The organism is Thermosulfurimonas marina (genome assembly GCF_012317585.1).
Lineage (GTDB): Bacteria > Desulfobacterota > Thermodesulfobacteria > Thermodesulfobacteriales > Thermodesulfobacteriaceae > Thermosulfurimonas_A > Thermosulfurimonas_A marina.
The window spans coordinates 1,380,801-1,492,835 of sequence record NZ_CP042909.1 but is presented as its reverse complement, the minus strand read 5'-3'; the positions used below and the strand labels follow the sequence as shown (position 1 = coordinate 1,492,835).

109 protein-coding genes, 3 tRNA genes, 1 other RNA gene and 2 pseudogenes (2 of these 115 running past the window's edge) are annotated in these 112,035 nt (G+C 58.8%); 49 read left to right on the top strand and 66 right to left on the bottom strand.

The annotated features are described in order from the left end of the window. The 6 genes in view from lpxD to lpxB are tightly spaced (at most 50 nt apart) and all read left to right on the top strand, a layout consistent with a single transcriptional unit that may run on beyond the window. Window positions 1-4 carry the 3' portion of a UDP-3-O-(3-hydroxymyristoyl)glucosamine N-acyltransferase gene (gene lpxD, locus FVE67_RS07790; RefSeq protein WP_168720044.1) on the top strand. 1,043 nt of this gene lie to the left of the window's left edge, so only the last 4 of its 1,047 coding nucleotides appear in the window; the start codon falls outside the window, past its left edge; its stop codon occupies window positions 2-4. 50 nt (window positions 5-54) lie between these two features. After that, the gene (gene fabZ / locus FVE67_RS07785) at window positions 55-513 is read left to right on the top strand and encodes a 3-hydroxyacyl-ACP dehydratase FabZ (protein WP_168720043.1); all 459 of its coding nucleotides are present in this window, start codon (window positions 55-57) and stop codon (window positions 511-513) included. Beyond that, window positions 506-1,315 (top strand): acyl-ACP--UDP-N-acetylglucosamine O-acyltransferase, encoded by an 810-nt coding sequence (gene lpxA / locus FVE67_RS07780; RefSeq protein ID WP_168720042.1) that lies wholly within the window; start codon window positions 506-508, stop codon window positions 1,313-1,315. The genes fabZ and lpxA overlap by 8 nt, the downstream gene beginning before the upstream one ends. Before the next feature lie 4 nt (window positions 1,316-1,319). After that, window positions 1,320-2,123, top strand: coding sequence for an LpxI family protein (locus FVE67_RS07775; protein WP_168720041.1), 804 nt, complete (start codon window positions 1,320-1,322; stop codon window positions 2,121-2,123). Further along, window positions 2,120-3,085, top strand: a complete 966-nt coding sequence (locus FVE67_RS07770) for a Gfo/Idh/MocA family protein (RefSeq protein ID WP_168720040.1) — start codon at window positions 2,120-2,122, stop codon at window positions 3,083-3,085. Before FVE67_RS07775 ends, FVE67_RS07770 begins: the two co-directional genes overlap by 4 nt. Continuing rightward, on the top strand, window positions 3,082-4,245 hold the full coding sequence (gene lpxB, locus FVE67_RS07765; RefSeq protein ID WP_168720039.1) for a lipid-A-disaccharide synthase: 1,164 nt from the start codon (window positions 3,082-3,084) through the stop codon (window positions 4,243-4,245). Before FVE67_RS07770 ends, lpxB begins: the two co-directional genes overlap by 4 nt. On the opposite strand, the gene FVE67_RS07760 is transcribed toward lpxB, so the two are convergent. The 11 genes from FVE67_RS07760 to FVE67_RS07710 all read right to left on the bottom strand — a co-directional run bounded on the left by FVE67_RS07760 (window position 4,196) and on the right by FVE67_RS07710 (window position 15,802). Further along, window positions 4,196-6,334, bottom strand: a complete 2,139-nt coding sequence (locus tag FVE67_RS07760; RefSeq protein ID WP_168720038.1) for an amylo-alpha-1,6-glucosidase — start codon at window positions 6,332-6,334, stop codon at window positions 4,196-4,198. The two genes, lpxB and FVE67_RS07760, sit on opposite strands and share 50 nt — an antisense overlap. Then, the gene (locus FVE67_RS07755) at window positions 6,316-7,365 is read right to left on the bottom strand and encodes a glycosyltransferase family 4 protein (protein ID WP_168720037.1); all 1,050 of its coding nucleotides are present in this window, start codon (window positions 7,363-7,365) and stop codon (window positions 6,316-6,318) included. The genes FVE67_RS07760 and FVE67_RS07755 overlap by 19 nt, the downstream gene beginning before the upstream one ends. Before the next feature lie 69 nt (window positions 7,366-7,434). After that, complete coding sequence (gene lpxK, locus FVE67_RS07750; RefSeq protein WP_168720036.1) at window positions 7,435-8,493, bottom strand: tetraacyldisaccharide 4'-kinase; 1,059 nt, start codon at window positions 8,491-8,493, stop codon at window positions 7,435-7,437. 3 nt (window positions 8,494-8,496) lie between these two features. Further along, window positions 8,497-8,814, bottom strand: a complete 318-nt coding sequence (locus tag FVE67_RS07745; RefSeq protein WP_168720035.1) for a hypothetical protein — start codon at window positions 8,812-8,814, stop codon at window positions 8,497-8,499. Then, window positions 8,814-9,020, bottom strand: a complete 207-nt coding sequence (locus tag FVE67_RS07740; RefSeq protein ID WP_168720034.1) for a hypothetical protein — start codon at window positions 9,018-9,020, stop codon at window positions 8,814-8,816. The genes FVE67_RS07745 and FVE67_RS07740 overlap by 1 nt, the downstream gene beginning before the upstream one ends. Continuing rightward, on the bottom strand, window positions 9,020-9,583 hold the full coding sequence (gene efp / locus FVE67_RS07735; protein WP_168720033.1) for an elongation factor P: 564 nt from the start codon (window positions 9,581-9,583) through the stop codon (window positions 9,020-9,022). Before efp ends, FVE67_RS07740 begins: the two co-directional genes overlap by 1 nt. Further along, the gene (locus FVE67_RS07730) at window positions 9,580-9,912 is read right to left on the bottom strand and encodes an FtsB family cell division protein (protein WP_168720032.1); all 333 of its coding nucleotides are present in this window, start codon (window positions 9,910-9,912) and stop codon (window positions 9,580-9,582) included. The genes efp and FVE67_RS07730 overlap by 4 nt, the downstream gene beginning before the upstream one ends. 125 nt (window positions 9,913-10,037) lie before the next feature. Next, the gene (locus tag FVE67_RS07725; RefSeq protein WP_168720031.1) at window positions 10,038-12,170 is read right to left on the bottom strand and encodes a multicopper oxidase domain-containing protein; all 2,133 of its coding nucleotides are present in this window, start codon (window positions 12,168-12,170) and stop codon (window positions 10,038-10,040) included. 14 nt (window positions 12,171-12,184) lie between these two features. Further along, window positions 12,185-14,188: a copper-translocating P-type ATPase gene (locus FVE67_RS07720; RefSeq protein WP_210534587.1), complete on the bottom strand. Its 2,004-nt coding sequence runs from the start codon at window positions 14,186-14,188 to the stop codon at window positions 12,185-12,187. A gap of 31 nt (window positions 14,189-14,219) precedes the next feature. Then, the gene (locus FVE67_RS07715; RefSeq protein WP_168720030.1) at window positions 14,220-14,954 is read right to left on the bottom strand and encodes an ABC transporter permease; all 735 of its coding nucleotides are present in this window, start codon (window positions 14,952-14,954) and stop codon (window positions 14,220-14,222) included. Then, on the bottom strand, window positions 14,951-15,802 hold the full coding sequence (locus FVE67_RS07710; protein WP_168720029.1) for an ABC transporter ATP-binding protein: 852 nt from the start codon (window positions 15,800-15,802) through the stop codon (window positions 14,951-14,953). The genes FVE67_RS07715 and FVE67_RS07710 overlap by 4 nt, the downstream gene beginning before the upstream one ends. Before the next feature lie 20 nt (window positions 15,803-15,822). On the opposite strand from FVE67_RS07710, the gene FVE67_RS07705 reads away from it, so the two are divergent. Continuing rightward, the gene (locus FVE67_RS07705) at window positions 15,823-16,359 is read left to right on the top strand and encodes a DUF488 domain-containing protein (protein WP_210534586.1); all 537 of its coding nucleotides are present in this window, start codon (window positions 15,823-15,825) and stop codon (window positions 16,357-16,359) included. Here FVE67_RS07705 and FVE67_RS07700 read toward each other — a convergent pair. Next, the gene (locus FVE67_RS07700; protein WP_168720028.1) at window positions 16,329-16,829 is read right to left on the bottom strand and encodes an HIT family protein; all 501 of its coding nucleotides are present in this window, start codon (window positions 16,827-16,829) and stop codon (window positions 16,329-16,331) included. The two genes, FVE67_RS07705 and FVE67_RS07700, sit on opposite strands and share 31 nt — an antisense overlap. Window positions 16,830-17,006: 177 nt before the next feature. On the opposite strand from FVE67_RS07700, the gene ccsB reads away from it, so the two are divergent. Genes ccsB through cobD form a run of 6 tightly spaced genes read left to right on the top strand, consistent with a single transcriptional unit; the run spans window position 17,007 to window position 24,542 of the window. Further along, a complete protein-coding gene (gene ccsB, locus FVE67_RS07695; RefSeq protein ID WP_168720362.1) occupies window positions 17,007-17,843 on the top strand; it encodes a c-type cytochrome biogenesis protein CcsB in 837 nt (278 codons plus the stop codon). A gap of 2 nt (window positions 17,844-17,845) precedes the next feature. Then, window positions 17,846-20,569: a [protein-PII] uridylyltransferase family protein gene (locus FVE67_RS07690; RefSeq protein ID WP_168720027.1), complete on the top strand. Its 2,724-nt coding sequence runs from the start codon at window positions 17,846-17,848 to the stop codon at window positions 20,567-20,569. Beyond that, window positions 20,493-21,584: a tRNA preQ1(34) S-adenosylmethionine ribosyltransferase-isomerase QueA gene (gene queA, locus FVE67_RS07685; RefSeq protein WP_168720026.1), complete on the top strand. Its 1,092-nt coding sequence runs from the start codon at window positions 20,493-20,495 to the stop codon at window positions 21,582-21,584. Before FVE67_RS07690 ends, queA begins: the two co-directional genes overlap by 77 nt. Before the next feature lie 37 nt (window positions 21,585-21,621). Further along, window positions 21,622-22,683 carry a deoxyguanosinetriphosphate triphosphohydrolase gene (locus FVE67_RS07680; RefSeq protein ID WP_168720025.1) on the top strand — a complete coding sequence of 354 codons (1,062 nt, stop codon included), beginning with the start codon at window positions 21,622-21,624 and terminating at the stop codon, window positions 22,681-22,683. 9 nt (window positions 22,684-22,692) lie between these two features. Continuing rightward, window positions 22,693-23,484 carry a phosphoribosylglycinamide formyltransferase gene (purN, locus tag FVE67_RS07675; RefSeq protein WP_168720024.1) on the top strand — a complete coding sequence of 264 codons (792 nt, stop codon included), beginning with the start codon at window positions 22,693-22,695 and terminating at the stop codon, window positions 23,482-23,484. Beyond that, window positions 23,481-24,542, top strand: coding sequence for a threonine-phosphate decarboxylase CobD (gene cobD / locus FVE67_RS07670; protein WP_168720023.1), 1,062 nt, complete (start codon window positions 23,481-23,483; stop codon window positions 24,540-24,542). The genes purN and cobD overlap by 4 nt, the downstream gene beginning before the upstream one ends. Here the strand turns inward: cobD and FVE67_RS07665 are convergent. The 10 genes from FVE67_RS07665 to FVE67_RS07620 all read right to left on the bottom strand — a co-directional run bounded on the left by FVE67_RS07665 (window position 24,513) and on the right by FVE67_RS07620 (window position 32,257). After that, window positions 24,513-25,376, bottom strand: coding sequence for a helix-hairpin-helix domain-containing protein (locus tag FVE67_RS07665; protein ID WP_168720022.1), 864 nt, complete (start codon window positions 25,374-25,376; stop codon window positions 24,513-24,515). The two genes, cobD and FVE67_RS07665, sit on opposite strands and share 30 nt — an antisense overlap. 98 nt (window positions 25,377-25,474) lie before the next feature. Then, on the bottom strand, window positions 25,475-26,950 hold the full coding sequence (locus FVE67_RS07660) for an alginate export family protein (protein WP_168720021.1): 1,476 nt from the start codon (window positions 26,948-26,950) through the stop codon (window positions 25,475-25,477). 167 nt (window positions 26,951-27,117) lie between these two features. Further along, window positions 27,118-27,438: a TusE/DsrC/DsvC family sulfur relay protein gene (locus FVE67_RS07655; RefSeq protein ID WP_168720020.1), complete on the bottom strand. Its 321-nt coding sequence runs from the start codon at window positions 27,436-27,438 to the stop codon at window positions 27,118-27,120. A gap of 44 nt (window positions 27,439-27,482) precedes the next feature. After that, complete coding sequence (locus FVE67_RS07650) at window positions 27,483-28,418, bottom strand: radical SAM protein (RefSeq protein ID WP_168720019.1); 936 nt, start codon at window positions 28,416-28,418, stop codon at window positions 27,483-27,485. Then, window positions 28,405-28,875: an N-acetyltransferase gene (locus FVE67_RS07645; protein ID WP_168720018.1), complete on the bottom strand. Its 471-nt coding sequence runs from the start codon at window positions 28,873-28,875 to the stop codon at window positions 28,405-28,407. Before FVE67_RS07645 ends, FVE67_RS07650 begins: the two co-directional genes overlap by 14 nt. Next, window positions 28,872-29,486: an SPOR domain-containing protein gene (locus FVE67_RS09500; protein ID WP_168720017.1), complete on the bottom strand. Its 615-nt coding sequence runs from the start codon at window positions 29,484-29,486 to the stop codon at window positions 28,872-28,874. The genes FVE67_RS07645 and FVE67_RS09500 overlap by 4 nt, the downstream gene beginning before the upstream one ends. Before the next feature lie 3 nt (window positions 29,487-29,489). Continuing rightward, the gene (gene argS / locus FVE67_RS07635) at window positions 29,490-31,115 is read right to left on the bottom strand and encodes an arginine--tRNA ligase (protein ID WP_210534584.1); all 1,626 of its coding nucleotides are present in this window, start codon (window positions 31,113-31,115) and stop codon (window positions 29,490-29,492) included. Further along, complete coding sequence (locus FVE67_RS07630) at window positions 31,081-31,257, bottom strand: hypothetical protein (protein ID WP_168720016.1); 177 nt, start codon at window positions 31,255-31,257, stop codon at window positions 31,081-31,083. Before FVE67_RS07630 ends, argS begins: the two co-directional genes overlap by 35 nt. Beyond that, window positions 31,254-31,442 carry a CooT family nickel-binding protein gene (locus tag FVE67_RS07625; protein ID WP_168720015.1) on the bottom strand — a complete coding sequence of 63 codons (189 nt, stop codon included), beginning with the start codon at window positions 31,440-31,442 and terminating at the stop codon, window positions 31,254-31,256. The genes FVE67_RS07630 and FVE67_RS07625 overlap by 4 nt, the downstream gene beginning before the upstream one ends. A 77-nt stretch (window positions 31,443-31,519) precedes the next feature. Further along, window positions 31,520-32,257, bottom strand: a complete 738-nt coding sequence (locus tag FVE67_RS07620) for an RluA family pseudouridine synthase (RefSeq protein WP_168720014.1) — start codon at window positions 32,255-32,257, stop codon at window positions 31,520-31,522. A 29-nt stretch (window positions 32,258-32,286) separates the two neighbouring features. On the opposite strand from FVE67_RS07620, the gene FVE67_RS07615 reads away from it, so the two are divergent. The 5 genes from FVE67_RS07615 to FVE67_RS07595 are packed head-to-tail and all read left to right on the top strand — an operon-like array spanning window position 32,287 to window position 36,269. Beyond that, window positions 32,287-32,574, top strand: a complete 288-nt coding sequence (locus FVE67_RS07615; RefSeq protein WP_168720013.1) for a LapA family protein — start codon at window positions 32,287-32,289, stop codon at window positions 32,572-32,574. Beyond that, window positions 32,571-33,335, top strand: coding sequence for a YkgJ family cysteine cluster protein (locus FVE67_RS07610; protein WP_168720012.1), 765 nt, complete (start codon window positions 32,571-32,573; stop codon window positions 33,333-33,335). Before FVE67_RS07615 ends, FVE67_RS07610 begins: the two co-directional genes overlap by 4 nt. Beyond that, entirely contained in the window at window positions 33,322-33,990 is a 669-nt protein-coding gene (locus tag FVE67_RS07605) for a histidine phosphatase family protein (RefSeq protein ID WP_168720011.1), read from the top strand. The genes FVE67_RS07610 and FVE67_RS07605 overlap by 14 nt, the downstream gene beginning before the upstream one ends. Next, window positions 33,965-34,927, top strand: coding sequence for a sensor histidine kinase (locus FVE67_RS07600; protein WP_168720010.1), 963 nt, complete (start codon window positions 33,965-33,967; stop codon window positions 34,925-34,927). The genes FVE67_RS07605 and FVE67_RS07600 overlap by 26 nt, the downstream gene beginning before the upstream one ends. Further along, on the top strand, window positions 34,917-36,269 hold the full coding sequence (locus tag FVE67_RS07595) for a sigma-54-dependent transcriptional regulator (protein ID WP_168720009.1): 1,353 nt from the start codon (window positions 34,917-34,919) through the stop codon (window positions 36,267-36,269). Before FVE67_RS07600 ends, FVE67_RS07595 begins: the two co-directional genes overlap by 11 nt. Here FVE67_RS07595 and FVE67_RS07590 read toward each other — a convergent pair. Genes FVE67_RS07590 through ilvD form a run of 6 tightly spaced genes read right to left on the bottom strand, consistent with a single transcriptional unit; the run spans window position 36,266 to window position 42,785 of the window. Next, a complete protein-coding gene (locus tag FVE67_RS07590) occupies window positions 36,266-37,651 on the bottom strand; it encodes a hypothetical protein (protein WP_168720008.1) in 1,386 nt (461 codons plus the stop codon). The two genes, FVE67_RS07595 and FVE67_RS07590, sit on opposite strands and share 4 nt — an antisense overlap. A 1-nt stretch (window position 37,652) precedes the next feature. Beyond that, window positions 37,653-38,729 (bottom strand): MlaD family protein, encoded by a 1,077-nt coding sequence (locus FVE67_RS07585; protein WP_168720007.1) that lies wholly within the window; start codon window positions 38,727-38,729, stop codon window positions 37,653-37,655. Beyond that, entirely contained in the window at window positions 38,704-39,480 is a 777-nt protein-coding gene (locus FVE67_RS07580) for an ABC transporter ATP-binding protein (RefSeq protein WP_168720006.1), read from the bottom strand. The genes FVE67_RS07585 and FVE67_RS07580 overlap by 26 nt, the downstream gene beginning before the upstream one ends. Before the next feature lie 4 nt (window positions 39,481-39,484). Next, window positions 39,485-40,255, bottom strand: a complete 771-nt coding sequence (locus FVE67_RS07575; protein ID WP_168720005.1) for an MlaE family ABC transporter permease — start codon at window positions 40,253-40,255, stop codon at window positions 39,485-39,487. Window positions 40,256-40,280: 25 nt separating this feature from the next. Then, window positions 40,281-41,126 (bottom strand): PfkB family carbohydrate kinase, encoded by an 846-nt coding sequence (locus FVE67_RS07570; protein ID WP_168720004.1) that lies wholly within the window; start codon window positions 41,124-41,126, stop codon window positions 40,281-40,283. Beyond that, a complete protein-coding gene (ilvD, locus tag FVE67_RS07565; protein WP_168720003.1) occupies window positions 41,127-42,785 on the bottom strand; it encodes a dihydroxy-acid dehydratase in 1,659 nt (552 codons plus the stop codon). 102 nt (window positions 42,786-42,887) lie between these two features. Here ilvD and FVE67_RS07560 point away from each other — a divergent pair, with 102 nt between their 5' ends. From FVE67_RS07560 to rsmG, 7 genes are read left to right on the top strand one after another with little or no spacing between them, the layout of a single operon-like run. Next, the gene (locus FVE67_RS07560; protein ID WP_168720002.1) at window positions 42,888-43,112 is read left to right on the top strand and encodes a NifU family protein; all 225 of its coding nucleotides are present in this window, start codon (window positions 42,888-42,890) and stop codon (window positions 43,110-43,112) included. Window positions 43,113-43,122: 10 nt separating this feature from the next. After that, a complete protein-coding gene (gene rpoZ, locus FVE67_RS07555; RefSeq protein WP_168720001.1) occupies window positions 43,123-43,386 on the top strand; it encodes a DNA-directed RNA polymerase subunit omega in 264 nt (87 codons plus the stop codon). Beyond that, the gene (gene dnaJ, locus FVE67_RS07550; protein WP_168720000.1) at window positions 43,383-44,501 is read left to right on the top strand and encodes a molecular chaperone DnaJ; all 1,119 of its coding nucleotides are present in this window, start codon (window positions 43,383-43,385) and stop codon (window positions 44,499-44,501) included. The genes rpoZ and dnaJ overlap by 4 nt, the downstream gene beginning before the upstream one ends. Window positions 44,502-44,503: 2 nt before the next feature. Next, window positions 44,504-45,004, top strand: a complete 501-nt coding sequence (gene moaC / locus FVE67_RS07545; RefSeq protein ID WP_168719999.1) for a cyclic pyranopterin monophosphate synthase MoaC — start codon at window positions 44,504-44,506, stop codon at window positions 45,002-45,004. After that, window positions 44,985-45,347, top strand: a complete 363-nt coding sequence (gene dksA, locus FVE67_RS07540; protein ID WP_168719998.1) for an RNA polymerase-binding protein DksA — start codon at window positions 44,985-44,987, stop codon at window positions 45,345-45,347. Before moaC ends, dksA begins: the two co-directional genes overlap by 20 nt. A gap of 1 nt (window position 45,348) precedes the next feature. Beyond that, window positions 45,349-46,317, top strand: coding sequence for a galactose-1-phosphate uridylyltransferase (locus FVE67_RS07535; protein ID WP_168719997.1), 969 nt, complete (start codon window positions 45,349-45,351; stop codon window positions 46,315-46,317). Continuing rightward, on the top strand, window positions 46,314-46,955 hold the full coding sequence (gene rsmG / locus FVE67_RS07530; RefSeq protein ID WP_168719996.1) for a 16S rRNA (guanine(527)-N(7))-methyltransferase RsmG: 642 nt from the start codon (window positions 46,314-46,316) through the stop codon (window positions 46,953-46,955). The genes FVE67_RS07535 and rsmG overlap by 4 nt, the downstream gene beginning before the upstream one ends. Here the strand turns inward: rsmG and FVE67_RS09495 are convergent. Then, window positions 46,936-47,061, bottom strand: a complete 126-nt coding sequence (locus FVE67_RS09495) for a hypothetical protein (protein ID WP_281347176.1) — start codon at window positions 47,059-47,061, stop codon at window positions 46,936-46,938. The two genes, rsmG and FVE67_RS09495, sit on opposite strands and share 20 nt — an antisense overlap. A 25-nt stretch (window positions 47,062-47,086) precedes the next feature. Then, window positions 47,087-47,860: a lipopolysaccharide kinase InaA family protein gene (locus FVE67_RS07520; RefSeq protein ID WP_168719994.1), complete on the bottom strand. Its 774-nt coding sequence runs from the start codon at window positions 47,858-47,860 to the stop codon at window positions 47,087-47,089. Window positions 47,861-48,022: 162 nt separating this feature from the next. Between FVE67_RS07520 and FVE67_RS07515 the strand changes: the two genes are divergently transcribed. Then, complete coding sequence (locus tag FVE67_RS07515) at window positions 48,023-51,430, top strand: AAA family ATPase (RefSeq protein WP_168719993.1); 3,408 nt, start codon at window positions 48,023-48,025, stop codon at window positions 51,428-51,430. Here FVE67_RS07515 and FVE67_RS07510 read toward each other — a convergent pair. Continuing rightward, window positions 51,427-51,813 (bottom strand): hypothetical protein, encoded by a 387-nt coding sequence (locus FVE67_RS07510; RefSeq protein ID WP_168719992.1) that lies wholly within the window; start codon window positions 51,811-51,813, stop codon window positions 51,427-51,429. The two genes, FVE67_RS07515 and FVE67_RS07510, sit on opposite strands and share 4 nt — an antisense overlap. A 298-nt stretch (window positions 51,814-52,111) precedes the next feature. Here FVE67_RS07510 and FVE67_RS07505 point away from each other — a divergent pair, with 298 nt between their 5' ends. Next, window positions 52,112-53,260, top strand: a complete 1,149-nt coding sequence (locus FVE67_RS07505) for an IS256 family transposase (protein WP_425505381.1) — start codon at window positions 52,112-52,114, stop codon at window positions 53,258-53,260. 405 nt (window positions 53,261-53,665) lie between these two features. Here the strand turns inward: FVE67_RS07505 and FVE67_RS07500 are convergent. From FVE67_RS07500 to prxU, 5 genes are all read right to left on the bottom strand, one after another. Next, window positions 53,666-53,752 (bottom strand) — tRNA-Leu (locus tag FVE67_RS07500). Between the two features lie 197 nt (window positions 53,753-53,949). After that, window positions 53,950-54,045 (bottom strand) — tRNA-Sec (locus FVE67_RS07495). A 6-nt stretch (window positions 54,046-54,051) separates the two neighbouring features. Beyond that, an RNA gene (gene ffs / locus FVE67_RS07490) (signal recognition particle sRNA small type) lies at window positions 54,052-54,150 on the bottom strand. A 66-nt stretch (window positions 54,151-54,216) separates the two neighbouring features. Beyond that, entirely contained in the window at window positions 54,217-55,272 is a 1,056-nt protein-coding gene (locus FVE67_RS07485; protein ID WP_168719991.1) for a cytochrome-c peroxidase, read from the bottom strand. A 54-nt stretch (window positions 55,273-55,326) separates the two neighbouring features. Then, entirely contained in the window at window positions 55,327-55,935 is a 609-nt protein-coding gene (prxU, locus tag FVE67_RS07480) for a thioredoxin-dependent peroxiredoxin (protein WP_168719990.1), read from the bottom strand. 187 nt (window positions 55,936-56,122) lie between these two features. On the opposite strand from prxU, the gene FVE67_RS07475 reads away from it, so the two are divergent. From FVE67_RS07475 to FVE67_RS07460, 4 genes are read left to right on the top strand one after another with little or no spacing between them, the layout of a single operon-like run. Continuing rightward, on the top strand, window positions 56,123-56,974 hold the full coding sequence (locus FVE67_RS07475; protein ID WP_168719989.1) for a DUF4198 domain-containing protein: 852 nt from the start codon (window positions 56,123-56,125) through the stop codon (window positions 56,972-56,974). Next, a complete protein-coding gene (cbiM, locus tag FVE67_RS07470; RefSeq protein WP_168719988.1) occupies window positions 56,974-58,008 on the top strand; it encodes a cobalt transporter CbiM in 1,035 nt (344 codons plus the stop codon). The genes FVE67_RS07475 and cbiM overlap by 1 nt, the downstream gene beginning before the upstream one ends. Continuing rightward, window positions 57,989-58,705 carry an energy-coupling factor transporter transmembrane component T family protein gene (locus FVE67_RS07465; protein WP_168719987.1) on the top strand — a complete coding sequence of 239 codons (717 nt, stop codon included), beginning with the start codon at window positions 57,989-57,991 and terminating at the stop codon, window positions 58,703-58,705. Before cbiM ends, FVE67_RS07465 begins: the two co-directional genes overlap by 20 nt. 29 nt (window positions 58,706-58,734) lie before the next feature. Continuing rightward, the gene (locus FVE67_RS07460) at window positions 58,735-58,983 is read left to right on the top strand and encodes an Lrp/AsnC family transcriptional regulator (RefSeq protein ID WP_168719986.1); all 249 of its coding nucleotides are present in this window, start codon (window positions 58,735-58,737) and stop codon (window positions 58,981-58,983) included. On the opposite strand, the gene FVE67_RS07455 is transcribed toward FVE67_RS07460, so the two are convergent. Genes FVE67_RS07455 through FVE67_RS07385 form a run of 15 tightly spaced genes read right to left on the bottom strand, consistent with a single transcriptional unit; the run spans window position 58,961 to window position 72,946 of the window. Further along, window positions 58,961-60,175: a 3-deoxy-D-manno-octulosonic acid transferase gene (locus tag FVE67_RS07455; protein WP_168719985.1), complete on the bottom strand. Its 1,215-nt coding sequence runs from the start codon at window positions 60,173-60,175 to the stop codon at window positions 58,961-58,963. The two genes, FVE67_RS07460 and FVE67_RS07455, sit on opposite strands and share 23 nt — an antisense overlap. Continuing rightward, a complete protein-coding gene (gene rlmB, locus FVE67_RS07450) occupies window positions 60,150-60,902 on the bottom strand; it encodes a 23S rRNA (guanosine(2251)-2'-O)-methyltransferase RlmB (protein ID WP_168719984.1) in 753 nt (250 codons plus the stop codon). Before rlmB ends, FVE67_RS07455 begins: the two co-directional genes overlap by 26 nt. Next, on the bottom strand, window positions 60,890-61,474 hold the full coding sequence (gene gmk, locus FVE67_RS07445) for a guanylate kinase (protein ID WP_168719983.1): 585 nt from the start codon (window positions 61,472-61,474) through the stop codon (window positions 60,890-60,892). Before gmk ends, rlmB begins: the two co-directional genes overlap by 13 nt. Window positions 61,475-61,479: 5 nt before the next feature. Then, window positions 61,480-61,815, bottom strand: a complete 336-nt coding sequence (locus FVE67_RS07440) for a DUF370 domain-containing protein (RefSeq protein WP_168719982.1) — start codon at window positions 61,813-61,815, stop codon at window positions 61,480-61,482. A 59-nt stretch (window positions 61,816-61,874) separates the two neighbouring features. After that, window positions 61,875-62,615, bottom strand: a complete 741-nt coding sequence (gene pssA, locus FVE67_RS07435; RefSeq protein WP_246167869.1) for a CDP-diacylglycerol--serine O-phosphatidyltransferase — start codon at window positions 62,613-62,615, stop codon at window positions 61,875-61,877. After that, window positions 62,612-63,256 (bottom strand): phosphatidylserine decarboxylase, encoded by a 645-nt coding sequence (locus tag FVE67_RS07430; protein ID WP_168719981.1) that lies wholly within the window; start codon window positions 63,254-63,256, stop codon window positions 62,612-62,614. The genes pssA and FVE67_RS07430 overlap by 4 nt, the downstream gene beginning before the upstream one ends. Then, window positions 63,240-63,746, bottom strand: a complete 507-nt coding sequence (locus tag FVE67_RS09270) for a putative metalloprotease CJM1_0395 family protein (RefSeq protein ID WP_210534582.1) — start codon at window positions 63,744-63,746, stop codon at window positions 63,240-63,242. Before FVE67_RS09270 ends, FVE67_RS07430 begins: the two co-directional genes overlap by 17 nt. A gap of 1 nt (window position 63,747) precedes the next feature. Next, window positions 63,748-65,631 carry an ASKHA domain-containing protein gene (locus tag FVE67_RS07420; RefSeq protein WP_168719980.1) on the bottom strand — a complete coding sequence of 628 codons (1,884 nt, stop codon included), beginning with the start codon at window positions 65,629-65,631 and terminating at the stop codon, window positions 63,748-63,750. Next, complete coding sequence (gene mnmA / locus FVE67_RS07415; protein ID WP_168719979.1) at window positions 65,619-66,650, bottom strand: tRNA 2-thiouridine(34) synthase MnmA; 1,032 nt, start codon at window positions 66,648-66,650, stop codon at window positions 65,619-65,621. Before mnmA ends, FVE67_RS07420 begins: the two co-directional genes overlap by 13 nt. Then, window positions 66,647-67,069 (bottom strand): NIL domain-containing protein, encoded by a 423-nt coding sequence (locus tag FVE67_RS07410; protein ID WP_168719978.1) that lies wholly within the window; start codon window positions 67,067-67,069, stop codon window positions 66,647-66,649. The genes mnmA and FVE67_RS07410 overlap by 4 nt, the downstream gene beginning before the upstream one ends. Next, complete coding sequence (locus tag FVE67_RS07405) at window positions 67,062-68,813, bottom strand: YcaO-like family protein (protein ID WP_168719977.1); 1,752 nt, start codon at window positions 68,811-68,813, stop codon at window positions 67,062-67,064. Before FVE67_RS07405 ends, FVE67_RS07410 begins: the two co-directional genes overlap by 8 nt. Window positions 68,814-68,866: 53 nt before the next feature. Then, the gene (miaA, locus tag FVE67_RS07400) at window positions 68,867-69,811 is read right to left on the bottom strand and encodes a tRNA (adenosine(37)-N6)-dimethylallyltransferase MiaA (protein WP_168719976.1); all 945 of its coding nucleotides are present in this window, start codon (window positions 69,809-69,811) and stop codon (window positions 68,867-68,869) included. Then, window positions 69,780-71,426: a DNA mismatch repair endonuclease MutL gene (mutL, locus tag FVE67_RS07395; RefSeq protein WP_168719975.1), complete on the bottom strand. Its 1,647-nt coding sequence runs from the start codon at window positions 71,424-71,426 to the stop codon at window positions 69,780-69,782. Before mutL ends, miaA begins: the two co-directional genes overlap by 32 nt. A 3-nt stretch (window positions 71,427-71,429) precedes the next feature. Continuing rightward, a complete protein-coding gene (locus tag FVE67_RS07390; RefSeq protein WP_168719974.1) occupies window positions 71,430-72,458 on the bottom strand; it encodes a PIN/TRAM domain-containing protein in 1,029 nt (342 codons plus the stop codon). Window positions 72,459-72,466: 8 nt separating this feature from the next. Beyond that, window positions 72,467-72,946, bottom strand: coding sequence for a CarD family transcriptional regulator (locus FVE67_RS07385; RefSeq protein WP_168719973.1), 480 nt, complete (start codon window positions 72,944-72,946; stop codon window positions 72,467-72,469). A gap of 116 nt (window positions 72,947-73,062) precedes the next feature. Here FVE67_RS07385 and FVE67_RS07380 point away from each other — a divergent pair, with 116 nt between their 5' ends. From FVE67_RS07380 to FVE67_RS07370, 3 genes are read left to right on the top strand one after another with little or no spacing between them, the layout of a single operon-like run. Further along, entirely contained in the window at window positions 73,063-73,857 is a 795-nt protein-coding gene (locus FVE67_RS07380; RefSeq protein ID WP_168719972.1) for a DUF3786 domain-containing protein, read from the top strand. Next, the gene (gene rgy / locus FVE67_RS07375) at window positions 73,847-77,269 is read left to right on the top strand and encodes a reverse gyrase (RefSeq protein ID WP_168719971.1); all 3,423 of its coding nucleotides are present in this window, start codon (window positions 73,847-73,849) and stop codon (window positions 77,267-77,269) included. Before FVE67_RS07380 ends, rgy begins: the two co-directional genes overlap by 11 nt. After that, window positions 77,214-78,326 (top strand): hypothetical protein, encoded by a 1,113-nt coding sequence (locus FVE67_RS07370; protein WP_168719970.1) that lies wholly within the window; start codon window positions 77,214-77,216, stop codon window positions 78,324-78,326. The genes rgy and FVE67_RS07370 overlap by 56 nt, the downstream gene beginning before the upstream one ends. On the opposite strand, the gene FVE67_RS07365 is transcribed toward FVE67_RS07370, so the two are convergent. Genes FVE67_RS07365 through FVE67_RS07335 form a run of 7 tightly spaced genes read right to left on the bottom strand, consistent with a single transcriptional unit; the run spans window position 78,304 to window position 85,985 of the window. After that, window positions 78,304-79,824, bottom strand: a complete 1,521-nt coding sequence (locus FVE67_RS07365) for a methylenetetrahydrofolate reductase C-terminal domain-containing protein (RefSeq protein ID WP_168719969.1) — start codon at window positions 79,822-79,824, stop codon at window positions 78,304-78,306. The genes FVE67_RS07370 and FVE67_RS07365 overlap by 23 nt on opposite strands. Before the next feature lies 1 nt (window position 79,825). Continuing rightward, window positions 79,826-81,187: a sigma-54-dependent transcriptional regulator gene (locus FVE67_RS07360; protein WP_168719968.1), complete on the bottom strand. Its 1,362-nt coding sequence runs from the start codon at window positions 81,185-81,187 to the stop codon at window positions 79,826-79,828. After that, window positions 81,180-83,348, bottom strand: coding sequence for a sensor histidine kinase (locus FVE67_RS07355; protein WP_168719967.1), 2,169 nt, complete (start codon window positions 83,346-83,348; stop codon window positions 81,180-81,182). Before FVE67_RS07355 ends, FVE67_RS07360 begins: the two co-directional genes overlap by 8 nt. Beyond that, on the bottom strand, window positions 83,345-83,893 hold the full coding sequence (locus FVE67_RS07350; RefSeq protein WP_168719966.1) for a DUF4390 domain-containing protein: 549 nt from the start codon (window positions 83,891-83,893) through the stop codon (window positions 83,345-83,347). The genes FVE67_RS07355 and FVE67_RS07350 overlap by 4 nt, the downstream gene beginning before the upstream one ends. Further along, entirely contained in the window at window positions 83,890-84,420 is a 531-nt protein-coding gene (locus FVE67_RS07345; protein WP_168719965.1) for a nitroreductase family protein, read from the bottom strand. Before FVE67_RS07345 ends, FVE67_RS07350 begins: the two co-directional genes overlap by 4 nt. Beyond that, entirely contained in the window at window positions 84,383-85,093 is a 711-nt protein-coding gene (locus FVE67_RS07340; RefSeq protein WP_168719964.1) for a flavodoxin family protein, read from the bottom strand. Before FVE67_RS07340 ends, FVE67_RS07345 begins: the two co-directional genes overlap by 38 nt. Then, window positions 85,086-85,985 (bottom strand): spermine/spermidine synthase domain-containing protein, encoded by a 900-nt coding sequence (locus FVE67_RS07335; RefSeq protein ID WP_168719963.1) that lies wholly within the window; start codon window positions 85,983-85,985, stop codon window positions 85,086-85,088. The genes FVE67_RS07340 and FVE67_RS07335 overlap by 8 nt, the downstream gene beginning before the upstream one ends. Window positions 85,986-86,076: 91 nt before the next feature. On the opposite strand from FVE67_RS07335, the gene FVE67_RS07330 reads away from it, so the two are divergent. The 8 genes and pseudogenes from FVE67_RS07330 to FVE67_RS09490 form a co-directional block, all read left to right on the top strand. Then, window positions 86,077-86,153: transfer RNA gene (locus FVE67_RS07330), tRNA-Arg, on the top strand. A gap of 304 nt (window positions 86,154-86,457) precedes the next feature. Further along, window positions 86,458-87,484: pseudogene (locus tag FVE67_RS07325) on the top strand (IS630 family transposase). Window positions 87,485-87,695: 211 nt separating this feature from the next. Further along, a complete protein-coding gene (locus FVE67_RS07320) occupies window positions 87,696-88,730 on the top strand; it encodes a type I restriction enzyme HsdR N-terminal domain-containing protein (RefSeq protein ID WP_168719962.1) in 1,035 nt (344 codons plus the stop codon). Between the two features lie 158 nt (window positions 88,731-88,888). Further along, on the top strand, window positions 88,889-91,408 hold the full coding sequence (gene hsdR / locus FVE67_RS07315; RefSeq protein ID WP_246167942.1) for an EcoAI/FtnUII family type I restriction enzme subunit R: 2,520 nt from the start codon (window positions 88,889-88,891) through the stop codon (window positions 91,406-91,408). Continuing rightward, the gene (locus FVE67_RS07310; RefSeq protein ID WP_168719960.1) at window positions 91,408-92,874 is read left to right on the top strand and encodes a type I restriction-modification system subunit M; all 1,467 of its coding nucleotides are present in this window, start codon (window positions 91,408-91,410) and stop codon (window positions 92,872-92,874) included. The genes hsdR and FVE67_RS07310 overlap by 1 nt, the downstream gene beginning before the upstream one ends. Next, window positions 92,871-94,157, top strand: coding sequence for a restriction endonuclease subunit S (locus tag FVE67_RS07305; protein WP_168719959.1), 1,287 nt, complete (start codon window positions 92,871-92,873; stop codon window positions 94,155-94,157). Before FVE67_RS07310 ends, FVE67_RS07305 begins: the two co-directional genes overlap by 4 nt. 99 nt (window positions 94,158-94,256) lie before the next feature. Beyond that, window positions 94,257-95,282: an IS630 family transposase gene (locus tag FVE67_RS07300; protein WP_168719958.1), complete on the top strand. Its 1,026-nt coding sequence runs from the start codon at window positions 94,257-94,259 to the stop codon at window positions 95,280-95,282. A 26-nt stretch (window positions 95,283-95,308) separates the two neighbouring features. Beyond that, window positions 95,309-95,511 (top strand): annotated as a pseudogene (locus FVE67_RS09490) (IS1634 family transposase); the annotation flags it as partial. A gap of 146 nt (window positions 95,512-95,657) precedes the next feature. Here the strand turns inward: FVE67_RS09490 and mutM are convergent. Together mutM and FVE67_RS07290 are read right to left on the bottom strand one after the other, a co-directional pair. Next, window positions 95,658-96,461: a bifunctional DNA-formamidopyrimidine glycosylase/DNA-(apurinic or apyrimidinic site) lyase gene (mutM, locus tag FVE67_RS07295; RefSeq protein WP_168719957.1), complete on the bottom strand. Its 804-nt coding sequence runs from the start codon at window positions 96,459-96,461 to the stop codon at window positions 95,658-95,660. Next, entirely contained in the window at window positions 96,445-97,515 is a 1,071-nt protein-coding gene (locus FVE67_RS07290) for an AI-2E family transporter (RefSeq protein WP_168719956.1), read from the bottom strand. Before FVE67_RS07290 ends, mutM begins: the two co-directional genes overlap by 17 nt. Before the next feature lie 46 nt (window positions 97,516-97,561). Here FVE67_RS07290 and FVE67_RS07285 point away from each other — a divergent pair, with 46 nt between their 5' ends. The 6 genes from FVE67_RS07285 (at window position 97,562) to FVE67_RS07260 (ending at window position 103,575) form a co-directional block, all read left to right on the top strand. Next, window positions 97,562-98,809, top strand: a complete 1,248-nt coding sequence (locus FVE67_RS07285; RefSeq protein ID WP_168719955.1) for a hemolysin family protein — start codon at window positions 97,562-97,564, stop codon at window positions 98,807-98,809. Then, the gene (locus FVE67_RS07280; RefSeq protein WP_168719954.1) at window positions 98,806-100,038 is read left to right on the top strand and encodes a hemolysin family protein; all 1,233 of its coding nucleotides are present in this window, start codon (window positions 98,806-98,808) and stop codon (window positions 100,036-100,038) included. Before FVE67_RS07285 ends, FVE67_RS07280 begins: the two co-directional genes overlap by 4 nt. After that, window positions 100,035-100,487 carry a phosphohistidine phosphatase SixA gene (sixA, locus tag FVE67_RS07275; protein WP_168719953.1) on the top strand — a complete coding sequence of 151 codons (453 nt, stop codon included), beginning with the start codon at window positions 100,035-100,037 and terminating at the stop codon, window positions 100,485-100,487. Before FVE67_RS07280 ends, sixA begins: the two co-directional genes overlap by 4 nt. Window positions 100,488-100,552: 65 nt before the next feature. Further along, the gene (locus FVE67_RS07270) at window positions 100,553-101,821 is read left to right on the top strand and encodes a glycosyltransferase family 4 protein (RefSeq protein ID WP_168719952.1); all 1,269 of its coding nucleotides are present in this window, start codon (window positions 100,553-100,555) and stop codon (window positions 101,819-101,821) included. Beyond that, a complete protein-coding gene (locus FVE67_RS07265; protein ID WP_168719951.1) occupies window positions 101,822-102,649 on the top strand; it encodes a polysaccharide deacetylase family protein in 828 nt (275 codons plus the stop codon). Continuing rightward, on the top strand, window positions 102,631-103,575 hold the full coding sequence (locus FVE67_RS07260) for a lysylphosphatidylglycerol synthase transmembrane domain-containing protein (protein ID WP_168719950.1): 945 nt from the start codon (window positions 102,631-102,633) through the stop codon (window positions 103,573-103,575). The genes FVE67_RS07265 and FVE67_RS07260 overlap by 19 nt, the downstream gene beginning before the upstream one ends. Here the strand turns inward: FVE67_RS07260 and FVE67_RS07255 are convergent. Genes FVE67_RS07255 through FVE67_RS07235 form a run of 5 tightly spaced genes read right to left on the bottom strand, consistent with a single transcriptional unit; the run spans window position 103,484 to window position 109,128 of the window. Beyond that, window positions 103,484-104,104: a DUF3261 domain-containing protein gene (locus FVE67_RS07255; RefSeq protein ID WP_168719949.1), complete on the bottom strand. Its 621-nt coding sequence runs from the start codon at window positions 104,102-104,104 to the stop codon at window positions 103,484-103,486. The genes FVE67_RS07260 and FVE67_RS07255 overlap by 92 nt on opposite strands. Further along, entirely contained in the window at window positions 104,074-105,669 is a 1,596-nt protein-coding gene (locus tag FVE67_RS07250) for a tetratricopeptide repeat protein (protein WP_168719948.1), read from the bottom strand. The genes FVE67_RS07255 and FVE67_RS07250 overlap by 31 nt, the downstream gene beginning before the upstream one ends. Beyond that, window positions 105,626-106,618, bottom strand: coding sequence for an RNA polymerase factor sigma-32 (locus tag FVE67_RS07245; RefSeq protein ID WP_168719947.1), 993 nt, complete (start codon window positions 106,616-106,618; stop codon window positions 105,626-105,628). The genes FVE67_RS07250 and FVE67_RS07245 overlap by 44 nt, the downstream gene beginning before the upstream one ends. A gap of 21 nt (window positions 106,619-106,639) precedes the next feature. After that, window positions 106,640-108,559 (bottom strand): tRNA uridine-5-carboxymethylaminomethyl(34) synthesis enzyme MnmG, encoded by a 1,920-nt coding sequence (gene mnmG / locus FVE67_RS07240; RefSeq protein ID WP_168719946.1) that lies wholly within the window; start codon window positions 108,557-108,559, stop codon window positions 106,640-106,642. Continuing rightward, window positions 108,559-109,128, bottom strand: coding sequence for a BON domain-containing protein (locus FVE67_RS07235; protein ID WP_168719945.1), 570 nt, complete (start codon window positions 109,126-109,128; stop codon window positions 108,559-108,561). Before FVE67_RS07235 ends, mnmG begins: the two co-directional genes overlap by 1 nt. Before the next feature lie 33 nt (window positions 109,129-109,161). On the opposite strand from FVE67_RS07235, the gene FVE67_RS07230 reads away from it, so the two are divergent. Further along, window positions 109,162-109,539, top strand: coding sequence for a hypothetical protein (locus FVE67_RS07230; RefSeq protein ID WP_210534579.1), 378 nt, complete (start codon window positions 109,162-109,164; stop codon window positions 109,537-109,539). Here the strand turns inward: FVE67_RS07230 and FVE67_RS07225 are convergent. Continuing rightward, window positions 109,536-112,035: the 3' portion of a PD-(D/E)XK nuclease family protein gene (locus tag FVE67_RS07225; RefSeq protein WP_168719943.1), read on the bottom strand. 320 nt of this gene lie beyond the right edge of the window; 2,500 of the gene's 2,820 nt are visible here — the last part of the coding sequence; the start codon falls outside the window, past its right edge; it ends in the stop codon at window positions 109,536-109,538. The two genes, FVE67_RS07230 and FVE67_RS07225, sit on opposite strands and share 4 nt — an antisense overlap.

The window sequence follows — 112,035 nt, the reverse complement described above, 5'->3', positions numbered from 1 at the left end:
GTAAGATCTCTCGAAGGCCGAAATTTCCCAAAATATTGAGAAAGGAGGACCACGGTGAAACGGAGCCTCGGACCCCAGGAAATCTTGGCCCTCCTCCCCCACCGCTATCCTTTTCTCCTGGTGGATGTGGTGGAGGAGATCGATCCGGAACGGGCCTACATCCGGGCCATCAAGAATGTCTCCCACAATGAGCCCTTTTTCCAGGGCCATTTCCCAGGAAATCCCCTCATGCCCGGGGTTCTTCTCATCGAGGCCATGGCCCAGACCGGAGGCCTTTATATCAAGGTGGTCATGGAGGACTGCCGGGAGAGCCTTTTTGTCTTTGCGGCCATTGACAAGGCCCGCTTCCGGCATCCGGTACGTCCGGGGGACCGGGTAGTAATTGAGGCTCAGGGATTCCGGCGTAAAGGGCACATCATCAAGAGCACTGCTCGGGCCAGTGTGGAGGGGAAACTGGTGGCCGAGGCCGAAATCACCGCGGCCATCCTCCGGGAGGAGGAAACCCATGCCTAAGATCCACCCCACGGCCATCGTGGACCCCTCAGCGGAGATCGAAGAAGGAGTGGAGATCGGGCCTTATGCCGTAATTGGCCCTCAGGTCTATATTGGCCGGGGAACGCGCATCGGAGCTCATGTAGTGATAGAAAAAAACGTGCGCCTCGGGCGGAACAACCTGGTCAATCATCACGCCATCCTCGGGGCTGATCCTCAGCACCTCTCTTACAAGGGGGAGAAAACCTGGGTGGAGATCGGGGACGAAAATGTGATCCGGGAGTTCGTGACCATTCACCGGGGGACGGCCCTGGACCAGGGGCTTACCCGCATCGGAAACCGCTGTCTCCTCATGGCTTACGTCCACATCGCCCACGACTGTTTCCTTGGCAACGAGATCATCATGGCCAACGGGGCCACCCTCGGAGGACATGTACGGGTGGGGGATCGGGTGGTCTTCGGAGGGCTTTCGGCCGTGCACCAGTTCTGCCGTATCGGGGCTTATGCCTTTGTGAGCGGGATGAGCGGAGTGGACAAGGATGTGCCCCCCTTTGTCAAGGTCTTCGGCATTCCGGCCAAGATCCAGGGGGTCAATCTGGTGGGCCTGCGTCGGGCAGGCTTTGAAAAGGAAGCCATCCGCCGCATCTCCCAGGCCCTGGGGATCTTCCTCGATGGTCCGGGAAGGATTTCCGAGGTCATCGAAGAGTTACGGGATGCCTTCCCCGGGGATCCTCATGTGGAAGAGTTTGTACGGTTTCTCGAGAATCCTTCCCGGCAGGGGATCATGCGGCGCAAACCCTTTGAGGGAGAGGAGGCCTTCTGAGACCATGGAGGCCCCGGTAGGTCTAGTAGCCGGCGAGGGCAAAGGACCGCTTATCCTGGTAAAGGCCCTTAAGTCCAAGGGACGCGAGGTGGTGGCGGTGGCCTTTTCCGACGAGCAGGCTGCGCGTTTGGAGGAGGCCGGGGCCCGGGTGGCCTGTCTTCGTCTGGGACAGTTCGGAAAACTCCTTAAGACCTTCCGGGGCGCCGGGGTGCGGGAGGTGTGTCTTCTGGGTAAAGTGGAAAAGCCCCGGGCCCTACGGGAGGCCCTGCCGGACCTGCGGGCCCTCCTTTTGTGGAAAAGGCTTGCCAGCCGCAACGACGACGCCCTCCTGCGGGAGGTCTGTCGGGAGTTCGAAAAAGAAGGGCTTCGGGTGGTCTCCCCGGCGGACCTCCTTCCCGAACTTCTGACCCCGGAAGGGGTCCTCACCCGAAAGGCCCCCTCCAAGGAGGAATGGGAAGACATACGCTTCGGGCTTTCTCTAGCCCGGGAGATTGGACGTCTGGATATCGGACAGTGCGTAGTGGTCAAGGACCGGATGGTGGTGGCCGTGGAGGCTATGGAGGGCACCGATGAGACCATCCGGAGGGCCGGCCGTTTGCGCCAGGGGGCGGTGGTGGTTAAAGTCATGAAACCTAACCAGGATCCGCGGCTGGATCTTCCGGCCGCGGGGGCGGATACGGTGCGGGTAATGCAGGAGGCTGGGGCCCGAGTATTGGCCCTGGAGGCCGGGCGCAGCCTCCTTTTCGAACGGGAAGAAGCCCTGAGGCTGGCCGAGGAGGCCAAAATCAGCATTGTAGGAGTATCATGAAGCGTCTCAAAGTAGGTGTAGTAGGTGTAGGGCATCTCGGGCGCTTCCATGCGGAAAAATTTGCCCGTATACCGGAAGCCGAACTGGTAGGAGTGGCGGACATTGAGGAGGAAAGGGCCCGGGAGGTAGGCCAGAGGCTCGGGGTGCCCTGGTTTACGGAATGGCAGGCTCTTCTTTCCCGGGCGGAGGCCCTTTCCATCGTAACCCCCACGGTCACCCATTATGAGATTGCCCGCAAGGCCCTCTTGGCCGGAAAACACCTCTTTGTGGAAAAACCCCTTACCGAAAGTCCGGAGACCGCAGCTGAACTGGTAGAACTGGCTCAGAGGCAGGGCCTTTTCCTCCAGGTGGGACACATAGAACGCTTCCAGCCCTCCATAAAGCACCTCCTTTCTCGGGTAAAACGCCCTCTATTTATCGAGGCCGATCGGCTTTCCATCTTCTCGGAAAGGTCCTTAGACATCGATGTGGTGCTGGATCTCATGATCCACGACTTGGATTTGGTCCTCTTTCTGGCCCGGGGGGCCCGCCTTAAAGGACTTCTGGCCGCCGGGGCTCCGGTGCTTTCGGACAAGATCGATATTGCCAGCGTCCGCCTGCTTTTCGAAAACGGCCTTTCGGCCAATCTCACCGCCAGCCGTATCTCCCTTACCCCCCAACGGCGTTTCCGGGTCTTCGAACACGGGGCCTATTTCTCCGCCGATACCCTGCACCGGAAGCTCTTTGAAGTGCAGCTTCTTCCCCATGGAGAACTCCGAACTCACGAGGAAGAATTCCCGGAGGCCGATCCCCTTTACGAGGAACTGGCCAGCTTCGTGACCGCGGTCCTTTCCGGCAAAAGGCCCCCGGTGCCCGGAGAGGAGGCCCTGGTCTCTTTGGAACTTGCGTCCCGCATCCGGAAAGAAATTGAGACCCAGCTTCAAACCTATCTCGCTCAATCCGCCGGGGAAACGGTGAGGTGAAGGTCCTCATCGTGGCCGGAGAAGAGTCCGGAGATCTTTACGGGGCCGAGCTCATCCGCCGGGTACGGGAGATTTATCCGGGGGTGATCTTTTACGGCATAGGTGGGCGCCGGATGCGGGCCGCCGGCCTGGAGTGCCTCTTTCCGGCCGAACCCCTTTCCGTAGTGGGTCTTCCCAGCCTTTCTCAACTCCGCCTTCTGCGTGAAGCCTGGCAAAGTATACGGGAATTCCTGGTGGACCAACCCCTCCGGGCCACGGTCCTTATCGATTTTCCGGGATTCAACCTTCGCCTGGCCCGCCTGTGCCGAAGGGTGGGGGTGCCGGTCTTTTACTATGTTGCCCCCCAGGTCTGGGCCTGGCACCGTCGCCGGATAAAGACCCTACGCCGGTGTGTGGATCTCCTGGCGGTGGTCCTGCCCTTTGAAAAGGAGTTTTTCGAAAAGGAGGGGGTTCGGACGGTCTTTGTAGGGCACCCCCTCCTGGACCTCCTGCGTCCTACCCTCTCCCGACGCCTCTTCTGCGAAATCGTCGGCCTTTCGCCCCATCATCCTCTCCTGGGAATCTTCCCCGGCAGTCGCCCGAGCGAGGTCCAGAGGCTTCTTCCCACCTTCCTTGAGACTTACCGCCTCCTGCGGCGGGATCATCCTCATCTTCAGGCCGTGGCGGTCAAGGCCGGGGGCCTGCCCGAGGATTCCCTCTGGGAAGAGGCCCGAAAGGAGATCCGGGTCCTTTCCGGCTACCAGCACGAGGTCCTGCGCCACGCCGAGGCCGCGCTTATGGCCTCCGGGACCATTACTCTGGAGGGGGCCCTTCTGGGGACTCCTATGGTGGCCGCTTATCGTCTTTCGGGATGGGCCTTTTTCCTGGCCCGGCTCCTGGTGCGCGTACCCTATATCACGCTGCCCAATCTCATTTTAGGAGAAAGGGTGGTCCCGGAAGTCCTGCAAGATGAGGTCACCCCGGAAAGACTGGCCGAAGAGATACGGCCCTTTCTTTTTGAGACTCGGGCCCGGGAGGAGGTGCGTCACAAGCTGGGCCGGGTGCGTGAACTCCTGGGAGGCCCCGGAGCCACACGCCGGGTAGCCGAACTCCTGGTGGATTTCCTGCGCGCTACTTCACCACCAGAATCTCCACCGCCTTCGGCTTCCGCAACACATTGACCACCACATCATGTCCGTAGCGCAGGAACTCGAGGTCCACGCTGTGCTCCCCTACCCGTAAACCCTTAAAGCGCAACCAGGAAAGAAATTCCGGAAGACGGGGCTTCACGAAGGCTAGACCCCGGGAAGTAAAACGCAAGCCCAGGGCCGCGGCCACCAGCATGAAAACCGCCCCGGCGGCCCAGGCCTGGGGGCTACAGGCCACGGGATATTGGACCGGCCCCTCCTCCGCCCTTCGAGAAAAGCCACAAAAGAGTTCCGGGAGCCGATGATTCGGAAAATAATGGCTGGCCTCAAAGAGCCCCCGAAAGACCCTCTCCACGGCCTCCTTGAGCCCATATCGGTCGAACCCTTGGGCGATAAGGGCATTGTCGTGAGGCCAGACGGAACCGTTATGATAAGAGACCGGGTTATAAAGGACTTCTCCTCTTCCCAGGGTCCGAATACCCCAGCCGGAAAAGAGATCCGGAGAAAAAAGGGCCCGGGAAAGGGCCACCGCCTCGCTTTCCGAAAGAGCCTCTCCGAAAAGGAGGTGGCCGGGATTGGAGGTGCGCACCAGGCAAGGTCTTTTGGCCCCATCCAGGGCCAGAGCCGGGAAATCCCCCTGGAGGAAGGCCTTGCGGATCTTTTCCCGCAGATCCTCCGCCCGGGAAAGGAAAGGGAGCACGAGATCGTGCTTTCCCAAGGCCCGGGAAAGGCGGGCCATCTCCAAACAGGCCCGGTAGGCGTAGCCCTGGACCTCTACCAGGGCTATGGGTGGCTTGGGAAAGGTGCCGTCGGCATGAAAGACGCTGTCGTGAGAGTCCTTCCAGCCCTTGTTTACCAGTCCCTCTTCCGAGGGCTGATACTCCACCAGGCCGTCACCGTCGAGATCCCCGTAGGTTTTCATCCACTCAAAGGCCAGTTCCAGGTGCGGCCAGAGACGGCGCATGAAGTCCAGATCCTGGGTGCGCTCGTAATAAGCCCCGGCCAGAATCATAAAAAGAAGGGTGGCGTCCACGGAACCATAATAACGGCCGAAGGGAACTTCTCCGGTAGCGGCCATCTCCGAAAGGCGCATCTCGTGGAGGATTTTCCCGGGCTCGGCATCCCGCACCGGATCGAGCTCCGTGGCCTGGGTGGCCGCCAGGACCTCCAGCACACCCCGCGCGATCTCCGGGTTGAACCACAAGGTCTGAAGCCCCACGATGAGCCCGTCGCGTCCGAAAACAGTGCTAAACCAGGGTATGCCGGCATAGGGATAGAGTCCGTAAGGGGTGCGGGTAAGCATCATAAAAAGATCGTATTCCGAACGTTCCAGCCAGCGGTTAAAGTGCTCATTGGAAGACTCCACCCGCACGCTGGCCTTGAGGAGTTCTTTGCGTTCCGAACGGCGCAGAAAGAGGGCCTTGCGGAAGGAATGTCTTTCGGGCTCCTCCTCTCCCACCACACACCGCACGGAAAGCACCAGGTGCTCTCTGTGGCGGGGAGCAAGGCGTAGAAAAAAGCGGGCCTCCTCCGGGCTCAAGACCTCCGGGGTTTCGGAAAAGAAGATCTCCACCCTGCGGTCCACCCCGTCAAGCCCGTGGTACCTTATGCGCACCCCCTCTTCGGTAATCTCTGGAGGAAGTACATGGCCCCTCCGGGCCCGTTTCACCCCCCGCACCTCAAAAATATCCGCAAAATCCGCCGCCCAGAGGATCCTTACCGGGACCTCTAAGGACTCCAGCGCATAATTGGTGAAGATCAGCTCCTCGTAATAGACCCCCTCATAGAGGAGCTTGAGACGCTTTATGTGGAGAGCCCCCCGGGGGACAAAAAGATCCCCGGCCAGAAGATCCGGATTGGCGAGATTGACCTGGATGAGAAGGCCATCCGGAGAAGGCGAAGAGGAAAGAAGAAAGGGCTTGGTTTCGCAGCAGAAGAGTTCCAGACGGGAAAGAAAACGCGTCCCCTGATGATAGAGCCCCAGTTCTCCCAGGCCTCCGGGGACAATATCTCCCTCGGCGTTAAAAAGGGCGAAGGTGTCCCCGTGTTTGAAGGTCAGGTTGCGGGGAGAAAGCCCGGGACTGGCAGCCAGGATATAGAATTTTAAGCGGCCTTGCGCCAAAGGGGCACCTCCTCGTAGGCCAGCCTGGCATAAAGGGCCAGGTAGTCCCGGGCCATACGCTCGGCGGTAAACCTCTCCTCAAAGACCCGGCGGCACTGCCGGCGGGAAATCCGCTCTATTTCGGCCACCGCCCTTTCGGCCTCCTCCATACTCTCCACGATGAAACCGTTCCTCCCTGGCTCAATGATCTCCGGGACCGACCCGCAGCGCCAGGCAATGACCGGGGTGCCACAGGCGTTGGCCTCGATCATGACCAGCCCGAAGGGTTCAGGCCAGTCAATAAGCATGAGAAGGGCTAGGGCTCCGGCCAGAAACTCCTGTTTTTCCCCATCGTTGATCTCCCCCACGAATTCCACCCAGGGGCTGCGCAGGCGGGGCTTAATCACCTCTTTGAAGTAATCCTGGTCGGCCCGGTCCACCTTGGCCGCCATGAGGAGCTTAATCCCCACCCTTTCGGCCAGCTCGATGGCCCGATCCGGACGTTTTTCCGGAGAAATACGCCCTAGGAAAGCCAGATATTTTCCCGGCGTATAGGAAGGCCGATAGAGATCCCGGGGAAGCCCGTGATAGACCGTTCCCACCCAATTCAGAAAGGGAAGAGGCCGGCGTTGGGCATAAGAGATGGACACAAAGGGAGCCTCCCGAAATTCCTTGTAAAAGGGAAACATCTCCGGAAGATCCAGCCGCCCGTGCAGGGTGGTGAGATAGGGTTTTTTCATCCGACGCATGAGGGGCAGATGAAGGTAATCTATGTGAAAGTGAATAATATCAAACTCGTGGGCCATCTGCAGGACACGCTCCACCATAAGTACGTGAGGGGCTAAAGGATCTCGGACTCCGGAAAGGCGCAGGGCCTGAGGGGCACAGGGGACGAGTCGGGCCGAGGTCTGGGAGTCCCCACTGGCAAAGAGGGTAACTTCGTGGCCCTGCCGCACCAGCTCCTCCGTAAGCCAGGAAACCACCCGCTCTGTGCCCCCGTAAAGTTTGGGAGGTACCGCCTCGAAAAGCGGAGCCACCTGGGCGATCCTCATCGTCCCTCACCTCCCCCGAATTCTCCCCGATCCCAAAAATAAGTCCGGCCTCCAGGCAAGGCCAGATCCCTATCCTTCGGCCGGGGGAAGTTGTTCCTCGAGCCAGCGAAGGAAGGCCCGGGGCAGACGGGTGAGAAGAGAAAGGGCCAAAAGGGGAAGCGGGCCGGCCACCGGGGGGATCTTCACCAGATCCTTTTCGGTGGTAAGCAGGGCCTCGGCCGAAAGCTCCTGGGCCTTACGGTAAAGCCGTTTAAGATCCCGGGGCCGGTAAGAGTAATGATCCGGGAAGGACTCCAGGTGGAGAACTTCAAAACCCCGGGCCCCAAGAGCCCGGCGAAAACTCTCCGGATCTCCCACCCCGCAAAAGGCCACCACCCGACGAGGCCGGAGGCCGGAGACCGGAAAGAGACCTTGAGGAAAACGCCCCACCAGAGGACCGGGCTCAAGAGTTACGGAAAAGACCGGAAGGCCCATCTCCGAAAAGCGCCGAAAGAGGGCTTCGGCCCGCTCGGGATAATCCTCCGTTCGGGTCAGAAGTATGGCCGAGGCCCGGCAGGCCGCCCCCGGAGGTTCACGCAGACGGCCCGCAGGAAAGAGCGGCTCGGAAAAGGGGTCCCGGGCGGCAGAGACCACCAGGAGGTAGAGATCGGCCGAAAGCCTTAAGTGCTGGAAGGCGTCGTCAAAAAGGAGCACTCCCGGCCGGAAACGCCGACAGGCCAGCTCCGAGGCGGCCAGACGGTCTCGGCCCACCACCACCGGTACCCCGGAAAGCCTCTGGGCGTATAGCTGGGCCTCGTCTCCAGAGACTTCCGGAGACACCCGGGATCCCCCCCCTTCAGAGACCACAAGCGGCCCCCGCCCCCGTCCCCCATAGCCCCGAAGAATGACCACCGGACGCCTTCCCAAGGCCCAAAGCCACTCCGCCAGGGCCAAGGTGACCGGGGTCTTTCCTTCGCCCCCCAAAGAAAGGTTTCCCACCACCAGGGAAAAGACCCCGGGGTGTCGGCGGGCCAACCATCCCCGCTCGTAGGCCCTCCGGCGCAGACGCACCGCCATCCCGTAAACCCAGGAAAGGGGCCTCCAGAGGGGACGGGAGATCTCCCAAAGGTTTTCCAGGGAGGGGTTCATCTCTCAAGGGCCCAAAATGGGGGCCAGGATCTCCCGGGCCTTAAGCAGGGCCTCCCGGGCCAGCTCCCGGGCCTCCTCCGGGGAAAGACCTTCTTCAAAGCGCGTCCAGCCTTCCCGGAAAAAGCGCACCACCTCGGGCTCCACTGCTCCGGATAGGGCGGCTAAGATGGTCTCTGGAGAAGGGGTCTCTTTGGGGGCCTCCACCTGGGAAAGGGCCCACAGGGCCTTGGCCGCAAGCAAAAAGGCCTCCCGAAAATGTCCCCGGCGGAACTCCTCTTCTGCGTAGCGCAGATAAGTGCGGGCCCGAATAAAATAGGGCATCAATCTCCGCTTGCGGACCCCTCTCGCAGACGACGGTAAAAATGTTCGGTCATCACTTCATCGGCCTTCTCGCAGATCTCCCAGAGAAGATCGATCATCTCTAGCATCTCCTGCTGACCATCCGGGGGCCGCATCTCGAAATCCTCGATAAAGGCTCCGGACTCCAGATATTCCTTAAACTCCCGTAGACGTTTAAGCGTGAGCATCAACTCACCCTCTCCACATACTCTCCGGTCCGGGTATCCACCCGGATTACATCTCCCTCGTTGATGAAAAGAGGCACCTGTACCACGGCCCCGGTCTCGAGCTTGGCCGGCTTAGAGCCCCCGGAGACCGTATCTCCCCGCACCCCGGGCTCCGTCTCCACCACCCGAAGCTCTACCGTGTTGGGAAGCTCCACCCCGATAGGCCGCCCCTTGTAATAGAGGACTTTTACGGTCACATTCTCCTGGAGGAACTTCCAGGCCTCCCCTAGTTGTTCGCGATCCAGGTAGATCTGATCGTAGACCTCAAGATCCATAAAGACGTAGCGATCTCCTTCCTGATAGAGGTATTGCATCTCTTTTTCTTCCAAGTCCGGGCGCTCAAAGGTATCGCCGGAACGGAAGTTCACCTCCAGGACCCGACCGGTGGTAAGGTCCCGCAGCCTGGTGCGCACCGTGGCCTGCCCTTTGGCCACTTTGGAATGCTGATATTCCAGGACTTCGTATGGTTTACCTTCCCATTCAATCTTTAGACCTCGACGAAATTCCGAGGTAGAAATGCTCATGGTGCCCTCCCCTTTCCGAAAATGATCAGGCGTTCGTTCTTTTTGACATACCCGTACTTTTTGCGGGCGATCTCTTCATAGAGTTCAGGATGTTTCTGTAGGGCCTCAATTCTGGCCGCAAGTCTCTGATTTTCGGCCTCAAGCCGGGCCAGTAACGAGGTTTCGCGCTGGTAGAGCCAGTTTGTGGCCCCCAAAAAACCGACCCCCACCAACCAGAAAAGCCCTATCCCTATCCCCCATCTGCGCCTTGGGGATGAGGTCTTCTTTTTCTTGCGGGAGGCCGTCCCGGCCCCCGGTGGGATATAGACTCCGGCTCCTCTGGGGGACATCTCTTCCCACTCTAGACCAAAAAGCCCGAAAATTCAAGAAATCGGCTCCCAAGAGCGCCCCCCTTCTTTCCAGAAGTCCTCTTTAAAACAAACTCGGTCGAGGGGCCTCGGGGAAGCCGAGGGACTTAGAACCAGAAGTTGAGCCCGACTCCCCAGAAATAGTCCGAGTGCCAGAAGGCCCGAAGACTGGCCCTCTTGGAAAGGACGTAGCTCAGGCCTACCTCTCCCTCCCACTTCTCCCAAGTGTCATACTGCGCGTAACCCTCTAGAAAAAGGCGGGCGGTAAGAGGGAGGTGCTTTTCTACCCCCATCCGGGTGCCCCCGTCGCTATCCAGCCAGAAATAGGTCCGCAAATTCAAAGGCAAAAGATAGGTAAATCCTATCACGGCCCGACTGAGGTCTTCTCCGTCGTCTAGAAGATCCGCCCCGGCAAACACGGTAAAAAAGCGGTTAAAATACCTTTCTACCAGAAGGGTCCACTCCGTTTCCGTCTCCGGCACCCCTTCCCAGCCGATCTCCCAGACGGCCCGTAGATTCCAGCGCGTATTGGAAAGATTGAGGTAGCCCTCGCTCATATTGGTGGCCAGAGTCCCTTCAGCCCAGGCGTACCAGTGGTCCTGGTAAAGGAGGGGCCTTATCTTACGCACCGCCGGAGGGGGACTGTAACCCTCATAATGGACCACCCGGGCCATGCCACTTTTCAGGTGATAAAGGATGTGGCAGTGGAAAAACCAGTCGCCAGATTCATTGGCGGGAAACTCGATCACCGTAGTGCTCATGGGGGCCACATCCACGGTGTGTTTCCAAGGGGCGTAAGCCCCCTGGCCGCTTAGGACCCGGAAAAAGTGCCCGTGAAGATGCATGGGGTGGTGCATCATGGTGCGATTCACCAATATTAAACGCACCACCTCCCCTTTGCGGATGCGAATAACATCACTTTCCGAAAGGGCCTTTTTGCCTAAAAACCAGACGTAACGTTCCATATCTCCGTCCAAGGTAAGGCGCAGGACCCGCACGGGTTTTCCCGGAGGGGGCGCCGTGGGCTTCGTGGCCCTCAGGAAACGATAGGGCGGCCACGGCCGGCGGGGATCCATCCCGTCCAGGGCCAGATCGGGAGGGGTGGACCTTCGGGTGTGTCCCATCTTCATGCCCGGCATCATCCCCGGACGGTCAAACTTTCCGGCCCGCACCGCCGCATCGGACATCCCCATGGCCTCCTCCGGCCGCAAGGCCAGAAGGCTCCGCCAGCTCACCCGCCCCATGGTGTGGTAAAGATTAGGGGAAGGAATCGTGGGGGCCGCCACCCGCGGGCCCTCCCCCAGCCACAAAGAAGCGTGGCCGGTATTGTCCTGGGCCGTGGCCCGAAATTCAAAGGCCCCTTCCCGGGGAAGGGTTACGATCACGTCATAGGTCTCGGCGATCACTATGAGAAATCGTTTGAGCTTTACCGGCTCTACCTCCTGCCCATCGGCGGACACTATGGTCATGGGGCCTCCGGCAAACTCCACATAAAAATTGGTGCCTGCTGCGGCATTGATGATCCTGAGCCGGATCTTTTCCCCCGGACGGGCCGGTAGACTCAGCTCCGGGCCTCCGTTCACCAGAAAATGATCGTAGGCGATATCCGAAAGGTCCATGGGAGGCATCCGTAAGAGTTCTCGTTTGAAAAAATGCTTGAGCATCCCCAGCCGCACGGCCCCCAGAAGACTCTGGGCGGTGCCTTTCTTGATGTTGTACCATTCCCGCCCGGCCTTAAGGGTACGCAACACAGCCTCAGGATCTTCATAGGTCCAGTCCGAAAGGACCACCACATAGTCCCGGTCCACAGGGAAACGCTCCCTCCGGGGCCGGACAACGATGGCCCCGTAAACTCCCCGCTGTTCCTGAAGACCGGTATGAGAATGGTACCAATAGGTCCCCGCCTGGCGGATGGGAAACTCGTAAGTGAAGGTGCTTCCGGGTTTGATGGGCGGAAAACTCACATAGGGTACCCCATCCATCTCTGGGGGAACTAGGACTCCGTGCCAATGAATGGAAGAGTCCTCGGACATACGGTTTTCTACGTGAATGCGGGCCAGGTCTCCTTCCTCGAAGTAAAGGGTGGGCCCGGGTATCTTGCCGTTCACGGTCATGGCCCGAATAGTACGCCCGCCGATGGTCACCGGGCGCTCTTCCAAGACCAGGTGGTATTCCCGTACCCGGGCCTGGACCAAAGAGGCCCACAACAGAAGAAAAAGGATCCCTCCCAGACGGCGCATAACTCCCTCCCGGACTAGATTTTCAGTCTCCGAGCGTTAAGGGCCACAATCACCGTGCTGAGGGACATGAGGACCGCCCCCATGGCCGGGCTCAGGAGTACCCCATATTGGTAAAGAACCCCTGCGGCCAGAGGGATGGCCACCGCGTTGTAACCCGTGGCCCAGAAGAGATTTTGGACCATCTTCCGGTAGGTGGCCCGGGCCAGATCGATAATGGTGACCACATCCAGGGGATTGTTACGCACCAAGACAATGTCCGCGGTCTCGATGGCCACCTCGGTCCCAGCCCCGATGGCGATGCCCACATGGGCCTCGGCCAGCGCCGGGGCGTCGTTCACCCCGTCGCCGGTCATGGCCACGATCTCGCCCCGGGCCTTGACCTCCCGGATCTTTTCCGCCTTCTCCTGAGGGAGCACCTCGGCGAAGAACTCGTCCAGCCCCAGCTCCTCAGACACGGCCCGGGCCACCCGGGCGTTGTCCCCGGTGAGCATGAAACACTTGAGGCCCCGGGCCTTGAGGGCGGAAATGGCCTCTCGGGATTCCGGACGTATCCGATCCGAAAGGGCGATGGCCCCGGACAGCTTCCCCTCCACCAGGACAAAGACCACCGTATGGCCCTTTTCCGAAAGCTCCAGGGCCTCGGCCGGGGGCTCAAGCCCGGCCTCCCGGAGATAACCGGGGCTCACCACCAGGACCTCCCGCTCGGCCACCCGGGCCCGGGCCCCTCTCCCGGGAAGGGCCCGGAAATCCTCTACGGGGTAGGTCTCCGAGGCGGCCTCGGCCACGGCCCGGGCGATGGGATGTTCCGAATGGGTCTCCACCGAGGCCGCAAGCCTCAGGATCTCCTCCGGACTGTGCCCCTCCCAGGCCAGCACTTTGGTGACCCCGAAGCGACCTTCGGTGAGGGTCCCGGTCTTGTCAAAGACCACCGCGGTGAGGTTGCGGGCCTGTTCAAAGGCTGCCCGGTTGCGGATGAGCAGCCCTCGTTTGGCTGCCAGGGCGGTAGAGACCGCCACCACCAGAGGTACGGCCAACCCCAGGGCGTGCGGGCAGGTGATGACCATCACCGTAACCGTGCGCTCTAGGGCAAAGGCCAGATCCTTTTTCAAAAAGACCTCCCAGACGAAAAAAGTCAGAGCCCCGCCGGAGAGGGCGATCAGGGTGAGCCAGAAGGCCGCCCGGTTGGCCAGATCCTGGGTGCGGGACTTGCTCTCCTGGGCCTCCCGCACCAACTCGATCACCTGCGAGAGGAAGGACTCGGCCCCGGTGCGGGTGATCTCCACCACCAATGAGCCCTCGCCGTTTACGGCCCCGCCGATGACCTCGTCTCCAGGACCCTTCTCCACCGGGCGAGATTCCCCGGTAAGCATGGCCTCATTTACCGCACTGCGTCCCTCCACCACCCACCCGTCGGCGGGAATCTTCTCCCCGGGACGGACCAGGACTCGATCTCCGGGCCTCAGAGCCTCCAGGGGCACCTCTTCGGTGCTCCCCTCGGAAAGGATCCGGTGGGCCGCCGAGGGCATAAGCCGGGCCAACTCCTCTAGGGCCCGGGAAGCCCCCATAACCGAGCGCATCTCGATCCAATGGCCCAGGAGCATGATATCAATTAGGGTGGCCAGTTCCCAGAAAAAGACCTTTCCCGGAAGAACAAAGGTCACCAAGGAACTGTAACCATAGGCCGTGGTAATGGCCACGGCGATGAGGGTCATCATTCCCGGCCGGCGCTGTTGCACCTCGGAAAAGAGCCCCCGGAGGAAGGGCCAGCCTCCGTAAAAGTAGACCACGCTGGCCAGTCCGAAGAGGAGATAACGGTCCCCCGGAAAAGCCAAGGCCCCAAGCCCCAAAAGCTTCCGCAGCATAGGAGAAAGGAAAAGAATGGGCACGGTAAGGGCCAGGGAAATCCAGAAGCGCCGCCGAAAATCGGCGATCATGTGGGCGTGGTGGGCGGCATGACCCCCCTGCGCCCCATGGGGAACGGAAGGGACCCCGTGTCCTGCATGGCCCGGAGGATGCATTTTTTTATACTAACCCGCGTCTGCCCCACCCTCAATCCCGGGCCCGGTCCACGGAGTGATAGGCCAAAAGGAAACCCAGGAGGGAAAGGAAAAAAAGCACCCCGGCGGAAAAGTAAGGGACGGGGTCCCCGTAGGCCGCGGAGCGAATAAGATGCGAGGCGTGGGTCACCGGAAGGAGCTTCAGAGGGAGACGGGCCCATTCCGGAAGGCCCTCTACCGGAAAGAAGGTGCCCCCCAGAAAGACCATGGGAGTAATGATAAAGTTGGTTACCAGGGCCTGGTCGGCATGGGAGCGAATGACCATGGCGGAGGTCACCCCCAGGGAGGCGAAGACGAAGGCGTTGAGGAAGACCCCCAGGAAGAACCAGGGCCCGAAGTGGAGATGGATCCCGGCGAGCATAGTGATGGCCAGAATGACAAAGGTGGAAAGGAAGGCCCGGGTGACTCCCCCCAGGATCTCTCCCAGCACGTAGGCCCAGTTGGCAATGGGGGCGGCCTGAAATTCCTCAAAGATCCGCAGATAGAACCGGGCCACGTTGATCTCCACATTGATTCCGAACCCCTGCATCATAGAGCTTGCGGCCACCACCCCCGGGACCAAAAATTCCAGATAGGGTCGCCCCCCTACGGTGAGATGTTTGCCCAGGCCGAAACCGAAGGCGATGAGATAGAGGGTGGGGGAGACAGAAAAGGAAAGGAGCATGCGGGGAAGGCGGTGCCAGATGATGAGAAGCTCCCGCAGATAGACCGCCAGAAAACCCCTCATACCTTCCTCCCGGTGAAGTGCAGAAAGGCGTCTTCCAGGTTCACCCGGCGGATGGTCACGCTCTCCCCGGCGCGGGAAAGGCGCACGGCCTCGCGCTCGGCCTCCTCCCGGGTGCGGAAAAACCGGGTGGTAAGCCCCTCCTCGGTCACCAGGTCTACGGCCACCTCTCCCAGATGGGCTATAAGGTTTCCGGGGGTATCCAGGGCCACGATGCGTCCCCGATCCAGGAAGGCCACCCGATCAGCCAGAAACTCCGCCTCCTCGATGTAGTGCGTGGTAAGGAGGATGGTGGTCCCCCGGGTCTGGATCTGTTTGATGAGTCCCCAGAGTCGGCGCCGGATGTGAGGGTCGAGTCCTACGGTAGGCTCGTCCAGGAAGAGGATGTGGGGCTCATGTAGCAGGGCCCGGACGATAAGCAGCCGGCGGCGCATGCCCCCGGAGAGGGTGCGCACCCGATCCCCGCGCCTTTCCCAGAGACCGGAAAAGCGCAGGAGTTCCTCGGCCCGCCTGCGGATCTCCCTACAACTCAGGCCAAAAAGGAGTCCGTGGATGAAAAGGTTTTCCCAGACTGTAAGTTCCAGGTCCAGGTTGGTGGCCTGGGGGACCAGTCCGGCCATGCGTTTGGCGTAAAGGGGATCGGCAAAGATGTCCCGACCGAAAAACCAGGCCCGTCCTCCAGAGGGCCGGGTGAGCCCGGTGAGAATGCGGATGGTGGTGGTTTTCCCGGCCCCGTTCGGGCCGAGGAGGGCGAAAAGTTCCCCCTCACGGATCTCAAAGGAGATCCCGGAAAGGGCCCGCAACTTTCCGTAATCTTTGATAAGCCTTTCCACCCGCACCGCCGCGGACATGGAGTATGATTAAACCAGAAATGGCGGAAATCATCTACACCGTGGGACATTCCACGCATAGGGCCGAAGAGTTCCTGAGGCTCCTTAAGCGCCGCAGGGTCCGGACCCTGGCGGACATTCGGCGCTGGCCCTCCTCGCGCCGCTTCCCGCACTTTCGGGCCGAGGCCCTGCGGGATTTTCTAACGGCCCACGGGATCCTCTATCGGCACTTTCCGGCCCTCGGGGGCTGGCGCAAACCCCGGCCCGACTCTCCCAACACCGGCCTCACCTCCCCGGGCTTTCGGGGCTACGCCGACCACATGGAAAGCCCGGAATTCCAAGAGGCCCTCTCGGAACTCCTGGACCTGGCCCGGAGGGAGCCCACGGCCCTCATGTGCGCCGAGGGCCTTCCCTGGCGTTGCCACCGCTGGTTCCTTTCGGACCTCCTCCTGGTGCGGGGCCTGCGGGTGCTACACATCCTTCCAGACGGAAACTTACGCGAACACCGCCTCCACCCCTTAGCCCGCCGCAAGGGCGATCGGGTGGTTTATCCCGCGCCCCTCAATCTCTCGAAATAGGGGTAGAGCTTGCGGTAGGTGGCCACCAGGTGCTCGGGAATCACGCGGATGTCCGCGAGCACGGCCATGAAGTTGGCGTCCCCTTCCCAGCGGGGGACGATCTGGAGGTGGAGATGATCCGGATAGCCGGCCCCAGCCACCCGCCCCAGATTAAACCCCACGTTGAAACCATCGGGCTTCAAAACCTCGCGCAGGATGCGCAGACAGTGCTGGGCCATTTCCATAAGATCGGCCAACTCCTGTCGGGAGAGATCCGTAAGATCCGGCACATGCCGGGCCGGAGAAACCAGAAGATGGCCGGTATTGTAAGGAAACTTGTTCATGAGGACCAGGACCTTTTCGTCCCGGTAAAGGATGAGGCGCTCTTCGTCGGGGAGGGCTCCCGGTGGGGGACAAAAGATACATCCCGGCTCCTTCTTTCCTCCCACGTACTCCGCCCGCCAGGGAGCCCAGAGGACCTTCCTTTCCATGGCCCGTAAGTTTACCCATCTTCGGTCCTTCGGCAAGGTTTCTGGGCTCCGTTTTCCGTGTTAGAATGCTCCCAAATTTGAAAGGAGGCCAGGATGAGGCTCAAAGAAATTCTCGGAGGTTTGGGTTTGGCCCTTCTTCTTTACGGGTTTCTAGCCTTTAAGGGGCACTCCCCCGCTATCTCTCACGCCTTCCTTCTAAGCCTGGTCACTTTCATCTATCTGGGGGCTGGGGTGGGCTATCTCCTCTACTGGATCTTCCGCTGGGAGGGTATGGGACGGGTGGCCTCGGCCGTAGCCTGGGCCGGGCTCCTTCTCAACACCGCCGGGTGGGGCCTTCGCTGGTGGGAGTCGCACCAGTTGGGCTATGGGCATATCCCCCTTTCCAACCTTTATGAATCTCTCATCTTCTTTGCCTGGGCCACCATGGCCGTCTATCTCTTTCTGGAGCTCAAATTCGGCGGGCGCATCCTAGGGGCCTTCGTGGCGCCCATCGCGGCCCTGATCATGGCCTACGCCTCCTTTGCCACCAACAGTGAGATCGAGCCCCTGGTCCCGGCCCTTCAGAGCAACTGGCTTACCGCCCACGTGATCACCTGTTTTCTGGGCTACGGGGCCTTTGCCGTGGCCTTCGGCCTGGGATGGCTCTACCTCCTGCGCCCCAAGAACCCCGGAGAGGATTCCCTCTGGCGCTATGTGCCCGGAAAGGAGGTCCTGGACAACCTCATGTATAAAGTCATCCTCTTCGGATTTTTCTGGCTCACCGTGGGGATCATCACCGGGGCGGTCTGGGCGGATCAGGCTTGGGGCTCCTACTGGAGCTGGGACCCCAAGGAGACCTGGTCTCTTATCACCTGGTTTATCTATGCCGCGGCCATCCACGCCCGGCTTACCCGGAGCTGGACCGGAAAACGCATGGCCGGCCTGGCCATCATAGGTTTTGCCGCCGTCCTTTTCACCTATTTCGGGGTGAACTTCTGGCTCTCGGGGCTCCATAGCTACGCTTCCTCCTCTTAAGTGTGGAAGAACTCCTTGAGAGGCAACTGGAACGTCTTTCCGAAAACCTGGGCCCGCAGGTCCTTAGGGCCGCCCGGGCCTCTCCCCATTTTCCTTATCTTGCAAAGCTTCTCACCTTTTCTCCCTATGCCGCACGTCTTCTCACCACCCGATCCGAGATCCTGGCCCCTTTCCTTCGCCCGGAGCCCCTGAGAATTCTCGGAGCCCGGGAGCTTTCGCAGGAGGCCCGCCTGGCCCTTTCCCAGGCCCGGGGACTGCGGGAAGCGGCCCGGGGACTTCTTCCCCTGAAACAACGCGAAATTCTCAAGATCCTGGCCCGGGATCTGGCTGGAGAATCCTTTGAGCTCACCGCCCGGCGGGTGACCCGGCTGGCCGAGGCCCTGGTCTCCTCGGCCCTCAGGACCCTGGCCCGCTGGAAGGGCCTTTCCCCCGAGGACTTGGTGGTGCTGGCCTTCGGGAAATTCGGCGGTCGGGAACTCAACTACGCCTCCGACCTCGATCTGGCCTACTTTTTTCTCCCCGGAGTGGATAAGCTCCGGGCCATCCAGGTCTTCGAGACCCTTACCCGGCTTCTCGACACCCTCTTTGAGGGCGACCGCCTCTGGAAGGTGGACCTGCGCTTGCGCCCCGGAGGGAAAGAAGGAGAGTTGGCGGTAAGCCTGCGCTACGCCCGAGACTACTATCTTTACGCCAGTCATCCCTTCGAGCGCCTGGCCCTCATCCGGGCCCGTCCGGTGGCCGGGAATCTGGCCGCCGGATACGCCCTTCTTGCAGCCCTGCGTCCGGTAATCTATCCCCGGTATCTGGATTTTGCCTTCCTGGAACACCTGCGGGATCTTAAAGAACGCATCCAGCGGGAGGCCCGCCGCCGGGGGGCCGAGGAGGACCTCAAGGTGGGCCGGGGCGGGATCCGGGAGGTGGAGTTCCTGGTCCAGGGTCTCCAGGCTATCTACGGAGGGAAACACCCGGAGTTGCGCAGCCGGCGGGTGCTGGCCGCCCTGGCCCGCCTGCGCCGACGGGGCATCCTGAAGGAGGAAGAAGCCCGGCGCCTCCGGGAAGCCTACCTCTTCCTGCGCACCGTGGAACACCGCCTCCAGACCCGCCACTTTCAGCAGACCTTCCGCCTTCCGAAAGAACCTCTGGCCCGGCTCCTTTTGGCCCAAAGCCTCGGCTTTGAAGACGAAAAGTCCTTCCTGGAGCACCTTTCCCGCATCCGCGAGGAGGTTTCCCGGGCCTTCGGGGCCTTCCTGGCCCCCACCTGCCCCCGGGAAAGATCGGAAGTGGTAGAGCTTCTGGTCAAAGCCGTCTACGAAAACGGTCCTCTGGCGCAGGCCGCAGCCTGTGCGGAGATCCCCGAACACCTTCTGGACGAGCTCCGGCGAAAGCTTTCCTCCCGAGGGCCTTTACTTACCCGCAAGGCCCAAATCCTAAGGCGCCTTCTTCCCCTGCTTTTTGAAGCCGTACTGGCCGAAGAGGACCGCGGCCGGGCCCTCTCCCGGTTTCTCACCTTTTTTGACCGCCTGGGTGGACGCCTGAGCCTCCTTTCGGCCCTGGAAAAGGCCCCCGAGGGCCTCCCCCGCCTCCTGAGGCTCCTTTCCCGTTCGGAATATCTCTGGTACCTGACCGAAGGAGAACCCCGGGCGGTGGAGGCCCTTTTTGAACCCGAAGCCCCCCAAAAGCCCGAGGCCCTGGCTTCCATGCTCCAGGGCCTTCCCCTGGACGAGGCCTTGGGGACCCTGAGGATCCTCAAAAACGAAACATGCTTCCGTACCGCCGCCGGCTGTCTCGAAGGCCTCCTCACCGTGGAAAAGGCCACCGAGGAACTCACCCGCCTGGCCAAAGTTTTTGCCCGTCTAACCCTGGAGATCGTGCTCCGGGAAGTGCGGGAAAAACACGGTCCGCCCCCGGGACCCTTCGCCGTGCTGGCTCTGGGAAAGCTCGGGGCCCGGGAGATGGGCTTCCGTTCCGATCTGGACCTCCTTTTCGTCTACGAAGGACCTCCTGAGGCCGGTTATTACTGGAGCCGGGTGGCCCAGCGTTATCTTTCCTACCTCACGCTCAAGACCCCCGAGGGGGAGGGCTATCCGGTGGACGCTCGTCTGCGGCCCGAAGGGCGTAAGGGGCCGCTGGTAAGCTCCCTTTCCGGGCTTCTCACCTATTATCGGGAGGAGGCTCGGCTCTGGGAAAGGGCTGCGGCTGTCCGCCTGCGGCCCCTGGCCGGAGATCGGGACTTGGGCCGCCGCACCAACCTGGCCGTAAGAAAAGAACTGGCCCGAAAGGGGCTTTCGGAGGCCGAGGCTCGGGAACTTTACGAGATGCGTCTTTACATGGAAAGGGAGCGGGCCCGAGAGGACGAGAGATCTTTCTCTCCCAAGCTGGGCTACGGGGCGCTCGCCGACCTAGAGTTCCTGGCCATGGCCGCAGCCCTGCGCCGGCTCTCTCAGACCCCGGAATTTACCGAAACGCGTACCCCAAAACTCCTCGGACTCCTTCCCGAGGGCCCCGCCCTTCGGGAACACTACGCCTTCTTGCGAGCGGTAGAACAATACCTTATCCTTCTTTTCGACCCCCGGGAGGAAGACCCTCTCTATCCCCGGGAGGCCCTTTCCGGGCTCGTTCCCTATCTAGGCCCCGAGGTGCGCGAGCGCTATGAAAAAATCACACGCGAGAATCGGGAGTTTCTCCGAAAATATCTCCTCGGAGATTCCGGAGGAGTTCCGGCTTGAGGCTTACGATTATGAGCTTCCGGAAGAACTCATCGCCTATCGGCCGGCGGAACGACGCGAGGCCTCGCGTCTTCTGGTCCTCCATCGGGAAAGCGGCCGCCTCGAACACCGGGACTCCTTCGCCGCCATTGAAGAGTATCTCCGTCTGGGCGATCTCCTGGTATTGAACGACACCCGGGTCTTTCCCGCCCGGCTCCCGGGACGCAAGGAGACCGGTGGCCGGGTGGAGATCCTCCTCCTCCGGCTGCCGGAGCCCGGAAAGCCTGTCCCGGCCCTTTACCGGGGGAAAAAGCTCTTTCCGGGCTACCGGGTCATCTTTTCCGAAGAACTTGCGGCCCGGGTCCTTTCGCTGAGTCCGGAGGGGGAGTTGCAACTCCTTTTTGAGGGCCCGGAGGACCTCCTTTCGGCCATCAAGAAGGTGGGGCTCGCTCCCCTTCCCCCTTATATCAAAAGGGAACCCCAGCCCGAGGATTTCCTGCGCTACCAGACGGTGTATGCCCGGCGCGAGGGCTCCGTGGCCGCCCCCACCGCCGGACTCCACTTTTCCCAAGAACTTCTGGAAAGGCTCAAGGCCCGGGGAGTGCGACTTTCCTTCCTCACCCTACACGTGGGCTACGGGACTTTTGCCCCGGTAAAGAGTCCGGATATCCGCCAGCACCGCCTCCACGAAGAGTTTGTGGAGGTGCCGGAGGAAACGGTAAGGGCCGTAGAGGAGACTCGCCGGGAGAGGGGGCGGGTGGTGGCCGTGGGGACCACCACGGTGCGGGCCCTGGAATGGGCCGCTCTTTCCGGAGAGTTGCGTCCGCGCCGGGGTTGGTGCGATCTTTATATCTATCCGGGTTTTACCTTCCGGGTGGTGGAGGCCCTGGTGACCAACTTCCACCTCCCGCGCTCCAGCCTTCTTATCCTGGTTTCGGCCTTTGCCGGCCGCCGGCGCATCCTTTCGGCCTACCGGGAGGCCATCCGGCGGGGCTACCGCTTCTATTCCTACGGCGATGCCATGCTGATTTTGTAAATCGGGCGGGATAAAATAAACCGAGAGCCGGAAAAAAATGACTCCGCGGGAGAGATGGGAGGCCCTGGAGGAAGAATTTCTTTCGCCCTGGGCGGCGAAGGCCGCCCGGTCTCGGGGAAGACTGCGTCCGGAAGCGGAATGCCCCCTGCGCACCTGCTTTCAACGGGACCGGGACCGCATCATCCACAGTAAGGCCTTTCGGCGCCTCAAACACAAGACCCAGGTCTTCCTGGCCCCCACCGGGGACCACTACCGCACCCGCCTCACCCACACCCTGGAGGTGGCCCAGATCGCCCGTACCATGGCCCGGGCCCTGAGGCTCAATGAGGACCTTACCGAAGCCATCGCCCTGGGCCACGACCTGGGCCATACCCCCTTCGGACACGCCGGAGAAGAGGTCCTGAACGAACTCATGCCCGGAGGCTTTCGCCACTACGAGCAGAGCCTGCGGGTGGTAGATTGTCTGGAAAAGGAGGGCCGGGGGCTCAATCTGACCCACGAGGTACGGGACGGAATCCTCAAACACTCCAAGGGCCTGGGGCCCATACTCTCTCCCGAAGACGATCCCCCGCTCACCCTGGAGGCCCAGGTGGTGCGCCTGGCAGACCTCATCGCTTACGTGAATCACGATCTGGACGACGCCCTCCGGGCGGGAATCATCCGGGAAAGGGACATCCCTAAAGATTGCCTCCAGATCCTGGGGCACCGCCATGCGGCCCGGATCAACACCGTGGTCCAGGACACGGTGCAGGAAACCCTGGCCGCCGGGGACGGCCGTCTCCACCTCTCGGAGCGGGTGCTGCGGGCCCTGAGCGAACTCCGGGAGTTTCTTTTCGAGAGGGTCTACCGGGCCCGGGAGGTGCGCCGGGAGTTCGAAAAAGCCCGCCGGGTCCTGATCGATCTCTTTGAATATTACCTGCGCCAGGAAAGCGTCTGGGAAAAGGAGATGCCCTGCTACGAGGAGGGGATCTACAAAGAACGCATGGTCTGCGACTTCATCGCCGGCATGACCGACCGCTACGCCCTATATCTTTACGAGAAACTCTTTCTCCCCCGCCCCTACCCCATTACCTTGACAGGTGCGGACCGGGGAGACTAAAAGGAGAACATGTACCGGCTGGGTTGGTTTTCTACGGGAAGGGACGAAGCGGCCCGACTCCTTCTGGAGACGGTCCAGGCCCGCATTCAGGAAGGGTTCCTCCCGGCAAGGATTGCCTATGTCTTTGTGAGCCGCAGACCGGGAGAGGATCGGGAATCGGACCTCTTTTTTGAACTCTGCCAAAAGCTGGGGCTTCCCACGGTCCACCTTTCGGCCCGGGAATTCGAGCCCGAACTCCGCCGGAAGGATCGGGAGGCCTGGCGGAGGGTCTATCACGCCCGGGTCCTCGAGATCCTTCCCGAGGAAGTAGATCTCGTAGTGCTTGCGGGCTACATGTGGGTGGTCTCCGAGGAGATGTGCACCAGGCTTCCCATGCTGAACCTCCATCCGGCCCTTCCCGGAGGCCCCAAAGGGACCTGGCAGGAGGTGATCTGGCAGCTCATCTCCGCCCGGGCCGCGGAGACCGGGGCCATGATGCACCGGGTGACCCCGGTGCTTGACGAAGGCCCGGCGGCCACCTTTTATCGCTTCAGCCTGCGCACCCCGGATTTCCTTCCCCTCTGGGAGGCCTGCGAGGAAAAGCTTCTGCGCAAGGGGCTTTCCGCCCTCCAGGCCGAAGAAGGAGAAAGCCTGCCCCTCTTTGGCCGGATCCGGGAGGAAGGGGTCCGGCGGGAACTTCCCCTCATCGTTTACACCCTCAAGGCCTTTGCCGAGGGGGAGATCTCTTGGGAAAGCCCGGAACTCCCCCTGGATCTTTCCGCAAGGATCGAGGAGCACCTCCGCACCGGGGCCTGGCGTTGATCCGAGGACACGGAGGCGAGGTCTATCACCTGGCCCGGGCCCTTTCCCTGGCCCCGGAAGAGATCCTGGATTTTAGTAGCAACGTGAGCCCCCTTCCCCCTCCGGAAGGCCTCTACGAACTCCTTTCCGCCCACCTTTCCGAGATCGAACGCCTCCCGGAGGCCGACAGTTTCAGCCTGCGGGAGGCCCTGGCCGCCCGTTTCGGAGGGGCTCCGGAGCGCTACCTCCCCTCCTCCGGGACCACGGAGTGGATCTTTGCCCTGCCCCGGGCCTTGGGGCCCCGCCGGGTCCTCATCCTGGCCCCCACCTACGCCGACTATGAAGACGCCTCCCGGGCCGCCCAAGTCCCGGTAAAGATCCTCTTTGCCCGAGAAGAAGACCTCTTCCATCCCCCTCTTAAGGAGCTCACCCGAGAAATCCGGCCGAAAGATCTGGTCTTCCTTTGCAACCCCAACAACCCCACCGGAGTCTTCCTCCCTCGGGCCTCCCTTTCCGAGCTGATCTATTCCTTTCCGGAGGCCACCTTTGTGGTGGATGAGTCCTATCTTCCTTTTGCCGCCGAAGAAAGGGAAAGCCTTCTTACCCTAGACCCCTTCCCCGAAAATCTGGTGGTCCTCTTTTCCTTTTCCAAGATCTATCGGGTGCCGGGCCTGAGGCTGGGCTTTGCCGCGGCCGAAGGCCCTCTGGGGGGGGTCCTTTCGGACTGGCAACTCCCCTGGGCGGTCAATCGTCTGGCCCAGGTGGCCGGCCCCTTTCTCCTTTCCCGAAAGGACCACGAGGAAAGGGTAAGAGCCCTGGTGCGGGAGGAAAGGCCGCGCCTGGCTCAAGGACTTTCGGCCCTGGGGCTTCGGGTCTTTCCCTCGGAGGCCAACTTCGTCCTGACCAAGCTTCCGGAGAATCTTTCCGGGGAAAGGATTTTTGAAGAGCTTCTTAAGCGGAAGATCCTGGTACGGGTCTGCGGAAACTTCCGGGGTCTTTCGGAAAACTTTTTGCGCTTTGCCCTGCGGAGCCCGGCAGAAAACGACCGCCTACTTCAGGCGCTTGCGGACCTCCTTTAGATACCTGAGGACCTCTTCCGGGGCGTAGGTGCGCAGGGCCTCGCGATAGAGGCCTTTGCGCAGGCGATATTCCACCTCGGAAAGACGCTTTTCCAGCTCCTGATTGATGCGTCGCAGGCGCTTGTATTCCGCCCAGCGGCGCAAAATGGGCCCCTGGCCCAGCTTGATCCCGTATTCGGTGCGGGTTCCCCGGCGGGCAATGGGAGAGCCCCCGTGCAGAAGACGCATGGCCTGCCTGTTCTCCTCGATCTGCCGGCGGAGCCGGTCCCTTTCCTTGACCAGGCGCAGGACTTCTTCCCGATACCACTTAAGGTCCCGGCCCAGAATGTCCGTCTTGGGACGGGAGGGCTCTCTGGCCGGCCCTGGAGTCTCCGGGGAGGGGGCCGGAGGGGCCTCCGCCCGAGGGCTTCCGGCGGGAAAGGGGATCCTTTCGGCCCGGGAGCGAAAGCGAGGGGGGATCTCCTCCGGAAATTCCGTAAAATGCACCACCCCTTTCTCGTCCACCCAGCGGTAGATGTAGGACCGGCCCGGGGCCGGGGAGGCCTCTCCTGCGGATACCTTCATCCCGGAGGGAGGGCTTTCCGGAAATTCCAGATAGGGGCGCAGGCGTTCCAGGCGCCGGGGGCCGATCCCTTTTACCTTCAAGAGGTCTTCCGGGCTCCGGAAGGGCCCGTGTTGCCGGCGATACTCCACGATGCGCCGGGCCAGGCCCCGGCCGATCCCCGGAAGGGCGGCCAGCTCCTCCACCGAGGCCCGGTTGGGATCAAGCGCCCAGAGGGGAAGGGCCAGAAAGAGAAAAAGGACCGCGCCCAGAAAGAACCCTTTCAGCCTCATCAAAAAATATTAAAGCCGCCACGGGAAAAAAGTAAAGGCCCAAAGAAAAAGGGGCGGCCTTGCGGCCGCCCCTTGAGATCTTTACCGGGCAAAATCCCTTAGAAGGTGTAGGTCACCCCCACCGAGACCCGGTACATATCGTCGGCATCCGTATACCCCCCGGTGGGATGGTAATCATTATCGACAGCTTTGCGGGCCCAGGCGTCCAGGGCGTCTCCGGCCCAGAGGTAGCCCGCAGCCAGATCCACGGTAAGCCCGGGATAGAGCTCGTACTTGGCATAGAGGTCAAGCTCCCAACCCACCTCATCCTCTTTGTGGGTCTTGTGGTTAGCATCCGTCCACTTGGCATCCTCGTCGAACTTCATGTAGTTGAGCGCCGCCGCCAGGGAAAGCTTCGGAGTGGCCTTATAGTCCACCCGCAGACGATACATCTGGAAGCCCAGCTGGTTGAGGTAAGGAGCGCTGGAGACCGCATAGCCGTCATCAAAGGCCCCGTCCTCAAAAAGGACCACGCTACCTTCGGTGTGGGTATCCACAGCCATATAGCTCTCCACGTCTCCCTTGGTGGAATTGTCGTCGCCGCTGGCCCACCAGAAGAGGAAGGAGACCCTGGTCTGCTCGTTCACCTGATAGCCCAAATCCGCATAGAAGAACCAACCATCGAAATCTTCATCCTTAGTGTCGTTATCAATATCCCCGGCGTCGCCCCCCATGCGAATCAGGCCGAGGTCCACATCCACCCCCCGGACCGCAAACTGGGCGTCACCTCCGAGATACCAGGGCTGAACATCCGTCGAGAGCTTCTCCCCCACATTGTAAGGGACCGAAACCCCTTCCTGTCCATTCATGGGAATGAAAAAGACCTTGGCCATGGCCTTGTCCACATTGAGAACCTTGGCCAGGTCGAAGATGAAAACGCCGGCATAGGCGTCAAAATCGTTATTTTGATTTTCGTCGAGCCAGGTATTGTCAAAGCCCCGCACCCAGACGAAGACAAAGGTGGTGTCCACCTGGCCCAGAGTGGTCTTCCCCATCAGATCGATCCCCGGAGCGGTCTCGTTCCAGAGAAAGCGGTTTACGAAATAAGGGTTGAGACCGGCCCGCAGCCGCAGCCCCAGGCTCTGCCCAAAGGGAAGGGCAAACTCCAGGGACATCTGACGCACCTCAATGTTTTCATTGTCGTTTCGCAGCTCAAGTCCCCCGTTTTCACCAAAGCGCAGGGAACCTACCTCCATGGCCCAGGTGCCCTTCACCTTACCGTCGTCACTTGAGGCCACCGCCCAGAGACGAAACTGGAGTGAGGCCCAGGTGTCATCAAGATCCACGTCATTCCCGTTAGCATCTTTTACGCTATCCACGGTAAGTCCCTCGCCACCGGCCCCATTTCGCGCATCGAGTTTGTACCACTGCGTATACGCTCCCTGAAGACCATTTACCAAGTTAGGGGTCTCACTCTTTTCCAGCATCCCCCAACTGTTGGTGGTCTGGAGCTTGGCCCCGAACTGCCCGTGCAACTCCACCTTGGCCGCCTGGCCCAAGCCGGCCCAAACCAAACCGAAAACCAAAACCGTCATCCAAATCCACACCCTCCTCATCATTCAACCTCCTTTATAATTTTGTTACCCTCTTTTTACCAACTTTTCACTTCAAAAGCCAAAATCCCCCACCCCTTAACAATAAAAGGCGACCCTCCCTTCAACCCCTTGCTTCAGGGAAGGCCGCCTTCCAACCCACTTTCCACTTACACGCAACCCGTAGGCTTGGGAAGCCCGGCCATCTTACAGGCTCCCTTACCCGGACCGGAGGGGAAGAGCTCGTAAATCTTCTTGAGAGGATAGCCCGTGACCTTGGAAAGGATCCGCACCATGGGCGCCACGCCGTTTTTCTTGTAGTAGTCCTGAAGAACCTTAATGACCTTCCAGTGCTCCTCCGTAAGCTCCTGAATACCCTCCTGCTCCTTCACATACTCCACCCACTCCATACACCAGGCATCCAGACCTCCCTGAAGGAACCCATCCTCATCAACTTCAAAAACCTTTCCTTTGTACTCAACCGTGGGCATGCCTACCTCCTCCTTTCCGTGGTTTCTCTAGGTTTGTTAAATACCTACTCTCCATCCCCGGAATTGTCAAGGAGGATTAAGGGCAGAAGAGGCCAGTGGGTGCGATCCAGATTAAAAAGCCCAGCCCTTTGGGCCTCGGAAAGAGCATTATGCCATTCTTTTTTCGTTAAGGGACGATTAATCGGTTTTATCTCAAAAGCCTGCCCCTCTGGATGATAATGACCCATAATATTGACCCGCACCGCGGGAGAGATTTCCCGGGCTAGAAAGCGCAAAATTTCGTCTGTTTGGGCCAGATTTTCTGGAAGGACCAGGTGCCGCACGATGAGTCCTCGCTGAGCCACCCCCCTTTCATCGAGCCTGAGCCCGTCTACCTGACGCCACATTTCCTTTATGGCCTCGCGGGCCCGCTGGGGGTAGTCCCGGGCCCCGAGGAGCCTTTCCGCGGTCTCCGGATTCCAGACCTTGAAATCCGGAAGATAAAGATCCACCACCCCCTCGAGGGCCCGCAGGGTCTCTACCCTCTCGTAGCCCCCGGTATTGTAAACCACCGGAAGCCTCAGGCCCGCCTCCAGGGCCCTCTCCAGGGCCGCGAGGATGGCCGGGATCTGGGGGGTGGGAGTGACCAGATTCAGATTCTCGCAGCCCCTTTCGGCCAGCTCCAGAAAAATCCCGGCCAACTCCTCCACGGTGATCTCCTTTCCCCGGCGCTCGCGGCTGATCTCCCAGGTCTGACAGAAGACGCAAAAGAGATTACAGCCGGTAAAAAAGACCGCCCCGCTTCCTCCCTCCCCCACCAGACAGGCCTCCTCCCCGAAATGGGGTTCGTAGCCCGAGACCACCGGGGCCGCCGGAAGGCCGCAGCGGCCAAGCTCCCCGGCCCGGCGATCCACCCCGCACTCCCAGGGACAGATCCTACACTCCTCAAGCTGGGGGCCCAAGATCTCCCGCGCCCGGCGGACCGCCTCAAGCTCGGCCATCCTCAAGCTCCCTCACCAGGGCCACCTCGTCGCACTCCGGGAACTTGGGGCAGCGGATACAGTCCGCCCAGACCTTGTGGGGGAGCTCCCCCTTGTCGATCTCGCGAAAGCCCAGGCGCTCAAAAAAATCCGGGACCACGGTGAGGACAAAGACCCTCTTGAGCCCCAGTTCCCGGGCCTCGGCCAGAGCGGCCCGCACCAGCTCCGCCCCGATCCCCTCCCGCTGAAATTCCTCGCTCACCACCAGGGAGCGGATCTCTCCCAGGTCCTCCCAGACCACGTGTAGCCCACAGGCCCCGGCAATAAGATCTTTTTCCGGGACCTCGTAAACGAAAAACTCCCGCACGCACTCGTAAAGTTCCCCTAGGGGCCGGGGAATGACCTGGCCGGTCTTGGCAAAATGGGAGATGAGGCGATGGATGTCGCGGACGTCGCGCAGGCGGGCCTTGCGGATCACCGGGAGACCTTCTTGATGTAGGCGGTCTTGACCAGCTTGCGGGCCTTGAGCTCCCTATAGGCCTTCTCCGCCTCGGCCTGGGTCTCAAAGCGCCCTACGTAGATCCGGTGCCAGGTCCCCTTGCCCGGAAGATTTACCGTGACCACTTCTGCGGCATAGCCCCGGTCGCGAAAGGCCCGGGCGTAGCGCTCGGCCTCGGCCCGATCCCGGAAAGAGGCCACCTGAAGCACATAATATTCTCTGGGCTGGGGAACGGGTTTTTTGGTCTTTTCGGAAGAAGCAGAGCTTTTCGGAGGGGAAACCACCCGGGCCTCTTCTGGCGGCACCTTTTGGGGAGTGACCTCCTTCGGAGCCTCCGGGGGCGCGGCCTGGGGAGAGGCCGTAAGATTCCCGGGAAGGGCCACCGGAGGAGGGCTTACCTCCTCGGCCGGAACCTCCTCCGGGACCTTCTCCTTGAGGGTCTTTTCGGCCACCGGAGAGGCCCCTTTGCCCACCAGTCGCTGGCCAAACCAGACCCCCAGGACGAACATCCAGAAGAAAAGACAGACCAGAAGGAGGAAGACAAAGACCATCCCCAAAAAGCCCAGTTCGAAGCGGAATCTCTTGGCCATGATTCACATCCTTTCCGGGGCCGAAACCCCGAGGAGATTTAACCCGTTGGCCAGCACCTGTTTCACCGCCCGGGCCAGGGCCAGCCGGGCCCGGGAAAGGGCCCGGTCCTCGGAAAGGAAGCGGTGCTTGGTGTAGTAATCGTGCAGGGCCTCGGCCAGATCCAGAAGATAGTAGGTAAGGCGATGCGGCTCCAGGGCTTCGGCGGCCTCCTCCACCACCTGGGGAAAGAAGTCCAGGAGCTTGAGGACCCGGAGATCCTCCGGGGTCTCAAGCAGGGAGGGCTCGTAGCCCTCCGGAGAAAGGCCCTCCTCTTCGGCCTTGCGAAAGACGCTGGCCAGCCGGGCATGGGCGTACTGGACATAATAGACCGGATTTTCGCTCTTCTGGCTCTTGACCAGTTCCACGTCGAAATCCAGAGGGGCGTCACACTTGCGGGTAAGAAAAGTGAAGCGCACCGCGTCCCGGCCCACCTCTTCCATAAGCTCCCGCAGGGGCACGAACTCCCCGGCGCGGGTGGACATACTCTTGAGGCGCCCCCCCTCGATAAGATTTACCATCTGGATGAGAAGCACCCGCAGTCTTTCGGGCTCAATCTTAAGGGCCGCGAGGGCGGCCTTTAGCCGCGGGACATAGCCGTGATGATCCGCCCCCCAGACATCCACCACCAGATCAAAACCCCGCTTGAGGAATTTTTCCCGATGGTAGGCGATGTCCGAGGCAAAATAGGTGGGCTCGCCGTTGGCCCGAAACACCACCCGGTCCTTCTCGTCGCCGAAGGCCGTGGCCCGGAACCAGAGGGCCCCGTCTTTCTCATAGAGGTAGCCCGCCTCCCTTAAGGCGGAGAGGGCCTCTTCCACCTCGCCCCGTTCGTAAAGCTCCCTTTCGGAGTACCAGACATCGTAATGGACCCCGAAGTCTTCGAGATCCTTACGGATCTCCGCCAGGATCTCCGAAAGGGCAAATTCCCGGGCTACGGATACCGCCTCTTTCTCGGGAAGTTGAAGAAGATCCGGACGCTGCGCCAGAAGCTTACGGGCTATCTCTATAATGTATTCGCCCCGATAATGATCCTCGGGGAAGGTGATCTCTTCTCCAGAAAGCTCCCGGGCCCGGAGCCAGACCGACCGTCCTAGGACCTCCATTTGACGGCCCCGATCGTTGATATAGTACTCGCGCACCACGCGGTAGCCGGCAAAATCCAGGAGCCGGGCCAGAGAATCTCCCACCGCCGCCCCGCGTCCGTGTCCGATATGTAGGGGGCCGGTAGGATTGGCGGAGACAAACTCCACTTGCACCTTGCGGCCGGCCCCGAGGGCGCTGCGCCCGTAATCCGGGCCGGCCGTAAGCACCCGTTCCACCACCGCCTGCCAGTAGGCCGGGGCCACAAAAAAATTGAGAAACCCCGGCCCGGCCACCTCTACCCGGCGGAAAAGTTCCTTTCTTTCCGCAAGCCTTTGGGCCAGTTCCTCGGCCAGATCCCGAGGCTTTCGGCCCAGACGGCTCGCGGCCACCAGGGCCGCGTTGGTGGCCAGATCGCCCATCTCTTCCCGGGGAGGAGGTTCCACCTGAAAGGACACTCCCTCCGGAAGATACTCAGTCAGTAGTTCCCGAATCTTCCTTACGATCATGCTCGGTATCCCTCAGAGTGACATCCGGGCTAAAGTCCGGGCAGCGGATGGGCTTGGTATTGTCAAAAGAGAAACGTTTGCGACAATGCTCGCGCCAGGCACAGCGGGCACAGAGGACCGGCTCCTCCGGGGCTCTCTTCATGCTTCCTCCAAGACCACGGTATGTTTGAGAAAGTCGATCTCCCGAAGGCGCCCTTTTACCCGGCGGGGCTCCTCAAAAAAGGCCTTAAGCAGGATCTCCTCCCCCTGCATCTCCAGGGCCACCACGTCCCGCATGAGTTCTTCCTCCTGATCCCCGCGTTTTACCACCACTCTCGCCTGACACATCCCGCCACCTCCCTTTGGTCAAAATTCGGCGGATCTCTGGGCGGTATTATACCAGGGCCGGGAAGGGACCGAAACCGCTATTCAGGGATTTTCGGAGCCCCCTCCGGAAGGAGAAAGGCCCGCAGACGGGAGGGACGAAGGGGGACCGCGGGAAAGTACTCCGGGGGCGGGGCCCAGAGAAAGAGAAAGCAATCCCGGACCGGGTGTCTCAGGGCCAGGGCCAGGGCGTGCAGCAGGATGGCCCGACCCTTCTCCACCTTCCGCCGCGATCCGTAGCGGCGATCCCCCACTACCGGATGGCCCAGATGGGCCAACTGGGCCCGGAGTTGATGCTTGCGCCCGGTCTCCGGAAAAAGAAGAAGGACGGTATGGTGAAGGCCCCGGGCCAGGGTCTCAAAACCGGTCACCGCCTCCCGAAAGCCCTGGGCCGGGTCCTCCCGCACCAGGGTGCGCCCCTCTCTTTCATCCCAGAAGAGATAATGGCGGAGGAGGCCGGCCTCCAAAGGAAAGCGCCCCTCCACCACTGCTAGATAGGCCTTGCGCACTCCTCCCTCCCGAAAGGCCAGGGAAAGCCTTCCTGCAGCCTTGGAAGTCCGGGCCAGAAGGACCACCCCGGAGGTCACCCGATCCAGGCGGTGGACCAAACCCAGATAGACCCTTCCGGGTTTGGCGTATTTTTCCTTAAGGTAGGCCCGGGCCCGGGAAAGCAGGGTCTCGTCCCCGGTGCGGTCCCCCTGGACCAGGACTCCCCCGGGCTTGGCCACCGCCAGAAGGTGAGAGTCCTCGTAAAGGACCTCAAGCCCCTGCCTTGACACCTCTCCGACCCCGTTCCATACTTTAGGCCATGGAATTTTACCTTATTTTAGCCGCGGTTCTCGGCGTGCTCATTGCGGCCTTTGCCATTCAGAATGCCGCCCCGGTGGCGGTCAAATTCCTGGTCTGGCAGTTTGAAAGCTCGCTCGCGGTAATCATTATTCTCTCACTTCTGGCGGGAATGATCCTCATCTTTTTGCTTTCTCTTCCGGGCCGCCTCAAACGTCGCAAGGAACTTTACGATAAGAATCGGCGCATAAACGAGCTGGAAAAACGCCTGGCGGACCTCGAAAAGCGACTGGCAGAAAAGGGCCCATGACCCTTCCTCCCGTCCTCATCCGTCCGGACTACGCCTATGAAGCCAAAAGGGAGTTGCTTGAGGCCCTTTACGCCTTTGTGGAAGAGGAAGCCTCCCGTTTCGACTTTCGGTGCGAGCCCGGCTGCTCCTCCTGCTGTACCACCCAGCTTTACGTGACCAGCCTTGAGGCCCGCTATCTTCTTGAGGATCTCCCCCCGGAACTCAGGCAGCGGCTTCTTTCCCTTTCCGATTACCCCCGTCCGGCAACCAGCCCCAACACCATGGCCCTTCTTCTTATGCGGGGAAAGGAGCCCCCGGAGGATGAGCCGGGAGAGATCCGGCCCTGCCCCCTTTTGGGCTCGGAAGGGCTCTGCCTGGTCTATCCCCGTCGGCCCCTCACCTGCCGGGTGATGTTTTCCCGGGTGCGCTGCTCCCTTTCCGGGCAGGCCGAGGTCCCCCCGGAGTTTCTGGCCCTGGCCAGCCTTCTCTTCCAGCTCCTCGAAGAGCTAGACGCAGGGGGGGTTTACGGACACCTCACCGATGTGGTCCGCTTCCTAGAGGAGTTAGAAAAGGGGGCCCCGGAGGTCCCGGAATGGCTTTCCGGAAACCGGGAGGCCCCGGATCTGGCCTATCTTCCCGAAGAAGACGCCCTGCGGCAGGCCTTGGCCCGACTTTACCGGAGAAAACTTCCCTCCGGGCGAACCTTCAAGGAGGTCCTGGACGAAATCAAGAAGGGTTTTGGCCCTCGAGAGGCCCTTTCTTTCCTCGATGAAATCCTCTAATCCCCTTCTCGTCCTCCTCTTACGCCACGAGGAGACCCTCAATCCCGAGGGACGGCTCTACGGTCAGGAGGAGGTCTCCCTTTCGGAGACTGGACGCCGGCGCACCGAGGCCCTAGTAGAGCGCCTTTGCCGCTTTCCGGTGCGAGCGGTTTACGGAAGCGATCTTTCCCGCTCGGCCTACGGGGCCCAAAGGCTGGCCGCCCTTACCGGGGCCCCGCTGCGGCTTACCCCGGATCTTCGCGAAATAGACTTCGGGGCCTGGACCGGGCGCACCTTTGCCGAACTCCTTAAAATCCCGGAATTCCGTCTCCGGCTTTCCGACCCCGAGGCCCTGGCCCCGCCCGGCGGAGAAACCCTGGCGGAGCTGGCCCAGCGGGCCCTCGGAGTGCTTACGGAGATCCGAAGGGAATTTTCCTCCGGGCTGGTGGTGATCTTCGGGCACGGAGGCCTTAACCGGGCCCTCCTCTGCCGCCTTTTGGAGCTCCCCTTGCGCCGTTTTTTTTCCCTGGAGCAGCGTCCCGGGGCCGTGAATCTCCTGGTCTTTTACCCAGAGGCCTCCCCCCTTCTCGCCCTCTTCAACGCCCCTTCCGATTTGGACCTGGGTCCGTATCTCGATTATTATGGAATAGGTGCCCATCCCTATCGAAGACCTTGAAGAGGCCGCAGGGCTTTTTGAAGGTGAAACTCCCCGGGCCCTGAACCGGGCCTTCCGGGAACTCTTTGCCCTGGGGGACAAGGAGCTTCCCCTTTCGGAGTTGCTCACTCCGGTTCCCGAAAATCCCGGACGCTTTGAGGCCCGCCGCCTCACCCCGGCCGAACCCCCTCTCTTTCTCAAGGGCTTGCGCCTTCCTCTTTCGGAAGGGCTCAGCCTGGTGGTAGTCTGGGAAAAGGAACTCCCGCATCTTTCCACCGGGGAAACCGCCACGGCCCTGGCCCGGGCGGCCAGCGAGATCGCCCACGAACTCAATAACCCCCTAGGAGGGATCCTCCTTTATAGCAATCTTCTGCGGGAGGACCTTCCCCCGGAAAGCCCCCTCCTCCAGTATGTGGAAAAGATCGTCAAGCTGGCCACCCGGGCCCGGATCATTGTGAAGACCCTTCTCAATTTTGGGGAAATAGAGGAGGGGCCCCGGGAGCCGGTGGAGATCAATACCCTGCTCAAGGAAATGTACGAAATTGTGGCCGACTACCGGGTGCTACGCCACGTGAGGCCGGTCTGGGAACTGAGTCCCACCCCCCTCTACACCCTGGGGATACGCACCCGGCTGGAGCAGGTCATCCTGAATCTCCTGATCAACGCCGGAGAGGCCATGGGCGGAAAAGGAAAGTTGCATCTCCGTAGCGGGCGAAAAGACCACCGGATCTTCTTCGAGGTCCAGGACACCGGTCCCGGTATTCCCCCGGAGATCCTTCCCCGGATCTTTGAGCCCTTTTTCACCACTAAAAGGGAGGGGAAGGGCACAGGACTTGGCCTGGCCATCTCCCAAAGTATAGTTAAACAACACGGAGGACACCTGGAGGCCCACAACCCCCCGGAGGGTGGGGCCCTTTTCCGGGTATGGCTCCCGGAGCTTGCGGAAAATGAAAGCTAAGGGACGAGTACTGATCATTGATGACGACGCCGGCATCCGGGACGCCGCCTTTCAGGTCCTCTCCCGCGAGGGCTATGAGGTGGAGATGGCCGGAACCGCAGAAGAGGCCCGCCGGCTCGTCGAAGAATACGAATTCGACGTCATTTTACTAGACCTCAAGCTTCCGGGAGTGGAGGGCCTGGAACTGCTTCAGGAAATCCGCGAGGAAGACCCCCAGGCCCAGGTGGTGGTCATCACGGCCTACGGCACGGTCCAGGTGGCGGTCTCGGCCATGAAGCTCGGGGCCGCGGACTTCCTGCAAAAGCCCTTTAATCCCCAGGAATTGCGTCTGGCCGTCTCCCGGGCCCTAGAAAAAAAGCGCCTCACCCTGGAAAACATCTACCTCAAGCGGGCCCTGGCCGAAAAGGAGGGCCAGGTGGAATTTATCGGCCAGAGCCCGGCCATTCGCCGGGTACTGGAACAGGCAGAGATGGCCGCCCAGACCGACTCCACCGTCCTTCTCACCGGGGAGTCCGGCACCGGCAAGGGGTTGCTGGCCCGGCTTATCCACCGGATGAGCCCCCGGGCCGAAGGGCCCTTCGTGGCCGTGGACTGCGGCACCCTGGTCCCCACCCTCTTTGAATCGGAACTTTTCGGACACGTGCGGGGGGCCTTTACCGGGGCCACCCAACACAAGATCGGAAAATTCGAGCTGGCCAACGGAGGGACCATCTTCTTCGACGAGATCGGAAATATCTCCCTGGACATCCAGGCCAAGCTCCTCAAGGCCGTGGAGGAAAAAGAAATCTCTCCGGTAGGCAGCCACCGCTTGGTGCGGGTGGATGTGCGCATTATCGCCGCCACCAACAAAGACCTTCGAGAGGAAGTCCGGGCGGGACGCTTCCGGGAAGACCTCTACTTCCGCCTGCATGTCATCTCCATTCAACTACCACCCCTCAGGGAAAGACGGGAGGACATCCCCCTCCTTGCGGAACATTTCCTGAAGCGTTACGCCCGCAAGCACTGCAAACCGGTGGAAGCCCTCTCTCCGGAGGTCCTGGAGGCCTTTTTGCGCTATCCCTGGCCGGGAAATGTACGGGAGCTTGAAAATACCATCGAGCGTCTGGTGGTCTTTGCGCGCAAGCCGGTAATCGGCCCGGAGGACCTTTACTTCGCCGGCTTTGAAGACCAGGCCCCGGATCTCACCCTCGAAGAGGATCTCCCCTTGGAAGAAGTGGAAAAACGCCATGTGTTGAGGGTCCTGCGGGCCTGCGGAGGGAACAAGACCCTGGCCGCCCAGAAGCTGGGCATCGACCGCAAGACTTTGCGGGAAAAACTCAAGCGCTGGGGGGTGACCCCTTAAAGGTCCTTCCAGAAGATTTCGAAATGCCAGTGGCCCTCACAGCGCCCCAAGCCCAAAAGACCGTTCAGAAGACGCAGGTAAAGGGTCTCTTTGCCCATCCTTACTCCTAAAAGAAAGGCCAACTCGTGTAGGCGGCTCTCCTTCTCCCGTTCGTAGCGGTAGAGCCCCCAGAGGACCTTGATATAACTGCGCTCGGGTCCGAAACGGTAATACTCAAAGAGTCGCAGGAAGGAACCGATATTGCGCTCAAGACCCTCGTCGTAAAAGGGAAGAAGGGCCGGAAAATAAAAGAGACTTCGGTCTTCGGAAAGGTGCTCGTAGTGCAGGAAAAAAGGCCAGAGCCGCAGAAACTTCTCTTGGGGCTTCCCCTGATAGTCCACCCGGCGGTAGTGCGAGAGGAGAAGGAAGCGCCCGGAGACCTCCTCTTCCGGGCCGCGCGAAAGATGCTCCCCAAAAAAGAGGGGCCAGAGGACAAAGTTCCTTTCCCAGTCTGCGGATTTGCGCCAGCCAAAAAGGGGCCAAAGCCGAAGCCCCCTTTCCTTTCCCCGAATGACCTGAAAGAAGGGCCAGGGGAAATCCCACTTCCGATAGGCCGGAGAGTCCACCTTCTGAAAAAAGGGCCAGAGCCAGAAGCGCCGCTGTTTCCCTTCTCCGCCCTCTTGACCGTAAAGGGGCCAGTAGTAGCGCTTTCGGTAGCGCAATTCCCCTTCGGCCCCGTAACGGTCTTCCCTTATGAAGACGGGCCAGAGGAAAAAGCGCCGCCGGTATTCCCCTTTCCTCTCTCGCCAGCCAAAAAGGGGCCAGAACTTAAAGCCCGAAAGCTCCGGCCCCCGGGAATAATTGAAAAAGGGCCAGAGAATGTTGGTGGAGAGGTTTCCGTCTTGCCGAGCCGAAGAGTAAAGGGGCCAGAGGAAAAAGCGGATCTCGTCGTAGCCCAGCCGTTCCCGCATCACTCCGTAAAGGGGAAAGATCCCCCAGTAGCCCTCTCCCCGGGAGTCTTTCCCCCAAAAGATCGGAAAGTAGGTATGGTGTTCGGCCGGCCCGGCCTTATCCTCCTCAAAAGAATCGTACGAAAAAAGCGGCACCAGACGGAAGCGCCGATATCCCTCCTCCCGATGATAGTAGCCCAGAGGAGAGAGAAAATAAATATCCTCTTCCCCGTTACGGAAGACCCGGGAAAAGAGCGGTCTTACCGAAAGGGAGCGCTCGTGGTTGTTGCGGTAAAGGCCCACCAAAGGTCCGAAGAGCTCCAGCCGCTGGGCCTCCGGACTTTGAGCATAGAAGAAAAGAGGCCACCAGTTGTAGCGGACCTCCTCCGCCTTGAGGGCCGGAGCCACCCCCCAGAGGAACCCGAGAAGGAGAAAGAGGGAGAAGCCTCTCATATCAGTGCATGGCCGCCCCGGCGATGGTCCCCAGGACGGAAATGGGCACCTGTTCCTGGAGGCCGGAGGTGGCCCGGTTCACATTCTGGAGGGCCCGCTTGGCCTCCACGTAAAGGCTATCGTCATTGACCAGCTTGCCCAAGGTCCCCTGGCCCCGATCCACCTTCTTCACGATGCGGTTGAGGGTGCGCACGGCGTCCTCAAGCTCGCTATAGAGCTCCTCGTCGGTCAGCAGCTTGCCCAGGGTCCCCTCCCCGCGGTTGATCTTTTCAGCCACCTCGGCAATGGCCGTAGAGCCCTTTTCCACACTGTCCATGGCCTGCCGGAAGCTCCGGTAAAGCTCCTCGTCGGTAAGGAGTTTGCCCAGGGTCCCCTCCCCGCGGCGCATGCGTTCCGAGACCTCCCGCAGGTTGGCCATGGTGACCTTGAAGTCCCCAAAACTGGACTTGATCTCCCGATAGAGCTCCTCGTCGGTAAGGAGTTTACCCAGGGTCCCCTCCCCGCGGTTGATGCGGTCCGCAGCCTGTTTGATAGAGGCGCTGGCGTCGCGGAGGTTGGCTATAAGCTCCTTTAGGTTGCGCCGGCCCTCTTCCGAGCCCAAAATCTCGCTGAGGCCCTCGGCGGCCTGGCGGAGTTCCTTGACGGCCGGGCCCACCTCGGCCAAGACCTGCCCCAGATCCACGGGGCTTTCCGTACGGGCGATCTCGCGGCCCGGAGAAAGCACCTCCCGGGCCCGACCCTGGCGGATCTCCACGAAACGGTCTCCCAGGACCCCCGCCGTACGAACTACGGCCTCGGCATCGGCCGCAATCTTGACCCCTTTATAGATCAGAAGCTCTACCCGGGCCTTACCCTCGGGAAGGAGCTCGATCCGGCCCACCCGGCCGATCTCCACTCCGGCCATCTCCACCCGGGCCCCCCGCACCAGCCCGGAAACATTTTCGAAGACCGCATAGAGGGGATAGGTGCCTTGAGGATGGAAAGACTCCTCCGCCAGTTTTACCGTAAGGTAGGCCAGAACCGCCAAGGCCGCCACCACGAAGATTCCTACCTTAATCTCCGTGCTTTTCTTGTACATGGCTTCCCTCCCCGGGCAGACAGCCCTCAAAAGCACTCCTTAAAAATTGTCTCACAAAAGGATGATCGCTTTCTCGGATCTCCTTGGGAGGCCCAAAGGCCACCACCCGCCCCTCGTGAAGCATGGCGATGAAGTCTGCGGCCTGCAGGGCGATGGGCACATCATGGCTCACCACCACTCCCGTAAGCCCGAACCTCCTCTGGGTCTCCCGGATGAGCTTCATGATGGAGACCTGAAGGATGGGGTCCAGTCCCGTGGTGGGCTCGTCAAAGAGGATGATCTCCGGCTCCAGAGCCAGGGCCCGGGCCAGGGCCGCCCGCTTGCGCATGCCCCCGGAAAGCTCCGCCGGATACTTGTCTCGGGCCTCCAGAAGCCCCACCACCGCAAGCTTTTCTTCCACCCGTTTTTCGATCTCCCGGCGGGAAAGCCGGGTGTGCTCCATCAAAGGAAAGGCCACATTCTCGGCCACGGTCATGGAGTCAAAGAGGGCCCCCTCCTGAAAGAGGAAACCGAAACGCCGGCGCAGGCGCTGCCACTGGGCCGGGGAATAATCCGTGACGTCCTCTCCGTCGATGAGAATCTTTCCCCGGTCAGGCCTGAGGAGCCCGATCATGTGTTTGAGAAGAACGCTCTTTCCGGTCCCGCTGCGGCCCATAATGAAGGTGAGGCGGCCTCGGGGTATCTTGAGATTCACCCCGGCGAGCACCTTTTGTTCTCCAAAGCTCTTGTGCAGATCGATCAATTCCACCATAGCTTTAAAAGAGGAGGGAGGTGAGGATATAGTCTCCCACCAGGATGGCCACCGAGGCAATCACCACCGCCTCCGTGGTGGCCTGCCCCACCCCTTCGGCCCCTCCTCGGGCATTATATCCCTTATAGCAACCGATTATGGCCAAAAGACCTCCGAAAACAAAGGCCTTATAAAGACCACTTGAAATATCTATCCATTCCACCATCTCGCGCATCTTTTCTACGAAGATCCCCGCATCCACTTTAAGAAGGAGGACCCCTACCAGATAACCCCCGGCGATTCCCACGGCATCGGCGATTACCGTAAGGAGAGGGACCATGAGCACCGCAGCCCAGAAGCGCGGAACCACCAGATAATGGATGGGGTGCACCGCCATGACCTCCAGGGCATCGATCTGCTCCGTGACCCTCATGGTACCGAGCTCTGCGGCCATGGCTGAGCCCGCCCGGGCGGTAACCATGAGACTGGTCAGGACCGGTCCCAACTCCCTTACCAGGGAAAGGGCTACCAGGCCTCCGAGAAGGCTCTCTCCCCCGAACTTGGATAGAGCCCGGTAGCTCTGAAAGGCAATGACCATCCCGGAAAAGAGGGCCGTAAGGACCACCACTACCAGGGAGTTTACCCCCACAAATTCCATCTGCTTGAAAAAAAGCCGCACCCGATAGGGGGGTTTGAGGGTCAAGGCCAGGGTGGAAAGAAAGAGAAGGAACATCCCTCCAGCCTGGGAGACAAAGGAAAGCCCCAACCTTCCCAGATAGGCCAAAAAGTTTCCCATAGGCACCCCCGCTAGGTAGCCTATTTTAACACTCCTGAGGCCGGAAAGGCAAGTTTGCGATTTCCTGAAAGGTGGGCACTCCGGAAAGGCCCGGACGGGTAACCGCCAGGGCCGCAAGCTCCATCGCGGCCTTCAGGGCCTCCTCCGGGCCTTTTCCTCGAAAAAGGAGGCCGAAAAAAGCCCCGGCCAGGACGTCTCCGGCCCCGGTGGGGTCCACCGCAGACACCTTGCGGGCTGGAAAAAACCTCTCCCCTTTTCCGCGGAAGAGACTAGCCCCCTCAGCCCCGCGGGTAAGGACCAGGATCTCCGTCCGGGCCCGAAGTTCGGAAAGAAGTCCCTGAAAATCGGCGGCCAGATCCTCCTCGCTCACCACTAAGGCCTCAAAATGAGGGGCCCGGGAGAGATCCGGAACCCGGGCCCGCACCCTCCCCTCCTCGTCCACCTCCCGAAACCAGCCCTGGGGGTTGGCCACCAGGTGGCGAAAGCGCACGGCCTCAAGCCAGATCCCGGGCTCCGGAGGGACCTCGTCAAGGACCGGGGCCAGGTGCAGGACCTCTACGGCAAAGGGTCGCTCCGGTAAGGCCTTAAAGTTCAGGGCTTGCGCCCGGGCGAGCACCCGCTGGCGGCGCCCGGACGCAGTCTCCTCGTTCACGAAGATTGTGGTCTCCGGCGAGGGCTCGAGATGAAAAAAGAGTTCCCCGAAGAGCCTCTCCAGATCTTCCGCCCTTTCGGCACAGGAGGTAAGCACATGGGTCTCCCAGGAAAGCCGGCGCACGGTAAGCCCGGCATAGAGCACCGCCCCTCCAAAACGATACCCCTCTCCCGGAATGAGGTCCCGGGTGAGGTGTCCGGCCAGGAGATAGCGCCCCATTTATTCTTCGAGCACCGCCCCCTTGGCCCCGGAGGTGACCAAACGGGCGTAACGGGCCAGCACTCCCGAGACCTTTTTCTTCTTGGGCCTCCAGCTCTTGCGCCGGCGCTCAAGCTCCTCCTCGGAGACCAGAAGGTCCAGGCGCCGGGCCGGGATATCAATGCGGATACGGTCTCCGTCCCTGACCAGGGCGATGGGCCCTCCTTCGGCCGCCTCCGGGGAGACGTGCCCGATGCAGGCCCCCTGCGTGCCTCCGCTAAAGCGTCCGTCGGTGATGAGGGCCACCGAGGCCCCTAGGCCCATCCCGATGAGGGCCGAGGTAGGGGAAAGCATTTCCCGCATTCCCGGCCCCCCTTTAGGACCTTCATAGCGGATGACCACTACGTCTCCGGGCTGGATCTTTCCGGAGAGAATGGCCCGATAGGCCTCCTCCTCCGAGTCAAAGACCCGGGCCGGCCCCTCATGGCGCATCATCTCCGGGACTACGGCGCTGGTCTTGACCACCGCCCCCTCCGGGGCCAGGCTCCCCCAGAGAATGGCAATGCCTCCTTCTGAACGATAGGCCTTCTCCAAGGGCCGGATAACCTCGGGATTGCGAATTTCCGCCCCGGAAAGATTTTCCTTGAGGGAGGCCCCGGTTCCGGTAAGGACGGAAAGGTCCAAGAGCCCGGCCCGGGAAAGCTCGGCCATCACCGCCGGGATGCCCCCGGCCTCGTAGAGTTCCGGCACGCTGTGAGGCCCGGCAGGGATGAGACTGGCTAGCACCGGGGTGCGCCGGGAGATCTCGTCAAAGACCTCCAGAGAGAGTTTGATCCCGGCCTCCCGGGCGATGGCCGGAAGATGAAGCACGGTATTGGTAGAACACCCCAGGGCCATGTCCACGGTAATGGCGTTACGGAAGGCGGCCTCGGTGGCGATCTTCCGGGGAGTGATCCGGCGCCGCAAAAGCTCCACCACCTTGGCCCCGGTGCGCTTGGCCAGCCGCAGGCGCTCGGCACTCACCGCCGGGACGGTCCCGTTTCCCGGAAGAGCCAGTCCCAAAGCCTCGGAAAGGCAATTCATGGAGTTGGCCGTGAACATCCCCGCGCAGGAACCGCAGGTGGGGCAGGCGCAGGCCTCAAGCTCCGCCAGTTCCTCCTCGGTCATCTCCCCGACCTTGACCTTGCCTATTCCCTCAAAGACGGAGATGAGGTTGACCTTGCGCCCCCGGAAGCTTCCGGTGAGCATGGGCCCCCCGGAGACAAGAAGGGCCGGGAGATTGAGCCTTAAGGCGGCCATGAGCATTCCCGGGGTGATCTTGTCGCAACTTGAGACCAGGACCAGGGCGTCAAAGGCGTGGGCCTGGGCCATGATCTCGATGGAGTCGGCGATGATCTCCCGGGAGACCAGAGAATACTTCATCCCCTCGTGATTCATGGCAATGCCGTCGCAGACCCCGATAACCCCGAACTCCACCGGCACCCCTCCGGCCATACGCACTCCGGCCTTTACCGCCTCGGTCACCTGGCGCAGGTGCATATGCCCGGGAACGATCTCGTTAAAGGAGTTGACCACCCCGATGAGAGGCTTGCGCAATTCCTCGTCCGTTAGCCCCAAGGCCCGAAGAAGGGACCGATGGGGGGCCCGTTCAAGACCCTTTTTCACCCGGTCGCTGCGCATTTTCTCCTCCTGCTTGTCGCGAATTTTCTTAACTTATAGCACCCTTGTTTTTTTGAGAAAAGCCGTTAACTTAAGGGCAAACTTTGCAAGGAGGTTTCGAAAATGCGTGAAGCGGTAGAAGCGGCTCTCTCCAAGGTAAGGCCCATGCTTCAGGCCGACGGTGGAGACGTGGAGCTGGTGGAGATCACCGAGGATGGGGTGGTGAAGGTCCGCCTGCGCGGGGCCTGCGGGGCCTGTCCCATGAGCCAGATGACCCTGAAGATGGGCATCGAGCGCTACCTCAAGAAGGAAGTCCCGGAGGTCAAATCCGTCGAAGCGGTGATGTAGGAGGAGCCCTATGGCCCGAGTCACCATTGAGGACTGCCTGGAGAAAGTCCCCAACCGCTTCAAACTCATTCATCTGGCCGTGGAGCGGGTACGCCAGTTGCGCAAAGGGGCCAAGCCCCTGGTAGAGTGCGACAACAAAGAGATCGTGACCGCCCTGCGGGAGATTGCGGCCGGCAAAGTAACCTTTGAAAACATCCAGGAGCTGGCCCGGGAGGCCGAAGAGTTTTCCATTTCGGATCTCCTGGAGGGGAAAGCTCCCGGTGAGGAGTCGTGAAGAAGGACTATTATGCCCTTCTGGGGGTTCCCCGTAACGCCACGCAGGAAGAAATCAAGCGGGCCTACCGTCGCCTGGCCTTGAAGTATCATCCGGATCGCAACCCCGGCGATCCGGAGGCCGAGGAAAGATTTAAGGAGATCTCCGAGGCCTACGAGGTCCTTTCCGATCCGGAAAAACGGGCTATATACGACGCCCAGGGTCATGCCGGACTTCACCAACGGGGTTTCAGAGGGTTTGAAGATGTAGAAGACATCTTTTCGGCCTTCTCCGATCTTTTTGAGGAATTTTTCGGGTTCAGTTTCCGAGAGAGATCTCCGGGTCGCAAGCCCAGAGCCGGAGCCGATCTTTCCTACGAGGTCTCCCTCAGCCTAGAAGAGGTCTATCACGGGAAGGAAGTGGAGATCACCTTAGAGAAGTATCTGCGGTGCGAGGAGTGTGGAGGTTCGGGGCTAGCCCCGGGGGCCGGGCCGCGGTACTGCCCGGTCTGCAAAGGACGGGGGCATGTGGTCCACTCCGAAGGCTTTTTCCGCTTAACCACCACCTGTCCTCACTGTCAAGGGATGGGGACCCTGATCTCTGATCCCTGCCCCCGGTGCCATGGAGAGGGGCGGGTGTGGGGCAAGAGGCGCCTGCGGGTGAAAATTCCCCCTGGAGTAGAAGAGGGCTCCGTCATTCGGGTGCCCGGGGAGGGGGAAGCCGGCCTCTACGGCGGGCCTCCCGGAGACCTCTACCTCAAGATCCGCACCAAGCCCCATGCCTATTTCCGCCGGGAGGGCAAGAACCTCGTTCTTACTTTAGTGATCGGGGTGGTAGACGCCATCTTAGGGGCCCGCACCGAGGTCCAACATCTTTCCGGTGAGACCATTCCCATCGAGATCCCCCGGGGGACCCAGCCCGGCGATCGCCTTCTTCTGAAGGGCAAAGGGCTTCCGGACCCCCGTGGGGGTGAGCCCGGGGATCTCCTGGTAGAAATCGAAGTTCGACTCCCCTCCCGGGTCAACCGGGAACAGGAGGAACTCCTGCGGCGGTTTTCCGAGCTGGAAAAAAGCGAGGGCCCGCAGGTAAAAAGTCGCAAAAAGTCCGGGTTCTGGCGCAAGATCTTTAAGGAGTAGCCATGGAGTTCACTCACCTTAATCCCGATGGCACGGCCCGTATGGTGGATGTTTCGGAAAAGCCCCCTACGGCTCGGGAGGCCGTGGCTCGGGGACGGGTTATCCTGGGAGAAAAGGTCTTCCCTCTGGTGCGCGAGCGCAACCTTCCCAAAGGAGACCTCTTTGGCGCAGCCCGCATTGCGGGCATCCTTGCGGCCAAGCGTACCCCGGAACTCATCCCCCTTTGTCATCCCCTGCCCCTTTCCAAGGTGGAAATCCAGTTTGAATTGAACGAAGAGGATCAGGCCCTGGAGATCGAGGCCCGGGCCAAAACCGTGGCCCAGACCGGTGTAGAAATGGAGGCCCTCACCGCGGTGGCAGTGGCCGCCCTTACGGTCTACGACATGTGCAAGGGGATTGACAAGGGGGTACGCATAACGGATATTCGCTTGGTAAGAAAAAGCGGGGGCAAGAGCGGAGAAGTGATCCTGGAAGGAGGCTTGCATGGATCCCAAAAAGCTTGAACACTTCAAAAAACTCCTCCTCGAAAAAAAACAACGTCTTATCGCTGAGGCCGATCGGGCCTTCCATAATCTCGAGGGGGGAGCCGAACACCTGGCCGACCCTACGGACATCGCCACCATGGAAAGCGACCTGGGGCTGGATCTCCGCCTGCGGGATCGAGAACGCAAGCTTTTGCGCAAGATAGAGAAGGCCCTTCAGAAGATCGAAGAGGGCTCCTACGGCATCTGTGAGGCCTGCGGGGGAGAAATCGAGGAGAAGCGCCTCGAGGCCCGCCCCGAGGCCACCCTGTGTATCCGTTGCAAACGCGAGCAGGAGAAGATGGAAAAACTCCGCGGGGAATAGCTTGCCCGAGATCCGGGAAGACCCGCTGAGTGGACGCCTGAGCCTGGTGGCCCCGGAAAGGGGGCGGCGTCCTCACGATTTTCAGCCCCTTCCGGAGACGGCGGAGACCGGTCCCTGCCCCTTTTGCCCCGGGAACGAACATCTCACCCCCCCGGAGCTCCTGCGCCTTACAGGTCCGGAAGGGGACTGGAGCGTGCGGGTAGTCCCCAACAAGTTTGCGGCCCTGGTCCCCGGCAAAGCAGATCCTCCTCCTTCGGATCTCTTTGTAGTCCTTCCGGGGGTGGGGCGACACGAAGTCATTATCGAGACCCCGGAACATGAAAGGGCTCTCGCCGAGCTCTCTCCCTCCCAGGTGCTCCGGGTACTGGAGGCCTTCCGGCAGCGAAAGGAGGCCTTTCAGGCCGAGGGCTGGCGTTACGGGCTCTTTTTCAAGAATCACGGGGCCCGGGCCGGAGCCTCCCGACGCCACAGCCACAGCCAGGTCCTGGCCCTGCCCTTTCTTCCCCCACTCCTAAAACGGGAATTCGCCCGCCTTGAGGAATTTCGACACCGTAAGGGCCGTTGCCTTTTCTGCGAGATGGTGGAAAAGGAGCGCCGGGAGCCCCGAAAGATTCTGGAGAGCGAAAATTTTCTGGCCGCTGCGGCCTTTGCCCCGAGACAGCCTCTGGAGACCTGGATCCTTCATAAGGCCCACGGCCGGCCCTTCGACACCCTGGAGGAGAGAGAACTCCTAGAATTTGCCGAAGTTCTTCTTCATCTCCTTCGCGCCTTAAACCGCATCGTGCCCAACCTTCCTTACAATTTCTTTTTGCACCTTGAGCCCCTTAAAGGGCCCTTTCCCGAAGACTTCCACTGGCACCTGGAGCTGGTCCCGGCGCTCACCCGGGTGGCGGGTTTCGAATGGGGGGCCGAGGCCTATATCGTGCCCGTGGCCCCGGAGGAGGCCGCAGCCTGGCTAAGAGAGGCGTGACCGAAGAGGCCTTCTGGCGGGAAGCCCGCCGCTTGGTCCCCGGTTTGGGGCCCCCGGTCCTGGAAAAACTCCTTCTTTATGCGGATCTCCTGCAAGAGATGGCCCATCCCTTGGGCCTTCTCGGGACGGCCACGCGCGGGGAAATACTGGCCAAGCACCTCCTAGACAGTCTGGTCTTGGTGCCCCACCTTCCCCCCACCGGAAAAATCGCGGACCTGGGAAGTGGGGCCGGGCTTCCGGGTCTGGTATTGAAGATAGTCCGTCCGGATCTGGAGGTCTGGCTGGTGGAGCCCCGGCGCCGGGCGGTCTCCTTTCTAGAATATGCCGCGGCCCGCCTCGGTCTTTCGGCAGTGAAAATCCTTCGGGCCCGGGCCGAAGATCCCGAGGTCCCCCGGGCCCATTTCGAGGCGGTCACCGCCCGGGCCGTAAGCGAACTGATCCAACTCTGGTCTCTGGCCGAACCCCTTCTCCTCCCTCAAGGGCGCCTCCTGGCCCTCAAGGCCGCAGGCAAACTCGACCGCGAACTCCAGACCTTTAAGAAGGCCTTCCCCGGAGTCCACCTCCAGACCCACCCCTATCGACTTCCCGGAAGACAAAAGGGGGTAGTGGTAGAGGTCTTCAAAGGGTCTCCCAATTGAGGCAATTGGGACAGACCCAGGTGATGGCGTTACAGGAAAAATATTTCTGGTCCCGGGAGAGACAGACCTGACAGACGGTAAAACCGCAGCGGCGGCAGCGCCACACCAGAGGCCGTTCTTCTCCGCAGAATTCACACCGCCCGGAGGCGTATTTTTTGGCGCGCTTTAAGTTTGGCATCGTGGGCCGCAATCTTTCGGATTTTCCCTTCTAATCTTTTAAGCATCTTGGGGGATTCCAGCCAGGGGTGGAACCGTCCGTACTCCGAAAGGAACCTCTTTTCAAATTCCGCGGAGGACTCTCCCAGGACCTCTCTTGCCGAATAGAAGAGTTCCGCCAGATCTTTAATGATCCAGCGGAAACGCAGACCCTCACTCTGCCGCAGGCGCTGAAGATCGATGAGAAAAAACCGCCGGCCGTCGAAAAACAGGTGACAGAGGTAAAAATCCTGATGGGAAAAACCCAGGGCGTGAAAGCGGGCCGCAAAGGCCGCCAGAGGCCAGGCCAAACGCAGGGCGACCTCCGGTTCCTCCCGGAAGAGATCCTCCAGGCGCCGGCCCGGGGCAGCCGAAAGGAGGCTAAAGGCCCGCCGGGGACGCAGGCCTCTTTCCAGCCCGAAGGCCACGGGCTCGGGCACACTAAAGCCGCGGCGAGAAAGCTCTTTTACCGCCCACCATTCCCGCTCCGCCCCGCACACAAACTCCAGAGCCCCGAAGCGGAAATAACGTTTGAGAAAAAGGGACTGCCCTCTGACCTCGAGGAGTCTGATCTCCCGATCCGGCTTGACCTTAAAAGGTCGCCCCACTTCTCCCCAGAAGGCCTCGAAGCGCTCGAGCCCGCACCCGGCCAGTTTCTCTCGCCAACCAGGAACGATCTCGAAGATTTTCTTTTCCCAAAAGGAAAACACTTCTTTATAGAGCCTCGGGCCAGACCTGAAGGTTTATCAAAGCCACACGAGCCTCCAAAACTTCCTTTGTGGGTTCAGAATACCATCCTAAAACTAAGAGGCAATTTTCAATAATATTTCTAGAGGTCGGCCTCAAGGGAACATGGTAAAATAGAGCCACCCATGCGGATCAAACGCCTGGAGATATACGGGTTCAAGTCCTTCCCCTACCGGGTGGTTCTCCCCTTTCCCCCGGGGATTTCGGCTATTGTAGGGCCCAATGGAAGCGGGAAAAGCAACATTGTGGACGCCTTGCGCTGGGTCCTGGGGGAGCAGAGTCTCAAGAGGCTACGGGTGCGCGCCGCCGAAGAGCTCCTTTTTGCCGGAGATCACGGGCGGGCCCCGGCCTTTGCCGAAGTGCGTCTAGTCTTGGAAAATGACGGCCAGGCCCCGGAAAGTCTCCGGGATCTTCCAGAGATCGTGGTGGCCCGAAGGCTCTATCGCTCTGGAGAGTCGGAATTTTTGATCAATAACCGGGCCTGCCGCCTCAAAGACATTCATTATCTCTTCCTGGACACCGGAGTCCATCCCCGGGGCTACGGTCTCATCGATCAGGGCGAGGTGGGGAAGTTCCTGGAGTGGAGTCCGGAGGAGAGGCGCTTTTTCCTGGAGGAGCTGGCCGGGGTCTCCCGCTACCGGGTCAATCGGGAGGAATCCCGCCGCAACCTCGAGCGCACCCGGGAGAACCTGGCCCGGGTGGAGGATCTCCTGGCCGAACTGGAAAGCCGCCTCCAGGAGCTCTCGGAGCAGGCCCGGCTGGCCCGGGAATATCGGAAGCTACGGGAGGAGTTCCGGCATCTAGCCCTAACCCGACTGGCCCTCCTCTGGCTCCGAGCCCAGCGGGCCAAGGAGCGGGCGGAGGAACAACTCCGGGAGATAGAAGAAAAGCTTTCGCGTCTTGAGGAGGAAGAAAAGGGTCGTCTCCCGGAATACGAAAAGACCGTGACCGAGGCCCATCTCCTCAAAAGAAAGCTTCGAGAGAGGGAAGAGGAACTCCAGGAAGAAGAAAGAAGACGGGAGGAGCTTTCGCGCAAACTCCGGGCCCTTTATCAGGAAGAGGCGGAACTCTCTCGGAGCCTAGAGCGGGAAAAGACCCGCAAAGAAGCCCTGGCCGAAGAGATCCGCAGGCTGGAGACCCAGAGGGAGACCCTCTTTGAAGAAAAAAGGGCCCTCTCCGAGGTCCTAGAAGCGGAAAAAGCGCAGCAGGAAAAAGCCCGCAAGGAATTTGAGGCCCTCCAAGAAAAGCTCGAAAAAGAAGAAAAGGGCTTTCGGGAGATAGAGACCCGAGTTCTTTCCCTCCAAGAAAAACGGCGTTTTGCCGAGGCCGAACGAGAAAGGATCCTTCGGGAGATTCGGAGCCTTTCCGAAAAGGAAAGCCTTCTCCAGGAAAAGGCCACCCAGATGGCCCGGAGTAGAGAAAAAGGGCTTGCTGAAAGGGAAAACCTTAACGAAGAGCTCCAAGCTCTGGAGGCGAGGTACCGAAAACTCCTTGAGGAGGCTCAGAGACGGACTGAGGTCCAAAAAGAGCTCAAGGTCCAATTACAGGCCTTTGAGGAAACTCTTCGGGTCCTTGAGCAGGAAAAAAGGGCCCTCCTTAAGGAAAAAGAGGCCCTCAAGTCCGCCCTTTCCCGTCTTCTTCCTCCGGATCTCCGTCGCCTGCGGGAAAGAAGAGACCTCAAGCTCCTGGCCGATCTTCTAGAGGTCCCTCCGGAAAAGCGTCCTCAGGCCGAGGCCGTGCTCGCCGAAAGACTCCTCTTTCCGGTGGCAGAAGGCCCGGAGGAGCTATCTCTTCTCACAAAAACCGAAGGTCTTCCCGGTCTTTTTCTTTCTACCCCCGAGACCCGCAAAAGGCTTAAGGCCTTTCTTGGAGGCCTAGGGGAAGCCGAAGCCCCGGAGGCCCTCTGGGAAGACCCCCCGGAGGTCCCGGTCTATCTCCCCGGCCAGGGTCTTCTTTTCGAACCCCCAGGTTTTCTTAAGGTCCTGCGAAAGGGAGGGCCGGGCATTTTGGAGATCAAAGGCCGTCTGGAAGAGATAGCCTCTCGGTTGAAGGACCTTCAGTCTGAAACCTCCAATATTTCACAAAAAAGGGAAATTCTCCGCGAAAAATTGGCCCAAATCCAAAAAGAAGCCGAAAAAATTACCTCAGAAGCCCAGATTAGGGAAAAAGAGATACAAAAAGTCCAAAAGAGACTTTCGGAGATAGAAAGGGCCCTGGAACGCCTGCAGCAGGAGGAGGCCTTTCTCCGGCGCGAGGAGGGAGAGCTTCTTCAACGCCGGGAAACTCTCGAAAGGGAGCTTGCGGCCAAGGAAAAAGAAGTGGAAGCCCTGAAAATAGAGCTGGAGGGGATCTTCTCCGAGGAAGATCGCCTGCGGCAAGAGCTTTCCGGGCTAAAGGAGGAGGCCCGGAAACGGGATCAAGAATTACGGGAGAGGGCCCGGAAGGTGGCCGAGCTTTCCGGACGCCTCCAATCCTTAAAGGAACAGGAAAGTGAACTGGAAAAGGCCCTTTCCCGGGCCCGGGAAAAGCGCGAGAGGGCCGGGCAGCAGGAGGCCCTCCTTTCCGAAGAATTGAACTTCGTGCGGGAGACTCTGCGAAAGATCCAGGCCGAACGGCGAAAGCTCGAAGAAACCCTGGAAAAGAAACGTCGGGAGCTTGAGGCCCTTAAAGGGCGTTATACGGAGGTCCAAGAAACCTTAAGGCAATTAGAGGAGGCCGAAAGGGTCCGTAGCCGGGAGCGGGGGCGTTTGCAAGAGAGAAAGCACAAACTCGAGATCGACCGGGTGGAGGCGGAAATGACCCTGGAGCACCTCCGGGAGGAGGCCCGGGAGATCCACGAAACCGATCTAGAGGCCTTCGTCTCCGGAGGCCCTCCGGCTGAGAAGGATCTCTCCCGGGTAGAGGAGGCCCTCCAGCGTGTGCGGGAAAGGCTGGCCGAGTTTCCCCCGGTGAATCTGGCCGCCGAGGAGGAGCTCCAGCGGGTGGAGGAACGTCGGACCTTTCTTTCCGAAAGACGGGCCGAACTCCTTTCGGCCATAGCCGATCTGGAGAAGGCCATGGAGAGGCTTGACGCCGAAAGCCGAAGACTCCTGCGCGAGACCCTGGAGGTGGCTAACGCCCGGTTAAAAGAGGTCTTTCCTCTCCTTTTTGAAGGAGGTCGGGCCGAACTCTATCTCACCCGTCCCGAGGACCCCCTCTCTTCCGGCCTGGACCTGCGGGTAAAACTTCCCGGAAAGCCTGTAAAGCACCTGACCATGCTTTCCGGAGGAGAAAAGGCCCTCTGTGCCCTGGCAGTGCTCTTCGCCTTCTATCTGGTGAAATCCGGGCCCTTCTGCATCCTGGACGAGGTGGACGCCCCGCTGGACGAGGCTAACACCCTGCGCTTCAACAGCCTTCTTCAGAAACTCAAAGAGCGCTCCCAGGTGATCCTCATTACCCACAATCCCCGGGTCATGGAGGTGGCCGACGCCCTTTTCGGGGTCACCATGGAAGAAGAAGGGGTCTCCAAGGTGGTCAGCGTAAAACTGGTCTAAAAACGCAGGCTCCCTCCCCGAGGCCCTCGCCGGGCCCGAAGGAGCATCACCAGGACAAAAAGGATAAGGGTGGCGATAAGGGCTACCAGGGCCTTTATGAGCACCTGAATCTCTAAGTGCAATTCCTCCACCCGGGCCTCGAGTTTTCCCAAACGAGCCTCAACCTGACTCTGAAAAGACCTCTCCTTCTCGGAATGCTCCAGCAATTTCTGGTTTTCTTCCCGAAGGGCCCCTATCTCCGTAGAAAGTCTTTCCAGCTCTCCAGAAAGCTTTCCCAGACGATAATTGCAATTTTTAAGCCCTTTGGACATTTCGGAAAGGATCTGAAAAGAAGTTCCATTTTCGGCCCCGCTAAAGGCCGGAAAGAAAAACACGACCATCAAGAGAAAGAAAAAGATTCCTAGAAAGGACCCTTTTCCCAGAATGCGAGGCATATTTAAGGGATAGCAGAAAAAATTGTTTTCGACAATCACAAAAATTGGGGCGGGCCGGGGCCCGCCCCTGAGGAGGGTGTGGGTGGGAGAGCGGATATACATGCTCCCTATTTAAGTATATAAAATTTCTTTCCCTATTTCAAGTCCACGGGTAGTGTTTCACAAATTGTGTCCGAGGGGGTAAATAAAGAGGCCTTCCTCCTTGCGATAATAAGTGGGAGTCAAACCAAAGGGAAGGAGGAAGGCCATGCAGGACAGAGAAATTATAGAAAAGCTGGAGGACCTCATCAAGGAGGCCATTAAAAGCGTGATTGAGCGACTGGCTATTGAGGAAAGAAGCCTTTACCTTGAGGAACACCCTGAAACCAAAGGCAATGGTTTCTACTCTCGCTCCCTTCTCACCAAATACGGGCCTATTGAAGGCCTTATGGTTCCCAGAACTCGAGATGGAAACTTTAGAGCTCAGATTCTACCTCCTCCAAGGAGAAGAGCCGGTCTCGACTTGGGAGAAGCTGTATTGGCCTTGTACGCTTCGGGAGCCAGTACCAGGGCGGTTTCAAGATTTATCGAGACCATTTACGGGGCTTACTATTCGCCAGCCAGTATAAGCAGACTAACGGAGGTAGCCGAGGACCAAATTGAGTCCTGGAGAAAGCGAAGGCTTTCGGAGGAATACTTTGCCCTTTATCTGGATGCTACTTTTCTGCCGGTGAGGAGAGGAACTGTGGCCAGGGAGCCGGTGTATCTGGCTTTGGGGATAAGGCGAGATGGGACCAGAGAGATTGTGGGCTTTTGGACCAGTGGAGGGGAAGGTGAGAGCGCTCTGGTTTATCAGGAAATTTTCAACGAACTGCGCGAAAGAGGTCTCAAGAGGATTGAGGTGGTCATAGGGGACGGGCTATCAGGCTTGAAGGAGGCGGTTCTCAGGGTTTATCCTGGGGCCAGGTTTCAGAGATGCGTTCTTCACAGTCTCAAGTATAGCCTGAGGAAGGTTCGGAGGTCTCACCGAGAGGCGCTGGCTCAGGATTTGAGGAAAATTTATCGGGCTGGGAGGAGGTCCGAGGCCCTGGAGGCCTTCAGGGCTTTCAAGGCCCGGTGGCAAGGGAAGTATCCGGAAGTAGTGAAGCACTGGGAGGAGAACCTCGAGGATCTCTTGGTTTTTCTGGAATATCCGGAGCCTATTCGGAATTATATTTACACCACGAATCAGCTTGAAAGGCTGATTAAAGAGGTCAAGCGCAGGACCAAGGTGATAGAGGTTTTCTGTGAGCCTGGGGCACTTTACAAGGTAGTCTATCTGGTGCTTAGGGGTCTAGAGGAGAAATACCGTTCGCGAAAACTGAGAGGTTTTGAGGATCTTATGGAGGAAGGCCTCTTATCCTGCGGACACAGTTGACGAAACACTATGGTCCACGACTTGCCTCATTAAAAATACGAAAGGGACTTCGTTGGACACTGGTGAAGTTTTGTGTCTGGACCTAAAAGTCATCTTTTCCATACCTCTCCTTGAAAAAGCCCCAGAAGATCGGAGGTTACCTGGAGCATTCGGACGCGAAAAAAACCTATGCCCTCCTCACTCCGAAGCCCATAGCTCTTTTCGAAGGGGGAGGACCGGTCCCGTAAGTTGGTTTCCTTGGGAAGTGGCTCGAGAAACGGGAAAAAGCTCCTTCTAATCGAGAATAATCACGCAAAATCGGAAGTCGAGTCCTCCGCTTATTGAGAAGGATTCTCAGATCTCTATCCCTTGCGTATCATGGCTTTCCCGGCATTTGTCCCCGGATTGTCCCCAAGAAGGGAAAAATGGTGCCGAGGGCGGGAGTCGAACCCGCACGGGCCGAAGCCCACTAGCCCCTCAAGCCAGCGCGTCTACCAGTTCCGCCACCTCGGCACAGATCATCTCATATTTAACCCCTCTCTCCTCAAGCGTCAAGACAGGTGTTACTGCAAGTGTTACTGCAAGGCGATTTTGTCACCCTTAACTGCAAAGCCAAAACACCGGCGCTGTGGTACCCAGAGACCTAGAGGAAAGATATCACTTTTCCGCCGTGAGACATTGGGGCCAGCCCGGATTATTAGAATCTAGATTGGCGGAAGCGCATGGGAATCGAACCCACCCGCCGCCGTTTCCGACGGCGCACCGGGTTTGAAGCCCGGGGGGGCCACCAGGCCCCTGGCGCTTCCGCTTACGGCTGCCGGGCACCCCTGCGGCACCCGGAGAGCCCGGCTACCGTTGCTCCCTTTCGGGCCTGGCGGGGTTCACCGGGATCCGTCGCGCAGGACCCGGCAGCCAGATCTATTTTAAAGGGATCTGTCAAAAAAGAAAGGGCGGCCGCAAGGGCCGCCCTCAAAGGCCTATTTTACCTTGCCCAGGATGGGCCTGGGGGTACGGTCGGTGCTAGGAGGAAGGATGGGAAGCACAATCTCCGGCTGTTTTCCGGTAAGGGTCTTGAGAAAGGCCACGATCTTGCGCACTTCTTCTGGACTGAGATCTGCTCCCAGCTGGGCCGAACCCATGATGGAGACCGCATCCTCCAGACTCCAGACCTTGCCGGAATGGAAATAGGGATAGGTCAGGGCGATATTGCGCAGGGAAGGAACCTTAAAGACATATTCGTCAGAGGCGGTCTTGGTCACCGCAAAGCGGCCTTTGTCTCCCGGAGGAAGAATATCCGCCCCGGGGCGCTCCACCACTCCGAAGGGGGCGTACATCCCTCCTCCCACGTTGATTCCGTTATGGCAGTTGGCGCAGCCCTTTTCCATGAAAAGACGCAGACCCTCCTTCTCTTCGGCCGTAAGGGCCCGAAGATCTCCTTTAAGAAACCGATCGAAGGGAGAGTTGGGAGTAAGAAGGGTGGCCTCGAAGGCCTCGATGGCCTTGGCCACGTTGTCAAAGGTCACGGGGTCTTTTTCCCCGGGGAAGGCCTTCCGGAAAAGCTCCACATACTCCGGAATGGACTTGAGGGTAGCCACCACCCTCTCCGGGGTGTTGCTCATTTCTACCGAGGCCTGAACCGGACCTTTGGCCTGTTCTTCCAGGTCCTTGGCTCGGCCGTCCCAGAACTGCGCCGTATTGAAGACGGAGTTGAGGACTGTAGGGGCATTCCGTGGCCCCCGTTGCCACATGTGCCCGGTGGAAGTCTCCTGGATATCCACTCCGGCCAGAGAGAGATTGTGACAGGTGTTACAGCTTATGAGGTGGGAGGCCGAAAGGCGGGGATCAAAGTAGAGCATCTTTCCCAGCTCAATCTTGTAAGGGTTTAAGGGATTGCCCTTCAGGGCCGGAGGCTTTTCCGGAAGCGGTTCGAAATACCTTCGGGCTCGGGAAAGCAGATCCTGATCCCCAGCCCATACCGGAAAAGCCAAACAAAAAGAAAGAATCCCCAAAACCAAAAGGTTTAAGAGACGCATGGTCACACCCCCCTTGGGAAATTGGGCGGGGGGATACCCCCGCCCTTTTCTCTATTAGTCTACCAATTCCGCCTTCCAAGTCTCATAGACCTTTCCGGCCAGATCCGCTCCGGGCTTGAGGGTGGGCTTTCCGGGCTCCCAGTGGGCCGGACAGACCTCGGCCCCTCCGGTCTCCCTCACATGCTGGAAGGCCTTGATGCGCCGCACCAGCTCGTCCGCGTTGCGCCCTACCGGGGCGTTCAGGATATCCATAAATTGGATCACCCCATCCGGATCGATGAGAAAGGTCCCCCGCAAGTTGAGGCCGGCCTTCTCGTCATAGACTCCGTAGAGCTGGCCGATCTTTCCCGCCGGATCGGAAAGCAAGGGATAAGGAATGCCCCCCTCGATCATCTTGGAAAGCTCGGTCTCCTGCCAGACCTTGTGCACGAAGGGGGTATCGATACTGATTCCAAAGACCTCTACCCCCATCTCTTTGAGATCCTTGTACTTCTTGGCAATGGCCACCAATTCCGTAGGACAGACAAAGGTAAAGTCTGCGGGATAAAAAACCAGAAGCACCCACTTTCCCCGATAATCCGAAAGCTTAAAGGTCTTGATCTCTCCATCGGCATAACCCTGGGCCTCAAAGTCTGGGGCCAACAAACCCGGTCTGATGCACATAACTCAACCTCCTTTTCTATTTTTTGGTGTTATTTATTTAGAAGAATTTTTGTTTTCTGTCAACCCCCTCGACCAAAAATTAAGTCCGCCTCGGGACGAAGGCCACCCTGAAAGCTCGAGGTTGACATGGTTGACATTAGTGCTATCTTTATTAAAATAATGTTACCATAAGAGGAGGAAGTTGTCCATGGGCAAGAGGATAGGCTTAAGGGGTATCGTAGGGCTTTTGTGGTTGGGATTTCTGGCCGGCGGGGCCTGGGCCCATTTTCTCATCGCCGTGCCTCCGGAGGGTCAAGGCTACGGATTGCGGGGGCAGGTGATAAATATCTGGGTCCTTTTTGGGCATCCCTTTGAGGGCATCCTTTACGATCTCAAGGCCCCCAAGGGGTTCATGCTCAAGCCGGAGGGTCAAAAAGACCGCCTTTCCTTTAGCCGGATCGAGGTCAAGGACTATGCCTCCGGACGCAAACGCTTCGGCTACCGAATAGAATACCTCCCCACGGCCCGCGGCGACTACTACCTCTGTCTGCAGTCTCAACCCTATCTCAACCAGGAAGAAGGAGAGGTCTGGGAAGATCGAATGAAAACCCCCCTCCATGTCCAGGTGGAAAAGGGCTGGCAAAACCTTTGCGGCTTCGAACTGGAGATCCAGCCCCTTTCTCGACCTTATGGGCTTCGGGTGGGGCAGGTCTTCCGCGGCCGGGTCCTTCTCAACGGAAAGCCCCTCCCCGGAGCCCAATTGGAAGTAGAAAAACTCAACGGTTTTTATGTGCCGGAGGAAAAACTTCCTCTGGACGCCTACGGTAGGGTAAACGAGCCCCTGATCACCTTCGTCCTCAAGACCGACAAAGAGGGATTCTTCGAAGTAGGCTTTCCCGAAGGGGGTTGGTGGGTGGTGAATGTGGCCGTGCCTGCGGGAAAGGCCCCCTACGCCAATCGCACCTTTCCCCGGATGTTGCGTTCCGGAATCTGGCTCTATGTCTTTGAGACCCCGGCCCTGGCCCCCACGGGTTTTCCTCTTTTCCGGGAGGTCCGCTGATGCACATAAGCGACGGAGTGCTTCCGGCCTGGGAGAGCCTCTGTGGATGGGGGATCGCCGCTGGAGGGCTGGCCCTGGGCCTTAGAAGGCTCTCTCTGGAGGAAATTCCCCGCACCGCCCTGATGACCGCGGCCCTTTTTCTGGCGGCCCTGGTACATGTCCCCCTGGGGCCCACCAGCGTGCACCTCACCCTGGAAGGGCTGGCCGGGGTCCTTTTGGGGCCCCAGGCCTTTCTGGCCCTCTTTGTGGCCCTTACCCTTCAGGCCCTTCTCTTTCAGTTTGGAGGAATCTTTTCCCTGGGAGTAAACACCCTCATTATGGGACTTCCGGCGGCCCTGGTCGGATGGCTCTGGCAGAGGGAGGTCCACAAAGGGGAAATCCTGGCCGGAGTCCTGGCCGCGGGAGCAGTGTTGAGCTCGGGGCTCCTTTTGGCCTTGGCCCTGGCCTTGGCTGGCAAGGCCTTCTGGCGCACGGCCCAACTAGCCCTGGTCGCCCATCTTCCGGTGGCGGCCCTAGAAGGCCTGATCACCTTCTTTGCCCTCAAGGCCCTGAAGCGGATGCACCCGGAAATTCTCCTGGCCGCAGCAGGTCTCCTTCTAGTCCTGGCCTCTCCGGCCCGGGCCCATCGCCTGGACTTTGATCTCCGTCCCCAGGACGGGGGGCTTTTACTCGAAGCTTACTTTGCTGACGGACGGCCTGCCCGGGGAGATCGGGTGGAACTCTATTGCCAGGACCGGAAAGTAGCGGAAACCGTAACCGATCAGGAGGGGCGAGCCCGGCTCTCGAGGCCCCCCTGCACCGAGGTCCGGGTGGTGGTCTCGGGGGCCCTGGGACACCGGGCCGAAAGGGTGCTCCGGCTGGCCCCGGAAAAACCCTCGGCCCCAAAATCGGAGCCATCCCCTCCCAAACACCCAAGGGAACTTCCCGTGGAGGGGATTCTTTCCGGACTGGCCCTCCTTTTGGCCTTAGCGGCCCTGGGGCTGGCCCTAGAAAACCGCCGGAGGTTGAGAGAGCTTGCATCTTCCAGAGATTGACCGCTACGGCCGGGGGACCAGCCCTCTACATCGCCTGGATCCCCGACTCAAGTTGGCCGCTCTTTTTTCCTTTCTTCTGGCCACCGCCCTGGCTCGCAATCCCTCCGCGGCCGGACTCTCCCTGGCCCTGGCCCTGGGCTTGGTTATCCTTTCCCGGCTTCCGGCTTCCTTCGTATGGTGGCACCTGCGGGCCCCTTTGGCCCTGGGCCTCCTCCTGGCCCTGGTGCTCTCCCTTACCGCACCTCAGGGACTTTTCCTTTCCTTTACCATCCTCCTGCGCATCGGGGCCTCCTTCCTCTTCTTTCTGGCCCTGGTGGGGACTTCTCCCCTTCCGGAGACCCTGCGAGCGGCCGCGGCCTTAAAGGCCCCGGAAAAACTCCTGGCCCTTTTCGTCATGAGCTATCGCTACGCCTACACCCTGCTCGACGACCTGCGCCACCTCCAGCTGGCTATGGTAGCCCGGGGCTTTCGGGAGAGATCGAATTTGGCTACCTATCGTCTGAAAGCCCGGCTTTACGCCCTGCTCCTGCTCCGGGCCCATGAAGAAACCGAAAGGACCCTCCGGGCGATGTACGCCCGGGGTTTCCACCACCTGCGCCATGGCCGCCCGGCCCCGCTTCAAACCCGGAAAGTCCTGGCGGGACTTCCCCTCCTTGCCGCCGCCGGTCTCCTTCTATTCCTCAATATCCTCTGGTAAGTTTTAAAAAACGGCCTAGGAGGTAGGACATGCCCTTAAGAGCCTATATCCTCATCAATACCCAGATCGGCAAGACCGCCGAGGTAGCCAAGACTCTTTCGGAGATGCCCGAAGTCAAAAAACTGGACATCATCATGGGACCTTATGATATCATCACCGAGGTAGAAACCGAGGACCACGACACCCTCTCCGAGGTAGTCCTGCGCAAACTCCAGAGCATCCCTTATATTCAGCACACCATGACCTGCCCCGTGGTCAAGATGGGTGAGACCCATTGAGGATCCGGAGAATTCGAGCGGCGTAGCGCTCCGAGGCCCCGAGAAGCGCTGAAAGACTTTTCTGCAGAGCTTCTCGGGCCTCACGGCGGGTCCCCTCTTCATCCAGCCACTGGCGAAGAAGAGAAAGGGCTTCGGCACTGGTCTGAACCATTCGAACTCCGGCCCCGGAAAGTCGTCGGACTTCTTCCCGGAAGTTCTCCATGTGGGGACCGAAGAGGGTCGGGACCCCCCAGACCGCTGGCTCCACCGGATTCTGCCCCCCCTTGGGGACAAAACTCCCCCCCACCACCGCCGCGGTGGCCAGACCATAGAGTCCAAAAAGAGGGCCTATTTCATCTACCAGAACGATACGCGCGGGCCGATGGCGGCTAAAAAACTCCAGGGATAGCCCAAGATCCTCGAGGGCTTTTTTAAAAGAGGAAACCCTTTCAAGGTGCCGGGGGGCCACCACAAAGCGCACCTCTTCTCGAGCGGCCAGCTGGCGCACCACCTCCCGCACTAAAGATTCTTCTCCCCCGCGCATGCTCCCGAAGACCACCACCTTTTCTCCTTCCCGGAGCCTCAGCCGTGCCGAAAGCCCCTCAAGATCCACCCGTTCCTTTTCCGCTACCAGAAGGTCGTACTTGGCGTTTCCCACCACCTCCACCCGTTCTGGAGGGGCTCCCAGGGCCAGAAAGCGCTCCCGATCCAGAGGGGAAATCGCTCCCACAAAGGTCAGCCTTTCAAGAAGAGGCCGAAAGAGCCTTCGTAGGGCCAAATAGCGGGGAAAACTCCGATCCGAAAGACGGCCGTTGACTACACAGACCGGGATCTCTCGCCGCAGGGCCTCGGCCAGAAGATTGGGCCAGAGTTCGGTTTCCAGAAGGACCAGCACTCGGGGTCTCAGGATCTCCAGAGTCCGGACCACGGTTCGGGGACCATCCCAGGGAGCCGAAAAGACCTGGGCAGGAAGATTTCGCCGCTGGGCCAGCCTGCGGGCGCTTTCTGTCTGAAGGGTCAAGGCCACCCGTGGAGAAGCTCCCCGGGAGGCCAGGGCCGCAAGTAGGGCCTCCGCCACCCGTAATTCCCCCACGGAGGCCGCATGCATCCAGAGGTCCACCGGGCCGGCTTCCGGAGGCCGGAAACGCCCCGGAAAGAAGGGTCGCAATAGTCTTTCGGCCAGAAAACTAGCCAGACGATAAGCCCGATACATGGCGCTGACGAAAGACCTCGTAAAGGGCCAGGGCTCCGGCCACCGCGGCGTTCAGAGATTCTACCCGCCCCGAAAGGGGAATGGAAAGGAGCCCGTCGCAGGCCTCCCGCACCCCGGCCCTCAGGCCCCGGCCCTCACTGCCCACCACCAGACCTAAAGGTCCGGAAAGATCCGCCTCAAAAAGGGGGCGTTCGGCCCGGGCCTCCAGCCCCAGGACCCGAAAGCCCGCCTCCCGAAGCCTCAGAATGGCCCGCCGGAGGTTGGTCACCCGGGCCACGGGAAGATGAAAGACCGCCCCGGCCGAGGCCTTGACCACCGTGGGGGTCACCCCGCAGGCCCGGTGCCGGGGAAGGACCACCCCCTTGGCCCCCAGGGCCTCCGCGCTCCGGATGAGGGAACCCACGTTCTGGGGATCGGTAAGCTCATCCAGAAAAAGCACCACGGGCTCCTTCTCGGAAGAGAGCCTTTCCAGGAGGGATTCCAGATCCAGATATTCAAACTCCCGGATATAGGCCACCACCCCCTGAGTGGAGGCCTCCCTGGGGACTTTAGGGGGCGCAAACCGCTTCACCACCCGCACCGGGATCTCGAGTTTTCGGGCCAGCTCCAGGACCCGGGCCCGCCTTCCCCGCAAGCCCTCGGCGGCTATCCAGATCTCCTCCACCCGATCGGGCTGGCTTCGGAGGAGTTCCAAAACGGGGTTAATCCCCCAGACTACCTCGGCCATAAAGGAAGCCGCGGGGGGCGACACCTCTCGGCCCGCACGATGGCCACTAGATCCCCAAAGGCCCGCTCCACCTCGTCGTTCACCACCACATAGTCAAACCAGGGGGCAAAGGTCATCTCCTCCCGGGCGCGGGCCAGCCTTCTTTGCAACACCTCCTCGGTCTCCGTACCCCGGGCCCGCAAGCGCCTTTCGAGTTCGGAAAGCGAAGGCGGGGCCACAAAGACAAAAACCGCCTCCGGAAAAAACCGGCGCAAACTGGAGGCCCCCTGGACGTCAATGTCCAGGAGGAGATCTTCCCCCCGGGCCAGAGCCTCCTCCACCTCCGCCCGAGAGGTCCCGTAAAGATGCCCGTGGACCTCGGCCCACTCCACGAATTCTCCCCGGGAGACCATGGACTCAAATTCTTCCCGGGAGACGAAATAATAATCCCGTCCTTCCTCCTCTCCGGGCCGAGGCGGACGGGTGGTGTGAGAGACGGAAAACCGAAAGCCCAGCCTCTCTATTAAAAGACGACAAAGAGTAGTCTTCCCCGCCCCGGAGGGCGCGGAGACCACCAGAAGCAGGGCCCGCATCTAGGCTAAGCGGCCTTCCCGCGGCGTTTGGAGGGGGCCTTTTCCTTCTCTTCTACTTTCTGGGTCTCGGCACACTCCTCGTGCATTTTGAGGAGATCGGACATCATGCGCTGGGCGATGGTCTCGGCCTGGATGGCCGAAAGGATCACGTGGTTAGAGTCGGTGATGATGATGGAACGGGTCCGACGGCCCTGGGTGGCATCAATGAGGCGCTTGGATTCCTTGGCCTCCTCCCGCAACCTTTTCATGGGAGCCGAGTTGGGATTGACAATGGCCACCACCCGCTCGGCCACCACGGAATTTCCAAACCCAATGTTGAGCAGACGGCATTTACAACTCATGAGCTTCTCCTCCCTTTCTCATTTTGGCGTTTTCTTTTTAATCCTTCTTTTTGTCCCTGTCAAATCTCCTCCGGGGACTCCTGAGGCTTGGTCCGCAAGCGAAAGCCCGCCGGGCGCAGACGCAAAAGGAGTTCCTTAAGGGGAAAGAGAAGGGCATAGCCCAGAAAGAGGATAAAAAGGGTCACCTGAGGTTCGGCCGCCACCACGGCAAAGGCCAAGATGAGACCCGGGAGGAGATAGGTGAGTTGGGTTTCCCGAAAGCGCAGGACCTTGAAACTGGGATAGGGAAAGGGAGAGATCATAAGAAAGGAGACCGCATAGATCATAAGGACCAGGGCCGCATGTTTGACCGGAAATTCCGCCCCTACATGTTTCAAAAAGATCACCGTGGAGGCCACCAGCCCCGCCGCTGCCGGACTGGGAAGCCCCTTAAAATAGGCCGAAGGCCCGGGCTCCTCCACGTTAAAGCGGGCCAGGCGGAGGGCCGTACAGGCTACATAGACAAAGGCCGCAAGCCACCCGTAACGTCCGTAGGTCTTGAGAGCGAATTCATAGGCCAGGATCCCCGGGGCCACCCCGAAAGAGACCATGTCGCACAGGGAGTCGTATTCCATCCCGAAGCGGCTTGTGGAGCGGGTGAGGCGAGCCAGGCGCCCGTCAAGCACGTCGCAGATCATAGCTGCAAGCACCGCCCAAGAGGCCACGGCAATCTTTCCAGAAAGGGCGGAAACCAGGGCAAAAAATCCGGCAAAAAGGTTACCCGTGGTGAAGATATGCGGCAAAAGGGCGATCTTTCTCACCGGCCTCTCCAGGGGAGAAGGGCCAGGGGGCTTTCCCCGGCCCGCACCCGATGTCCCTCCCGCACCAGGAGGCGGGTCCCCTCGGCCGGGAAAAAGAGTTCCACCCGGGAGCCCAGCTTGATCATCCCCAGCCGATCCCCAGCCAGGACCTCGTCTCCCGGACGCAGAAAACTCACCGTGCGCCGGGCCAGGGCCCCGGCCACCTGGACCACCAGCACCGGAACCCCGTCGTCCCTTTCCAGAAGAAAGTACCGCTTTTCGTTTCCCGAAAAGGCCTCCTCCCAGAGGGCCGGAAGCTTCCCCCCTTTCTGCCACCGGATATGCCTTACCCTCCCGGATACCGGGGAACGATTCACATGAACATCGTGAAGTCGCATGAAGATCCCCACCCGATAGACCGGACCGGGAAACTCCTCAAACTCGGTCAAGTAACGCACCAGGGCCACCTTTCCGTCGGCCGGGGAGACCAGGAGCTCGCGATCCCAGACCGGCTCTCGCGGAGGGTCCCGAAAGAACCAGGCGGAAAGCCCGGAAAGGACCCCCAAGAGCCCGGCCTCCCGTCTTCTTCCGGAAAGGGCCGCCGCCCCTCCCGCCAAGGCCGGAAGCAACACCCAGGGCCAGCCCTCACGCACGATACGCATGTCCTTCCTCCATCCTCTCTCGGGCCACCTCCAGCCGGGCCTGCATGGCCATCATCTGGGCCCGCAGGGCCACCCGCAGATCCTGGGGCGAGGGATTGAGGGGGGCCAGGGCGGCCCGGATGATGCGTTCGGCCTTGCGCAGGGTGGCCTCCGGATCCCCGGGCACCCCAGAGGTATCGATGACCACGTCTCCCCCCACGGCATAGAGTCTCCCGTCCGGCCCCCGCCGGTAAACATAGTGCGGCCCGGAAATAACCAGTTCCCCTCCGGCCGCCAGATGGGCCCGCTCGTGGGCCCGAACCATCTGATCGATCCTCCGCAGCTGGGCGATCTCCAGAAGGGCTCTTAAATCGAGATCCCCTTCGGAGGGGGCCTGGGGGAGAGCCCCTCCCCTTGGTCCCTGCTCCGGTCCGGCCTTCGGGCGCCCCTTCTCCGGCCCCGTAAGCCTTCCAGAGACTATCCAGGATCTGGCCGGGGCCTCTACCCGCACCTCAGTCCTCCAGTTTCTCCTTTACCGAAGGGAAGAGCTCAATATTGGTATGAGGCAAAAAGAGGGCCGACATGTAGTAATCCATGTATCCCGGGTGGGCCGAGAGCTCGAAGTGGGTCATCATCCGGGCCACCTCCGCGGCCTTCTCCCGCATCTGGCGCGAGAGGGCCATGAGTCGCGCCCCCAAGAGACTGCTGTTTCCTACAAAGAAAAATCTATCTCTCGGAAGATCCGGAAGCAAGCCTATGGTGATGGCCTGCTCCAGGTCGAGATAACTTCCGAAGTTTCCGGCGAGAATCACCCGTTCCACAGCCTCCACGGAAAGGCCCACGGACTCCAGGAGGGTCTGGTAGCCGGCAAACATGGCCCCCTTGGCCCGGATGAGGTTGTCGATATCGGCCTCGGTAAAGACGATGTCCTCTCCGGTGGCCGAATCCTCGGCCCAGACCAGGACATACTCCCAGCCGTCCCGGCCTTCACGCACCCGGGGATGATCCAGGTCTCGCCGAAATTTCCCCGAGCGATCGATGAGCCCGGTGAGAAAGAGCTGGGAGAGAAGGGCGATGATCCCCGAGCCGCAGAGGCCCTTGGGCTTACGGCCCCCGATGGTAAGGATCATGGGCTCATAGGTCTCCGTATCCAGGTGCACGGCTTCAATGGCCCCTACGGTGGCCCGCATCCCGTGTTTGATCCCTCCGCCTTCGAAGGCCGGTCCGGCGGAACAGGCCGCACAGGCCAAAAAGTCCCGGTTGCCCACCACGATCTCCCCGTTGGTTCCTATGTCGATGAAGAGGGTAAGAGGGTCCTCTTCGAAAAAGCCGGTGGCCACCACCCCGGAGACGATGTCTCCCCCTACGTAGCTGGCCACACAGGGAGAGAACTCGGCCACCGCCCCCTCCGCCGTGGGGAGCCCCAACTCCCGGGCCGGAACCGGCGGAAAGAAGGCCGCCACCGGCACGTAAGGCGTCTCCCGCAAAAACCGGGGTTCCAGGGCCAGAAAGAGATGGGTCATGACGGTATTTCCGGAAAGGACCACCAGATCGATTTCCTCCGTCTCCCGGCCGGTCTTCTGGCCTAACTCTTCTATAAGGCCGGCCACCCGCTCCCGGACTTTCTGGGCCAGGGTCTTGAGGCCTCCCTCCCTGCGGGCGAACTCGATCCGACTGATGACGTCCTCCCCGTAACTTATCTGGGGGTTGTAGTCCGAGGTCTCGGCCAGGACCTCTCCGCTTGAAAGATCCACCAGTTCCGCACAGAGGGTGGTGGTCCCCACATCCACGGCTACGGCCAGAGACTCCGTAGCCTTTCCGGGGTGCACCCTTTGAACCACCGGGGCCGACCTTTCGGGATGGTCATAGAGGGTGACCGTGACCCGAAAGTTTTCCTGGCGCAGCCGATAGGGAAGTTCCGAAAGGAGAGACCATTCCACCTCAGGCTCCTGGCCCAGGACCTCTTTGAGCCCCCGTTTAAGACGCCTGAGATCCGGGAGATTGTCGGAAAGATCCGGCGGCGGGAGTTCCAGATAATGACGCTTTACCGAGGGCTCAAAAGGAATCTCGCGGGCCCGGGCCTCGGCCGCCAGCCAGGCCGTGGCCCGCCGCTTGGGGGCCCGCAGGAGGGCCCGGCGGTCGAGATGGCTTTCCACCGGGACCCGTACTACCAGATCCGTCTCCGGCACCAGGGTGCAGGCCTTATATCCCCCTTCGGGAAGGCTTTCCCCCCGGGCTCGGCCTTCCTCCACAAAGACCCGACACTTGTTACAAACCCCGGCCCCTCCACAAGAGGCGTTAATATGCACCCCGGCCCGCATGGCCGCATGGAGAACGGTTTCCCCGTCCAGGGTTTCGATCTCTACCTCAAAGGGTAGGAATCTCACTCGGGCCATGGCTCCTCCTCCGGCAGGATTTCTCCCCCACCCAGAACCAGATCCTCCCGGTAAAAGACGGCAAACTGCCCCGGGGTCACCGCCCGTTGGGGTCTTTCAAATACTACCCGAAAGATCCCTCCTCCCAAAGGCTCCACCCGGGCCGGGGCCTCCTGGTGCCGATAACGGAGGCGTACCGCGGCCTCAAAGGGGCGGTCCGGGTCCAGGGGATAAATGAAATTGACTCCTCCCACCCGCAGGGTGCGCCGCAGGAGGTGCCGCTTTTCCCCCACGATCACCCGGTTGTGTTTGGGGTCCAGGGCCACCACATAATAGGGCTTTCCCAGCCGCAGACCAAGCCCCCTCCTCTGCCCTACGGTATAAGCAAAAAGCCCCCGATGGCGTCCCACTACCCGTCCGTCCACGGTGACCATTTCCCCTTCCGGGGTCTCAAACCCTCGGAAAAGCTCCCGATAATCTCCCTTGATGAAACAGACCTCCTGGCTCTCCGGGGCGGTGAGGTTGAAAAATCCCAGGCGCACGGCCTCCCGGATGACCTCTTCCTTGAGAAAATCCCCTAACGGGAAAAGGACCCGGGAGAGGGCCTCCTGAGAGAGTTGATGCAGGAAATAGCTCTGGTCCTTGCGGGTATCCCGCCCCTTGTAAAGGAGGTAGCGGCCGGTTTCCGGATCGTAGCGCACCCGGGCATAATGGCCGGTGGCCAGTTTTTCGGCCCCTAGACGGCGAACGGCCTCCAGAAGGAGCCCAAACTTTATCTCCCGGTTGCAGATTACGCAGGGGTTGGGGGTGAGGCCCCGGAGATAGGCCTCGCGGAAATAGCGGATGACCCGCTCCTCGAAGGCCTCCCGGAGGTCCAGCACCTCCAGGGGAAGGCCCAAGGCCTCGGCCAGCCGACGGGGTCTTTCAGAGGTATCTTCCGGAAGAAAGCGGGCGTGGACCAGAAGGACGGGGTGTTTACGGGAGAGTCGCCAGGCCGCATAGGCGCTGTCCACCCCCCCGGAGAGGGCCACGGCGATCATAGGGCTTCGCGCTCAAGGCGCACCTCCATGGCCCGGACCACACAGGCGGTCACACAGAGTTCACAGGCGCTACAGCGATCGGGGTCAAAGATTACCTCCATGGTCTCACGGTTGACCGAAAGGGCCCCGGTGGGACAGACGGCCGTACAGGAGCCGCAATGGATGCAGAGGTCCTCCCGGCGGCGAATTTCCTGCCCGATGGGCTTGACCTCCACCCCCAGATCCCGCAGATACTGGAGGCCCCGGGAGACGTTTTTGGGATGCCCGGAAAGTTCCATGACCATAATGCCCTCTTTTCCGGGCAGGATGGTGGCCTTGAGGATATTGAAGGAGAGGTCGAAGTCCTTGACCAGCCGCCAGACAATGGGCTGATCCACCACTTCGGCCGGGAAACGGAGCACCAGACCCCTCTTAAACATGGCTCTCCTCCTTGCGGACAGCCTCTTCGCACCACCTTAAACCCTCTCGGGCCATCTGCAAAGTGGGATCGAGAGCCAGGGCGTTTTCGAAAAAGCCCCGGGCCTCCTCCGGAAGGCCCATCTCCTTGAGACACCAGCCGATATTGGCTAGGTCCACCACCGAGGCCGGGTTGAGTTCCACGGCCCGGAAAAAGGCGGTAAGGGCCTCCTCGTATTCTCCTAGACGGAACCGGGCCCGGCCCACCAGGTTCCAGAGTTCGGGAAACTCCTCCCAGGAAAGCCCCTCTTCGGCAGCCCGGAGGGCCTCGGAAGGTTTCCCGGCCCGGAGAAGGGCCTCGGCCAGGTGGGCATAAACCGCCGGACGGTCCGCCGGCTCCGGGGAGAGCTCCAGGGCCCGTCGGAGCGCGGAGACCGCCCCCTCCCCTTCTCCCTCCTCGGAAAGGAGGCCTCCCAGATAGGCCCAGGTGTAATAGCGGGGCGGGGCTTCCTCCACCATGCGTCGCAGAAGGGGAAGGGCCCTCTCCCGCGGGAGATAAAGGGCCACCACCCGGGCCAGGTGATAGAGAGGGGAGATCCGGGTCCTTTCCCGGAAAAGGGCCCCGGGGATCACCGCGTAGACCGCGGGAAGTTCCAGCCGGGGGTGGGCGATATCCACCAGGTAGAGATGATAGCCCCGCTCACGAAGTTCGGAGGCCAGGCGAGCCAGCTCTTCCCGGTGGTCCGGGGCGGAAATATCCGGAAGCTCGGAGAGATCCATCTCCCCGGCCTTCTCCACCACATAGGAGGCCTCGGTGAGATCTCCAAACTTGGGAAGGGCACTTTCCAGGTACTTGCCCTCGGTATCAAAATCTCCGGCGAGCTGGGCGATCTCCGTGAGGGTGCGAATTAAAGCCCGCTCCGGAGTGGTTCCGGTACCGGAGGCATAGACGATCTCGCTGCGGTGGGGATAGGTGGAAGGATCCAGGGCCATGGCCGCCACCGTGGGAGCAGGCATCCCGTAGGTCATGTCCCGGATCCAGAGACGGATGCCCAAGCGCTCGAAACAGCGGCAGAGCCGGTCTCCCTCCCCGGCAATGGACTCCCTGCGGATCTCGGGCATGGGAGTTCTCAGGCGGTGGGAAAGGGCGGAAACGTGGCGTTCGATGAGTTCACAGGTGGCCTGGACCGCGGCCTCGGAATAGGTGTTTCCCGCGGCCGAGCCGTTATACTCGTAGAGGATCCAGAACCAAAAGAAGGGAAGGGCCCGGCGTCGCCCCTCGGCTACCGCAAGAGCCGGCGTAAACTGAAAGGGGACCTCCGGAAGAAGCCGCTCCACATAGGCCCGGCCCCGCATATCCCCTTCAGGATCGTCAAGGGACTCGAGGAGCTCGGCCGGACTCAGGGCCTCAGGCACCTGAGAGAGCGGCCGCAGGGGCTCGGCCTGCATCTTTTTTACGTAAGAAAAGAGGGAAAAACGCTCCACCAGTTCCATCAGGGCACTGGCCCGGGAAAGGATATCCGTGGCCCCCTTTCCCATCTGTTTGTAGTTCCCGGTGACCAGCTGGCCTTCCACGTCGTAAAGACTGATATAAACCGGAATTCCCAGACGCCCCTTGTCTATGCGCTTAAGCTCCCGGAAGACCTTAAGACCCGAGGCGGAAAGGCGCTCCTCCACCCAGGCGATAGTCTCCTCCGGATCCCGGCACTTGTCGGCGATTTTTTTGGGCGAAGGCTCTTCCCAGAGCCGGGATAGATACTGCCCCATCACATCCTCCTCCTAAAAATTCAAGAAAAAGCATACCTAAGGGAGGCGGGACTTCAAGAGGAAAGAAATTTTTCCACCAGACGAAAAATTTTTTCTTTTTCCTGGGGTTGAAACCAGTGGACCTCGGGGTCGGCCCGGAACCAGGTAAGCTGCCGCTTGGCGTAACGCCGGGTGTCCCTTTTCATGAGGCGCACGGCCTCCTCCCAGGGGAGTTTTCCGGTAAGATAGGCGATCATGTGCCGGTAGCCTATGGACTGAAGGGGTTTTAGCTCCGGAGAGAGGCCTCGGGAAAGAAGGCCGCGCACCTCCTCAAGCAGCCCCCGGGAGAGCATCTCCTCCACCCGGGCCTCCAGGCGCCGGTAGAGTTCCTCCCGGGGAAGGTAAAGGCCGATTTTTAAGGCCTGGAAACGGCTCTCCCGGAAGGCATGTTCCCGAGCCAGCGCGGAAAAGGGCCTCCCAGTGGCGTAAAAGACCTCCAGGGCCCGGAGCACCCGCACCCGATCGTGGGGATGAATGCGCCGGGCAGCCTCGGGATCCACCCGCGAAAGCTCGGCGTAAAGGGCGGAAAGGCCCGCTTTTTCCAGTCTTTGGCGCAGGGCCTCCCGGATCTCGCGGGGGACCTCCACCGGGAAAAGCCCGTGAAGGAGGGCCTTGAGGTAAAGGCCCGTGCCTCCGGCGAGCACCGGGAGTCTTCCCCGGGCCACGATCTCCCGGACAACCCTTTGGGCCTTTTCGGCGTAGGCCGCGGCGTTGAATTCCTCCCAGGGTTCGAGAAAATCAAAGAGGTGGTGGGGGACCCGGGAACGTTCCTCCGGCCCGGGCTTGGCGGTCCCAATGTCCAGTCCCCGGTAGACCTGCACCGAATCAAAATTGACCACCTCTCCGCCGAAGCGCTCGGCCAGCTCTATGGCCAGAGCGCTTTTGCCCACTCCGGTGGGCCCTACTACGGCCACCACCCGGGGCTTCTCACTTTCGGCCGAAACGGCGGTCGAGTTCATCCCGACTAAGGATAATCCATAGAGGGCGCCCGTGGGGACAGCGCTCCAGGCCTCGCCCCTTTACCGTGAGGAGAAGGCGGAGGGCCTCCTCCGGAGAAAGCCTCTCTCCAGCCCGGAGGGCCAGATGACAGGCCAGGCGGGCGGCCAACTCCTCCCGCAGTCTTTCCGGAGCCAGCCCCTCCTCCAGCACCTCCCGCAGGGCCTCCACCGCGGAAAGCCCCAGGCCCGCGGGCACCTTCTCCACCAGCACCTCCCGGGGCCCGGCCTCCCGCAGGGAAAAACCCAAGGCCGAAAGGTCTTCCTCAAGGGCCGCAAGTCTCTCCTGGGCCTCGGCCGAAAGCTCAAAGACCGCGGGAAAAAGAAGGGGTTCCGGGGCCTCGGAGCCGGAGAGAAGATCTTCATAAAGGATCCTTTCGTGGGCCGCATGGAAATCAAGGAGGAGGAGCCCCTCTTCCACCTCAAAAAGGAGATATTTTTCCCCCAGGGTCCCCAGATACCGGGGGCCGGGGGAGGGGACCTCCGAGAAAAAGAGCCTTCCTTCGGCCACCCGAGGTCTTTCCGCAGGCGGCCCGGAGGGAGGACCTGCGGAAAGGGGAAGATCTTCCTCCTCTGAGGGAGAATAGAACTTAAAGACCTGAGGCTTAAAGAGCCTTTCGGCCCAGCGCCGGAGGCGTCCGTAAAGTTCATGTTCATTGCGAAAGCGGACCTCCCATTTGGCGGGATGCACGTTCACGTCCACCAGGTGGGGCGGGAGGTAGAGGGCCAGGAGTCCGGCCGGGGCTCTTCCCGGGGGATAGACCCCGCGCAGGCCCTCCAAAAGGGCCGCCGCCAGGCCCCGGTCCCGCACCACGCGATCATTTACCAAAAAGTAAAGGTGCCTGGAGGTGGAGGGGGCCCTTTCGGGGGAAACCAGGAGAAACTCCGCCCGCAACTCTTTCTCCTCGAAAGTCTCCGCCCGCAAAGCCTCCTCCGGCACGGAAAGGATCCGGGAAAGAAGTCCTCGCCGGGAGCCCCCGGGAAAGAAAAAGAGGTCCCGGCCGGCCTGTCGCACGCGGAAGGAGGTCTGCGGACGGGCCAGAGCCGCAAGCCGCACCATCTCCACCACCCGAGAGGTCTCTGCCCGAGGACCCTTGAGAAAGGCTCGGCGGGCCGGAAGACGGGCAAAGAGATCTTCCACCACCACCGTGGTCCCGGTGGGAGCCCCACAGGGCCGAAAATCCTCTTCCTCTCCAAAGGCCACCCGGAGAAGCCAGCCTTCCTCTTGAGAAGGAGGACGGGAGACGAGGGTGAGTCTTGAGACCTGGGCCATGCTGTGGAGGGCCTCCCCTCGAAAGCCGTAAGTAGTGATCCGGGAAAGATCTTCCAGGGTGGAAATTTTACTGGTGGCGTGGGGTCGCCAGGAAAGCCGCAGGTCCTCGGGGCTCATTCCTTCTCCGTCGTCCACCACCTGGATCCTGCGGCGGCCCCCTTCCTCGAGTTCCACCCTCACCTGCCGGGCCCCGGCATCCAGGGCGTTTTCTACCAACTCCTTGACCACCGAGGCCGGGCGCTCCACCACCTCTCCCGCAGCAATGCGGGCACTGACTTCCTGGGGAAGGATACGAATGCGGGGCACAGATCAGGCCACCCGGGCCCGGGCCTTGGGCTGCGCAAAGACGATGCGTCCGGAAGGGGTCTGCAACAGACTGGTCACCACTACCTCCACCTCCTGGCCGATGAACTCTCGACCGCCTTCCACCACCACCATGGTCCCATCCGAAAGATAGCCCACCCCTTGATGCCGCTCCTTACCCTCCTTGATGATCTCCACCCGTAATTCCTCTCCGGGAGTGACCACCGGGCGCAGGGCCAGGGCTAATTCGTTGACATTTAAGACTTCCACTCCCTTGAGCCGGGCCACTTTATTGAGATTGTAGTCCGTAGTGATGAGCTTGGCCGAAAGCTCCCGGCAGAGCCTCACCAGCTTGGCATCGATGTCTCTGAGCCGCGGATAGTCCTGATCGATAAACCGCACCTCCACCTTGCCGGACTCCTGAATGCGACGCAAGTGGTCCAGCCCCCGGCGCCCCCTTTCCCGCCGGGCGTGCTCTCGACTGTCGGCCACCTGCTGGAGTTCCTGCAACACGAAATTGGGGATAATTAGCGGGCCCTCCACCCAACCGGTCTCACAGATATCGGCCAGGCGCCCGTCAATGATGGCGCTGGTGTCCACCACTTTGGGACACTCCCGCCGAGGAAATTTTTTGGAGACATAGGAGAAAGGATGGGTTAGCCCCTCTGGAAGGCGCAACTCCCGAAAGCGTCTTCCCCCGACCACCAGTCCCAGATAGCCCAACCCCAGGGCCAGCATGGTATAGAGAAAGGCCGTCCAGGGTCCCCGGGTAAAGACCTGGAAAAAAGAGGAGAGGAGTCGGGCCAGGGCCAAGCCGAGAAGTAACCCGATGGCCCCGCCTAGGATCTGGAGAAAAGGGAGCCTCCGGATGGCCCTTTCCAAAAGCAGGATAAGGAACCCCGCCAGGCCTCCTCCCAGAAAACCCAGCCAGGGCGAATAGACCCGACCTCCCTCAAAGGGGAAGTACCGCAGGACAAAAAAGCCCACAACGGCGGCCGAAAGGATCAAAAGGGCCGGTATCAGATACTTCCGCAAGATCTCCCTCAGCTAAGGGCCTTCCGGATCTTTTCCTCTACCTCTTCTTCTTTAAGACCTTCGGCCAGGGAAAGCTCCCGCACCAAGAGGCTGCGGGCCGTATCAAAAAGTTTGCGTTCTCCGTAAGAAAGGGGCTTGCTCTGGCGCACCAGGTGGAGATCCCGATAAACCCGGGCCACCTCAAAGATGGAACCACTCTTGATCTTTTCCATATATTCCCGGTAACGCCGATTCCAGGTCTGATGGTTAATGGAAACCTCTTTTTCGGAAAGGATCCGGTAAACCTCCTGGGCCTCCTCTCGGGAGATGACCTGTCTTAAGCCCACCCGCTCCGCACTGTCTTTGGGGACGAGGACCGTCATGTTGTTTTCGAGGATCCGCATCACGTAAAAGGTCCTCTCCTCCCCTCCGATGACCTTGTTTTCCACGGCCTCAATGACTCCCACGCCGTGGGCGGGATAAACCGCTACATCTCCAATGTTAAACATGGTCTCTCTCCCCCTTCCCAAAAATTCCGGCCCGGATTTCAAATAACATTTTTTAAAATTATACCCTAAATGGGCCGTCTTTTCAAAAGGGATTTCCCGGTGCTAGGATAAGAGGCATGCCCGGACCGCTAGAGATCGTAAAGCATCTTCCGCGCACCAATTGCGGGGAATGCGGACAGCCCTCCTGCCTGGCCTTTGCTGTGGCCCTTTCCGCCGGAAAGGTGCGCCCGGAGGCCTGTCCTTATTTTCCCGGGGATTTGGCCCGGGGTCTTTCCGGAAAGGTCCGGCCAGAGGTGGCGGATCAGACCCTGGCCATCCTGCGCGAGGTAAAGGCCGCCGTGCAGAAGATAGATCTTAAGGCCCGGGCCGAGGCCTTTGGAGGGCGCTTTGAGGGAGGACGCCTCCTTTTGGCCTACCTCGACGGAGAGGTAGCCCTGGACGCCGAGAAGGCCGAGCGCCTGGACGGCGAGTCCCTCGATCCCCGGGATCAAATCCTCCTCTACAATTACGTACGCTTTGGGCGGGGCACTCCCCTTTCCGGGAAATTCGTGGGCCTGGAGGCCTTTCCTCATTCGGTCTCCAAGGTGGCCACCCTGCGCCGCTATGCCGAAGAACCCCTGGCCCGGGCCCTGGAAACGCAGGAAGAAAGACTGCGCGAGGCCCTTTCCCGCTTCCGGATCCGGAAACTTGAAGAAAGGGCGGATCTGGCCGTAGAGGTGTGGGTGCTTCCCCGGGTGCCCCTGCGGATCCATTTCTGGCGCGGAGAGGCCGAAGAGGGCCTTCCCGGGGAGGTCAAAATCCTTTACGATCAGCAGGCCCCGGAATACCTGGACCTGGAATCCCTGGTCTTCTGTGCCGAAAGGCTTGTAGAACGCTGGCTGGAGATGGCGGGGCTTTCGGATGCTTTTTAAGCTGGCCCACGGATGCCCTAATTGCGGAGGAGAGATCGCGGACCAGAGGCTCCTTTCCGGCCTTCCCTGCGAGGTCTGCCTTCCAGAGGGCCAAGATCCCTGCCGCCTCGAAGGAGAAAAACTCCGGGGACTTGCGCCTTACTGTCGGGCCCTGGAGGAAAGCGCCCGTTTCCGGAAACTCTTTGAGAGGGCTGTAGGGCATCCCCCCTCGGGACTGCAGGAGACCTGGGCCAAGCGTCTTTTCCTGGGAGAATCTTTTGCCATCGTGGCCCCTACGGGTTCAGGGAAGACCACCTTCGGCTTACTTGCGGCCCTTTTGGCCCCGGGCCGGGCCCTGGTCCTGGTCCCCACCCGGCTCCTTTGCGAACAATTGGGGGAAAGGCTGGCCACCTTTGCCGAGGGCCTGGGCCTTTCCCGGAGGATCCTGACCTGGCGCGGCCGCAAAAAGGACCGAGAGGATTTTTCCTCTGGCCAGTTCGACCTCCTGGTGGCCACCGCGGCTTTCATGTACCAACACCTGGAAGAGTTGATCCCCCTTGCCTTCCGCCTGGTCTTCGTAGATGATGTAGACGCCTTCCTTAAGCGCTCCCGCCAGGTGGAAGGGCTTTTCCGTCTCCTCGGATTTTCGGAAAAAGAGATTGCTCTGGCCCTGAAAAGCCGCAAGACTGAGGAAGATTACGAAAGACTGCGGAAGATCCGGGAGAAGTCGGGGCGGGGACAGCTTCTTATTTCTTCGGCCACCCTTAAGCCCCGCACCAGCCGGGTGCTCCTTTTTCAACATCTCCTGGGCTTTGAGATCCAGCGGGCAGTCTCTACCCTTAGAAATATCTATGATCTTTACGAGAGTGTTCCCCAAGAGGCCCTTCTCGAAAGGCTTCTTGAGATCCTCCCCCGGCTAGGCCCCGGAGGGCTGGTCTTTCTTTCCGAAGAGTTTGGAAGGGATCGGGTGGAGGAGGTGACCGAATGCTTACGGAAGCGGGGCCTCACGGCCGTATCCTACCTTGAGACTAGCCCCCAGGAACTCATGGAGGGGTTGAGGGAAGGACGCTACGAGGTGGCCGTGGGCCTGGCCCACCTGGCTAACCCCCTGGTCCGGGGGCTCGATCTTCCGGAGGTCCTACGCTACGCCGTCTTTGTAGGGGTCCCCCGGCACCTCTTTCCCCTGAAACTGGAGGCCTCTCCCTCTAGGCTCCACAGCCTCCTTGCGGCCCTTCTGCCTCTCTTTGAAGGGGAAGAAGAACTCCGGGCCTTGGCCCATCTGCGCTGGCTGCGGCGCTATCTCTCCTTGCGTCCGGAGGATCTTTCCCGCTATCCCCGGGTAGCCGCGCGCCTGGAAGAGATACGGGCCTTTTTGGAGGCCAAACTCTCCGAGTCCTCCTTTCGGCAAAAACTGGCCACCTCGGAGGAGGTCTTCCTAGAGGAGCGGGAGGGGGAGCTTTTCGTAGTGGTGGGAGATGCCGCAACCTATCTTCAGGCCTCCGGGAGGGTCTCGCGCCTTTCGGTACGAGGGGTCCTTCCGGGTCTTTCCCTGGTCCTGGTGGATCATCCCCGGGCCTTCGCCAGCCTTCGGAGACGGCTGGCCTTCTATTTGGGAGAGAGCCCTCCCTTCCGGGAAGTCTCAGAGGTGGACCTGGAAGGGATCCTCCGGGAGATTACCGAGACCCGTCGGGGGCTTTCCCAAGGCAAACTCCCCCGCTACCGCACCACGCTTCTGGTGGTGGAAAGTCCGCACAAGGCCCGCACCATCGCCTCTTTCTGGGGGCGGCCCAGTCAGCGCCGTTTGGGCCGGGTGACCGTCTATGAGATCCCGGCCGAAGATCGCCTTCTTATGGTCACCGCCTCTCTGGGACACGTCTTCAACCTCTCGCGTCGTCGGGGAATCTTTGGGGTCCTCCCCCTCAACGACCACTACGTGCCCCTTTTTGACACCATCAAGCGCTGTGAGACCACCGGAGAAGAATTGGTGGACCCGGAAGAGGTCCAAGAGCGCTGCCCCGAAGGGCGAGTCTATGACAAGGGGGAGATCCTGGCGGCCCTGGCCCGTCTGGCCTTTACCGCGGACGAGGTCCTGGTGGGCTCGGACCCGGACGCCGAGGGGGAAAAGATCGCCTACGATCTCCTCCTGAGTCTGCGCCCCTTTCAGAAAAGAATCCAGCGCCTAGAATTTCACGAGGTCACCTTCCGGGCCCTTCGGGAGGCCTTAGCCCAACCCCGGGATTTTGATCTGGCGCGGGTGCGGGCCCAGCTGGCCCGAAGAGTGGCGGACCGCTGGGTGGGCTTTGCCCTCTCCCGCTTTCTCTGGTCGGTCTTTAATCGCCGGGGGCTTTCCGCGGGGCGGGTGCAGACCCCGGTGCTGGGCTGGGTTATCGAAAGGGCCCGGGAGGCGGCCCGCAAGCGCTACCGCTTAAGTTTCCGCCTCGGGGGAAGAACCTTCGGGGTGGAAGTGGAAAATCGACGCCGAGCCAAAAATCTTCTTAAGGCCCTAGAGGAAGGGCGCCTTTCTTTCCAGATCGTCCGTGAAGAGGAGGAAGAATGGCCGGCTCCGCCCCCCTTCACCACCGATGCCGTGCTGGAGGAGGCCCATCATCGCCTGGGGCTTTCCAGTCGGCACACCATGCAACTCCTCCAGCAACTCTTTGAAAACGGGCTCATTACCTATCACCGCACGGATTCCACCCGGGTCTCGGAGGTAGGGCGCTTTCAGGTGGCCCGCCCTTATATCGAAGCCACCCTAGGGGAGGAATTCTTTCAACCCCGGGGCTGGGGTGAAGGCGGGGCCCACGAGGCCATAAGACCCACCCGCCCCTGGGACCTCCGGGAGGTCCGCTCCCGCCTGGCCCTGGGGCTCCTCCATCTCGAAGAAGAAAGGGAGATCTTGCGCCTTTACGATCTCATTTTTCGGCGTTTCATGGCCAGCCAGTGTCGCAATCCCCGCCTGAAAGTAGCGGTCCTCCGTTTCCGCCTCGAGGACCTGGAGTGGGAAGACCGGGCTCCGGTGGCCCTCCTGGTCTCCGGACACGAAAATTTCTGGGAAAGACCGGTGCTTTTTAGGCCTGAAGAGGCCCGGCCAGAAGCCCCGCGCCTTCTTTCCGTTCCGGAAAAACCTCTCTTTACCGAAGGCACCCTGATCCAGGAAATGAAACGCCGGGGTCTGGGAAGGCCCTCCACCTATGCCGAGATCGTCTCTACGCTCCTTTCCCGGGGCTACGTAAAGGCCGTGGCCGGAGGACGGCTCATCCCCACTCACCTGGGCCGAGAGGTCTATAGCGTGCTTTCCCAGAATTTTCCCCATTATGTCTCCGAGGAATTCACCCGGGAACTCGAGGCCCTCATGGATCGCATCGAGGAGGGACAGGATGACTGGGAAAGGGTCTGTCGGGAACTGGAAGACCTGGCCCGCCGGTTTGCCTAAGGGCCTTTTTCTCCTGGGCCTCCTTTTGCTCTGCGGCTGTGGGCTCAAGGCCCGAACCCTAAAGGAATCTTCCCTTTCCTTTAATCGAGCCCTTTCAGAGGCCCTCTCCGAACAGTTGCTCCTTAACCTGGTGCGCCTGCGCTATGGGGAACCTCCGGTCTTCCTTCAGGTAACCAGTATCTCCACCCAGTACGGCTTTTCTGGGGAGGCCTCTGTAGGTACGGATATTGAGGAGGCCTATCCCGACACTTACCATCTAGGGCTGGGTTTTTCTTACGCGCTACGGCCCACCTTCACCTTTGCCCCTCTCCAGGGCAAGGAATTCGCCCGGAGGCTCCTTTCACCCATTCCGGTAGAACACGTAGTCCTCCTCCTTAACTCCGGCTGGCGGGCCGATCGGGTGCTCCGGCTCTGCGTCCAGCGTTTGAACCACCTGGAAAATGCCCCCACCGCCTCCGGCCCTACTCCCACAGAGGCTCCCCGGTTTAGAAAGTTCTTGCAAGCGGTCTCCTTACTGGAAAAATTACGCGAAGCGGGAAAGATCCAGTTTTCTTTTGCGCAGGAAAAAGGCAGATTACTTCCGGTGTTGAAGGTGGCCCCTGAAGCCCGAAAACTTCCTACCCTTCAAACTGTTAGAAATCTCTTAGGCCTTCCACCTGCAGAGAGGTATTATCTCCTGGGACCGGGGACCGCCCTGGGATCTTCAGGAATACGGCTGGAGACCCGCTCCCTTATCGGGGTCCTTTTCTATCTCTCAAACGGGATAGAGGTTCCCGAAGAAGATCTTTCCTCGGGAAAACTACCCTTAACTCGTAATCCCGACGGCTCGCCCTTTTCCTGGGCGGAGGTCCTCGGTGATATCTTCCGGATAAAGACCTCGAGGTCCCTTCCTGAGGGGGCCCTTATTGCCGTACGTCATCGGGGATTCTGGTTCTATATCTCCGACCGCGACTTTTCTACCAAGAGCACCTTTATCCTTTTGGGACAGCTCTTCGCTCTGGAGGCCTCCCGAGAGGGCGGCCCGGCCCCGCTCCTTACTCTTCCGATAGGGAAATAGCCGAACGCCCTAGGTAGAAGTTGAGCCAGGAGGAAGTACGAAAGAGGCTCCAGTTGCGCGGAGGGAGTTCCTCTTCCAAGAAGACCTTACGGCGCTCTTCAGGAGAAAGCCTTTCATAGGCCCGTACATAGACACACCGCCGAAGACCGGGATAGACCTCGCACCAGCGGTCGCGGCTGCCCCCGCAGGGGCCGTTAAGGAGATATTTGGCACATTGGCTCTGAGGGCAGAGAAAGGCCAGACGGGGGAGGGTACAGTCGCCGCACTCCTGGCATTCGAAAAGGACCTTTTTGATCCAATACTCCAGACGGGTAAATAGGTGCTCCCCCCGACTTCCCGAGATCCGGTGGGCCAAGGCCCGGAGGGGACGAACCAGAGGCCCCTTGCGGGCAAAAAAGAGGCCGTGGGCGGCCCGGGAAAGGAGATAGACCGGAGAGCGCCTGCGGGCCGGCGAAAGGGGGCGTCTTTCCGGAAGGTTGAGACCGCTTTCGGGATCCCTTGGATAGAGAAAAAAGGCCTTCTCCGGGGCCCCGGCAAATTCTGAAAGAAACTCCCGCCATCGGGGACGGTATTCCTCGTAGAGGGAAAGGAGCCGGCGGGCGGCCTCCAGCTCGAGCGGGGCCCCACAGAGGTGGACCCCCCGGTAACCCAGGCCCCGACAGACGGCCATGAGCCGGGCCGCGCGCTCCAAGGCCTCGGCCCGGGCCTCTTCTTCGGAAAGCCCTTGAAGTCGGCGGTAAAGCCCCTCCGGAACGGTGATCCCGGGCACCGCCCCCCGATAGAGGATGCGGGCCAGCCGTCGGTCCATGACCAGGATTCCCGCAAGCACCGGAAAATCGGCCTGTCCCTCCTCCTTAAGAAAAAAGAGGAGTTCCTGGTATTTGCGGGCCGAAAAGCCCACCTGAGTGATGGCAAAGGCCGCCCCGGCCCGGATCTTTTTGAGGAGTTTCCAGTACTGAAGGAGGGTCTCGGCCTCGGTCCATTTAAAGGGATTGACCACACAGCCCGGAAAAAGGGGGACCGGCGGCAGGGTCACCCCTCCTCCGGGGACCTCAGGGGGTAGCCGATAACCCCTGCGCATCTCCGAAATCAGACGGAGAAGCTGCACGGAATCCAGATCGAAGACCGGCTTGGCCCGGCCCCGATACCCGTAGCGCGGGTAATCTCCGGTGATCACCAGGAGGGTCCGCAACCCCTCCCGGTCCAGGGCCAGGAGATCGCTTTCAATAACGTTGCGGTTTTTGTCCTTGCAGGAAAAGTGGATGATGGGCTCGTGCCCCAAGCGTTTGAGTTCCCGACCCAAGGCCTCCGGAGCCAGGGCCGGGTGTCCCCCGGCATTGTCCGTAATGGAAAGCGCGTCAAAGAGTCCCTCTCCCGCCACCTCCTCGGCAAACCGCATGATATCCCGAAAGTGCCGGGTGCGGGTGCTCCGGCCGGGCACCAGTTCAAAGGTGATCACAAAGTCTTTCTTTTGTAAGATCTCCGCAAATCGGCTCATTTTATCGGGCCAAGCCCAGATTCTTGAGCTTGCGGTGGAGATAACTCCGGCGAAGACCAATGGCCTCGGCCATCCGGGAGATATTACCTCCGAATTCCTCCAGTTTGCGCCGCAAGAATTCCCTTTCAAAACTCTCACGAGCCGCCTTAAAGTCCGAAAGCCGGAACCACTCCGGAATTTCCTGGGCAGGGGCCCCCTTTTCGGCATAATCCAGAAATTCCCGGGGAAGGTCATTGAGGGTAATCTCCTCCCCGGGGCAGATAATGACCAGACGTTCGATGAGATTGCGAAGCTCCCGGACATTTCCCGGCCAGGGATAGCGTTTGAGGGCCTCAAGTACCTCCGGGGAAACCGTCTTGCGCCCGAGGCCGCTGTGCCGGGAAAGCTCGTCCAGGAATTCTTCCACCAGGAGGGGGATATCCTCTGGACGCTCCCTCAGGGGAGGAATCACGATGGGGACCACGTTTAATCGAAAATAGAGATCCTCCCGGAAGCGGCCGGCCTCAATCTCCGCTCGCAGATCCTTGTTGGTGGCAGCAATGAGGCGCACGTCCACCTCTATGGGCCGGTCACCCCCCACTCGTTCAAATCTCCTCTCCTGGATGACCCGCAGGACCTTGGCCTGGGCCGAAAGACTCATGTCCCCCACTTCGTCCAGGAAGAGGGTCCCCCTGTGGGCCTGGTCAAATTTCCCGCGGCGGGCCTGCGTGGCCCCGGTAAAGGCCCCGCGCTCGTGACCGAAAAGTTCGCTCTCGATAAGGGTTTCTGGAATGGCGGCGCAATTTACCTCCACAAAGGGTCCGGAGGCCCGGGAGGAAAGGCGGTGGATCATGCGGGCAGCCACCTCCTTGCCTACCCCGGACTCCCCCTGAATAAGGACTGTGGCCTCGGTAGGAGCCACCCGGGCGATCAGGGCCCGCACCTCACGGATGGCCAAAGATTCTCCCGTAAGGCCCGGCTCCCGCAACCGGGCCCGAAGACGAAGATTTTCCTCCTCCAGGGCCCGCACCTTGAGGGCCTTTTCCACCGAGACCACCACCCGGTCGTAGGAAAGGGGCTTTTCCAGGAAGTCAAAGGCCCCGAGCTTTACCGCCTTGACCGCCATCTCAATATTCCCGTGGCCGGAGATCATGATCACCGGAAGGGTGGGTTGGGTTTCCCGCAGGCGGCGCAGGACCTCAAGGCCATCTATTCCGGGAAGCCAGACATCAAGGAGGACCAGATCCGGAGGGTTTTCCTGGGCCAGCCGCAGGGCCTCCTCCCCGCTTTCCACACAATGCACGCGATAGCCCTCATCCTCCAGGATATCCCGGAGGCTTTCCAGGATGCTCCTTTCGTCATCTACCACCAGGATTTCAGGCATGGCTCCGCCGATAGGGCAAGCGAATCACGAATCGGGCCCCTCGGGGCTTGCGGTCCTCGGCCCGGATCTCTCCTCCGTGCCCCTCCACAATGGAATTTACGATGGCCAGCCCCAGCCCCGTGCTCCCCTTTCCGGAGGCGTAGGGTTCAAAAAGTCGCTCCCGGATCTCCGGAGGGATCCCCGGGCCGTCATCTTCCACCACAATCTCTACCCAGTCCCCTTGGGCCTGGACCGAAACCGCAATCTCTCCCCGCCCCTTCATGGCCGCCAGGGCATTATCAAAAAGATTGAGAAAGATACGCTTTACCTGCTCGCGGTCAAAGAAGAAGGGTTCCAGGGCCCCGATCTCCGCCCGGAAACGGACCTCCCGATGGGCCTCATGATAGAGGTCCACCACTTCCTGGAGGACCTGGGAAAGATCGTGTCTTTCCAGTTTAAGTCCCGGAAGCCGCGCAAAGGCCGAAAACTCGTTTACCAGGTGCTTAAGTTCCTCCACCTGGGTCTCAATGGTACCGGTACACCGGGCCAGGATCTTCCGCTCCTCCGGAGGGAGCTTTTCTTCCAGGCGACGGCGCAGGCGCTGGGCCGACAGTTGGATGGGGGTGAGGGGATTCTTGACCTCGTGGGCGATGCGCCGGGCTACCTCGCGCCAGGCCGCCAGTCTCTCCATGCGTTCCTTCTCCGTGAGGTCTTCCAGGATGAAAAGATAGCCCGGGAAGGCCTCTTCCGGAAGGCGGCTGGCCGTAACCCCCAGGACCAGGGTCTTTTCTCCCCGAAAAAGGCGCAGGGGTTGACTTAAGGGCTCGCCTCGGGGGAGCCTCTCCCGTAGATCTTTTAGGGCCTGATAGATCTCCGGGGGCAGGACCTCCGAAAGAGGCCGCCCTACGGCTTGCGGAGGAAGCTCCAGGAGTTCGCAGGCCCGCTGGTTGGCCAGGGTGAGTCTTTCCTGTCTGTCCACGGCCAGCACCCCGGCGGTAATATGGGCCAGAATGGTCTCCAGATAGGCCGTACGCCGCTCTAGCTCCGCGTTGGCCTCGGAAAGGGCCCGGGCGCTTTCTTCAATCTTTTCCCGATAGGCCTTAAGTTCCTCGGCCATGCGCCGGAAGGCCCGCACCAGGACCCCTACCTCGTCCGGCGCCTCCTCGGGGAGATGGACCTCGAAGTCCCGGGCCGCCAGACGCTCCGCCGCCAGGGTCAACTCCTGAAGGGGCTCGGTGAGCCTGCGGGCAAAACGCATTCCGAACCAGACCCCCACGAAAATGGTAAGAAGGGTCACCAAAAGGAGAAGGAGCAAAAGGGAGGTCTTGAGCGGGGCCCGCAGGAATTTGAGTTGCTGATAAAGACCCACACCGGAGCTGATGTCCTTGAGGAGTTTTTCCAGGCCGGGATCCAAAAGGACCCCTCCGGCCAGGATCACCGGACGGCCCCCTCTGAGGCTGGCCGGGAGAAAGACCCGCAGAAGAACCGCCCCGCGGACCGCACTGGTCTCCGAGACCGGGGACTTTTCGGCCAGGAGTTGCTGGAGAAGGGAGGGGGGAATCCCCAGGATATTGGCCCGCACCTCACGGGAATAGGAGCGCCCGATGAGCCGGCCCTTAAGATCATAGACCTCCAAGGTGTCCAGCTCGAGACCTTTGCGGTGGGTTCGGAAGAATCTTCCCGAAAGCCGGGAGGTCTCGGCTAAGATCTCGGAAAACTTCTGGAGCTTAAGAAGGACCTCCCTTTCTCGATCCTGATAATAGGCCCGGGCCTCAAAGAGGGCCTTTTCCAGTTGTTGATCCAAATTGCTCCCGAACCAGTACTCCAGGCTGGTCTCAATAAAGCGGTGGGAGACGGTAAAAAGGACCAGGGCCGGGATAAAACTAAGGATAAGGAAGGAAAGAGTAAGTTTGAGGCGCAGACTTCGGGAAAGCCGCCCGGCCCGGGCCTCCAGCACGGTCTTAAGGAGGTTACGCAACATGAGATAGAGCACGAGGAGCAGTAAAATGAGATTGACCTGGATGAGGATGAAGATGAGGAGATTTTGTCCGGTAAAGGGCGGGGGGAAGAGCTGAAAGACCTGGAATTCCACCAGGACCAGCCCCAAAAAGAGGAGAAACCCCAAAAAGAGGAAAACTAACTCCCGTTTTCGACGCCGACGCTCCTCGGCCAGGGGATTCATGGGGTAAACACCAAAGATTGCCAGGGGGATTCCAGGGTCTCTCCCCTAAAAAGGAGGACCCGCAGGAGTCGTTGGGGGAAGCTTACGCGGGTGAACTTGCGAATGCGCACCCGGAGGCTCACCCGGTAGCGCCTTCCGGCCTCAAAACGGTTGAGGGGAAGAAGGGGTACCCCCTCGAGGGAAGAGGCTAGGGCCAAGGCCTGTCGAAAGGAAGGGGCCCGATAGGGGGCCGCAGAGGCCCCCACGGTATGCACGAAATAGAGGTTTTTAACCGGATCGTAATAGACCGTGCGTACAATCTCTTGCGCCAGGAGGGTTTCGTCCCGCAGAAAGCGCCGCAGGCGCTTGATCTCCACCTCATAGGTAAAGCTCAGCCCCAGACCGTGTCTCATGGCCTCTTTGAGATCGGCCTCCGGGAGATCCTCCACATAGGCGTAAAGGAGGAGGTAGTCCTGGTAAGGGGCCACGCTGAAGTCCCGGAGGCGAAGGGCTTCCGCGGGAGAGGCCATCAAGACCAAAAGTAGAAACAGGGCCAGAGGCCTCAAGGGATCTCCTTGAGGATGAAGGTTTCCAGAGGCTTACGCCCGGCCCGCTTGCGCCGGTCGTTAGGATAACCCAGGGCCACCACCGCCGCCAGTTCCAATCCCTCAGGAAGCCCCAAGACCTCCCGCACCCGGTCGGCATTCTTGAGGATCTCCCCCAGCCACACCCCACCTAATCCCAGGGCATGGGCCGCCAGCAACATGTTTTGCAGACAGGCCCCGGCAGACTGGTGATCCTTGATCTGGTGGTACATTACCGCCTGATCCAGAAAGACCGCAATGACCACCGGAGCCCGGCGAATGATCTCTCCGTAACGGGTAAGTTCGGCCAGTTTTTCCCGGACTTCGGCGTTCCAGACGATCACAAAACGCCAGGGCTGGTTGTTGAGTCCCGAGGGGGCCCAGATCCCGGCCCGCAGAACCTCAAGGATCAACTCCCGCGGCGGGACTTCTTGGGTGTATTCCCGCACACTTCTTCGGCTATAAATGGCCTCAAGAACGGGATGGGCGCGCCCTTTCTCCCCGCTCATTTTCCTCCTCCCAGGTCCTTTTTTCTCGCCAGACCCTTTCCCGGATACGCCGCAAAAGATTGCGGTCTTCTAGATAAGCCAGCGGTCCTTCCTCACCCCTTACCCGCAGGGCCAGACCGGCGGCCAGGCGCCCTACATTGATGGCGTCCATCACCGCCCGATCATCAAAGAGGGCCTCCTGGCCCCGATGGGAATAGGCGTGAGCCCAAGGAGGGACCATGGCCCCCATGGCGTTGAGCACCGTAAGAAGGTAGGCCCCGGCCAGGGTGGCCCCGGCATCCGCCCCCACGGTAATCACCCCCACAGACTTACCTTCCACATAGCTGGGCTCCCCGAAGGCCACCATGTTTTCCAGGGCGGTCATGCGATCGATGAGGATCTTGAGAGGCCCCGAAGGGGCATACCAGTAAACCGGGGTGGCAAAGATATAGACCTCGGCTTCCCGGAGTTGCTCGAGGATCTTGCGGCCCTCATCTTCGAAGATACAGGGATAGCGACAGGTGGGTTCTTCGTCCTGCACACACCCCGCACAGGGCTCGATCCTTTTTCCATAGACCTCCACCAGTTCCACCCGGCACCCCAGTTCCTCCGCGGCATAAAGGGCACACCGCAGAAGACTTCCTGAGCCCCCGAAAGGATGCGGAGAACCCAGGATCCCCAGGACCTTAATCATGCAGGACCTCCGTAAGCCAGAATCGCGGAAGCACAAAGGAGGCCGCCTGAAGTTCCGGAGTGTAGTAACGGGTCTCGGGAAGGCCCTTACGCCGACGCACGGTGGGATCCAGGGGGGAGCGCAGGACAAAGGCGTTGTCTCCCCCGAAGGAGGGAATATTGGCCCGGTAACAGTAGGTTTCCGGACCATAGACCTTTCGGAAGACCCGATAGGAAGACCCGAGGATATTCTTCATGGTGAAAGGGGTGGCGGCCTGCTGCACGATGAGTCCCTCCGGGGCCAGCCTCTTGAGGAGACTATGGAATTCTTCTCCGAAAAGGGAATGCGAGAGTTCCAGGGTATGTTCGGTGACCGAGACATCCGGATCGGTGGAATCAATAATGATCAGGTCAAAGGTTTCTCCTCTTTCCACCATCTCCTTTACCAGTTTAAAGGCATCTACGGTAAAGAGTTTGAGACGAGGATCCTCTGGATTTTCGGGAAGGAGCTGGGGAAAATAGCGGCGCACTACCTCCGGCACCCGGGGATCGATGTCCGCGATGATAACCTCTTCCACCTCCGGGTACTTAAGGACCTCCCGGGCCGCCCCGTAGTCTCCCCCTCCACAGATGAGAACCCGACGGAGGCGACCTTCGGGCAGAGCCTGAGCCGGAATGTGCACCAAGGCCTCGTGATAGATAAATTCATCCCGGGAGGTGAACTGCGCGGTTCCGTTAATGAAAAGGACCCGTCCCCAGAAGGGATTCTCAAAGACCATCAGGGCCTGCTCTCCGCCTTCCTCGTAGATGACAAAGCCTTCGTAAAGATAACTATAGCCTCTCTGGACCGGCTCCCCCAAAAGGATCTTCGGGCCCGGCCCCTCCGTGGGAAGGGTATCTTCCATGATGGACATCCGGGGGCCTCCTCCAGACGATCTTGCTTCATAATTACAGGAAAGTGTTTCCCTTGCCAAGGCAAAGGAGTGCGGTTAAAATTGGGATGGTGCGCCCGTAGCTCAATCGGATAGAGCATTGGACTACGAATCCAAAGGTTGGAGGTTCGAGTCCTCCCGGGCGCGCCAATTTTTCCGGCCTGCGGTGGGTTGCCTACCTGACCTTGTGTCTAGACATCGTCAAAATTTTGGTATACACAAACTTTGATACCTAATTTTCCAGGAATATCCGGTGAGATTAGCGGTTGTTTTAGGGACGCGGCCGGAAGGAATCAAGCTCGCTCCGGTTATCCGGGCCCTAAAAGAGATAGGCGAAGTTTGGGTCCTAGAGACCGGTCAGCACCCGATCTCTTGGCAGATGTCCTGAAATTCTTTGCTATTAAGAGGTGCAGAAAATGTATGACATGAAAGAATTTTTGTGGTAGTCTTCCCTATGAAAGACGCTCGCTATTTATCCCCAAAAGCTCAAGAAGCCATAAGACTTAGAGCCGTCCGAGCTGTCCTCAATGGCCAGTCTCAAACCCAGGTGGCTCAAACTTTTGGTGTGGCCAGAGGGACCATTTCAAGATGGCTCAAAATCTATCGGGAAAAAGGCGAAGAAGCCCCTTTTGGCCAAACCTCGCGGACGACCTAAGGGAGGAAAGCTTAAGGGTTGGCAGGCGGCGCTGATTTGCAATCTCATAAGGGACAGATGTCCAGACCAGATGAAGCTTCCCTTTGCTCTTTGGACTAGAGAGGCTGTGGGGCAGCTCATAGAGAGGAAGTTTGGGATCAAGCTATCGGTATGGACGGTAGGGCGGTATTTGAGGCGGTGGGGCTTTACGCCGCAGAAGCCTTTGAAGCGGGCCTATGAGCAGAATCCTAAGGAAGTAAAGGCGTGGCTTGAGGAGGAATATCCACGGATCAAGCAGAAGGCCCGAGAGGAAGGAGCGGAGATTTACTGGGGAGACGAGACAGGGATCAGGTCTGACCATCAGGCAGGAAGGAGTTGGGCCCCTAAGGGGGAAACACCGGTGGTGGAAGTAAGCGGCAAGCGATTTCAGTTCAACATGATATCGGCCATAAGCAACCGAGGGAAGATGAAATTCATGATTTTTGGGGAGCGGTTTAATGCGGAGATATTTATCGAATTTTTACGAAGACTCATAAGATCCAACGAAAAAAGAAAGATATTTCTGATAGTTGACAATCATAGGGTACATCATGCGAAGAAGGTGTCAAAGTGGGTGAGTAGACATAAAGAAGAGATAGAGATTTTCTTTTTACCGAAATACAGTCCGGAGCTGAATCCGGATGAATATCTGAATCAAGACGTGAAGACAAACGCAGTGGGAAGGAGGAGGTCCCGGACGAAAGAAGAATTGATGGGCAACGTGAGGAGCTATTTGATGAGCACGCAAAGGCAGCCAGAGATAGTGAAGAGTTACTTCCGTGCTCCGGCAGTCAGATATGCCATGTAATGTCACACATTAATTGCTCGGATTAATAATAGAGGGTGGAACATGAACGGGGTTCGGGACTCTCACAATCATTTAGATTGCTCGGTGCTTTCGCATTCGCCTAACAAGCAGGTATCTGGCTTCGCTATGCTCCGCCCAAATCCTGACTTAGGATGGACTTCGGATACCCGCCCGACGTTATCGGAGATCCCTAAAATAGGAGGTGAGAAAAATGCTTAAAGAAACATTAGAAACAGTTGTTGAGAGAGTGAAGAAATATCGCTCTTTTTATGAACAAAACGAAATGGCAGTTAGAGATCAAATAGTAAATCCCATATTAAGAGCTTTGGGGTGGAATCCTGAGAATCCTGAAGAAGTACAACCGAATATTTCCACCGAAGAAGGAGTCCCTGATTACTCTCTTATAAAGGACGGCAACAAAGTTCTATTCATTGAAGCAAAGAAATTATCGGTAGATATAGAACAAAAGGATGTTATTCGCCAGCTTGCAAAATATTGCTTTGGTGAAGGAATGAAATATGGAGTTCTAACTAATGGAGCTATTTGGATACTTTTCAGGGCTTTTCAAGAAGGAACTACAATGTCTGAGAGAATAGCTTGGAAAACGGATATTGAAAGTGATGAATTAACTGCAAGCATAAGAAAATTGGGCACAATTTCGAAAGATAATATTGATAATATCGAGAGACTCTTAAAGAAACTCCAAATATTGGATGAAATTTGGCAATCTTTAGTGGACGAACCAGAAGAAATTATCAAGGGGCTAATTCCTGTTTTTGAGAAATTAATTAAAGAAGGGTATCCTGACTATGAATTTGAGCCTATGGAAATTGAGGATTTTCTCAAAGAGAGGATTAAAGAATTGATTACTCCAACAGAAGAAGCAGGAGAATATGTTCCTTTACCAGAGCCACCCCCATGGGAAGGAGGGCGACCAAGAAAAATGAAGATAGGTAGCGATATTTTTGAGATTAGGAATTCTTACGAAATATTAACAAATACTGCAGAATGGCTTATACGGAAAGGAAAATTAAAAAGAAGCGATTGCCCAATACCAATTGGAAGAAAGCGCCATTTAATAAATACAGAACCTAAGCACAGGTATGGAGATAGTTTTAGAGCACCAAAACGATTATCCAACGGACTATATATCGAGGTACATTACAGCACTGCAGGTTGTATAAATAATGCTAGACGACTTCTTGAAAAATTTGGTTTCAAAGGTGATATGTTGGAGGTACATTGATGATATGCGGGACTTCCGATAACAGCGAACGTACGGCTACGCTTCGCCCAAATTCAGCCTTACGGCTGGACTTCGTATGTCCGCAAAACCTTGTCCGAAATCTAGCTAATGGCTTTAAGGATTAAATATGAAGAAGATTAATAAAAAAGGTGAAACTTATGCTAAACGAAGCAGAAACAAGGGCTAAACTAATAGACCCAAAATTACATGAATCGGGATGGTCGGAAGAGTTAATACAGCGTGAGTTAAAAATAACCGAAGGCAGAATAATAGACGAATACGGAAACAGAAAAGAAGGGGTGAAACCAGATTACATCTTGTTCTTAGAAAGATATTTTCCAATAGCAATTGTTGAAGCAAAGGATGAATCAAAACATCATGCAGCAGGAATGCAACAGGCAAAAAGATATGCAGAAATGCTAAATGTTCCATTTGCTTACTCAACAAACGGGCATAAGATAGAAGAATACGATTTTATAACAAAACAGCAAAGGACACTTGATAAATTTCCTTCTCCACAAGAACTCTGGGAAAGATATTCATTATGGAAGTTTAATAAAACTTTACCCTTTAACAAGGAGGAAAATCCCCTCCTATATCCCTATAAAATCGTCCGAAACAAAACTCCAAGGTATTATCAAATTGCCGCGGTAAAGAATGTTATTGAAGCCTTTTTGAACGGAAAAAAGCGCATTTTACTCACAATGGCTACAGGAACCGGTAAAACGGAGATTGCCTTCTGGATTACATGGAAACTATATCATACTCATAAAGTTCGTAGAGTGTTGTATATTGCCGATAGAATTATGCTCAGAGATCAAGCATATAATCGGTTTGAACCCTTTGAGGGAAAAAGAGAGATAATAAAGGAAGGCAAAGCCTCTCAAATAAGGGATATTTATTTTGCTACATATCAAACCCTTTACTCGGAGAAAAACGGAAAGAGACTCTACCAAGAATATCCGCCGGATTTTTTTGATATGGTGATTATTGACGAGTGCCATAGATCTGGATATGGAAGATGGAAGGAAATTCTTGATTATTTCAAAGATGCCGTTCATTTCGGTATGACAGCAACACCAAAAAGGGATGACAACATAGATACCTATGCCTATTTCGGCACTCCTGTTTATGTTTATAGTTTGGGACAGGGGATAGAAGATGGTTTCCTCGCACCTTACAAAATCCACAAGATTTACATGAATATTGATAAAAAAGGTGGAATCTCTCTTACCGATATAGCCAGTGAAGGTGCTATTATTGAGGCTCCCGAGGAAACGGAAATCAAAGATTTTTACTCCGTTGGTGAATTTGAAAGGGAAATTATTCTTCCAGATAGAACAGAAGCAATGACAAAGAAACTTGCCGAAATATTGAAAATTTATGGTCCGACGGAGAAGACAATCGTTTTCTGTGTAACCAAGGAACATGCTTTAGATGTTGTAAAGATTTTGCAAAACGAATTGGCTTATGATATTACTTCAACCGGAATAAATGCGGATGATTTTGTCGTAAGGATTGTTGATGAAGAACCCAACGCAATAGAACTCGCCCAGAAAATGGCGGATCCTGAAAGTCAGACTCCTGTTATCGCTGTAACCGTTGATTTATTAAGCACAGGTGTTGATATTCCTCCCGTAAAAAATATCGTATTCATGAAACCCATTGCATCTAAGGTTTTATTCAAACAAATTATGGGAAGGGGAAGCAGGATAAGTGAAGATACTGATAAATTCTATTTCAGGATTTTAGATTTTGTAAATGCTACCCGCCTCCTGGATCCATGGGACATGCCACCTGAAGAGTACATTCCTGATATTCTGGAAGGTCCTTTTGATTACTTTTTAAAGGGTAAGGTTGTTGATAGTGAAGATGGAACTCCGATTGCCAATGCAAAGATAACCGCAAAATTAGGGGTTAATATGGTCAAACCGGCAAGAACGGATGAAAACGGAGAATTTATAATAGATGGTTGCCCACATTCGCCGATTAAAGTGAAAGTTGAAGCGAAGGATTATAAACCAAGGGAAGTGAGCGTAGATCCAACACCCTTCAAGGATAAAATTGCTGTTGTAATTGAATTGAAAAAGAAAAGACCAAAAGAAGGAAAAGTAGTGATTAAAGGTATTAATGTTTATGTAGAAGAGGAGTTATATGTTGAGGTAGAGGGTGAGAAACTTAACAAAGCCAGATACATTGAGTATGCCAGAGAAAATGTAAAGAAAAAAGTTCTAACACTGGACGATTTAAGAAAAATATGGATAGATAAAGAAAGCAGAAAGAGATTTTTAGAGGATTTAAAAGCAAAGAGCATAAATCCGGAACTAATAGCCCAATTGCTTGATAGACCCGATGCAGACGCTTTTGATATTATAGCGCATGTTGCCTTTGATGCTCCTATATTGAGCAGAGATGATAGAGCCCAGGCATTGTTAAACGAAAAACAGCAATTTTTAAACTCATTTAACGAAACCGCAAAGAGAGTTTTACTTAACTTAATAGAAAAATACAAGATTGGTGGCATTGATGAAATATCTACGGAAGCCTTAACAACCCCGGATATTGAGAAAATTGGCAAATTAAAAGAGATTATAGATTCCTTCGGAGGTATAGATAGACTTAAACATACGCTTGAAAACATATCCTGGAGTCTTTATGAAGTGGGAGGTGTTAGATAATGGACAGGCAAACACTAAAATCAAAGTTCAAGCAGGCTTGTGATTTACTCAGAAATGAGATTGCCTCGGTTAATTACATTATTCAATTATCATGGATGCTTTTTCTGAAACTATATGATGCTTTAGAAGATGAAAGAGAGTTAAAGGCAAAATTGAAAGGGGAAACATATCAAAGGAATATCCCATCTCCTTACAGATGGAAGGACTGGGTCCATAAAGACTGGAGAAGTGAGGAACTGATAGATTTTGTTAATAACGAGTTATTTCCCTTCCTTTCAAGGTTAGACGGAGATGATGAAAAAGAGTTAATTGCCACCATTTTCAGTGGTAAGGAAATACAGAACTTCCTGAAAGACGGCTACAAGTTAAGAGAGGTTGCCTTGCTCATTGATGAACTTGAATTTAAAACAAGAGATGACATTTATGTGATTTCTACACTGTATGAAGAACTTTTGCCGGAAATTGGGGAGATGGGGAAATACGCCGGTGAGTATTACACCCCGAGACCCGTAATTAGATTGATGGTTAAGATAGTTAATCCAAAGCTTGGGGAAAAGATTTTGGATCCTTTTATGGGTTCTGCCGGCTTCTTGATTGAAAGTTATAACCATATTTTGAAGAGTAAAAATGTTTTTACAACAAAGGAAACAGAGATTCTAAGCGAGATGTTCTACGGACAGGAGAAGAAGGATGTCCCTTATCTTATAGGTATTATGAACCTTCTTTTGCATAATCTTCCCACATCCCACATTTACAAGGTTGATACCTTTGCTGAGGATGTGAGAAAGATTCAGGAAAAGGACAGGGTTGATGTTATTCTAACAAATCCACCTTTTGGTGGCAAGTTTGATGAAAGATTTAAAGTTAATTTCCCTGTTAAAAGTTCTGATACAGAGCTTATGGCTTTGCAATATGTGATGAGGAAAATCAAGCAAGGTGGAAGGGTTGGAATAGTAGTGCCAGAAGGCGTTTTGTCCAATACAACAGGTCCTTTTGTAAGGGTGAGAAAAGAATTACTTGAAAATTACAATGTCCATACGATTATTTCTTTGCCGAAAGGTGTTTTTACCGCTTCTGGAAAAACTCCCGTTAAAACAAACCTGCTTTTCTTTGATAAAACAGGACCAACAAAGGAGATATGGTATTATGAGCATAAACACCCAAAGGGAATGGTAAAAACCCGATATGGTAGATGGGTAGAGAAACAATACACAAAAACAGATCCTATCAAGGATGAATATTTAGTAGATTGCTATGAGAAGTGGAAAAGCCGGGAAATAAGCGAAAACTCATGGATTGTTAAGATTGACGAGATTGATAAGGAAACCTATGAATTAACTCCAAGGAATCCAAACAAGTTAAAGAAGAAAGAATACAGGCCCGCTGGAGAGATTTTAGAAGAAGTTTTGAAGGAAGAAAAAGAAGTTATGGCTTTGCTTGAGGAGTTAAGGGGGATACTACAATGAAACCGCTTGAATCATTCACAAAAACTAAAAAGAAACCATGGGAAGTTGAAGGGGTTGAGTGGAGAGAGGTGAGGTTGGGGGATAAAATTGTTAGTGAAATAATAATGGGGCAATCTCCTCCATCCTTATCTTATAACAGAGACGGAAAAGGATTTCCTTTTTTACAAGGCAATAAAGAGTTCGGAAGATTTTATCCCAAGAATGTTATGTTTACAACCGATCCTAAAAAGATAGCTCAAAAAGGATATGTTTTGTTATCGGTTAGAGCACCTGTTGGGGATGTTAATATTGCTGATAAAGAATACTGTATCGGACGAGGATTGGCAGCTATAAGATTCAATGGAGAACCAAAATATCTATTTTATTTGTTTATAAGCATTAAAGAAGAATTAGAAGAATTAGGAGGAAGAGGCACTACATTTAAAGCAATCACGAAGAACCATCTTAAAAACCTTAAAATCCCCCTTCCCTTCCGCAATGGCAAGCCGGATTTAGAAACGCAAAAGAAAATTGTTGAATACATTGAGGCAAACTTCACGAGAATTGACAAAATCTTAGAGAAGAAAAAGAAAGAACTTGAATGGCTTGACGAACTCTGGGAAAGCGTTTTAGAAGAAGCATTTAAGCCGAAAGAGGGGGAAGATTGGAGAGAGGTGAGGTTAAAAGAATTAGTAGAAGATGTTAAATCCGGATTTGCTTTATCTAAACAAAAAAGAAGGAAAATAGACTTAAATAACGGGATACCACAGCTTCGCCCTTATAATATAGCAAACTGGAACAAAATCAGCCTTTCAGAATTAACTTTTATCCCAAAAGAAATGGAAGGAGTAGAAGATTACTTTATTAATTACAACGATGTCTTATTTAATAATACTAACAGCATTGAACTTGTCGGAAGAGCAGCAGTCTTTAAAGAACTAAGCGGAAATTATACTTACAGCAACCATATAACAAGAATAAGAGTAAATAAACAAAGGATAACACCAGATTTTTTAAGCTGGTATCTTAATTTTCTTTGGAGCAAAGGCTTTTTCTATCTAAAAGCTACAAAGTGGATTGGTCAAGCAGGTATATCAAATAAAAAGCTTTTATCAACCAAAATCCCCCTCCCCTTCCGCAACAACCAACCTGACCTTGAAAAGCAAAAGGAAATAGCAAACCACCTTGACAATGTTTATGAGAAAATCAAAACACTTAAAGAGAAAATCCAGAGCCAAATAACTCAGCTTGAAGAAATGAAAGAAAGTATTTTGGATGAGGTGTTTAGTCATGATGGAAAGTGATTCTATAACTATGGATAGAAGAAGCTCTGGAGTTCTGTACGTTATTAAGAGGTGCAGAAAATGTATGACATGAAAGAATTTTTGTGGTTGTCTTCCCCTATGAAAGACGCTCGCTATTTATCCCCAAAAGCTCAAGAAGCCATAAGACTTAGAGCCGTCCGAGCTGTCCTCAATGGCCAGTCTCAAACCCAGGTGGCTCAAACTTTTGGTGTGGCCAGAGGGACCATTTCAAGATGGCTCAAAATCTATCGGGAAAAAGGCGAAGAAGCCCTTTTGGCCAAACCTCGCGGACGACCTAAGGGAGGAAAGCTTAAGGGTTGGCAGGCGGCGCTGATTTGCAATCTCATAAGGGACAGATGTCCAGACCAGATGAAGCTTCCCTTTGCTCTTTGGACTAGAGAGGCTGTGGGGCAGCTCATAGAGAGGAAGTTTGGGATCAAGCTATCGGTATGGACGGTAGGGCGGTATTTGAGGCGGTGGGGCTTTACGCCGCAGAAGCCTTTGAAGCGGGCCTATGAGCAGAATCCTAAGGAAGTAAAGGCGTGGCTTGAGGAGGAATATCCACGGATCAAGCAGAAGGCCCGAGAGGAAGGAGCGGAGATTTACTGGGGAGACGAGACAGGGATCAGGTCTGACCATCAGGCAGGAAGGAGTTGGGCCCCTAAGGGGGAAACACCGGTGGTGGAAGTAAGCGGCAAGCGATTTCAGTTCAACATGATATCGGCCATAAGCAACCGAGGGAAGATGAAATTCATGATTTTTGGGGAGCGGTTTAATGCGGAGATATTTATCGAATTTTTACGAAGACTCATAAGATCCAACGAAAAAAGAAAGATATTTCTGATAGTTGACAATCATAGGGTACATCATGCGAAGAAGGTGTCAAAGTGGGTGAGTAGACATAAAGAAGAGATAGAGATTTTCTTTTTACCGAAATACAGTCCGGAGCTGAATCCGGATGAATATCTGAATCAAGACGTGAAGACAAGCGCAGTGGGAAGGAGGAGGTCCCGGACGAAAGAAGAATTGATGGGCAACGTGAGGAGCTATTTGATGAGCACGCAAAGGCAGCCAGAGATAGTGAAGAGTTACTTCCGTGCTCCGGCAGTCAGATATGCCATGTAATGTCACACATTAATTGCTCGGATTAATATCAGGAGGTGATGACGGATCTTGAGCGGCTTAAGGCGGTGGAGGTTACGGTGGATGGGAGGATTACTTGGTGAGGACGGAACTTGAGGGGAAGGCCTATGAGGTATTCAAGGCGGTGGGAATAAGGGTACCAGGGAGGGTTCTTGAGGTGGGAGGAGAGGATGTTGTGGAACGCGGGGGTAGTATGCCCGGAAACCGTTGATACAAGCGAATTTTTTTGCCCGGGGTGTCAAAGTTGAGTCTACCGATTCTTCCGAAAGACCACACCCCGACCCTCGGAATGGCCCCGGAGCCTTTCCCCGGTGCAGAAGATCTATCTGGAAATAACCCCCAAAATCTTCCAATAGCTCATCTCTGGCAACGGGGGCAGAAGGTAGTACCCCGGCCGGCTACCACCTTATAGGCGAGAGGGGTCCGGCAACGGGGACAGGGTTGGCCCCGTTTCCCGTAGACCAGGTGTTCTTCCTGAAAGGCCCCGGACTCCCCTCGGCCGTCCACGTAGTCGCGCACGGAAGAGCCCCGCAACTCCAGGGCCCGCCGGAGGACCTCCTGGACGGCCTCATAGAGACGCCTTATTTCCTCGGGAGAAAGGCTTCGGGCCGGGCGCTCTGGATGGAGACCGGCCCGAAAAAGACTCTCGTCCACGTAGATGTTTCCCAGGCCGGAAAGGACCTTTTGGTCAAGAAGTAGGGCCTTGAGACGACGCCCGGAGGCCTTGAGACGCCGGAAAAACTCTTCGTAAGGGATCCCTAGGGCGTCGGGGCCCAGGGAGGCGTAAAAGGGATGCCGGGGAAGTTCTTCCCGGCTTACCACCTCCAGCCAGCCGAACTGACGCAGATCGGCGTAAAAAAGAGGGGCCTTTTCAAAGTGCAGGATCACCTGCGTGTGCGGGGGCGGCGAGACCCCGTCCTCTCCCAACACCAGGGCCCCGGTGAGCCCCAGATGGACCAGAAGGAGTTTCTCCCTGAAGTCAAAGAGGAGGAGTTTTCCCCGGCGAGCAATCTCTTGGAGAACGTGTCCGCAAAGGGTCCTTAAGGCCCCGGGACGAGGACGCACCAGCTTGGGAAGCTTTACGGTGACCCTCTGGAGGCTTTGTCCCACCAGAGGGGCCAGGTCCCGCCGGATGGTCTCTACCTCAGGCAGTTCCGGCACCGTGCACGACCTTGAGGCGGTAGATCTCCAGAAGAGAAATGGCCAGCGAAAGCACGATGGGCCCTAGAAAGACCCCCAGCACCCCAAAGGCCTTAAGCCCGCCCAGGATACTGAAAAAGAGAAAGAGGGTATGGATCTCCGTCTGGGAACCCACAATGAAGGGCCGCAGGAGGGAGTCGATCTGGCTCACCACCACCAGGGAATAAATCAGAAGAATAAGGGCCTTGATGAAAGAGGCCTTGGCCAGGAGATAAAGGGTGGCCGGGATCCAGACCAGGGCCGTGCCTACCATGGGGACGAAAGAGGCCGCAGCGGTAAGCAGGCCCAAAAAGATGGCTGAAGGTAGCCCCAGAAGGAGATAAATAATCAAGGCCGCCAGCCCCTGGGCCAAACCGGTAAGCAATCCCCCGAAAAGAACCGCCCGCAGAACTTCCCGCACCTTGCCCACCATGCGCTCGGTCTCCTCTAAGGTGCCTGGCAGGAGCTCCTTTACCTCTTCCACGAAACGATCCCCATCCCGAAAGAGATAAAAGAGGGTGATGAGCATGAAGACCAGATTGAAGATCAGGGCCACGGTGTTGCGGAAAAGGCTTTTGCCCTGGGTGATAAGGAATTGGCCGGTCTCGGAGGCCAGGGCCGCCAGCACCTGCTTGAGCTGGGTTTCAAAGGGGGTGAGGCGGGAGACCAGGCCCTGAAGGAGACCGTAAAGCCGGGGATATTTCTCCGGGGAAGGGATCAGGGCCTGAGGACCGCGGTCGAGCAGCCCCTTGAGGCCGCTTACCAGATCCAGGGCCTGGCGGGTGACCTCGGTAAGGATAAAACCGGAGGGAAGGAGGAGGAAGAGCACCACCCCGGCGATGAGGACCACGGCGGCCAAGGCCCGTCGATCTCCGAGTTTGCGGCGCAACCAAAGGTTTACTGGAAAAAGATAAAAAGAAAGGATAACCGCCCAGGCCACCGGCTGGAAAAAGGGCCGCAGGAGCTTCACTAGGAGGGCCGCCACCAGGAGGCTCAGGCCTCCCGCCAGAAAGTAGCTCACCCAGCGCGTATCCATGGTATTATCTTTTTACCGAACAAAGCTTCCGGAGGAAAGAGCGGACTTGGATCCCTGGCAAGTCTGGCCCCTTATCCTGGTCTTTATCCTCCTTTCAGCCCTCTTTACCTGTTCGGAAACGGCCCTCTTTTCCCTCTCTCGCCTAGAGATCAACCGCCTGCGCCGCCATACCCGGGCGGGTTGCCGCCTGGCGGCTCAGCTCCTCAAAGAGCCCCAGAAACTCCTGACCACCATTCTCATGGGAAACGAGATCGCGGACATAGTGTCTTCCTCGCTGGCCAGCTGGTTTTTCTACGAGACCATGGGGATGGCGGGAAAATGGGTGGCCTATCCCCTGATGAGTCTCCTCCTTTTCGCCTGGGGAGACCTCCTTCCCAAGGTAATAGGGTTTCGCTTCCGGGAGGCCGCCGCCTGTGCCCTCTCCCGGCCGCTCTATTTCTTTGTCCTTCTGCTCTCTCCTCTCCGGGTCCTCCTCCTGGCCCTGGCTCAGGGGATCTTTCAGCTGGCCGGGCTCTCTCTTTCTACGGGACACCGCGTCCCTCCGGAGGAAGAAATCAAACACCTGGTAGAAGAGGCCTTTGCCTCCGGGGCCCTGAGGCCGGAAGAGCGCCATTTCATCTACGGGCTCTTCGAGACCGAGGAGACCCCGGTGGCGGCCATCATGACTCCTAGGAAAGAGATCTGGGCCCTTCCCGACCAGGAGATCACCCCGGAGGTCCTTTCCCAGCTCAAAAAGGCTCCCTTTCACAAGATTCCCGTCTATCAGGGGGATCTGGATCAGGTGGTAGGGGTCCTATATCTTCAGGACCTCCTCAAGGCCCGGCTCCAGAAAAAGACCCTGCGGCTTTCGGAAGTGGCCCGCCCGGCCTTTTTCGTGCCGGAGACCACCCGGGTGCGCCAGCTCCTTGAGGAATTCCAGCGGCGGCGCCTGAAGCTGGCCCTGGTGGTAAACGAATACGGCCGGTTAAGCGGGCTGGTGACCCTGGAAGATGTACTGGAGGAGCTTTTCGGAGAAATTTATCGCCGGGAGGAGACCAAAGAGCCTCTCCTTCGGGAGATAGCCCCGGGGCGGTATCTGGTCAAGGGCCGGGTCCATATCGAAGATTTCAATCGGGAAACCGGGGCAGAACTTCCGGAAGGAGAATTCCGGACCCTGGCCGGACTGGTCCTGCATCTTTTCGGAAGGCTTCCGGCCGAAGGGGAAGAAGTCGAGGGATACGGCTTCCGCTTCCGGGTGGAGGGATTGCGGGATCACCGGCTGGAGACCCTGCTCGTGGAAAGGCTCGAGGTATGAAAGGACTGACCCTTCTGGTTTTTCTGGGGTTGCTGGCCGGAGAGGCCTTTTTTGCCGCGGCGGAAATTGCCCTCCTCTCCGCGGGAAAGGCCGGTCTGCGTTCTTTGGCCCGTAGGCATCTAGGGGCCCGAGTGGGTCTCCTTCTCCTTGAGGATCCCGAAAAGCTCCTTACCACCACCCTCCTGGGCCTCAACCTCTGCGTGATCGCCAACGGGGTCTTCACCACCAGTCTCCTTCTGGAAATCTTTCCCGAACATGGAGGGCTCTTGGCCCTGGTGGGGCTGCCTCCGACCATGCTCCTTTTCGGGCAGATCATCCCCAAAAACCTGGCCCGGGCCCGGGCCTTGACCCTGGCTCCCCTTCTGGCCCCGCCCCTCTATATTTTTTCGCGAATCCTCTATCCTTTAGTGCTTCCCATCTCGGCCCTGGCGCGGCGCACGGTGGAAGGTCTAGGCTCCCCGAAACACACCGTGCCGACCTATGTGCGGGAAGAACTCAAGGGCCTCCTGGCCACCGAAAAAAGCCTCGAACCCTTGGAACGCAAAGCCTTAGAAAGGCTGTTTTCCTTCGCCGAAAAGACCGTGGACCAGGTCATGGTGCCCCTGGTGAGGGTCAAGATGCTCCCCGAGGAGGCCCGGGTGGAAGAGGCCCTGCGCATCTTCGCCCATTACGGCTTTTCGCGAATTCCGATCTTTCGAGGACGGGTCTACCGCATCGTGGGGGTGGTTTACGCCCAGGACCTTTTAGACGCCCCGGCTGAGGGGCGCCTTTCGGCCTATGTGAGGCCGGTGCGCTATCTTCCGGAATTCAAGCCCGCGGCCGAGGCCCTTTCCGAAATGCAGAAAAGCGGTGAGGACTATGCGGTGGTGGTGGACGAATACGGGGCGGCCATCGGTATTCTCACCCTGGAAGACCTCATGGAAGAGATCCTGGGGGACTTTTTGGACGAACTGGAGCAGGAGGTCAAACCCTATCTCAAATTGGGAGAGGGACACTTTCTCCTCAAGGCCTTTACCGAGGTAGAGACCGCCCGGGAGGTGGGGCTAGAGATCCCGGAAGGGGAATACGAGACCGTGGGAGGCTTTGTGCTTAAGCTGGCCGGCCGCATCCCTCGCCCCGGAGAGGTCTTCCACTTCGGAGACTGGGAGATCCGGGTGCGCCGGGCTACCCCTACGGCCCTGGAGGAATTAGAGTTTATAAAAAAGAAATCCGGAGGTGAGGGGGTATGAGGCTTTATCTGGTTCAGCACGGAAAGTCTCTTTCCGAGGCCGAAGATCCCCGAAGGCCCCTTTCCCCTGAAGGTCGGGAAGAGACCCAGCGTATGGCCGACTGGCTCAGGGAATTGGGAATCCGGGTCCCGGAAATCTGGCACTCCACCAAATTGCGAGCCCGAGAGACCGCGGAGATCCTGGCCGAGGCCCTCGGAGCCCGGACCGTAGAAAAAGAAGGGCTCGCCCCTCTGGATGATCCCCTCCCCGTGGCCGAGGTCCTGAAGGACCGCGCCGAAGATCTCCTGATCGCCGGGCACCTCCCCTTTCTTTCGCGGCTCACAAGCCTCCTTCTTACCGGAGATCCGGAAAAGGAAGTAGTGAAGTTCCGCTTTTCGGGCTGTCTGGCCTTGTTACGGGAGGATTTCTGGCGTATGGATTGGTTTCTTAAACCGGAATTGCGCCGCTAAATACCTTGCTGGTCTCCCGGGCCAGGGTGTAAAGTCGGGAGAGCTTTTCAAAAAAGGGGTCTAAAATGCGGCGCACTCTGGCGCTCAAGGTCTGGGCTTCCAGGGCTACCAGTCTGGCCCGGGGAATACTGGTGGCCCTTCTTCTGCACCGTGAATGGCGGGACACCATAAGGCCCAAAGTCCCCCGTCGGCGGGTGACCCGGGGCGAGCCCCTGCGTGTCGCTCTGGTGAGCGAATATTATTACCCTGTTCTCGGGGGGATCACCGAACACGTGCACCACTTCGCCCGGCATCTCCTGCAGGCCGGCCATGAGGTAACCATCTTTACTCCGGAGGCCGGGCCCTTCGGCCGGGATACGGGGGAGGTGGGCCGCCGGGTGGTAAAGGTGGGCCGCTCGGTCCCGGTTTACTCCAACGATTCTTACGCCCGGATGAGCCTGGGCCGAAGATTGGGGGAAACCCTTCAGCACCTTTTCGAAGAGGGGAATTTTGATCTGGTGCATGTGCACTCCCCTTTCACCCCTACCCTGCCCCTTCTAGCCATAAAATATTCCCCGGTACCGGTGGTAGGGACCTTTCATACCCATTTTGAGGAAAACCTCGGGATGTCCCTTCTCCATCCCTACCTGCGGCCCTATCTGGAGGCCCTGGCGCTCCGCATCGCCGTCTCGCCGGTCTGCATCCGATCTCTGGAGAGGTATTTTGGCGACCTCTCTTTTGTGGTGGTCCCCAACGGAATCGATACCGGGGTTTATCACCCCGAAGGGCCACGACTTCCGGAGTTTGAAGACGGAAGTTTCAACGTCCTCTACGTGGGCCGCTTTGATCCCCGGAACGGACTGGAGACCCTCCTTCAGGCCTTCGCCCACCTGGCCAGAGAGCGCCCCAACCTGCGCCTCATCGTGGTGGGCTTTGGTCCTCTCGAGGAGTATTATCGCCGCTTGGTCCCTCCTGAGCTGCGCTCCCGGGTAATCTTTGCCGGACGAGTGGACGAAGAACGGCCCCTCTATTACCGTACGGCCCAAGTCCTCTGTTTTCCGGCCAAAAAGGGAAGCTTCGGGATCACTCTTCTGGAGGCCATGGCCTGCGGCACTCCGGTGGTGACCACCGACATCGAGGGTTTTCGTTTCGTGATGACTCCCGGGGAGCACGGCCTGATGGTTCCGCCGGACTCTGGGGCCCAAGGCTACGCCCGGGCCCTGGCCTATCTTATGGACCACCCGCAGGAGAGAAGGGCCATGGCCCGTAAGGCCCGAGAGCGGGCCCTTTCTTTCTCCTGGGAAAGGGTCTCCCAGACCGTCCTTGATTACTACTATCAGATCCTGGGGGCCTGAATGTTTCGTCTCTGGAGGGCCCTCCCCCCGCGTCTCCGCAGAAGATTGCTTTTAGGAGGGGTGGGGGTACTCTGGGCCGCAGGAGGTCTGGTCCGCAAGATTCCTGACGGGAAAAGCCGGGCCCTTCTGGTGGGAGGCAGTCTCCTTTTCCTGGATACCTTTTTTCCCCAGATAAACCTCTTCGGTCAAACCTTTTGGAGGGGAAAAAGTCCCTCCTCCTTTGCCCTTACCTTTGACGACGGACCAGACCCCCGGATCACCCCCCGGCTACTGGATCTCCTTGGCGAAACGGGCTTTCGGGCCACCTTTTTTGTCCTCTTAGAGCGGGCCCATCGCTGGCCCGAAATCTTGAGGTCCCTGAAAGAAGAAGGGCACGAAATAGCCCTCCACGGCTGGAGTCATCGAAAGATATGGACCCTGAGCCCCGGGGCCTTTTCCCGAGAACTGGAAAAGGCCTGTCAGGCCTTTCGGGAACTCCTCGGAGGCCCTCCGCGGTGGTACCGTCCACCCCACGGGTTCATTCGCCTGGATCAGGCCCTTCTTCTGCGCCGCTTCGGTCTGAGACTGGCCGGATGGACGGTAGGAGTCTGGGATACCGATCCGGAGGTCACGGCCGAAGAGATCTACCGGCGGGTGATGGAGACCCTCCTTCCCGGGGACATCCTCCTCCTTCACGACGGAGTAGCCGATCGCCAGCGCCCCCAGAAGGCCATGTTGCAGGCTCTGGCCTCCATCCTGCAGGAATTAAAAAGTCGAAGGATTAGAGCCGTCACCCTCACGGATCTCTGGGAAGAGACCACGAAGAGACCATGCGCCGCGCTCGCCTGATCCTGGCTTCTTTCCTGGGGCTGGCCCTTCTGGGGGGACTTTTCTGGCGGATCCCTCCCGGGGAAGTCTGGAATACCCTTCGGAAGACCCACCCCTGGCCCTTGCTAGGCCTGGTTCTCTTGGATCTTCTGGTCCTTGTGGCGAAGTCCGAAAGATGGCGAGCCCTGGTCTCCCCTCTCCACCTCCTCAAGCCCTGGGAGACCTTCCAGCTCACGGTGGCGGGCTTTCTGGGAAATATCCTCCTTCCGCTCCGGGCCGGAGATCTAGGTCGGGGGCTCTGGTTGGCCCGTAGGGGGCTTTCCAAAATTTCGGGAGTGGGGACCGTAGCGGCGGAAAAGTTCCTAGATGCCCTGGGGCTCCTCAGCCTGAGCCTTCCAGCCGCCCTTCTCTCCCCCCTGTTACGGAAAGAAAAGGGGCTCCTTCTGGGGCTTAATCTCCTCCTCTTTGGCCTGATTCTCCTCTTTCCTTGCCTTGAAAAACACCTTTCCACGAGATTTCTCTCCGGCCTAAAAGGCCTTTCTATTTTCCGGATCTTCTGGAAGGCCTATCTCCTTTCCCTCTTTTCCTGGATCCTTCAGGTGGGTATGATTCTCCTGGCCTCCCGGGCCCTGGGGCTTTCCCTCTCTCCAGAGGCCGCCCTGGCGGCCCTTGTGGTCCTCAATCTCCTCTTGATCCTCCCCACTCCTCCGGCCAATCTAGGAATAACCCAGGCAGCTATAACCGCGACCCTGGTCTTTTACGGCCTCAGCCCGCCGCAGGCCTTGAGCGTGTCCCTTCTCTATCATGCCCTGCAAATCCTGGTTCTCCTTCTTCTGGGGCCAGGATGTCTGGCCTTCAATCTCCTTCCGGTAAGAAGAAGGAACGCAGGTCTACGGGCTGAGGGACCACCTCTGGAGGAGGGGGGATCTTCGGGGGCCGGGGGGTAATCTCTTGAAAATGTAAGCTCACCTTCATACGTAAGGGGGAGATTTCCAAGAAGATCCCTCGGGGCTTTCGGACCTGCACCCTGAGGAGGGTCCTCTGAAAATAGGTCAACCGCCAGCCCTGGCCGTCAGGCTTAAGATGATAGCCCTCTCCTAGGCGCGAAGACCTCTCCGGAGGCCACCTCCCCAGGACCAAATAGGGTAAGACCTCGACGAGCGCCGGTGGAAAAGGCTGGAGCTCCACGGCCTGGACCGGGCCGCCGGGGCTCTCCTCCCAGACCACCCGCCCTTTCTCAAACCAGAACCGGAAGAGGGCCCCTCCGAAGGGAGAGAAGGCCTCGACATAGAGTTCTCCGGGGTGAATCAGGACCACGGCCTTTCCGGAAAGGCGCCTTTTAGGGGCCACAAGCCGGAAACGCACCAGGGCCGCAAAAGACTCCGCTTCCGGAGGGGGAGGAAGCCCGATGCGGGGCCGGGCACAGGAAAAGAGGATCAGGAAGACTAAGAGGAAGGCGCCTTTGGTACGGGACACGCCTTGACCTTCTTTTCGATCCGCTCCCGATCCCGACGATGCTTCACGAATTCCAGGGCCCGACGATAGCTCTCACAGGCCTTCTCCGCCTGTCCCAAGGCCCGAAAGATGTCCCCGTGATGTTCCAGAACGATGGCGTCCTCCGGGGAGAGTTTCACCGCCCTTTCGATCTCCCGGGCGGCCTCCTTGAGGCGTCCCTGCCGGTAAAGGACCCAGGCCAGGGAGTCGATGATGTAGCCCGCTTCGGGTTGCTTCTCTAGGGCCTTACGGATCAACCTTTCGGCCTCCTTCAGGTTTTCTCCCAACTCCGCATAGGTGTAGCCCACGAAATTTAAGATCACGGGATCGTCCGGATTTTTCTTAAGAAGAGGCTTTACCAAAGCGAGGGCCTCGCGCAGACGTCCCAGACAAGAAAGAAGAAGGCCCTTAGTGAGGACAAGATCCTGATTCTCGGGAAAGCGGGCCAGCCCCTGGTCGGCAAAGGAAAGCCCCTCCTCGCAACGGTCCGTCTCTTCGGCAGCGTTGGCCGCCAGAAAATAGAGCTGGGGATCCTTCGGGCCGCGGGCCAGAAGCCCCCGAAGATAGGCCAGGGCCTCCTCCGGACCGGAAAGCTCCTTTCTTAGGGAAAAGATGCGCTCTACGGCCTGGAAATAGAGGTCACTTTCCGGAGGGATTTTCTGATAAGTGGCCAGGGCCTCGGCCCGCCGCCCGGTCTTCTCGAGAACTATACCCAGAAGAAAGAGAAGACGCTGGTTTTTGGGGTCTTTTTGGAGTTCTTTCTGGAGAAAGGCCTCGGCCTCCGCCCAGCGCCCCGCCTCCACATAAAGCTGGAGCAGGGCCTGTTTGAGATGGAGATTTTCCGGATCCCTTTTCAGGGCCTCCTGATAAAGCCTTTCCGCCTCCTCCAGGGCTCCGCTTTTGCGCAGAAATTCTCCGGCCTCCATCAGCACCCGGAGGTCGCCCTGAGAGACCTCCACCGCCTTAAGATAGGCCTTTCGAGCCTCCTCGGTCTTTCCGGCCCGGACCAGGAGCCGGGCCTTAAAGAGCCAAAGGGACACGGAATCCGGGTGATATTCCAGGATACGATTTAAGGAACTTACGGCCCCTTCCAGGTCCTTGGTGGAAAGGTAGGCATTGAGAAGGAGCCCGAGGGCCTCTTGGTTTCGGGGATCCTTTTCCACCACCTTCTCCAGGGTGGCGATGGCCCTCAGGAATCTCTTCTGAGAAAGATAGACCCGGGCCAGGAGAAGCTGAAGTTCCTCATCTTCTGGGGCCCTTTTTAGGGCTTTCCGGATCACGGTCTCCGCCTTCTCGTACTCCCCCAGGCGTCCATAAATTTCCGCCAAAAGCTTCCGGGGATAGAGGGCCTCGGGGTCCTGGCGGAGAACCTTATAGAGTTCTCTTCGCGCTTCGGAAAGTCGACCCTCCTGGTAGGCCCGGGCTGCCCTAAGAAAATGATAATAGGCTTCGGCCCGCCTCCCGGCCCAAGAGACCCCAAAAAGCTGGAGCCAGAGGAGAAGGCTAAGCAGTAGCCCCTTCCAGAGCCAAGGGATAGTTGTGCGCATCCGGTAACCTCTCCTCAAGATACTTGCGCAGCTTGCGCAGAAGTCTTTCCTCGATCTGGCGCACCCTCTCCCGGGAGATACCGAAACGTTTGCCGATCTCCTGAAGGGTGAGGGGATTTTCCGCCAGCAATCTCTCGTAAAAAATAACCCGTTCCTTGTCCTGGAGGGTCTTTCCGAATTCGTGAAGGAGCTGCGAAAAGCGCGAGAGGACCTCCTCCCGGGCGATCTGGTCTTCCACCGAAGGTCCGGGGGCCCGCAGGAAATCCTTGAAGGCGTCCTCCGAATCCTCTTTGAGCGGGGCCTCCAGACTTACATCCGAGGCGGAAAGCCTCTGCTCCATCTCAATGACGTCCTTTTCCCGTACCTGGAGCCTTTCGGCAAGCATCTTCGGGGTGGGCTTGAAACCCAGGGCCTCCAGCCGCTCCTTCTCTTTGCGCAGGTTATAAAAGAGCTTGCGCTGGGCCTGGGTGGTCCCGATCTTGACCAGCCGCCAGTTGTCCATGATGTATTTGAGGATGTAGGCCCGGATCCAGAAGGAGGCGTAATAGGAAAACTTCACCCCCCGGTAGGGATCGAACTTGCGCACCGCCTGAAGGAGCCCCAGATTGCCCTCCTGAATGAGGTCCAGAAAATTGCGGGTCCAAAACTGCTGGAATTCCAGGGCGATCTTGACCACCAGACGCAGATTGGAGGTGACCAACTTGTAGGCCAGACGGGGGTCCCGGGTCTCGTAATACTCCTTGGCAATCCGTTCCTCCTCTTCCCGGGAAAGGAGGGGGAATTTACTGATCTCCGCCAAATAGCGCTGAAGCGGATCTACCGCCGAAGGGAGCCTATCTTCGGAGGAAACAACCGGAAGGGTCTCCTCGGCGGAGGGCTCCGCTCCGGTCTCCTCCAGGGAAGGAGCCCCGGTAGAAACTTCTTCTTTTTTCTTTTTTTTCTTGGACATGGAAAGTTATTATACCCGAGGTTAACCGCTCTCAGAAGGGACCCCTTCCTCGCCTCCCGAAAGGTCCCGGTGGCCGTGTTTGCGGAGGTAGACCTGAAGGGCGGCGATAGCCGCCGGGGTCACCCCGGAGATCCTCAGGGCCTGGCCGAAAGACCGCGGGCGCACCTGCGAAAGCTTCTCCCGCACCTCGTTGGAAAGCCCGGGGACCTTCCAGTAGTCCAGATCCTCGGGAAGGGGCATGTTTTCCCAGCGGCGGAAGCGCTCCACCTCCCGACGCTGTCTTTCGATATAGCCCGCGTACTTGACTTCGATTTCCAGCTCCTCAAGGACTTCCGGGGGAAGCTCTCGGAGTTCCGGAAAGACCGGGAGGATCTTCTCCAAGGGCACATCCGGACGCCGGAGGAGATCATAGAGGCGGACGGTCTCTTTAAGGGGGGAGACCCCTAGGGCCTCAAGGAGGCCGTTCACCCTCTCCGGGGGCACCTTGAGATGGCGCAGAATCTCTAAGCCCCGTTCAAGCTGGGCCTTCTTTTCTTCGAAACGGGCCCAGTCCTCGTCGGAGATGAGGCCCAGCCGGCGGGCAAGCGGCATGAGCCTCAGGTCGGCGTTGTCCTCCCGCAGGAGCAGGCGATACTCCGCCCGGGAGGTGAACATTCGGTAAGGCTCCTTCGTGCCCTTGGTCACCAGATCGTCGATGAGGACCCCGATATAGGCCTGGGAGCGATCCAGGATGAAAGGTTCCTCCTCCCGGGCGTAGAGGGCGGCATTGATCCCGGCGATGATCCCCTGGGCTGCGGCCTCCTCGTAGCCGGAGGTCCCGTTGATCTGCCCGGCCAGAAAGAGCCCGGAGATGAGCTTGGTCTCCAGGGTGTGCTTGAGCTGGACGGGATTCACGTAATCGTATTCGATGGCGTAGCCCGGCCGAAGAATCTCCGCCCGCTCCAGCCCCGGAATGCTCCGCACCAGGCGCCACTGGACATCCACCGGAAGGCTGGTGCTGATCCCGTTGGGATAGACCTCTACCGTGTCCAGTCCCTCGGGTTCCAGAAAGATCTGGTGCCGCTCGCGGTCCGGAAAGCGAAAAACCTTGTCCTCAATTGAGGGACAGTACCGGGCCCCTACTCCTTCGATGATCCCCGTAAAGAGGGGAGAGCGATTCACGGCCCCCCGGATGATCTCGTGGGTCTCCGGAGTGGTATAAGTGATGAAACAGGGGACCTGGGGAAGAGGCGGACGGCGGCCCCGGTTGCGGAAGGAGAAAAGCGGTGGGGGATCATCCCCCCACTGGACCTCCAGGCGGGAATAATCGATGGTCCGGCCGTCAAGACGGGGACAGGTCCCGGTCTTGAGACGCCCCATCTCAAAGCCCAGTTCCTTAAGGCACTGGGAGAGACGATTGGAGGGAGGATCTCCCATGCGCCCGGCCGGAAAGTGTTCGAGTCCGATATGGATAAGACCGCGCAGGAAGGTCCCGGTGGTGACCACCACGGCCTTCCCCTGATAGATCTCACCCACCCGGGTCTCCACCCCGTAGATCCGGCGGTCTTTCACCAGGAGCCGGGAGACCATGGCCTGCTTGACCGTGACCCCCGGGGCCCGGGTAAGGACCCGGTACATGCGGGCCTGGTAACGCATGCGGTCGGCCTGGGCCCGGGTGGCCCGCACCGCCGGCCCCTTGCGAGTGTTGAGCCGCCGGAACTGAATCCCGCACTCGTCAATGGCCCGGGCCATCTCCCCGCCTAGGGCGTCGATTTCCTTGACCAGATGCCCCTTGGCCAGCCCCCCGATGGCCGGGTTACAGCTCATGGCCCCGATGCGCTCGAGGTTCATCGTAAGGACCAGGACCTTACAGCCCAGACGAGAGGCCACCAGCGCGGCCTCGATCCCCGCATGCCCGGCCCCGATCACGATGACCTCGAAAGTTTCCGGATAGAGGGACATCAGTTCCCCTGGACCTTGAGGTTGTCGATCACCCGGCGCACCCCTTTGGTGGTGCGCACAATCTCCAGCACCCTCCGGTGCTGCTCCTCGTTTTTGACCAGGCCCGTAAGGGTCACCACCCCGTTTACCGTGTCTACATCGATGGAAAGGGACCGAATACCGGGCTCGGCGATGAGCTTGGTCTTGATGCGGGCGGTAAGCAGTTTGTCGTCCAGGCTCCGACCGAAACTGCGTTTTTCCACCCGCAGGTTGTTGACTACTCCCCGCACTCCGGGCACCGAGCGGGCCACCTCCTCGGCCCGCCGGCGCTCGGCCTCGGTCTCCACCGCTCCGGTAAGGGTCACCACCCCATTTACCGTGTCCACATCGATCTTGCGGGCCTTGGTTACCGGGTCCTTGATCAGGGCCAGCTTGACCTTGGTGGTAAGGGTGGCATCGTCCACCTGGGTGCCCACCGAGCGGGGATCGGTGGCCACCTTGTAGCCTACGGTGGCCCCTCCGGCGATGACCGCCGCCCCGCACCCGGTCAGCATGGGGGCCAGAAGAAGGAGTATCCAGAGTCGTTTCATCTTTTCTTGCCTCCTGCCGAAAAATTATTTAGGATGAAAAAGGAGGTCCTCATGAAGATCTTCTGGGATCCCAGGACACCTATTGATTTTACCCCCGGCCGTTCCCAGAGCAAAGTCGAAAAGTCCTTTGAGGCCCACCTGCGGGAGATCCTCTCCCCGGGAAAGGCGCCGGAGCTGGAACGGGCTTTCGCGCTGGTAGATGAAGTGTTTCCGCTCCTTGAGCGTTTTGCCGAAGACCCCCTCTCCCGCACCCAGGCCGAAACCCTGGCCGGACTTCTTGAGGACCGGGCCCGGGAGCTTGAGGCCCTTCTTTCCGAACTTCCCGAGGGACCGGTGAGGGAGGCCTTCTCGGAGGCGGCCCTCTTTTTCGGAGTAGAGGCCGAAAAGCTCCGCAAAGGTTTTTACGTTTAGACCTTTCGGTAGCCCGGACAGGCGTAAAGGTAGTCACACCAGCGGCAGCCCGGTGGGGTTTCCGGGATGAAAAAGGCCGGGGCCTTCTGGAGGTGTTCCACCAATTGCGAAAGGAGCCGGGGGAAAACCTCCTCCCGCAGGCGGCGGGCTTCCTCCGGGCCAAGGGCCCTTTCCGTGTTCCCAAAAGGTGGACCCCCGAAAAGAGGCTTTAAGAGAAATTCTTTCCGGCCCTCGGCCAGATGTACATAAGCCGCTTCCTGAGCCTCCTCCCAGAGGAAAAGATAGAGAAGGAGCTGGAGATCCGGAAGCCTTTCCCTAAGCCGGGAAAGGCCTTCGAGATCCGGGGAAAAAGGGACCTCCTCGGTGAGCAATTCCCGGAGACGGGTTGCCGAAAGACTCCTTACGCTCCCTCCGGTCTTGTAGTCCAGAATGACCACTCCCGTCTCGTATTCGTCTACCCGGTCGAGCTTTCCCTGAAAGGTAAGGCCCAAGACCGGATGTTTCCGGGAGACCTTTTCCTCCAGGGCCAGAATCCTGAAAGGGGGAAGCTCCTCCAGCCTACTTAGATATTGTCTTAACCGGAACCGGGCCGTTCTTTCCAAAAAGAAGCGCCGTTCCGGACCCAGGCGCAGGGTCAGCCCCTCGTCCTCCAGGGCCCGGAGAAAAAGCGCCCACAATCTCTCAAAGTCATTGTCTTTCGAGGGATGATAGGTCCGCCCCAGATAGGGACGAAAGTAGTCCTCCAGGGCCTGATGGATGGCCGTGCCCAGGGCCGCAGGATCGTAATCCCGGATCCGCTCCGGGGGCGAAAGACGGAGGAGATAGCGAAAATAGAAACGGGCCGGACAATCCAGATAGGTCTCCAGGAAAGTCGCGCTCACTTCTCCGGAAAGAAGCCTTTCGATCTCTCGGGTCTCGGCCTCCCCCTTGGGTAGAGCCCCTACCCTTTCCGGGGCCGAAAGCCGGAGCGGAAGGCTCCGCACCGGAGAATCCTCCGGAGAAAATACCCGTCCTGCGGCCCGTTCCCTTTCCCAGATAAGGGCCTCCACGTAGCGGCTGCGCACCTTGGGAGGAAGCCGCGGGGAGGAATCGGCCACCGAAAGGTAAAAGAGGTTCAATTTCCGGCTGGCCAGGACCAGACGGCGAAAATAATAGCGCTCCAGGGCCTCCTGCCGGGCCCGCGGGGGAAGTCCCAGGGCCCGCCGCACCCCCTCCGGAAGAAGGGGATGGATCTCCTCCGGAGAAGGAAGCGCCCCCTCGTTGGCGTCAAGGACCAGGACCTCTCTGAAGGACAGAAGCCGACTTTCGAGAAGCCCCATTACCTGAATCCCTTCCAGAGGCTCCCCCTCAAAGGGGGCCCGGGCCGAGGAAAGGAGCTCCCGAAACATCCGAAAGAGGGCCGAAAGCCCCAGGGGTTCTTCAGAAAAAGAGGCCTCTTCAAATACGGGAAGAATCTCGGCCTCCAGGGTGTAGAGAAAATGCCGGGCCAGGATTTCCGGATTCTCCTTAGCCTCAGAAAGGGCCTTCTTTTGAGGGGCCAGCACTCTCTCCAGCACCCGCCAGACCGCAGCCGAAAAGGCCCGGGGAGTCTCCACCCCTTCGAAGGCCAGAAGCACCTCTCGGTGAAAATCCCGTAAAGGCGCGGCCCCCCGGGCGACCTCCTCGGCCTCGGCGAGCCCTACGTAGGGACTTCCCCGACGTCGCAGGGCGGCCTCCACCTCGAAAAGGAGCCCGGAGTCCGGAAAAATTCCCCGGGTGTAAGGATGTTTCAGGAGGGCCAGATAAAGAGAAGTGGGGTAGCGGTCCTCCAGACGGTTTTCCAGAAGCTCAAAGAGGAGAAGGAGGAAGGTCGCCGGAAGAGACTTGCGCACCGGGTATCCCAGAGTGATGTTCACCGCGAGGCCCTCAGGCAGGGCATAGAGAAGGGGAAGGAGATGGGCGGCCACCGGGAGAAGCACCAGCACTTCGTCTGGGGTTCGGACCCGCGAGGGAAGACGGGCCGCAGCCTCCTGGCATTCCTGGTGGACATCCGCCGCGGAAAGGATCTCCATTTCCGGAAGTCTTCGGCGAACCCGAGCTAGGAGTTCGGGAGAGAGTTTGAGGTCGCGAAAGGCCTCGGCCATGAAGTCCGGGATCTCCAGGGGATCGGCCTCAAAGAGGGCCTCGGCCCCTGCGGCAAGGAGTCCGGAAAAGAGCCGCCGTTCACTCCCGGAAAGGGCGGCAAAGCCCGCCAGATAGACCGGTCCGGAGGGATTCCACACCCGGGAAAGGCCTTCGGCCACCCGCCGCAGGCGGCCGGCCGGGGAATCGAGCCCTGCGGCCTTAAGGGCCTCCCGGTAGCGCCCCCCGATCTCGGAAAGTTCGGTGAGAAACTGTCTTCCCTCTGGGGGAAGGTCCTCCGGGGGATAGAGGAGGCCCCGGTAGTCCACCCCCTCCTTTTCGAACTCCTCCAACACCTCCACGAAGCGCAGCCCCCAGGGCAGAAACCGGGCAAAG

Coding starts and splice junctions, on each gene's coding strand:
- lpxA (WP_168720042.1), top strand. CDS start 506: ATGCCTAAGATCCACCCCACGGCCATCGTGGACCCCTCAGCGGAGATC.
- FVE67_RS07775 (WP_168720041.1), top strand. CDS start 1,320: ATGGAGGCCCCGGTAGGTCTAGTAGCCGGCGAGGGCAAAGGACCGCTT.
- FVE67_RS07770 (WP_168720040.1), top strand. CDS start 2,120: ATGAAGCGTCTCAAAGTAGGTGTAGTAGGTGTAGGGCATCTCGGGCGC.
- FVE67_RS07755 (WP_168720037.1), bottom strand. CDS start 7,365: ATGAGGATCGCCCAGGTGGCTCCGCTTTTCGAGGCGGTACCTCCCAAA.
- lpxK (WP_168720036.1), bottom strand. CDS start 8,493: ATGAACCCCTCCCTGGAAAACCTTTGGGAGATCTCCCGTCCCCTCTGG.
- FVE67_RS07745 (WP_168720035.1), bottom strand. CDS start 8,814: ATGCCCTATTTTATTCGGGCCCGCACTTATCTGCGCTACGCAGAAGAG.
- FVE67_RS07740 (WP_168720034.1), bottom strand. CDS start 9,020: ATGCTCACGCTTAAACGTCTACGGGAGTTTAAGGAATATCTGGAGTCC.
- efp (WP_168720033.1), bottom strand. CDS start 9,583: ATGAGCATTTCTACCTCGGAATTTCGTCGAGGTCTAAAGATTGAATGG.
- FVE67_RS07730 (WP_168720032.1), bottom strand. CDS start 9,912: ATGTCCCCCAGAGGAGCCGGAGTCTATATCCCACCGGGGGCCGGGACG.
- FVE67_RS07725 (WP_168720031.1), bottom strand. CDS start 12,170: ATGCGCCGTCTGGGAGGGATCCTTTTTCTTCTGTTGTGGGCCTCTTTG.
- FVE67_RS07720 (WP_210534587.1), bottom strand. CDS start 14,188: ATGCATCCTCCGGGCCATGCAGGACACGGGGTCCCTTCCGTTCCCCAT.
- FVE67_RS07715 (WP_168720030.1), bottom strand. CDS start 14,954: ATGAGGGGTTTTCTGGCGGTCTATCTGCGGGAGCTTCTCATCATCTGG.
- FVE67_RS07710 (WP_168720029.1), bottom strand. CDS start 15,802: ATGTCCGCGGCGGTGCGGGTGGAAAGGCTTATCAAAGATTACGGAAAG.
- FVE67_RS07705 (WP_210534586.1), top strand. CDS start 15,823: ATGGCGGAAATCATCTACACCGTGGGACATTCCACGCATAGGGCCGAA.
- FVE67_RS07700 (WP_168720028.1), bottom strand. CDS start 16,829: ATGGAAAGGAAGGTCCTCTGGGCTCCCTGGCGGGCGGAGTACGTGGGA.
- queA (WP_168720026.1), top strand. CDS start 20,493: ATGAAAAAATCACACGCGAGAATCGGGAGTTTCTCCGAAAATATCTCC.
- FVE67_RS07680 (WP_168720025.1), top strand. CDS start 21,622: ATGACTCCGCGGGAGAGATGGGAGGCCCTGGAGGAAGAATTTCTTTCG.
- purN (WP_168720024.1), top strand. CDS start 22,693: ATGTACCGGCTGGGTTGGTTTTCTACGGGAAGGGACGAAGCGGCCCGA.
- FVE67_RS07665 (WP_168720022.1), bottom strand. CDS start 25,376: ATGAGGCTGAAAGGGTTCTTTCTGGGCGCGGTCCTTTTTCTCTTTCTG.
- FVE67_RS07660 (WP_168720021.1), bottom strand. CDS start 26,950: ATGACGGTTTTGGTTTTCGGTTTGGTTTGGGCCGGCTTGGGCCAGGCG.
- FVE67_RS07655 (WP_168720020.1), bottom strand. CDS start 27,438: ATGCCCACGGTTGAGTACAAAGGAAAGGTTTTTGAAGTTGATGAGGAT.
- FVE67_RS07650 (WP_168720019.1), bottom strand. CDS start 28,418: ATGGCCGAGCTTGAGGCGGTCCGCCGGGCGCGGGAGATCTTGGGCCCC.
- FVE67_RS09500 (WP_168720017.1), bottom strand. CDS start 29,486: ATGGCCAAGAGATTCCGCTTCGAACTGGGCTTTTTGGGGATGGTCTTT.
- argS (WP_210534584.1), bottom strand. CDS start 31,115: ATGATCGTAAGGAAGATTCGGGAACTACTGACTGAGTATCTTCCGGAG.
- FVE67_RS07630 (WP_168720016.1), bottom strand. CDS start 31,257: ATGAAGAGAGCCCCGGAGGAGCCGGTCCTCTGTGCCCGCTGTGCCTGG.
- FVE67_RS07625 (WP_168720015.1), bottom strand. CDS start 31,442: ATGTGTCAGGCGAGAGTGGTGGTAAAACGCGGGGATCAGGAGGAAGAA.
- FVE67_RS07615 (WP_168720013.1), top strand. CDS start 32,287: ATGGAATTTTACCTTATTTTAGCCGCGGTTCTCGGCGTGCTCATTGCG.
- FVE67_RS07610 (WP_168720012.1), top strand. CDS start 32,571: ATGACCCTTCCTCCCGTCCTCATCCGTCCGGACTACGCCTATGAAGCC.
- FVE67_RS07605 (WP_168720011.1), top strand. CDS start 33,322: ATGAAATCCTCTAATCCCCTTCTCGTCCTCCTCTTACGCCACGAGGAG.
- FVE67_RS07595 (WP_168720009.1), top strand. CDS start 34,917: ATGAAAGCTAAGGGACGAGTACTGATCATTGATGACGACGCCGGCATC.
- FVE67_RS07590 (WP_168720008.1), bottom strand. CDS start 37,651: ATGAGAGGCTTCTCCCTCTTTCTCCTTCTCGGGTTCCTCTGGGGGGTG.
- FVE67_RS07585 (WP_168720007.1), bottom strand. CDS start 38,729: ATGTACAAGAAAAGCACGGAGATTAAGGTAGGAATCTTCGTGGTGGCG.
- FVE67_RS07580 (WP_168720006.1), bottom strand. CDS start 39,480: ATGGTGGAATTGATCGATCTGCACAAGAGCTTTGGAGAACAAAAGGTG.
- FVE67_RS07575 (WP_168720005.1), bottom strand. CDS start 40,255: ATGGGAAACTTTTTGGCCTATCTGGGAAGGTTGGGGCTTTCCTTTGTC.
- FVE67_RS07570 (WP_168720004.1), bottom strand. CDS start 41,126: ATGGGGCGCTATCTCCTGGCCGGACACCTCACCCGGGACCTCATTCCG.
- ilvD (WP_168720003.1), bottom strand. CDS start 42,785: ATGCGCAGCGACCGGGTGAAAAAGGGTCTTGAACGGGCCCCCCATCGG.
- FVE67_RS07560 (WP_168720002.1), top strand. CDS start 42,888: ATGCGTGAAGCGGTAGAAGCGGCTCTCTCCAAGGTAAGGCCCATGCTT.
- rpoZ (WP_168720001.1), top strand. CDS start 43,123: ATGGCCCGAGTCACCATTGAGGACTGCCTGGAGAAAGTCCCCAACCGC.
- moaC (WP_168719999.1), top strand. CDS start 44,504: ATGGAGTTCACTCACCTTAATCCCGATGGCACGGCCCGTATGGTGGAT.
- dksA (WP_168719998.1), top strand. CDS start 44,985: ATGGATCCCAAAAAGCTTGAACACTTCAAAAAACTCCTCCTCGAAAAA.
- FVE67_RS07515 (WP_168719993.1), top strand. CDS start 48,023: ATGCGGATCAAACGCCTGGAGATATACGGGTTCAAGTCCTTCCCCTAC.
- FVE67_RS07505 (WP_425505381.1), top strand. CDS start 52,112: ATGCAGGACAGAGAAATTATAGAAAAGCTGGAGGACCTCATCAAGGAG.
- FVE67_RS07485 (WP_168719991.1), bottom strand. CDS start 55,272: ATGCGTCTCTTAAACCTTTTGGTTTTGGGGATTCTTTCTTTTTGTTTG.
- prxU (WP_168719990.1), bottom strand. CDS start 55,935: ATGTGCATCAGACCGGGTTTGTTGGCCCCAGACTTTGAGGCCCAGGGT.
- FVE67_RS07475 (WP_168719989.1), top strand. CDS start 56,123: ATGGGCAAGAGGATAGGCTTAAGGGGTATCGTAGGGCTTTTGTGGTTG.
- cbiM (WP_168719988.1), top strand. CDS start 56,974: ATGCACATAAGCGACGGAGTGCTTCCGGCCTGGGAGAGCCTCTGTGGA.
- FVE67_RS07460 (WP_168719986.1), top strand. CDS start 58,735: ATGCCCTTAAGAGCCTATATCCTCATCAATACCCAGATCGGCAAGACC.
- FVE67_RS07455 (WP_168719985.1), bottom strand. CDS start 60,175: ATGTATCGGGCTTATCGTCTGGCTAGTTTTCTGGCCGAAAGACTATTG.
- rlmB (WP_168719984.1), bottom strand. CDS start 60,902: ATGGCCGAGGTAGTCTGGGGGATTAACCCCGTTTTGGAACTCCTCCGA.
- gmk (WP_168719983.1), bottom strand. CDS start 61,474: ATGCGGGCCCTGCTTCTGGTGGTCTCCGCGCCCTCCGGGGCGGGGAAG.
- FVE67_RS07440 (WP_168719982.1), bottom strand. CDS start 61,815: ATGAGTTGTAAATGCCGTCTGCTCAACATTGGGTTTGGAAATTCCGTG.
- FVE67_RS07430 (WP_168719981.1), bottom strand. CDS start 63,256: ATGCGTATCGTGCGTGAGGGCTGGCCCTGGGTGTTGCTTCCGGCCTTG.
- FVE67_RS07420 (WP_168719980.1), bottom strand. CDS start 65,631: ATGGCCCGAGTGAGATTCCTACCCTTTGAGGTAGAGATCGAAACCCTG.
- mnmA (WP_168719979.1), bottom strand. CDS start 66,650: ATGATCGCCGTGGCCCTCTCCGGGGGGGTGGACAGCGCCTATGCGGCC.
- FVE67_RS07410 (WP_168719978.1), bottom strand. CDS start 67,069: ATGTTTAAGAGGGGTCTGGTGCTCCGTTTCCCGGCCGAAGTGGTGGAT.
- FVE67_RS07405 (WP_168719977.1), bottom strand. CDS start 68,813: ATGGGGCAGTATCTATCCCGGCTCTGGGAAGAGCCTTCGCCCAAAAAA.
- miaA (WP_168719976.1), bottom strand. CDS start 69,811: ATGAACTCGACCGCCGTTTCGGCCGAAAGTGAGAAGCCCCGGGTGGTG.
- FVE67_RS07385 (WP_168719973.1), bottom strand. CDS start 72,946: ATGTTTAACATTGGAGATGTAGCGGTTTATCCCGCCCACGGCGTGGGA.
- FVE67_RS07380 (WP_168719972.1), top strand. CDS start 73,063: ATGCCCGGACCGCTAGAGATCGTAAAGCATCTTCCGCGCACCAATTGC.
- rgy (WP_168719971.1), top strand. CDS start 73,847: ATGCTTTTTAAGCTGGCCCACGGATGCCCTAATTGCGGAGGAGAGATC.
- FVE67_RS07370 (WP_168719970.1), top strand. CDS start 77,214: ATGACTGGGAAAGGGTCTGTCGGGAACTGGAAGACCTGGCCCGCCGGT.
- FVE67_RS07365 (WP_168719969.1), bottom strand. CDS start 79,824: ATGAGCCGATTTGCGGAGATCTTACAAAAGAAAGACTTTGTGATCACC.
- FVE67_RS07360 (WP_168719968.1), bottom strand. CDS start 81,187: ATGCCTGAAATCCTGGTGGTAGATGACGAAAGGAGCATCCTGGAAAGC.
- FVE67_RS07355 (WP_168719967.1), bottom strand. CDS start 83,348: ATGAATCCCCTGGCCGAGGAGCGTCGGCGTCGAAAACGGGAGTTAGTT.
- FVE67_RS07345 (WP_168719965.1), bottom strand. CDS start 84,420: ATGAGCGGGGAGAAAGGGCGCGCCCATCCCGTTCTTGAGGCCATTTAT.
- FVE67_RS07340 (WP_168719964.1), bottom strand. CDS start 85,093: ATGATTAAGGTCCTGGGGATCCTGGGTTCTCCGCATCCTTTCGGGGGC.
- FVE67_RS07335 (WP_168719963.1), bottom strand. CDS start 85,985: ATGTCCATCATGGAAGATACCCTTCCCACGGAGGGGCCGGGCCCGAAG.
- FVE67_RS07320 (WP_168719962.1), top strand. CDS start 87,696: ATGCTTAAAGAAACATTAGAAACAGTTGTTGAGAGAGTGAAGAAATAT.
- hsdR (WP_246167942.1), top strand. CDS start 88,889: ATGCTAAACGAAGCAGAAACAAGGGCTAAACTAATAGACCCAAAATTA.
- FVE67_RS07310 (WP_168719960.1), top strand. CDS start 91,408: ATGGACAGGCAAACACTAAAATCAAAGTTCAAGCAGGCTTGTGATTTA.
- FVE67_RS07305 (WP_168719959.1), top strand. CDS start 92,871: ATGAAACCGCTTGAATCATTCACAAAAACTAAAAAGAAACCATGGGAA.
- FVE67_RS07300 (WP_168719958.1), top strand. CDS start 94,257: ATGAAAGACGCTCGCTATTTATCCCCAAAAGCTCAAGAAGCCATAAGA.
- FVE67_RS07290 (WP_168719956.1), bottom strand. CDS start 97,515: ATGGATACGCGCTGGGTGAGCTACTTTCTGGCGGGAGGCCTGAGCCTC.
- FVE67_RS07280 (WP_168719954.1), top strand. CDS start 98,806: ATGAAAGGACTGACCCTTCTGGTTTTTCTGGGGTTGCTGGCCGGAGAG.
- sixA (WP_168719953.1), top strand. CDS start 100,035: ATGAGGCTTTATCTGGTTCAGCACGGAAAGTCTCTTTCCGAGGCCGAA.
- FVE67_RS07270 (WP_168719952.1), top strand. CDS start 100,553: ATGCGGCGCACTCTGGCGCTCAAGGTCTGGGCTTCCAGGGCTACCAGT.
- FVE67_RS07265 (WP_168719951.1), top strand. CDS start 101,822: ATGTTTCGTCTCTGGAGGGCCCTCCCCCCGCGTCTCCGCAGAAGATTG.
- FVE67_RS07260 (WP_168719950.1), top strand. CDS start 102,631: ATGCGCCGCGCTCGCCTGATCCTGGCTTCTTTCCTGGGGCTGGCCCTT.
- FVE67_RS07250 (WP_168719948.1), bottom strand. CDS start 105,669: ATGCGCACAACTATCCCTTGGCTCTGGAAGGGGCTACTGCTTAGCCTT.
- FVE67_RS07245 (WP_168719947.1), bottom strand. CDS start 106,618: ATGTCCAAGAAAAAAAAGAAAAAAGAAGAAGTTTCTACCGGGGCTCCT.
- mnmG (WP_168719946.1), bottom strand. CDS start 108,559: ATGTCCCTCTATCCGGAAACTTTCGAGGTCATCGTGATCGGGGCCGGG.
- FVE67_RS07235 (WP_168719945.1), bottom strand. CDS start 109,128: ATGAAACGACTCTGGATACTCCTTCTTCTGGCCCCCATGCTGACCGGG.
- FVE67_RS07230 (WP_210534579.1), top strand. CDS start 109,162: ATGAAAAAGGAGGTCCTCATGAAGATCTTCTGGGATCCCAGGACACCT.